This is a genomic window from Lentzea rhizosphaerae, assembly GCF_042649515.1.
Lineage (GTDB): Bacteria > Actinomycetota > Actinomycetes > Mycobacteriales > Pseudonocardiaceae > Lentzea > Lentzea aerocolonigenes.
The window spans coordinates 26,723-142,065 of the sequence record NZ_JBHRZI010000040.1 but is presented as its reverse complement, the minus strand read 5'-3'; the positions used below and the strand labels follow the sequence as shown (position 1 = coordinate 142,065).

Annotated in this window: 79 protein-coding genes, 1 tRNA gene and 2 pseudogenes (1 of these 82 cut by a window edge); 46 read left to right on the top strand and 36 right to left on the bottom strand. The window is 69.9% G+C overall.

Annotated elements, in window-relative coordinates; translation table 11 throughout:
- On the bottom strand, positions 1 to 514 hold the 5' portion of the coding sequence (locus ACFOWZ_RS40520) for a DUF4231 domain-containing protein (RefSeq protein WP_382379278.1). 356 nt of this gene lie to the left of the window's left edge; only the first 514 of its 870 coding nucleotides appear in the window; the start codon lies at positions 512 to 514; its stop codon lies off the left edge, out of view.
- Between the two features lie 134 nt (positions 515 to 648).
- Here ACFOWZ_RS40520 and ACFOWZ_RS40515 point away from each other — a divergent pair, with 134 nt between their 5' ends.
- The 4 genes from ACFOWZ_RS40515 to ACFOWZ_RS40500 all read left to right on the top strand — a co-directional run bounded on the left by ACFOWZ_RS40515 (position 649) and on the right by ACFOWZ_RS40500 (position 7,893).
- Positions 649 to 3,354: a TIR domain-containing protein gene (locus ACFOWZ_RS40515; RefSeq protein ID WP_382379277.1), complete on the top strand. Its 2,706-nt coding sequence runs from the start codon at positions 649 to 651 to the stop codon at positions 3,352 to 3,354.
- A 10-nt stretch (positions 3,355 to 3,364) separates the two neighbouring features.
- On the top strand, positions 3,365 to 4,012 hold the full coding sequence (locus ACFOWZ_RS40510) for a hypothetical protein (protein WP_382379276.1): 648 nt from the start codon (positions 3,365 to 3,367) through the stop codon (positions 4,010 to 4,012).
- A 108-nt stretch (positions 4,013 to 4,120) separates the two neighbouring features.
- Positions 4,121 to 7,000 (top strand): CBM35 domain-containing protein, encoded by a 2,880-nt coding sequence (locus tag ACFOWZ_RS40505; RefSeq protein ID WP_382379275.1) that lies wholly within the window; start codon positions 4,121 to 4,123, stop codon positions 6,998 to 7,000.
- A gap of 62 nt (positions 7,001 to 7,062) precedes the next feature.
- A complete protein-coding gene (locus tag ACFOWZ_RS40500; protein WP_382379274.1) occupies positions 7,063 to 7,893 on the top strand; it encodes an oxygenase MpaB family protein in 831 nt (276 codons plus the stop codon).
- Here the strand turns inward: ACFOWZ_RS40500 and ACFOWZ_RS40495 are convergent.
- Positions 7,883 to 8,647 (bottom strand): alpha/beta fold hydrolase, encoded by a 765-nt coding sequence (locus ACFOWZ_RS40495; protein ID WP_382379273.1) that lies wholly within the window; start codon positions 8,645 to 8,647, stop codon positions 7,883 to 7,885. The two genes, ACFOWZ_RS40500 and ACFOWZ_RS40495, sit on opposite strands and share 11 nt — an antisense overlap.
- A gap of 96 nt (positions 8,648 to 8,743) precedes the next feature.
- Between ACFOWZ_RS40495 and ACFOWZ_RS40490 the strand changes: the two genes are divergently transcribed.
- Positions 8,744 to 10,207 carry a chitinase gene (locus ACFOWZ_RS40490; RefSeq protein ID WP_382379272.1) on the top strand — a complete coding sequence of 488 codons (1,464 nt, stop codon included), beginning with the start codon at positions 8,744 to 8,746 and terminating at the stop codon, positions 10,205 to 10,207.
- A gap of 56 nt (positions 10,208 to 10,263) precedes the next feature.
- Here ACFOWZ_RS40490 and ACFOWZ_RS40485 read toward each other — a convergent pair whose 3' ends face one another.
- Positions 10,264 to 10,905, bottom strand: coding sequence for a thiaminase II/PqqC family protein (locus tag ACFOWZ_RS40485; protein ID WP_382379271.1), 642 nt, complete (start codon positions 10,903 to 10,905; stop codon positions 10,264 to 10,266).
- 70 nt (positions 10,906 to 10,975) lie between these two features.
- Here ACFOWZ_RS40485 and ACFOWZ_RS40480 point away from each other — a divergent pair, with 70 nt between their 5' ends.
- The gene (locus tag ACFOWZ_RS40480) at positions 10,976 to 11,302 is read left to right on the top strand and encodes a DUF6204 family protein (protein ID WP_382379270.1); all 327 of its coding nucleotides are present in this window, start codon (positions 10,976 to 10,978) and stop codon (positions 11,300 to 11,302) included.
- Here the strand turns inward: ACFOWZ_RS40480 and ACFOWZ_RS40475 are convergent.
- Positions 11,277 to 12,527 carry an amidase family protein gene (locus tag ACFOWZ_RS40475; protein ID WP_382379269.1) on the bottom strand — a complete coding sequence of 417 codons (1,251 nt, stop codon included), beginning with the start codon at positions 12,525 to 12,527 and terminating at the stop codon, positions 11,277 to 11,279. The two genes, ACFOWZ_RS40480 and ACFOWZ_RS40475, sit on opposite strands and share 26 nt — an antisense overlap.
- Positions 12,528 to 12,587: 60 nt before the next feature.
- Complete coding sequence (locus ACFOWZ_RS40470) at positions 12,588 to 14,720, bottom strand: RICIN domain-containing protein (RefSeq protein WP_382379268.1); 2,133 nt, start codon at positions 14,718 to 14,720, stop codon at positions 12,588 to 12,590.
- A gap of 106 nt (positions 14,721 to 14,826) precedes the next feature.
- Here ACFOWZ_RS40470 and ACFOWZ_RS40465 point away from each other — a divergent pair, with 106 nt between their 5' ends.
- The 3 genes from ACFOWZ_RS40465 to ACFOWZ_RS40455 are packed head-to-tail and all read left to right on the top strand — an operon-like array spanning position 14,827 to position 16,892.
- Entirely contained in the window at positions 14,827 to 15,327 is a 501-nt protein-coding gene (locus tag ACFOWZ_RS40465) for an ArsR/SmtB family transcription factor (protein WP_382379267.1), read from the top strand.
- Entirely contained in the window at positions 15,317 to 15,883 is a 567-nt protein-coding gene (locus tag ACFOWZ_RS40460; RefSeq protein ID WP_382379266.1) for an SRPBCC family protein, read from the top strand. Before ACFOWZ_RS40465 ends, ACFOWZ_RS40460 begins: the two co-directional genes overlap by 11 nt.
- A 25-nt stretch (positions 15,884 to 15,908) precedes the next feature.
- The gene (locus tag ACFOWZ_RS40455) at positions 15,909 to 16,892 is read left to right on the top strand and encodes a pentapeptide repeat-containing protein (protein ID WP_382379265.1); all 984 of its coding nucleotides are present in this window, start codon (positions 15,909 to 15,911) and stop codon (positions 16,890 to 16,892) included.
- 2 nt (positions 16,893 to 16,894) lie between these two features.
- On the opposite strand, the gene ACFOWZ_RS40450 is transcribed toward ACFOWZ_RS40455, so the two are convergent.
- Positions 16,895 to 18,094, bottom strand: coding sequence for an FAD-binding protein (locus ACFOWZ_RS40450; protein WP_382379264.1), 1,200 nt, complete (start codon positions 18,092 to 18,094; stop codon positions 16,895 to 16,897).
- 54 nt (positions 18,095 to 18,148) lie between these two features.
- Between ACFOWZ_RS40450 and ACFOWZ_RS40445 the strand changes: the two genes are divergently transcribed.
- Both ACFOWZ_RS40445 and ACFOWZ_RS40440 read left to right on the top strand, forming a co-directional pair.
- Positions 18,149 to 19,126, top strand: coding sequence for a methyltransferase (locus ACFOWZ_RS40445; RefSeq protein ID WP_382379263.1), 978 nt, complete (start codon positions 18,149 to 18,151; stop codon positions 19,124 to 19,126).
- Positions 19,127 to 19,166: 40 nt separating this feature from the next.
- Complete coding sequence (locus tag ACFOWZ_RS40440; RefSeq protein WP_382379262.1) at positions 19,167 to 20,495, top strand: glycosyl hydrolase family protein; 1,329 nt, start codon at positions 19,167 to 19,169, stop codon at positions 20,493 to 20,495.
- On the opposite strand, the gene ACFOWZ_RS40435 is transcribed toward ACFOWZ_RS40440, so the two are convergent.
- Together ACFOWZ_RS40435 and ACFOWZ_RS40430 are read right to left on the bottom strand one after the other, a co-directional pair.
- Entirely contained in the window at positions 20,485 to 21,261 is a 777-nt protein-coding gene (locus tag ACFOWZ_RS40435) for a siderophore-interacting protein (RefSeq protein ID WP_382379311.1), read from the bottom strand. The two genes, ACFOWZ_RS40440 and ACFOWZ_RS40435, sit on opposite strands and share 11 nt — an antisense overlap.
- Positions 21,261 to 23,516, bottom strand: coding sequence for an ATP-binding cassette domain-containing protein (locus ACFOWZ_RS40430; protein ID WP_382379261.1), 2,256 nt, complete (start codon positions 23,514 to 23,516; stop codon positions 21,261 to 21,263). Before ACFOWZ_RS40430 ends, ACFOWZ_RS40435 begins: the two co-directional genes overlap by 1 nt.
- Before the next feature lie 82 nt (positions 23,517 to 23,598).
- Between ACFOWZ_RS40430 and ACFOWZ_RS40425 the strand changes: the two genes are divergently transcribed.
- From ACFOWZ_RS40425 to ACFOWZ_RS40410, 4 genes are all read left to right on the top strand, one after another.
- Complete coding sequence (locus ACFOWZ_RS40425; RefSeq protein WP_382379260.1) at positions 23,599 to 24,372, top strand: TetR/AcrR family transcriptional regulator C-terminal domain-containing protein; 774 nt, start codon at positions 23,599 to 23,601, stop codon at positions 24,370 to 24,372.
- 46 nt (positions 24,373 to 24,418) lie between these two features.
- On the top strand, positions 24,419 to 24,784 hold the full coding sequence (locus tag ACFOWZ_RS40420; protein WP_382379259.1) for a hypothetical protein: 366 nt from the start codon (positions 24,419 to 24,421) through the stop codon (positions 24,782 to 24,784).
- A 46-nt stretch (positions 24,785 to 24,830) separates the two neighbouring features.
- Entirely contained in the window at positions 24,831 to 25,868 is a 1,038-nt protein-coding gene (locus ACFOWZ_RS40415; protein ID WP_382379258.1) for an alpha/beta hydrolase family protein, read from the top strand.
- A 74-nt stretch (positions 25,869 to 25,942) separates the two neighbouring features.
- The gene (locus ACFOWZ_RS40410; RefSeq protein ID WP_382379257.1) at positions 25,943 to 27,490 is read left to right on the top strand and encodes an outer membrane protein assembly factor BamB family protein; all 1,548 of its coding nucleotides are present in this window, start codon (positions 25,943 to 25,945) and stop codon (positions 27,488 to 27,490) included.
- Here ACFOWZ_RS40410 and ACFOWZ_RS40405 read toward each other — a convergent pair.
- Positions 27,470 to 30,076, bottom strand: a complete 2,607-nt coding sequence (locus ACFOWZ_RS40405) for an AfsR/SARP family transcriptional regulator (RefSeq protein ID WP_382379256.1) — start codon at positions 30,074 to 30,076, stop codon at positions 27,470 to 27,472. The genes ACFOWZ_RS40410 and ACFOWZ_RS40405 overlap by 21 nt on opposite strands.
- A gap of 31 nt (positions 30,077 to 30,107) precedes the next feature.
- Positions 30,108 to 31,184 carry an epoxide hydrolase family protein gene (locus ACFOWZ_RS40400; RefSeq protein WP_382379255.1) on the bottom strand — a complete coding sequence of 359 codons (1,077 nt, stop codon included), beginning with the start codon at positions 31,182 to 31,184 and terminating at the stop codon, positions 30,108 to 30,110.
- A 43-nt stretch (positions 31,185 to 31,227) separates the two neighbouring features.
- Here ACFOWZ_RS40400 and ACFOWZ_RS40395 point away from each other — a divergent pair, with 43 nt between their 5' ends.
- The gene (locus tag ACFOWZ_RS40395; protein WP_382379254.1) at positions 31,228 to 32,166 is read left to right on the top strand and encodes a helix-turn-helix transcriptional regulator; all 939 of its coding nucleotides are present in this window, start codon (positions 31,228 to 31,230) and stop codon (positions 32,164 to 32,166) included.
- Between the two features lie 70 nt (positions 32,167 to 32,236).
- Positions 32,237 to 32,881, top strand: a complete 645-nt coding sequence (locus tag ACFOWZ_RS40390; RefSeq protein WP_382379252.1) for a PP2C family protein-serine/threonine phosphatase — start codon at positions 32,237 to 32,239, stop codon at positions 32,879 to 32,881.
- Positions 32,882 to 32,885: 4 nt separating this feature from the next.
- Here the strand turns inward: ACFOWZ_RS40390 and ku are convergent.
- Positions 32,886 to 33,683: pseudogene (ku, locus tag ACFOWZ_RS40385) on the bottom strand (non-homologous end joining protein Ku); the annotation flags it as partial.
- Positions 33,684 to 33,803: 120 nt separating this feature from the next.
- Between ku and ACFOWZ_RS40380 the strand changes: the two are divergent.
- Both ACFOWZ_RS40380 and ACFOWZ_RS40375 read left to right on the top strand, forming a co-directional pair.
- A complete protein-coding gene (locus ACFOWZ_RS40380) occupies positions 33,804 to 34,160 on the top strand; it encodes a hypothetical protein (RefSeq protein ID WP_382379251.1) in 357 nt (118 codons plus the stop codon).
- 52 nt (positions 34,161 to 34,212) lie between these two features.
- The gene (locus tag ACFOWZ_RS40375; RefSeq protein ID WP_382379250.1) at positions 34,213 to 34,734 is read left to right on the top strand and encodes a metallophosphoesterase family protein; all 522 of its coding nucleotides are present in this window, start codon (positions 34,213 to 34,215) and stop codon (positions 34,732 to 34,734) included.
- On the opposite strand, the gene ACFOWZ_RS40370 is transcribed toward ACFOWZ_RS40375, so the two are convergent.
- The 4 genes from ACFOWZ_RS40370 to ACFOWZ_RS40355 form a co-directional block, all read right to left on the bottom strand.
- Entirely contained in the window at positions 34,626 to 35,420 is a 795-nt protein-coding gene (locus tag ACFOWZ_RS40370) for an esterase/lipase family protein (protein ID WP_382379249.1), read from the bottom strand. The two genes, ACFOWZ_RS40375 and ACFOWZ_RS40370, sit on opposite strands and share 109 nt — an antisense overlap.
- Positions 35,421 to 35,436: 16 nt before the next feature.
- Positions 35,437 to 38,328 (bottom strand): discoidin domain-containing protein, encoded by a 2,892-nt coding sequence (locus ACFOWZ_RS40365; protein WP_382379248.1) that lies wholly within the window; start codon positions 38,326 to 38,328, stop codon positions 35,437 to 35,439.
- A complete protein-coding gene (locus tag ACFOWZ_RS40360; protein ID WP_382379247.1) occupies positions 38,322 to 40,874 on the bottom strand; it encodes a glycoside hydrolase family 97 catalytic domain-containing protein in 2,553 nt (850 codons plus the stop codon). The genes ACFOWZ_RS40365 and ACFOWZ_RS40360 overlap by 7 nt, the downstream gene beginning before the upstream one ends.
- An 89-nt stretch (positions 40,875 to 40,963) precedes the next feature.
- The gene (locus ACFOWZ_RS40355) at positions 40,964 to 41,578 is read right to left on the bottom strand and encodes a hypothetical protein (RefSeq protein WP_382379246.1); all 615 of its coding nucleotides are present in this window, start codon (positions 41,576 to 41,578) and stop codon (positions 40,964 to 40,966) included.
- Between the two features lie 19 nt (positions 41,579 to 41,597).
- On the opposite strand from ACFOWZ_RS40355, the gene ACFOWZ_RS40350 reads away from it, so the two are divergent.
- Entirely contained in the window at positions 41,598 to 41,756 is a 159-nt protein-coding gene (locus ACFOWZ_RS40350) for a hypothetical protein (RefSeq protein WP_382379245.1), read from the top strand.
- Here the strand turns inward: ACFOWZ_RS40350 and ACFOWZ_RS40345 are convergent.
- A complete protein-coding gene (locus ACFOWZ_RS40345) occupies positions 41,707 to 43,074 on the bottom strand; it encodes an MFS transporter (protein WP_382379244.1) in 1,368 nt (455 codons plus the stop codon). The two genes, ACFOWZ_RS40350 and ACFOWZ_RS40345, sit on opposite strands and share 50 nt — an antisense overlap.
- 82 nt (positions 43,075 to 43,156) lie before the next feature.
- Between ACFOWZ_RS40345 and ACFOWZ_RS40340 the strand changes: the two genes are divergently transcribed.
- Entirely contained in the window at positions 43,157 to 43,711 is a 555-nt protein-coding gene (locus ACFOWZ_RS40340) for a TetR/AcrR family transcriptional regulator (RefSeq protein ID WP_382379242.1), read from the top strand.
- Between the two features lie 102 nt (positions 43,712 to 43,813).
- A complete protein-coding gene (locus ACFOWZ_RS40335; protein ID WP_382379241.1) occupies positions 43,814 to 44,728 on the top strand; it encodes an ArsR/SmtB family transcription factor in 915 nt (304 codons plus the stop codon).
- A 1,203-nt stretch (positions 44,729 to 45,931) separates the two neighbouring features.
- Here ACFOWZ_RS40335 and ACFOWZ_RS40330 read toward each other — a convergent pair.
- The 8 genes from ACFOWZ_RS40330 to ACFOWZ_RS40295 form a co-directional block, all read right to left on the bottom strand.
- Complete coding sequence (locus ACFOWZ_RS40330) at positions 45,932 to 47,734, bottom strand: hypothetical protein (protein ID WP_382379240.1); 1,803 nt, start codon at positions 47,732 to 47,734, stop codon at positions 45,932 to 45,934.
- Positions 47,731 to 48,834: a VWA domain-containing protein gene (locus ACFOWZ_RS40325; RefSeq protein WP_382379238.1), complete on the bottom strand. Its 1,104-nt coding sequence runs from the start codon at positions 48,832 to 48,834 to the stop codon at positions 47,731 to 47,733. The genes ACFOWZ_RS40330 and ACFOWZ_RS40325 overlap by 4 nt, the downstream gene beginning before the upstream one ends.
- Complete coding sequence (locus ACFOWZ_RS40320; protein WP_382379237.1) at positions 48,831 to 51,089, bottom strand: DUF5682 family protein; 2,259 nt, start codon at positions 51,087 to 51,089, stop codon at positions 48,831 to 48,833. The genes ACFOWZ_RS40325 and ACFOWZ_RS40320 overlap by 4 nt, the downstream gene beginning before the upstream one ends.
- Positions 51,047 to 52,117: an ATP-binding protein gene (locus tag ACFOWZ_RS40315; protein ID WP_382379236.1), complete on the bottom strand. Its 1,071-nt coding sequence runs from the start codon at positions 52,115 to 52,117 to the stop codon at positions 51,047 to 51,049. The genes ACFOWZ_RS40320 and ACFOWZ_RS40315 overlap by 43 nt, the downstream gene beginning before the upstream one ends.
- Entirely contained in the window at positions 52,114 to 55,737 is a 3,624-nt protein-coding gene (locus tag ACFOWZ_RS40310) for a DUF4132 domain-containing protein (protein ID WP_382379234.1), read from the bottom strand. Before ACFOWZ_RS40310 ends, ACFOWZ_RS40315 begins: the two co-directional genes overlap by 4 nt.
- A gap of 114 nt (positions 55,738 to 55,851) precedes the next feature.
- Positions 55,852 to 59,304: a DUF4132 domain-containing protein gene (locus tag ACFOWZ_RS40305; protein ID WP_382379233.1), complete on the bottom strand. Its 3,453-nt coding sequence runs from the start codon at positions 59,302 to 59,304 to the stop codon at positions 55,852 to 55,854.
- Positions 59,305 to 59,361: 57 nt separating this feature from the next.
- Entirely contained in the window at positions 59,362 to 62,907 is a 3,546-nt protein-coding gene (locus ACFOWZ_RS40300) for a WGR and DUF4132 domain-containing protein (RefSeq protein WP_382379232.1), read from the bottom strand.
- A gap of 91 nt (positions 62,908 to 62,998) precedes the next feature.
- A complete protein-coding gene (locus tag ACFOWZ_RS40295) occupies positions 62,999 to 64,558 on the bottom strand; it encodes a glycoside hydrolase family 13 protein (RefSeq protein ID WP_382379310.1) in 1,560 nt (519 codons plus the stop codon).
- 299 nt (positions 64,559 to 64,857) lie between these two features.
- On the opposite strand from ACFOWZ_RS40295, the gene ACFOWZ_RS40290 reads away from it, so the two are divergent.
- Together ACFOWZ_RS40290 and ACFOWZ_RS40285 are read left to right on the top strand one after the other, a co-directional pair.
- Positions 64,858 to 64,930 (top strand) — tRNA-Gln (locus ACFOWZ_RS40290).
- A gap of 275 nt (positions 64,931 to 65,205) precedes the next feature.
- Positions 65,206 to 65,949: a DUF1684 domain-containing protein gene (locus tag ACFOWZ_RS40285; RefSeq protein WP_382379231.1), complete on the top strand. Its 744-nt coding sequence runs from the start codon at positions 65,206 to 65,208 to the stop codon at positions 65,947 to 65,949.
- Here the strand turns inward: ACFOWZ_RS40285 and ACFOWZ_RS40280 are convergent.
- Complete coding sequence (locus tag ACFOWZ_RS40280) at positions 65,946 to 66,638, bottom strand: aminoglycoside 3'-phosphotransferase (protein WP_382379309.1); 693 nt, start codon at positions 66,636 to 66,638, stop codon at positions 65,946 to 65,948. The genes ACFOWZ_RS40285 and ACFOWZ_RS40280 overlap by 4 nt on opposite strands.
- A gap of 123 nt (positions 66,639 to 66,761) precedes the next feature.
- Between ACFOWZ_RS40280 and ACFOWZ_RS40275 the strand changes: the two genes are divergently transcribed.
- Positions 66,762 to 67,106, top strand: a complete 345-nt coding sequence (locus ACFOWZ_RS40275; RefSeq protein ID WP_382379230.1) for a peptidase inhibitor family I36 protein — start codon at positions 66,762 to 66,764, stop codon at positions 67,104 to 67,106.
- Position 67,107: 1 nt separating this feature from the next.
- Here ACFOWZ_RS40275 and ACFOWZ_RS40270 read toward each other — a convergent pair whose 3' ends face one another.
- On the bottom strand, positions 67,108 to 67,959 hold the full coding sequence (locus ACFOWZ_RS40270) for a hypothetical protein (protein WP_382379229.1): 852 nt from the start codon (positions 67,957 to 67,959) through the stop codon (positions 67,108 to 67,110).
- A 102-nt stretch (positions 67,960 to 68,061) separates the two neighbouring features.
- A complete protein-coding gene (locus ACFOWZ_RS40265; protein ID WP_382379228.1) occupies positions 68,062 to 69,078 on the bottom strand; it encodes a LacI family DNA-binding transcriptional regulator in 1,017 nt (338 codons plus the stop codon).
- Between the two features lie 134 nt (positions 69,079 to 69,212).
- Between ACFOWZ_RS40265 and ACFOWZ_RS40260 the strand changes: the two genes are divergently transcribed.
- Positions 69,213 to 71,930, top strand: coding sequence for an AfsR/SARP family transcriptional regulator (locus tag ACFOWZ_RS40260; protein ID WP_382379227.1), 2,718 nt, complete (start codon positions 69,213 to 69,215; stop codon positions 71,928 to 71,930).
- Here the strand turns inward: ACFOWZ_RS40260 and ACFOWZ_RS40255 are convergent.
- Positions 71,916 to 72,389, bottom strand: a complete 474-nt coding sequence (locus ACFOWZ_RS40255; RefSeq protein WP_382379225.1) for a hypothetical protein — start codon at positions 72,387 to 72,389, stop codon at positions 71,916 to 71,918. The two genes, ACFOWZ_RS40260 and ACFOWZ_RS40255, sit on opposite strands and share 15 nt — an antisense overlap.
- Positions 72,390 to 72,444: 55 nt before the next feature.
- Positions 72,445 to 73,908, bottom strand: coding sequence for a sigma-70 family RNA polymerase sigma factor (locus ACFOWZ_RS40250; RefSeq protein WP_382379224.1), 1,464 nt, complete (start codon positions 73,906 to 73,908; stop codon positions 72,445 to 72,447).
- Between the two features lie 205 nt (positions 73,909 to 74,113).
- Here ACFOWZ_RS40250 and ACFOWZ_RS40245 point away from each other — a divergent pair.
- Positions 74,114 to 75,760: pseudogene (locus ACFOWZ_RS40245) on the top strand (glycoside hydrolase family 15 protein); the annotation flags it as partial.
- Positions 75,761 to 75,877: 117 nt separating this feature from the next.
- On the opposite strand, the gene ACFOWZ_RS40240 reads toward ACFOWZ_RS40245, so the two are convergent.
- Together ACFOWZ_RS40240 and ACFOWZ_RS40235 are read right to left on the bottom strand one after the other, a co-directional pair.
- Positions 75,878 to 77,092 (bottom strand): sensor histidine kinase, encoded by a 1,215-nt coding sequence (locus ACFOWZ_RS40240; protein ID WP_382379223.1) that lies wholly within the window; start codon positions 77,090 to 77,092, stop codon positions 75,878 to 75,880.
- Complete coding sequence (locus ACFOWZ_RS40235) at positions 77,089 to 77,772, bottom strand: response regulator transcription factor (protein WP_382379222.1); 684 nt, start codon at positions 77,770 to 77,772, stop codon at positions 77,089 to 77,091. The genes ACFOWZ_RS40240 and ACFOWZ_RS40235 overlap by 4 nt, the downstream gene beginning before the upstream one ends.
- A 133-nt stretch (positions 77,773 to 77,905) precedes the next feature.
- Between ACFOWZ_RS40235 and ACFOWZ_RS40230 the strand changes: the two genes are divergently transcribed.
- From ACFOWZ_RS40230 to ACFOWZ_RS40215, 4 genes are read left to right on the top strand one after another with little or no spacing between them, the layout of a single operon-like run.
- On the top strand, positions 77,906 to 79,096 hold the full coding sequence (locus ACFOWZ_RS40230; protein WP_382379221.1) for an ABC transporter ATP-binding protein: 1,191 nt from the start codon (positions 77,906 to 77,908) through the stop codon (positions 79,094 to 79,096).
- A 13-nt stretch (positions 79,097 to 79,109) separates the two neighbouring features.
- Positions 79,110 to 80,387 carry an ABC transporter substrate-binding protein gene (locus ACFOWZ_RS40225; RefSeq protein WP_382379219.1) on the top strand — a complete coding sequence of 426 codons (1,278 nt, stop codon included), beginning with the start codon at positions 79,110 to 79,112 and terminating at the stop codon, positions 80,385 to 80,387.
- Complete coding sequence (locus tag ACFOWZ_RS40220) at positions 80,384 to 81,679, top strand: ABC transporter permease (RefSeq protein WP_382379217.1); 1,296 nt, start codon at positions 80,384 to 80,386, stop codon at positions 81,677 to 81,679. Before ACFOWZ_RS40225 ends, ACFOWZ_RS40220 begins: the two co-directional genes overlap by 4 nt.
- Positions 81,676 to 82,581: a carbohydrate ABC transporter permease gene (locus ACFOWZ_RS40215; RefSeq protein WP_382379216.1), complete on the top strand. Its 906-nt coding sequence runs from the start codon at positions 81,676 to 81,678 to the stop codon at positions 82,579 to 82,581. Before ACFOWZ_RS40220 ends, ACFOWZ_RS40215 begins: the two co-directional genes overlap by 4 nt.
- Before the next feature lie 48 nt (positions 82,582 to 82,629).
- On the opposite strand, the gene ACFOWZ_RS40210 is transcribed toward ACFOWZ_RS40215, so the two are convergent.
- A complete protein-coding gene (locus ACFOWZ_RS40210; protein WP_382379215.1) occupies positions 82,630 to 85,326 on the bottom strand; it encodes an NACHT domain-containing protein in 2,697 nt (898 codons plus the stop codon).
- A gap of 186 nt (positions 85,327 to 85,512) precedes the next feature.
- Positions 85,513 to 87,846 carry an ATP-binding protein gene (locus tag ACFOWZ_RS40205; protein ID WP_382379214.1) on the bottom strand — a complete coding sequence of 778 codons (2,334 nt, stop codon included), beginning with the start codon at positions 87,844 to 87,846 and terminating at the stop codon, positions 85,513 to 85,515.
- A gap of 147 nt (positions 87,847 to 87,993) precedes the next feature.
- Between ACFOWZ_RS40205 and ACFOWZ_RS40200 the strand changes: the two genes are divergently transcribed.
- Positions 87,994 to 89,148, top strand: a complete 1,155-nt coding sequence (locus tag ACFOWZ_RS40200) for a glycosyltransferase 87 family protein (RefSeq protein ID WP_382379213.1) — start codon at positions 87,994 to 87,996, stop codon at positions 89,146 to 89,148.
- Here ACFOWZ_RS40200 and ACFOWZ_RS40195 read toward each other — a convergent pair.
- Positions 89,096 to 89,752, bottom strand: coding sequence for an RraA family protein (locus tag ACFOWZ_RS40195; RefSeq protein WP_382379212.1), 657 nt, complete (start codon positions 89,750 to 89,752; stop codon positions 89,096 to 89,098). The genes ACFOWZ_RS40200 and ACFOWZ_RS40195 overlap by 53 nt on opposite strands.
- A 111-nt stretch (positions 89,753 to 89,863) precedes the next feature.
- On the opposite strand from ACFOWZ_RS40195, the gene ACFOWZ_RS40190 reads away from it, so the two are divergent.
- The 11 genes from ACFOWZ_RS40190 to ACFOWZ_RS40140 all read left to right on the top strand — a co-directional run bounded on the left by ACFOWZ_RS40190 (position 89,864) and on the right by ACFOWZ_RS40140 (position 110,056).
- A complete protein-coding gene (locus ACFOWZ_RS40190; protein ID WP_382379211.1) occupies positions 89,864 to 90,799 on the top strand; it encodes a hypothetical protein in 936 nt (311 codons plus the stop codon).
- Positions 90,800 to 90,809: 10 nt separating this feature from the next.
- Positions 90,810 to 91,412 carry a hypothetical protein gene (locus ACFOWZ_RS40185; protein WP_382379210.1) on the top strand — a complete coding sequence of 201 codons (603 nt, stop codon included), beginning with the start codon at positions 90,810 to 90,812 and terminating at the stop codon, positions 91,410 to 91,412.
- Positions 91,409 to 92,152 carry a PP2C family protein-serine/threonine phosphatase gene (locus tag ACFOWZ_RS40180; RefSeq protein ID WP_382379209.1) on the top strand — a complete coding sequence of 248 codons (744 nt, stop codon included), beginning with the start codon at positions 91,409 to 91,411 and terminating at the stop codon, positions 92,150 to 92,152. The genes ACFOWZ_RS40185 and ACFOWZ_RS40180 overlap by 4 nt, the downstream gene beginning before the upstream one ends.
- Entirely contained in the window at positions 92,149 to 93,306 is a 1,158-nt protein-coding gene (locus tag ACFOWZ_RS40175; protein ID WP_382379208.1) for an FHA domain-containing protein, read from the top strand. The genes ACFOWZ_RS40180 and ACFOWZ_RS40175 overlap by 4 nt, the downstream gene beginning before the upstream one ends.
- Positions 93,303 to 94,751, top strand: coding sequence for a serine/threonine-protein kinase (locus ACFOWZ_RS40170; RefSeq protein ID WP_382379207.1), 1,449 nt, complete (start codon positions 93,303 to 93,305; stop codon positions 94,749 to 94,751). Before ACFOWZ_RS40175 ends, ACFOWZ_RS40170 begins: the two co-directional genes overlap by 4 nt.
- 90 nt (positions 94,752 to 94,841) lie before the next feature.
- Complete coding sequence (locus ACFOWZ_RS40165; RefSeq protein WP_382379206.1) at positions 94,842 to 101,027, top strand: Ig-like domain-containing protein; 6,186 nt, start codon at positions 94,842 to 94,844, stop codon at positions 101,025 to 101,027.
- A 28-nt stretch (positions 101,028 to 101,055) separates the two neighbouring features.
- On the top strand, positions 101,056 to 102,024 hold the full coding sequence (locus tag ACFOWZ_RS40160) for an AAA family ATPase (protein ID WP_382379205.1): 969 nt from the start codon (positions 101,056 to 101,058) through the stop codon (positions 102,022 to 102,024).
- A gap of 1 nt (position 102,025) precedes the next feature.
- Positions 102,026 to 103,174 carry a DUF58 domain-containing protein gene (locus ACFOWZ_RS40155; RefSeq protein ID WP_382379204.1) on the top strand — a complete coding sequence of 383 codons (1,149 nt, stop codon included), beginning with the start codon at positions 102,026 to 102,028 and terminating at the stop codon, positions 103,172 to 103,174.
- Positions 103,171 to 105,435, top strand: coding sequence for a transglutaminase-like domain-containing protein (locus ACFOWZ_RS40150; protein WP_382379203.1), 2,265 nt, complete (start codon positions 103,171 to 103,173; stop codon positions 105,433 to 105,435). The genes ACFOWZ_RS40155 and ACFOWZ_RS40150 overlap by 4 nt, the downstream gene beginning before the upstream one ends.
- The gene (locus tag ACFOWZ_RS40145) at positions 105,432 to 109,790 is read left to right on the top strand and encodes an FtsK/SpoIIIE domain-containing protein (protein WP_382379202.1); all 4,359 of its coding nucleotides are present in this window, start codon (positions 105,432 to 105,434) and stop codon (positions 109,788 to 109,790) included. The genes ACFOWZ_RS40150 and ACFOWZ_RS40145 overlap by 4 nt, the downstream gene beginning before the upstream one ends.
- Positions 109,787 to 110,056 carry a WXG100 family type VII secretion target gene (locus ACFOWZ_RS40140; RefSeq protein WP_382379201.1) on the top strand — a complete coding sequence of 90 codons (270 nt, stop codon included), beginning with the start codon at positions 109,787 to 109,789 and terminating at the stop codon, positions 110,054 to 110,056. Before ACFOWZ_RS40145 ends, ACFOWZ_RS40140 begins: the two co-directional genes overlap by 4 nt.
- 43 nt (positions 110,057 to 110,099) lie before the next feature.
- On the opposite strand, the gene ACFOWZ_RS40135 is transcribed toward ACFOWZ_RS40140, so the two are convergent.
- Positions 110,100 to 110,246, bottom strand: coding sequence for a hypothetical protein (locus ACFOWZ_RS40135; RefSeq protein WP_382379200.1), 147 nt, complete (start codon positions 110,244 to 110,246; stop codon positions 110,100 to 110,102).
- Positions 110,247 to 110,613: 367 nt separating this feature from the next.
- On the opposite strand from ACFOWZ_RS40135, the gene ACFOWZ_RS40130 reads away from it, so the two are divergent.
- Together ACFOWZ_RS40130 and ACFOWZ_RS40125 are read left to right on the top strand one after the other, a co-directional pair.
- The gene (locus ACFOWZ_RS40130; RefSeq protein WP_382379199.1) at positions 110,614 to 112,515 is read left to right on the top strand and encodes a PIG-L family deacetylase; all 1,902 of its coding nucleotides are present in this window, start codon (positions 110,614 to 110,616) and stop codon (positions 112,513 to 112,515) included.
- A 363-nt stretch (positions 112,516 to 112,878) separates the two neighbouring features.
- On the top strand, positions 112,879 to 113,547 hold the full coding sequence (locus ACFOWZ_RS40125; protein ID WP_382379198.1) for a DUF1345 domain-containing protein: 669 nt from the start codon (positions 112,879 to 112,881) through the stop codon (positions 113,545 to 113,547).
- On the opposite strand, the gene ACFOWZ_RS40120 is transcribed toward ACFOWZ_RS40125, so the two are convergent.
- Positions 113,541 to 114,710, bottom strand: a complete 1,170-nt coding sequence (locus ACFOWZ_RS40120; protein WP_382379197.1) for an FAD-dependent monooxygenase — start codon at positions 114,708 to 114,710, stop codon at positions 113,541 to 113,543. The genes ACFOWZ_RS40125 and ACFOWZ_RS40120 overlap by 7 nt on opposite strands.
- A 109-nt stretch (positions 114,711 to 114,819) precedes the next feature.
- Between ACFOWZ_RS40120 and ACFOWZ_RS40115 the strand changes: the two genes are divergently transcribed.
- Entirely contained in the window at positions 114,820 to 115,284 is a 465-nt protein-coding gene (locus ACFOWZ_RS40115) for a MarR family winged helix-turn-helix transcriptional regulator (protein WP_382379196.1), read from the top strand.
- The last annotated feature ends 59 nt before the right edge of the window (positions 115,285 to 115,343 follow it).

Below are 115,343 nucleotides of genomic sequence, written 5' to 3'. Positions count from 1 at the left end.
AGGTCAGCTGATCGTGCACGCGGGCCTCCCGGTAGACGTTCCTGCGCTCCGCGAACGGCGCAGAACGCAGCTGGGCCATGGCCTGGTGCCCTGCGTCGTTCGAGCTCGTGAGCAGCACCGTCTTGCGGTGTTCCTTCACCGCGTCGGCGATCGCGAGGTCGAGCTCCTTGCGCGGGTCCTGCGCGGTGGAGGGGAACGGATCGCCCGCCACGGCATAGCGCCAGGCCAGGGACTTCACGCGTTCGGCCACCGTCCGGCCGGCGTTCCACTTCAGCTCCGGATGCATGATCCACAGCAACAGCTCGCCGAACAGCGCGATCAAGAACCCACCCAGCGCCACCCAGGCCCACACGTCGACGCCGCTGCCGCCGATCTTCCACTTGAAGGCGCCGCCCACCGCCGCGACCACTGCGCCGATGAGCCGGACCCGGCTGAACAGCATCGTGCGGCGCTGCCCGCGCCGGGACTCCGTCTCCGCGTCGTGGTAGAAGCCCGGGAGGTGCTTCTCGTCCATCCGATCCCACTCTCCTCACAGCTCGCCATCGGTGATCGTCAGCGGCCAAACGTGTGTTACCACGCCGGTGCCCTAACGGCGTGCCGTTTCGGCGCGATGAAGAGGCGTTCACCCGTACAGCCGAGGGGAGTGGGATGCCGGGGAACGAGACGTACGCCGCGTTCATCTCGTACAGCCACGCGACGGACCACGAGCTCGGCCGGTTGTTGCAGCAGGGCATCGAGAAGTTCGCGAAGCCCTGGTACCGCCAGCGTGCCCGGCGGGTGTTCCTCGACGACTCCGTGCTGGCGGCGGAGTCCGACCTCACGCAGGCAATTCTCGACGGCCTGGCCCAGTCGCGGAACTTCCTGCTGCTCGCATCACCGGCGTCTGCGCTGTCGCCCTGGGTCGCGAAGGAGGTCGGGTGGTGGCTCGAGAACCGCGGTCGGCGCACGCTGTTCGTCCTGCTCACCGATGGGGAAGCTGCGTGGGACAACGGGGTTCTCGACCGGCGGCGCACCACCGCGTTGCCGCTTGCCCTGCACGACGTGCCCGAACCACGTTGCGTCGACCTGAGGAAGATCCGCGGCGTCAAGCTCGACCCGCGCAACCCGGGCTGGGAGTCGGCGCTGGCAGACGTCGTGGCACCGCTCGACGGCATCGACAAGACCGAGCTGATCGGCCACCACCTCCGGGAACGCCGCCGCACCAGACGGACCATCACTGCCACGATCTCGGTGCTGGTCGTCCTGCTGGTCGCCGCGGTGATCTTCGCGGTCCGTTCGGAGCAGCAGAGCGACCGGGCACAGCAGCAGACGCTCGTCGCCACCTCACGTCAGCTCGTGGCGCAGGCGGCGGCGATCCGCGACACCCGCCCGAACACGGCACGGCAGCTGCTCGCTCAGGCCTATCGGATGGCGCCGGCCGCGGAGGTGCTCGGGGCGCTGATGGAAAGCCCGTCGATTCCGCGGGTCGTGCCGGGCGGCAGTGCAGTGCACGACGTCGCTTTCAGTCCGCGCGGCGACCGGATGGCCATGGCCAGGGACGGTGGCTTCGCGCTGTACGAAGGAGTGACCGAACGCGCTGTGGTGCCGGTGGACAAGTACGCGACGGCCGTAGCGTTCAGCGCGGACGGTGAGCGCGTCGTCGCCACCACGCTCACCGGAGCTGTCGTGGTGGCCGACACCGCCGACCCGAACCGGCGCGGCACCTGGCAGTCCGGGCTCGCGGGGATGAACTCGGTTGCGTTCATCGCGAACGAACCGGTCGTCGTGGTCACCGGCAGCGGCTCCCGGACGTGGCTGCTGGACGTCTCGAACCCTTTGGCGCCCAGAGAGATCGGGAAGCTGCCCACGAGCGGCGGTGGCGGGTTCGACAGCACGAGCGCGGTGAGCGCGGACGGCTCGACCGTCGCGCTGCCGGGTCCGTTCGGGGCGATCGAGCTGTGGGACATCACCGACCGAGCGAACCCGAAAAAGCGCGCGGTGCTGAGCGGGCACACCACGGACGTCTCGATTCTGCGGTTCGCGCCGCGAGGTGCCGTGCTGGCCAGCGGGTCGCACGACGACACGGTTCGCTTGTGGAACACCGCGAAACCGGAGCCGTACGCCGTTCTCTCCGGATCGACGCTTCAGGTGACGGCGTTGGCGTTCGCGCCGGACGGTGCGGCTCTCGCCGTCGGCGACGGCAACGGTTTCATCAACCTATGGGACGTCACCGACCCGTTCCGGCCGCGTGTCAGCGTCCTGATGCGCGGTCACGTCGCGGGGATCAACGGCCTCGCGTTCAGCCAGGACTCCCGGGTGCTGGCGTCCGCGAGTGAGGACGGGTCACCGCGCCGTCACGTGGTCCGGCTTTGGAACGTGCTGGCGGCCGCGCGGTCGTCCGCCGTTGCGGTGCTGCCGCCTGGCACGACGCTGGCGTTCGGGCCGGACCACCTGCTTGCCAGCGGCTATCCCATGACGCTGCACGACCTCTCCGACGTGACGCGGCCGAAGCTGGTCCGCACGATCCGCACCAACAGCGTGGGCGGCCAGCCCGTCGCGTTCAGCCCGGACGGCACCCGTCTCGTGACCGCCCTGCCCGTCGTGCTGATGGACCCGCACTCGGACGCACCACCTGCGGCCACGCAGACCGACCGCGCGGAAAGCGTCGTGTTCAGCCCGGACGGCACGCTGATCGGAGCTGCTCCGAACGGTCAGCCGTTCACGATCTGGAAGCGCGTCGGGGACCAGGTGACGCCCGCGGGGACGCTCACGGGCTCGCAAGCCGCCCGGCACGGCATCTCGTTCAGCCCGGACGGCCGGCGTGCCGTGACCCGCGGGGACAAGGGGCAAAACCTGCAGCTGTGGGACGTGAGCGCGCCGGACTCGCCCAAGCTCGTGCGCACAGACGACACGAAGACCGATCCGGTCGAGTCGGTGCTGTTCCGCCCGGACGGCGACGTGGTGGTCACAGGCAGTTCGACCGGCCTGATCACGATGCGCCACAGCGGCGACGGGTCGACGATCGCGACCGCCAGCCGACACGTCGGGAGCGTGGCGAACCTCGCCCTGCGCCCGGACGGGAAGCTGCTCGCGAGTGCCGGAGAGTCCGGCGAGATCGTGCTGTGGGATGCCGCTGACGCCGAGCGACTGATCGAGGTGGGCACGTTGCGGGCGGGCGGCCGATACTCCGCGGCGTCGATCGCGTTCAGCCCGGACGGGACGATGCTCGGCGGCGCGGACGGGCAGAGCACGATGATTTGGAGCGTCGACGTGCCAGAACTGCTTGGCCGGTTGTGCGAGGAGTCCGAGCCGATTCCGGAGTCCGAGTGGCGGCAGTACCTTCCGGATGTTCCTTACGACCCGCCCTGCGCGTGAAGGGAACCTGATGAGAAGGCTCGTAGTCCTCGTCTTGCTGCTCACGGCCTGTGGTGGCCCCGGGATCGGTCCGAAGATCACCAGGCGGCCGGAGTCGGGCAGTCCGGCCGGGACGACGACCGTGTCAGCGCCGAGTCCTTCCCGGCAGGTGCTCGGCTCGGCGCCCGCCGACCTGCGCACGGTGGACTGGCCCAAGGCCGCGCTGCCTGCCCGGTTCTGCGGCATCGACGAACCTGTGCGTCTGAAGGACGGTCAGGCCGCCGCGACCTCGGCCACATGGGGCAGGATCCTGCTGCTGCAGAACGGTGTCGCGCACGGTGACGTCGATGGGGACGGTCAGGACGAGGCTGCAGTGGGCCTGATGTGCGACACCGGTGGCGGCACCGCGGCGAGCCAGCTCGCGTTCGGGTACGTGGTGGTGCGGTCGGTGGACGGCAACCTCGAACTGGTGGGGGAGATCAGCACGACGACGATGAGAGATGACGCGTACCACGTGCCGTTGCTCGCCGAGCCGAAGTTCGAGAAGGGCGTGATCACCGTCGAGGAGCGGTGGTACCGGCCCAGCGACGCGAACTGCTGTCCCAGCGGCGCCTCGCTGACCAAGTGGTGGCTCCGCGACGGCACCCTGAAACCTGATCCGGCCGTCCAAGTGTCGTAGTGCTCCGATGAGTCGCGCACAAGCAGGCCCGGTCAGGGCTTGACCCAGGTAGTTGTGGTTGAAATCATCGGACCTCTCGCCGCCGCCCCGACGAGAAAAGCGATGGTCATGGCACTACGACGTTTGTGTGCGGCCGTGGTGGCCGCACTGCTCGCTGGCCTGGTGACGGTCGTGCTGCCTGCCCCGGCGCAGGCCGAGGTGCAGCACCCGAGACAGGAGTGGCTGCGCAGGTCCACCGCCGGGTTGTTCCTGCACTGGGGCATGTTCACCGCTCCGAAGCACCTGAACTGCGCCGAGTGGGAGCGTGACGTCACCGGCGGCGGGTGGACGCCCGACTACTGGATCGACGAGGCGCGCAAGCTCGGTGCCTCCTACGTCGTGCTCGCGACGTTCCACAGCAGGCTCGGGTACGCGCGGCCGTGGCCGTCGAAGATTCCCGGAAGCTGTGCCACGCAACGGGATCTGCTGGGTGAGCTGGTGAAGGCGGGCAAGGCCAAGGACGTCAAGGTCATCCTCTACATGACCGACGACCCGCAGTGGCACAGCGAGCAGGGTGTGCAGATGCTCGACTCGGCCGCCTACTCCGCGCACAAGGGCGAGCAGGTGGATCTCACCACGCGTGAAGGGTTCGGCAAGTACAGCTACGACCTCTTCTTCGAGGTCATGAAGAACTACAACGACCTCGCCGGGTTCTGGATCGACAACGACAACGAGTACTGGGAGCGCAACAAGCTCTACGAACAGATCCGGCAGCTTCAGCCCGCCTGGTTGTTGAGCAACAACAACGAGGACACGCCGATCATGGACACGGTCTCGAACGAGCAGAAGACCGGCATGTTCCCGTCCTACGACTACCCGGCCGCGACGTTCACGCCGATGCCGCGCCTGTCCGAGGCCTGCTACAAGCTGCCCAACACCGGCGACTGGTGGTACGACGGCGGAAACCACGCCGTCGACACCCGGCTCAACACCGGTCGCTACATCACCAACGCGGGGTCGTCGATCAAGTCGCTGATGGCCGAAACGCCGATGGTGAACGGGAAGATGCCCGCGCAGCAGGAGGCCTACAACAACTTCATGGCGTCTTGGGTGCCGCCGATCCGCGAGTCGATCCAGGGCGTCGAGGGCGGCGGGTACCTGTACGGCGGGATGCAGCCGGGGTTCTGGAACGACGGCGCGCATGGCGTGATCACGATCAATCCCAGGACCGGTAAGCAGTACGTGCACGTCGTCACTCGTCCGCGTGCTGACTTCGTTCGCCTGCGGGACAACGGTTATCGCGTCACCGGCGTCACCGACCTCCGCACCGGCGAACGGATGCGGTTCTCGCAGTCGGCCGGGCACCTGACGATCCAGGGCATCACGAAGTGGGACGAGTACGACACCGTGTTCGCTGTGGAAACCGCTGGGCAGCAAGGCTTCTACACCGGGGTGAAGGCCTCGGCGACCTCGTCGGAGAACGGGTTCCCGGCCTCGAACCTCACCGACGGCAGCTACGAGACCTACTGGGACGCCAACGCCGCTCAGCCCGTCTCGATCTCGCTGGACCTGGGCAGGCGCAAGCAGGCGGCGTTCCTCGCGATCAACCAGCGCGAGTCGTCACCGACGCACGCCCGCGTGTCGTTCGGCCGGCCGGAGGACTCGAGCCGCATCAAGGACTACCAGCTCACGGCGTCCGTCGACGGACGCGACTGGTGGCACGTGCGCAGCGGTGCGCTGCCTTCCGCGCGTGGCACGCAGTTCATCGACATCGGATCGCAGGAGGCGCGGTTCCTGAAGCTGACCGTGGTCAACACCTGGGGCGGCCCGCAGGCCCCGGTGTACTTCAAGGAGCTCAAGATCGACGAGATCCGGGTCGGTCACAGCTATCCGCACGGGTTCCGGGACAACCCGCTGGAGGCCGAGGACGCGTCGCGGTCGGGTGAGGTCCGCAGCGAGTTCTGCGAGGCGTGTTCCGGCACGCGGCAGGTGACCGGGCTCGGTGGCGGCGAGCGCGACGCCGTGACCTACCGCGACGTTTCCGTTGCCACGGCGGGAACCTACGGCCTGCGGCTCGACCTGACAGCCGCTGAGGCGTCCAGCGTGTCGGTGTCGGTCAACGGCGCGGCACCGGTTTCCGTTGCGGTGCCGAAGGATCGTCCTGACGTGCCCGCTCCGACGTCGGTCGCGGTGCCGTTGAACGCGGGCCGCAACACCGTGAAGGTCTTCGGCACCGGCAGGCTCGGGCTCGACCGGATCTCGGTCGGCGGGCTGCCGCCGTCGAGCTACACGCCGAAGACGACGCTGACCGTGGAACCCCACGGCGTGCAGTGGGTCGCGCCCGGACAGCAGTCCGTGAAGATCACCGCACGGCTGCGCCTCGACGCCGACGACCAGATCGACGCCGTGTCGCTGGCACCGGTGGTCCCCGCCGGGTGGACGCTGACCGGCGCGCCGGCCACCCGCACGTCGATGCGGCTCGGGAACCTGCTGGAGGGCGTCTGGACCGCTGTGTCGCCCGCCGGTGCCGACGTGGGCTCGGTGAGCATCCCGGTGACGGCCGCGTTCGGGCTGCTGGGCTCCGAGCGCAAGGTGTCGGGTTCGGTGCCGGTGCGCACCAGGCCCGCCGACCGCGTGTTCGTGCGGGAGGCGGAGGACTCGGCCAACCAGTTCGGCAGCACCGGTCTGACGGGCTGCGGGGCCTGCTCTGGTGCGGAGAAGGTGCGCAACATCGGTGGCAGCCCGGACGCCGCCGTGGTGTTCCCGAACGTCACGGTGCCCGCCGCGGGTGCGTACCGGCTGTTCATCACCTTCACGGTCAACGGGCCGCGGTCGTACTTCGTTTCCGTGAACGGTGGCGCGCCGGTCGAGGTCAAGCTCAACGGCGTCGGCAACAACACGCCGTACGTGACTGAGGTCCCGGTGACGCTGAACGCGGGCGCGAACACGATCAGGTTCGGCAACGACAGCGCCGGTGCTCCCGACCTGGACCAGATCGCGATCGGCTGACCTGAGCGGCACCCTGCGCGAGCGGGGTGCCGTTCTCAGCTGTCCTGTCGCATCATGGGGAAATGCTGGAGGCACTGCGGCGACAGCTGAGCGACGGTCTCTTCGAGCGGGTCGCGGGTCCCGACCGCGAGCGGCACGCGCGCCGGATCCACGAGACGCCCGGACCGCGCATGTTCGCCGACGACCGCCCGATCCGGCACGTCCACGCGGACCACGCCATGTTCATCGGCGGACTGCGGGCGTTGCTGCTGCAGTCGTTGCACCCGCTGGCGATGGCCGCGGTCGCCCAGCACTCCGACTACCGCACAGATCCGTGGGGACGGTTGCAGCGCACGAGCCTCTTCATCGGCGTCACCACCTACGGCACGCTCAGTGACGCGCACAAGGCGATCGAACGGCTCGGGCGCGTGCACGAGCACATCCACGGCACCGCGCCGGACGGCCGCCCGTACCGCGCCGGCGACCCGCACCTGCTGACCTGGGTGCACGTGGCCGAGGTCGACAGCTTCCTGCGCTGCCACCGCAAGTACGGCGAGAAGCCCCTCGACTCCTACGACGAGTACGTGGCCGACATGGCCGTGATCGCGGACGCGATGGGCATCCCGGACCCGCCGCGCACGACCGCCGAACTCGACGCGGTGCTCAACTCCTACCGTCCCGAGCTCAAGGGCACGCCCGAAGCTCGTGAGGCGGCGAAGTTCCTGCTGCTCAAGGCTCCTCTGCCGGTGCTGGCGCGCGGGCCGTACGGGATTCTCGGCGCCACCGCGGTGGCGAGCCTGCCGTTGTGGGCGCGGATCCCGTTGCGGCTGCCGTACCTGCCGATCGCCGAGGCCACGGGCGTGCGGTTCGCGGGCCACGCGTTGATGCGCGGCCTTCGGTGGGTCACGGGCTGAGGAAGTCCATCACCAGCGGCGTTGCGATCTCGCGGAACTCCTCGAAGTAGCCGTGGCGTGCGCCCTCGATGAGGTGCATGCGCGCGCCCGGGATCCGCTCGGTGATGAGCGGGGCGTTCGCCGTGGGGTTGAAGATGTCGTCGGTCCCGTGCACCACGAGGGTGGGCGCGGTGATCGACGGCAGCACGTCCCACGCGTCGTGCTCGGCGCTCGCGAAGAGGTGCCGCTTGCGGGCGTGCGGCGGCATCTGGGGGTCGCCGAGCGTGTTGAACGGCCCGCGGTACGACGGCGTGTACATCAGCGCTTCCAACGCCTTGCGCGCCTTCATCGCGTCGACCTGCGCCAGCGACCTGCGCACCTCGGCGCTGCGCTCGATCGCGTGCGGGCCGCCGGGGGAGGTGCAGCCGAGCACCAGCCGGTTGACGCGCTCGCCGTGCGAGGCGGCGATCCACTGCGCGATCCGGCCGCCCATCGACGTGCCGTAGACGTGCGCGGAGTCGATGCCCGCGTCGTCGAGAACCGCGACGCAGTCCGATGCGAAGAGCTGGGTGCTGTACGGGGCGTCGGGTTTGTCGCTGGCACCGGTGCCGCGGTGGTCGGTGACGATCGTCGTGAACCTCGCGGCGAAGTCCGGCCGCACCTGCGTCCACCAGCGCGACGAGTTGGACTGGCCGGCGATCAGCAACAGCGGAGGCCCGGAGCCCTCGACCGAGTAGAAGAGCCTGGTTCCGTCGGCGGCACGAGCGTGGGGCACGACCGAACAGCTTAGAACCTTGACTCAGCGGTTGATGGTCTAGTCCAATTCGGGGTGACCCCCTGCCGGCCGCCAACGCGTAGGACGGAGCAGCCGATGCTGTTCGCTCGAATATCCGCGGTGGCCGCACTGGTGCTCGGCACCGTGATCGTGAGCCTCGCCCCCGCCAGTGCCGCCGGAGTCACGGCGACGCTGACCAAGCAGTCCTGGGACACCGGGTACACCGCGACGGTGACGATCAAGAACGAGACCAGCGCGCCCATCAGCTCCTGGAAGGTCGAGTTCGACTACCCCGCGTCGACCTCGGTCGGTGCTTACTGGGACTCGCTGCTCACCAAGAGCGGCAACCACTACGCGTTCGTCAACCGCGAGTACAACGGTTCCGTCGCGCCCGGTGCCAGCGTCACGTTCGGCTACAACGCCACCGGCACCGCCGATCCGGCCAACTGCAAGATCAACGGTGGGGCCTGCACCGGCGGTGGCACCTCACCGACGACCACCACCACGACCACGACCACCACTACGACCGGGTCGCCGCCCACCGGCAGTCTGCCGCGCAAGGTTCTCGTCGGCTACCTGCACGCCAGCTTCGCGAACGGCTCCGGCTACATCCGCATGAAGGACGTGCCCGACGAGTGGGACGTCATCAACCTCTCGTTCGCCGAACCCACCAGCGCGACGAGCGGTGAGCTGCGGTTCAGCCAGTGCCCGGTCGCGGAGTGCCCGAACGTCGAGTCCGAGGCCGAGTTCATCGCCGGCATCCGCGCCCAGCAGCAGAAGGGCAAGAAGGTCCTGATCTCCATCGGCGGTCAGAACGGCCAGGTGCGGCTCGAGACCGCGGCGGCGCGCGACGCGTTCGTGCGGTCGGTCGGCGCGATCATCGACAAGTACGGCCTGAACGGGCTCGACGTCGACTTCGAGGGCCACTCGCTGTCGCTGAACGCGGGCGACGTCGACTTCCGGAACCCGACGACACCGGTCGTCGTGAACCTGATCTCGGCGCTGAGGTCGTTGAAGTCCCGTTATGGAGCCAACTTCGTGCTCACCATGGCGCCGGAGACGTTCTTCGTGCAGGTCGGCTACCAGTTCTACGGCGGCGCTGGTGGTGGTGACGCGCGCACAGGCGCATACCTGCCCGTGATCGAGGCGATGCGCAACGACCTGACGTTGCTGCACGTGCAGGACTACAACTCCGGACCCGTTATGGGCCTGGACAACCAGTACCACAACATGGGTGGCGCGGACTTCCACGTGGCGATGACCGACATGCTGCTCGCCGGGTTCCCGGTGCGTGGTGACACGTCGAAGGTCTTCGCGCCGTTGCGCCAGGAACAGGTCGCGATCGGCCTGCCCGCCGCGATGTACGCGGGCAACGGGTTCACGTCCGTCGCGGACGTCCACACCGCGCTCGACTGCCTCACCAAGGGGTCGAACTGCGGCAGCTACCGCCCGAAGGGCGTCTACCCGAACCTGCGGGGCCTCATGACCTGGTCGATCAACTGGGACAAGTACAACAACTACGAGTTCTCCAAGTCCCAACGCGCCTATCTCCCCCGTTAACTCGATGAACGGCGCATTTGTCCACCTCAGGTGGACAAATGCGCCGTTCATCGTTTTCAGGCGAGGGTGGACCAGAATTCCAGTTCGTAGGCCTGGAGGAGGCGGCCGTAGCGCCACGCGTGCTTTGGCTGCCACCCTGAGTCCAGGGCGGCCTGAACGGCGGCGAGCGCGCGTTCCTCCAGCTGCGGGGCGGGCGTGGCGAAGAAGTCCACGAACGCGCACGCCTCGTCGTCGAACCCGTAGTGCTCGCGCAGCCCCTTCGCCATGCGGGCGCAGTACCCGCCCCACGCCGTGAAGTTGGCCAGGATCGCGAGGATCACGTCGGTCGGTTCGCCGTTGAGCGCCATCCACGCCTGGAACGCCGGGTAGGCCTGGCAGCCGGGGAAGGGCTCGTAGTTCTGGAAGTCCTTCGACGACATGCCGGCGGCGTTCGCGAGCGGCTCCAGCATCGGCAGCACGAGCTCCTCACCGCCCGCGAGCAGCGTGAAGAACGCCCGCGCGTTCGGCTCGCTCGCCTTCGACGCCAGCGCGAGGAACGTTCGCCAGTCCGACGACACGATGTGGTTCTCTTCCGCGGCGAACGTCGCGAGCACGGCCCGCGGTGCTTCGCCCGTTTCGATCAGCTTGACCACGAGGTTGTCGTGCTCACCGGGGTGCAGCTCCGTCCGGATGCGCGTGACCAGCTCTTTTGCGTTCATGGACCACGATTCTTCCGCACCGGAGAAATCGTTCGCCAGACCGGCGCGCGGTCGGGGACCATCTTCGCTCGTGGCTGAACACACCTACCGAGTACTCGTCCGCGGACGCTTCGCCGACCTGACCGACGACCAGCGCGCTGGTTTGCAGGAGTGGCTGAAGGGCTTCGACTTCCTGCGCAGCGGCGGGTTCACCGAGGACGGCGCGCTGACGTTCGACGAGAAGCTCGACTTCTTCAGCTACCGCGTGATCCTCACCGCTGCCGACAAACCGGACGAAGCGGGACTGCGGCGCGCGACCACGGCCCTCGACGCGCTGGGCGTCGACTACCGGGGCCTGCGCGCCACCGTCACCGACGTGGACGAGATGAAGATCAACCGACCGAAACGGCTGGGCTGAGCGCGGTTTCGAGCACGGCCGCGGCGTCCAGGGCGAGGTCTTCCCGGTACATCCGGGAGATCACCTGGACGCCGGTCGGCAGCCCGTCGCGCAACCCGGTCGGCACGGCGACCGACGGCAGTCCGGCGAAGCTGGTCGCTTCGCAGAGCTTCATCGCCTCGAAGTACGCGGCGAGGGCCTCTGGGCTGCGGCGGTCCTGGTCCGGTTCGAACGACGGGATCGTCGACACTGGCCCGACCAGCACCGGCCAGCGGTCGAGCAACTGGGCCCACTCCCGCTGGATGGCGAGGCGCGTGCCCGTCAGCGCCAGGAACTCGCCGATGTCCAGGCCCGGCCGCACTTCCAGCAGGTTGCGGGCGTACACGGCGAGATCCTCACCGGCGAACGCGACGTAGGAGTCGAACTGGAGCGCGATCGGCGTGGCGATCATGCGCATGGCGAGTTCCGACGCCTCCTCCACCCGAGGCGGAGTGACCGGTTCGACCTCGTACCCCGCGTCCAGCAGCCGTTTCGCGGCCTCCTCGACCACCGGGTCACCCGGCACGAAGCCGGCGATCTTCGGCGCCGGCGGCCCGTCGGCGGGCACGGGCACGGCGCGGGGGTCGGCCGGATCCGCACCGCACAGGAACGAGTGCACCAGCCGCAGGTCGGCGACGGTCCGGGCGAGCGGGCCCTCGACCGTCATGACCTGGGTCGGGAACGACGGGTCTGGCTGGCCGTAGATCGAGCCCTGCGGATAACGGCCGTAGCTGGGCTTCAGCGCGCAGACGCCGTTGAGAAAAGCCGGCAGCCGCAAGGATCCGCCGCCGTCGTTGCCGATCCCGAAGCGCACCATGCCCGTGGCCACCGCGACCGCGTCACCGCCGGAGCTGCCGCCGGGTGACTTGGCGGCGTCCCACGGGTTGACGGTGTGCCCGGCCAGTTCGCTGTACGTGTGCATGCCGCGGGCGTTGAGCGTCGGCATGTTCGCGTGCCCGACCGGTGTCGCCCCGGCTGCGCGCAGCCGTGCGACGATCGGTGCGTCGGCCGACTTCACGTTGCCGGCCAACGATTTCAGGCCGTGGGTGGTCGCGGCGCCCGCGACGTCGATGTTGGCCTTGACGGAGAACGCGAATCCGGCGAGTGGGCCGGTCGCGTCGTCCGGCACGTCGAACACGGTGGTCAGTGCGTTGTACACCGGGTTCAAGGTTTCGATGAGCTGCAACTGCTCGGTGAACATCCCCATGCTCCAGTCTATGCGGACCGGAGCACGGGGATGCGCAGTCGAAAACCGCTCAGCGGAACATCACGGGTAATTGGCCAGGTAAGCCTCGGTCGACCCGGCCGTCACCCTTCCACCCGAGTTGTTGATGATGCGCTCGATGGTGCCCTTACCGCCCAACGAGATCGTCACCATGCTGTGGAACTTCACTCCCGGCGTCTGAGGTGCCTCGAACGCCCGGTCCGCCACCACGCTCGGGTTGGCGTTGGCGAAGATGTAGCTGCCCAGGCCCCACGCCTCGTGCGTCGTGACGTTGTTGGAGACCTTGTACGCCGCGTAGCCGCGCGTCGAGCCGTTCATCCACGCTGCCTGGTTGGGCACCTCGTACGGCATTTCGTTCTGGTAGAAGTACGTCCGGCCGCCCTGGCCGTTCCAGATGGTCTGGTACTTCTGGTAGTGCTCGACGAACAGGCCGTACATCGTCACGTTGTTGCCGTTGACGATGAGTCCCGTGTCGGCCCTGTTGACGTCCCATCCGACTCCATAAGAGTGGTCACCGCGCCACAGCCAGAGGTGGTCGCCGATCACGTCGTGGCTGTTGACCACCAACGAGGTCGTGGCACGTCCGACGGCCGAACCGCCGATGCGCACGTACAGGTCGTGCACCGACGTCGGGTTGGTCTGATGGCGTGCAGAGCTGCCGGGTGCGCCGATCTGCATCAGCAGTGGCGAGTTGGTCGGGGCCGCGTCGATCAGCAGGCCCGCGATCTTCACACCGTCCACATCGGCCACGTCGAGCGCCATGTTCCCGTTGGTGGGCATGACGGTCGCCAGTCCGAGGCCCATCACCACGGTGTCGGGGCGCGTGACGCGGATCGGCTCGCTCACCTGGTGGATGCCCGGCGTGAGCAGCAGGTGCTTGCCGGCCGCGAGCTGCTGGTTCATCGTCGCGGCCGACGTGCCCGGCTTGGCGACGAAGAAGTTCGACAGCGGAATGTTCGTGCCCTGCTGGTTGCCGCTGGCCCACGTCGTGCCGCTGGAGTTGGAGCGCAGGGCCGGGACGAACACGTTGTAGTTGCCGGCGCCGTCGATGTTCAGGAACGGCTTCTCACGCACGACAGGGGTCTGCGCGACGTTCGTGTACGGCGGCTCGGGGAACGTGGTCTGCGGGGCGTTGCGGGCGCCGACGAAGACCATGTTCCAGTTCTCACCGGTCCACGAGCCCCACTCGGTGTTGCGCGACAGCCACTGCTGCTGGCTGCCCGACCGCACCTGACCGGTGACCACGGAGTCGGCCAGGAAACCACCGCTGGACCAGCCGTTGTCGTCGAGCTGCATGTTGCCGTAGACGTGCGTGCGGCGCATCGCGGAGGCCTGCGAGACGGCCCACGTGTTGGTGCCGCCCGGTGGCCTGATCGCGAGGTTCTCCGCGCCGCGCCAGAAGTTGTGCGTCGCGTTGCCCTCGAACCAGTCGGCCTCGACGTGGACCTGGCCGTTGATGGTCACCTGGTCGGGGTTCAGGCCGAGCCCCAGCACCTGGGTGAAGAAGCCGATGTTGACGTCGACGTTGTAGTTGCCGGGCTTGAAGAAGATCGCGAACCGGCGTGCGTCGTACTGACCCTCTTCCTGCTGCCGGAAGACGTCGTTGAGCCGCGACTGGATGGTGCTCGCGGGCATCGACGGGTCGAAGATCAGCACGTTCGGGCCGAAGTCCGGCTGCGTCGGGTCGGGCGGCGCGGAGGTCGTGAGCCTGAACGCCTGGGCGTTGGTCCCGTTGCAGGTGTACTGGACCAGCTGAACGTCGTTGGTGGTCGCGCCGGGCACGTCGAGGCACTTGCCGCTGTGCCTGCTCACGAACCGGTAGGTGTCGGTGCCCACCTGTTCGGGGCGCCACTGCTGGTTGTTCGCGCTGAAGTTCTGCCACATGTGGATCAGCGCGTTGTCCGCGGCCGACACGTTCGAGACGTCCCAGACCGCGCCTTCACCGACCGTGTAGTAGCCGTCGCTCGTGGGCGTGAAGGTCCACTTCTGCCCAGAGCATCCTTGTTGGCGGAGTTGTGCGCCGTTCGCCGATCCCAGCGACTCCACGCACTTTCCGCTGCCGACGTTCGTCACCTGATAAGCGGTTCCGGGCACGACGTCGGCCTGCGCCGCGACCGTCCACACAGGAACGATCGCTGCTGCTGCCAACGCTGCCACCAGCAGGGGGATTCTCACGGCTCACAGGGTGGGGGCGGTTTGTTGCAACCGTCAACGAACCTAACTGTTTCCGGTCGTGTTCCGGTATTGACAAATCAATTTGTCAAATGGGACCGTGCTGGGCGTGGAGCTGTCCCCGTTGCGCCGCTCGCTGCTGGAGCTGCTGAAGTCGCCCGCGTCGGCGACCCAGCTGGCGGCGGCCCTCGACCTGCCGCGGCAACGGGTGAACTACCACGTCCGGGCGCTGGAACAGGCAGGACTCGTCGAGCTGGTCGAGGAGCGGCAACGGCGCGGCTGCGTCGAACGCGTGCTGCGCGCCCGGCCGGGCCGCGAGATCGCCGCGGACGTCCAGGACCAGTTCGCCGCAACGCACCTGGTGTCGGTGGCCGCCGACACCGCGCGCGAGGTGGAACGGATGTCCGGCGCGGCCGCGGCTGCCGGAAAACGCTTGCTCACCTTCACGGTCGAGACGACGGTCCGCTTCGGCGCGCCGGGCGACGTCCACGAGTTCACGAGCGACCTCGCCGAAGCGGTGCGGCAGATCGCGTTGAAGTACGACACCGACTCCGGCCGCCCGTACCGGGTGGTCGCCTTGGGCCATCCAGGAGTGTCCGATGAGCGATGAGGGCGTCAGGATCGAGATCACCGTGGCCGCGCCGGTCGACGAGGTGTGGGAGTCGTTCCGCGACAAGCAGAAGATCCTGCACTGGCACGGCTGGGAGTACGACGGCCTGGAGCAGGAGATCGACGGCACGTTCTTCACCGACGCGGAGGAGACGGGCTCGCACGCGCTGTCCATCCACGGGCACGACACGTTCACGCTGACCCCGGTCCCGGAAGGCACGCGGGTCGTGCTCACGCGTGCGCCCAAGGGCACGCTGCCGGAGTGGGACGAGTACTACGACGAGATCACCGAAGGCTGGATCACCTTCCTGCACCAGCTGAAGTTCGCGCACGAGTACCAGCCCGGCCGGGCTCGCCGCACGCTGTTCTGGCCTCACGAGGTGTCGTTGGGGATCTCCGGGAAGCCGTTCTTCGAGTCCGATCACCAGCGCGGGATCGTGGTCGAGGAGTGGGGGCCAGGGCTGTTGATCACTTCGCCGAAGGTGTCCGTCGCGACGACCTACGGCGTGCCGGACGACGAGCTGGAAGCGTTGCGCCAGAAGGGCGGCGCGTCGTGAGGTGAATCGGCGCCACAATTGGTCGATGGAGGCTGATGACTTCCGCGGACGGCTCGTCCCCGGCGCCGACCTTCGCGGAGTCACCTTCCCTCCCGGATGCGAGCAGCCTGAAATCGACCTGCACGGCGCGGATCTCCGCGGCGCGGACGTGAGCAACGTCAGTTGGTGGGACGTCGGCAGCATCAACCTCTCCGGCGCGGACTTTCGCGGGGCGACGCTCGGAGCCCCGGAGCTCGACGGGGCGAACCTCCGCGGTGCCGATCTCTCCGGGCACGTTCTCGGGCGCACGCAGTTCCAGGCGACCAGCTTCGCCGGTGCCGACCTGACCGGGGCCGACCTGTCCGGAGTCGAGATCGACGGCGGTGACTTCGACCGCGCGGTTCTCGACGGAGCCCGCCTCGACGGTGCGGTGATCCTCTCCTGCACGATGCGCCACGCCAGCCTGGTCGGCGCCAGCCTCGTCCGGGCCAACCTCCGGAAGGCCGTCCTCACCTCCGCCGACCTGCGCGGCGCGGACCTCACCGACGCGCTGCTCCCGTTGCCCGGCGGGCGGATCGACCTCGCCACGTTCGGTGGCGTCCGGTTCGACTCCTCCACGCGGTGGCCGGAGAGCGTGCACGCCCAGGCCGTGGCGAACTCGGTGGCCGGCCCCGATGGCACCCATGTGATCAACACACCGCCCGCGCCACCGCCACCACCCGTCCAGAAGCCCCGGCGCGTCCAGAAGGCGGCGGGTCGCGTGGTGGCGTTCCTGCTCGGCGCCGGCGTGACGGTCATGGCCGCGCTGACCGTGACCGGCGACGTCGTCTGGTCGAACGGTGCCGGTGATCCCATCACCAACATCTTCTTCCGCGTGCTGACCGGGCTGCTCTACGGCGCCGTGGGGCTGAGCATGCTGGGTGCCGGCATCCTCGGGTTCCCGGAGGGGTCGCACAGCCGCACCAGGAGAAGATCCGGTGGTGGCGGCTTCGACGGCGACGTCGACGGTTGCGGCATCGACGCCGACTGAGATCAGGTCCCGGCCGAACCGAAGAAGCGGGCCAGGAAGTCGTTGCGGAACACTCCCTTCGGGTCGTGCTCCCGCAGCAGCGCCCGGAACGAGTCCCACTGCGGGTAGCGCGCCGCCAGCAACGTCGGTGGCACGGTGAAGAGCTTGCCCCAGTGCGGCCGCGGCGCGATGGCCTCCTCCAGGCGTGGCAGCAGGGCCAGCACGGCCGGGGTGTTCGGCACCCAGGTGAAGTGGATCGCCAGGCTCTCGCGGTCGTGGGCCGGGCTGAGCCACTGCGGTTCGGCGGCGATCGTGCGGATCTCGCAGGCCTGCACGAGCGGCGAGATCACCGTGGACATCTCCGCCAGGGCCCGCAACGCCGTCACCGCGCGGGTGCGGGGGACGAAGTACTCGGTCTGGAGCTCCTCGCCCACGGACGGGGTGAACTCGGCGCGGAAGTGGGGGAGGCGCTCGTGCCACGGGCCGGGCACGCCGCCCTGCAGGGTGCAGTGAACCGGTGGCTGGCCGACGACCGGGTGGCGCGGGCCGTCAGCGGCTCGTCCGGGGAAACCGAACGCAGGGTCGCCGACGCGGTGCTTCACGAAGAGGGTCGCGCCGCCCTGCCAGTCGACGAACGCGCTCACGCTGTACGCGCCGTCGAAGATCTGCTCCAGCGAGGTCAGCAGCGTGGTCCAGGCGACGTCCTCGTAGACGGTCTGCTCCACCTGGAACGACGGCACCACGTCCAGGGTCACGGTGGTGACCACGCCCAGGCCGCCCAGCGACACGGCGGCGCCCGCGGAGGTCAGTTCGACGACCGAGCCGTCGCCGCGCATCACCTCGACGGACCGGACCGCGCCGGCGAGGGAGCGGCTGCCCGAGCCGTGGGTGGCGGTGGCGATCGCGCCAGCGATGGTGATGTGCGGCAGGGACGGCAACGTGTGCAGCGCGAGACCGGAGGACTCCAGCAGCACGGCGAGCGTCGCCAGGGTCGTGCCGGCGCTGACCCGCACCGTGGAGCCGTCGACCTCGAAGACCTGGGGCATCTCCGACAGGGACACGAGCGTGCCCGCCGTGTCCGCGATCGGGCTGAACGAGTGCCCGGAGCCGACCACGTGCACCGCGGACGAGCCGCGCACGGTCGCCCGCAGTTCATCGGCCGACGTCGGTTCGACTACCTGCGCCGCGGTGAACGTGACGTTGCCCGCCCAGTTGGTCCTCATATGCACACGGTAAGCGTCCAAAACGGGTTGCGGGCGCTGGCAGGGTGGATCTTCGTGGGAAACGACGTGCAGAAGCTCCGCGACATGGCCGACCTGGTCACCCCGATGACGCTGAGGGTCGCGGTCACCCTCGGCCTGCCCGATCGCCTCCGTGAGAACGCCACGACCACAGACCTGGCGACAGAACTCGGCGTCGACCCGATGGCCCTCGGCCTCCTGTTCAACCACCTGACCACGCTCGGTGTCGTCGAACGCACCGCGACCGGCCACCGCACCACGGAGTTCGGCGCGCTGCTCTGCACGGACGCCGGCAACGGGCTCAACAACCTGCTGCACCACGACACCGCCGCCGGACGCGCCGACCTGGCGTTCATCGACCTGATCCACAGCGTCCGCACCGGCGAAGCCGCCTACCCGCTGCGTCACGGCCAGGACTTCTGGACCGACCTCGCCGAACAACCGCACCTGCGCCAGGCGTTCGACCGGCAGATGACCGACCGGATGCGCACCTGGATCCCGCAGGTCGTGGCCAACTTCGACTGGTCGCGCTTCGGCACGCTCGTCGACGTCGGCGGTGGTCACGGCACGCTGCTCGCCGCGATCCTCACCGCGAACCCCGGGATGCGCGGCCACCTGGTCGACCTCGAGGAGACCGCCGCGGGCGCACGCGAGCTGCTCGGTGACCGCGCAGAGGTGACCGGCGGCAGCTTCTTCGACCCGTTGCCCACCGGCGGTGACGCCTACCTGCTGTTCGACGTCCTGCACGACTGGGACGACGAGCAGGCCCACCGGATCCTCGCCCGCTGCGTCGAGGCGATGCCCGAGCACGGACGGCTGCTCGTCATCGAATCCCTCGGAGGTGTGGGCGGCGGAACCTGGTTCGACCTGACCATGCTCGTGCACTTCGGAGGCCGCGACCGAGTGCTCGAGGACTTCACGGAACTAGCCTCATCACACGGATTGGCGCTCGAATCCGTCACTGAAGTAACCGTCGGGCGCAGTCTGCTCGAATTCCGCAAACATCCGATCTAAGGTAGGAGCGGGCCGCCGCCTGAGGACGAGAGGACTCCTGATGCGAGCGGTCGTGGCAGCCCTGTTGATCGCGCTGAGCGCGGCACCCGCGCACGCGGCGTCGGAGATCACCGTGAGGGTCGATCCGGCGAGCAAGAGCGAGGTCGGCAGGGACTTCGCCGGCTTCAGCTACGAGAAGGACCGGGTCGGCGCCCGGATGTTCAACGCCCGCAACGCCGGCCTGGTCCGCCTCTTCCGCCTGCTCGGCCCGAGCCTGCTGCGGATCGGCGGCAACCTGGTGGACATGACCACCTGGAACCCGGACGGCCCCGGCGGCAGGGCCGAGGAGGTCACCCCGGCGGACGTCCGCGAGCTCGCGCTGTTCGCGAAGGCCACGGGCTGGAAGGTCGTCTACGGCATCAACCTCAAGACCAACACGCCCGAGAAGGCCGCCGACGAAGCCGAGGTGGCGGCGAGGACGCTCGGCGGCGACCTGGTGGCGTTCGAGATCGGCAACGAGCCGAACGTCTACGTCAAGACGTGGCCGGAGTACGAGGCGCTGTTCACGAAGTTCGCCGACGCCATCAGGACGAGGGTGCCCGGTGCGAAGTTCGACGGTCCCGGCCAGGCGAACAGCAGCTCGTGGGCGGAGGACTTCGCCCGCACGCAGAAGGACAGGGGAGTGAACATCCTGTCCACGCACGTCTACATCGCGAAGAACACCGAGGCCGACATCACGAAGATGCTGGCGTCCAACTCCTCCGGCAGGCTGCCCACCATCTCGGCCGCGATGCAGAAGGCCTGGTCCGCCAACGGGATCCCGCAGTGGCGCGTCACCGAGGCGAACAACTACTTCCACGGTGGCGCGGACGGCGTCAGCAACGTGCAGGCGGCGGCGCTGTGGTCGCTCGACTACATGTCGGGTGTCGCGGCGCGGCAGGGTGCGGGCATCAACTTTCACGGCGGCACGTCGACGCAGTTCCCGCTGCACTACTCGCCGATCCGTTACGACGGGCTCAATCCCGTTGGCGTGCAGGCGGTTTACTACGGTGAGCTGCTGTGGAAGCTGGCTGGGCCCGGTGCCTACCACGCGGCGAGCGTCACCGGGGCGGACGCGGTCACGGCGTGGGGAATCGGCAACAACGCGTTCGTCAACAACAAGAGCGCGGGCGCGGTGACCGCGACGATCACGTTGCCCGCCAAGGCCCGGCACGCACGGGTCTACGTGCTGACCGCGCCGAAACTGGACTCCAAGGAGATCACCCTCGCGGGCTCGGCGGTCGGAAAGGACGGGAAGTTCGTGCCGCGGCCGAAGACCGTGAAGGTGACCGGCACGACGACCAGGGTCGACGTGCCGGCCGGAAGCGCGGTGCTGGTGGTCAGTCGCTGAGCGAGGCGATCCGCTCCTGTGCCTCGGCGAGGTCGTCGGCCGTGGGAGCGTCGTCCTGGGTCAGCGTCCGCCGCCAGTAGCCGGCGAACTCGATGTCCTTCTTGGACACTCCCAGTCCGACGAAGTGCCTGCGCAGCGCCCGCACCGCCGACGCCTCGCCGCCGAGCCACACCCACACCGAGGACGGGACCTCGATCGCGGACACCACCGAGACCAGGTCCTCGCCGGCACTGCGGTGCACCCAGCGGACACCGGGGACGTCCAGCTCCTCCGCCGGGTCCGCCACCTCGACGAACGCGAGGAACCTTTGCGAGGACGGCAGGAGCTCCAGCAGCGAGGCGATCGCGGGCAACGCCGTCTCGTCACCCGCGAACAGCAGCAGGTCCGCGGTGCCGAGCGGCCGGGCGTACTCCGGTGACGGGCCGAACCGGCCGATGACGTCACCGACCTGTGCGGACGCGGCCCAGTGCGAGGCAGGGCCGTTGTCGCCGTGCAGCACGAAGTCGACGGTCAGCACACCGTCGGCCAACGAGCGGACGGTGAAGCTGCGCATCCACGGCCGTTCGGGTTCCGGCACGGCCAGGTAGGCCTGGTACCAGGTGCCGACGTCGGGGGAGTCCGACACGTGCGCCGAGCAGCCGGGCTTGGGAAACAACAGCTTCAGCTGCTGGTCCGGCCAGGTGTCGAGGTCCGAGAGCCCGTCGCCGCTGAACGTCAGGCGCACCATGCGCGGGGTCAGCCTCCGGACCGAGGTCACGGTCAGCATCACGACAGGTACTCCTTCAGGTGCTGTGCGGTGAGGGTGTCCGAGGCGACGAGCTCGGCCGGTGTGCCGGTGAAGACGACCTGACCGCCGTCGTGCCCGGCGCCGGGGCCCATGTCGACGATCCAGTCGGCGTGCGCCATCACGGCCAGGTGGTGCTCGATCACGATCACCGTGTTGCCCGCGTCGATCAGCTGGTCGAGCAGCCCGAGCAGCTGGTCGACGTCCGCGAGGTGCAGGCCGGACGTGGGTTCGTCCAGCACGTACGTGGAAGCCTTCTCCGCCATGTGGATCGCGAGCTTCAGCCGTTGACGTTCACCGCCGGACAGCGTGGTCAGCGGCTGGCCGAGCGAGAGGTACGACAGGCCGACGTCGTGCAACCGGCTCAGCACGGCGTTCGCCTGACCGGACGGGAAGAAGTCGCGCGCCTCGGCCACGGACATGCCGAGCACCTCGCTGATGTTCTTGCCCCGCAACGTGTAGCGCAGCACCTCGGGGGTGAAGCGCTTGCCCTCGCACTTCTCGCAGACCGTCGCGACACCGGCCATCATCGCCAGGTCGGTGTAGACGAGGCCGATGCCCTTGCAGTGCGTGCACGCGCCCTCGGAGTTCGCGCTGAACAACGCCGCCTTCACGCCGTTGGCCTTGGCGAAGGCCGTCCGCACCGAGTCGAGCAGGCCGGTGTAGGTGGCGGGGTTGGACCTGCGCGAGCCGCGGATGGGCGACTGGTCCACCGTCACGACGTCCGGCCGTCCGCGCAGGGAGCCGTGGATCAGCGACGACTTGCCGGAGCCCGCGACACCGGTGACCACCGTCAGCACGCCGAGCGGCAGGTCGACCGAGACGTCCTTGAGGTTGTTGAGCCTCGCACCGTCGATCGTCAGGAAACCCTTGGGGGAACGGAACTCCGGCCGCAGCTTCGCGCGGTGGTCGAGGTGCCGTCCCGTCAACGTGCCGGACGCGCGCAGACCGGCCACGTCACCGGAGTAGCAGACGTGGCCGCCGTTCACGCCCGCACCGGGACCCAGGTCGACCACGTGGTCGGCGATCGCGATGGTCTCCGGCTTGTGCTCGACGACGAGGACGGTGTTGCCCTTGTCCCGCAACTGGAGCAGCAGGTTGTTCATGCGCTGGATGTCGTGCGGGTGCAGGCCGACGGTCGGTTCGTCGAACACGTAGGTGATGTCGGTCAGCGACGATCCGAGGTGCCGCACCATCTTCACGCGCTGCGACTCGCCGCCGGACAGCGTCGCGGACTCGCGGTCGAGCGACAGGTAGCCCAGGCCGATTTCGACCAGGGAGTCCAGCGTGTCGCGCAACGTGGCCAGTAGCGGTGCGACGGACGGGTCGTCGAGCGAGCGCACGAACTCGGCGAGGTCGCTGATCTGCATGGCGCTGCAGTCCGCGATGTTCACCCCGCGGATCTTCGAGCCGAGCGCGGCCTCGTTCAGCCGGGCACCCCGGCAGTCCTGGCAGGTCGCGAACGTGACGGCCCGGTCGACGAACGCCCGCACGTGCGGCTGCATCGACTCGCGGTCCTTGGCGAGGATCGTCCGCTGCAGCTTCGGGATCAGGCCGTCGTAGGTGACGTTGGTGCCGCCGACGTTCAGCTTCGTCGTGGGCTTGTACAGGAAGTCGTGCAGCTCCTGCTCGGTGAACTCGCTGATCGGCTTGTCCGCCGGGTACAGCCCGGACTTCGCGAGCACCTGCCAGTACCAGGTGCCGACGCCGTAGTTCGGGGCGTCGATCGCGCCGTCGTTCAACGACTTCGACCGGTCGACGATGGCGTCGACGTCGATCGTGGTGACCTTGCCCAGCCCCTCGCAGGCCGGGCACATGCCCTCCGGCAGGTTGAAGCTGAACGCCCCGGACGTGCCGACGTGCGGCTGGCCGAGCCTGCTGAACACGATCCGGAGCATGGTGTGCGCGTCGGTCGCGGTGCCGACGGTGGAACGAGAGTTGGCCCCCATCCGCTCCTGGTCGACGATGATCGCCGCGCTCAGGTTGCGCAGCGCGTCCACGTCCGGACGCCCGATCGACGGCATGAACGACTGCAGGAACGCGGTGTAGGTCTCGTTGATCATGCGCTGCGACTCGGCCGCGATCGTGCCGAAGACCAGCGAGGACTTGCCGGAGCCGGACACGCCGGTGAAGACGGTCAGGCGGCGTTTGGGGACGTCGAGCGACACGTCCGCGAGGTTGTTCTCCCTCGCCCCGCGGACCTCGATCACGTCGTGGCTGTCGGCGACAGCGTTCACAGCTGCTTCCCCCAAGAATGATTCTTTATGCCGTAAAGTATGAGCTGTTCGAGGTTACTTTACGCTGTAAGGAGTCGCAACCGTGGTCGTCTACGCAGGTCAGGGCGATCCGCGCCGGTCCATCGAACTGCTCTGGCGCGGGACGGTTGCGGAGAAGAGGCCCGGCCCGAAGCCGGGACTGAGCGTGGACGCGATCGTCGACGCGGGCATCGCCGTGGCGGACGAGCAGGGCATGGCGTTCTCGATGCGGGCGGTGGGGGAACGGCTCGGGCGCACCGCGATGGCGCTCTACACCTACGTGCCCGGCAAGAACGAGCTGGTCGACCTGATGTACGACCGCACGATGGCCGAGCTGCCGACGTCGTACCCGCTCGACGACGGCTGGCGGCCCGCCGTCACGCAGTGGGCGCACGACATGTGGGAGTTCTACGGCCGTCACCCGTGGGTGCTGCAGGTGTCGCAGGCACGTCCCGTTCTCGGACCGCACGAGTTCGCGGTGGTCGAGGCGTTGGCCAGGATCCTCGTGTCCACCGGGCTGCCCGGCCGTCAGCTGCGCGGCATCGTCGGTGCCATCAACTACTTCGTGCGCGGGGCCGCCCAGACGGTCGCGGAGGCACGTGCGGCCGGCGGCGCGACAGGTGAGGCCGACGAGGAGTGGTGGTACGCGCGGTCCGCGGTGTTGATGGAGATCGAGCCGGACCTGGCGAAGAAGTTCCCGGTGCTGCACCTGCTGGAAAGCGACCGCGAACCCGTCGACCCGGAGCTGCCGTACCTGGAGAACGACGCCGTCGAGAACTTCCGCAACGGGTTGCGGGTGCTGCTCGACGGGATCGAGGGCGCTGTGGCGAAACCGTGACAAAGCACGGACGTTCCCAGTACGTGGAGTCGATGAGATCGTGCTCATGGCAATCGGGAGAGTCCTGGTGGCCGTCGCCGTCGCGATGATGCTGACCTCGCCGAGCACGGCCGCGACCACGTCTCCGGACGACTACAGCCCAGCCGTCATGCGAGTGGACTACGCGGTCGGGGACCTGACGGCCCACGTGCACGCGCCGCGGACCCTCGTGGGCGTGCGGCCGCTGGTGTTCGGCTTCCACGACGACCTCGCACGGGAGAGGGCGCGGCAGGGGTTCGTCGTGGTCGTGGTCGACGACCGGTGGTCGGTGGCGGCGCACGAGGAGCTGTGGCGTGAGCTGAACGCGGGCGCCGGGCCTCTGGCGGAACGGTTCGCCGGGTTCGTCGGCAGCGTCGCTGTGGCAGAACCGTGACATGGTCCGGACAAGATCCCTACACGCGGGCGATGAGATCTTCGGCATGGCAATCGGAAAAGCCGCGGCCGTGGTCGTGATGGCGATGGCGCTGACCGCGCCGGCCACCTCTGCGGCCCCAGGGCAGGACGTCAGAAAGGTCGAGTACTCGCTCGGTGATCGGGCCTTCCAGGTGCCCGGCTTTCACACCGAACCGGGCGGCCCCGTCGCGGATCTCGAGCTCACCGCGGTCGTGCACGCACCACGCACGCTCGTCGGCAAACGGCCGCTCGTGCTGCTGGCACACGGCTACTGGAAGACGTGCAGAAACGAGGAGGAGTGGCTCTGGCCTTGCCCGGAGGGGGACACCTTCCCGAGCTACCGCGGCTACGACTACCTGGCAGAGGAGCTGGCGCGCCAGGGTTTCGTGGTCGTGTCGCTGAGCGCGAACGGCGTCAACGCGGGAGAGCTCGGCCAACCGGCGGACGTGGCGCGCGCGGCGCTGATGAGCAAGCATCTCGAGATGTGGCGTGACCTCAACGAAGGCAGAGGCCCGTTGGTCGGGCGGCTGCGCGGTTTCACAGGGCACGTCGACGTGACCAACGTCGGCACGCTCGGCCACTCGCGCGGCGGCCGCGGCGCGGTCTGGCAGGCGTCGGACAACCACGCGCACGCACTCCCGGCCGGCGTGCGGATCAAGGCGGTTCTCCCGCTCGCTCCTGCCGGGTATTACGCGCCGGATCCGGAGGCGCCGGAGAACCTCGACTACCGCATCACGAAGATCCCGTTCGCGGTCATGACAGGAGAATGCGACCCGGCGTGGGATCAGGCGAGCCACTACGTCCGCAACGCGCAGGGCCGCAACCTCGTCCCCGTCCACCTCGTCACGCCGAAGCGTGCCAACCACAACTTCTTCAACACCGAGTGGACCTACGACAACGACGGCAACTGCAAGGACACCGGCCTGACGCCTGAACAGCAGCGGAAGGTCGCCACGACCTACGTCCCGGCGTTCTTCCGCCAGTACCTCTACGGCGCCCAGAACCCGATCGTCAGCCGCGGCTATCCCGGCGTCGACGTCGTCACGCATCAACCGATCGGCTAAGCCTCAACACGACTTCAAGGGGTCGCTTCCCCCTTCCGTCACTGCCAGGGTGGGTGGCGGAAGGGGGAAATTCCATGCTCAGAACCACATCGCTGCTCACGGCAGCGCTAGTAGTGCTGACCGCCTCACCCGCCACGGCACACGCCACGGCGGACTGGGCCGGATGGCAGAAGGACCTCAACGGTTCCCGTCACAACGCCGCCGAATGGCGCATCAACGCGGGCAACACGAGCAAGCTCGAGCTGAAGTGGGCGTTCGCGTACCCCAAGGGCGACTTCAACGCCGTCCGCAGCCAGCCGGCCGTCGTCGGCGACACCGTCTACTTCGGTGGCCCCGACGGCAAGTTCTACGCCCGCGACAAGCGCACCGGGAAAGCCAGGTGGGAGTTCACGCTCCCGGCGGCGCCCCGGTACGCGTTCAACTCCGACGGGCCGACCGTCAGCGACGGCAAGGTGTTCTTCGGCGACAGCGCGGGCAGGCTGTTCGCGCTCGACCAGCGGACCGGCCGCAAGCGCTGGCAGACCCAGATGGACGACACCGTCGCCGCCATCACGACCAGCTCGCCGATCGTCCACAACGGACTGGTGTACGTCGGCACGTCCAGCAGCGAGAACGTGCTGCCGCGCGACTACCCGTGCTGCACCTTCCGCGGTCACATCGACGCCTACGACATCGACACCGGCGCGCTGGTCTGGCGTCACTACACGGTGCCGGAACCGGTCGAGGTCGGCACGTGGCCCAACGGCGCCAAGCGGTTCGAGCCGTCCGGTGTCGGGGTGTGGAGCTCACCGGTGATCGACCGCAGGACCGGCACGCTCTACGTCGGCACCGGCCAGAACTACACAGGCAAGGGCGGCGAGTTCGACTCGCTGCTCGCGCTCGACGCCCGCACCGGCGCGGTGAGGTGGACCAACCAGGTCACCGACGCCGACACGTGGCGCTGGGCGTGCAACGAACCGGACCCCGAGGGCTACTGCCCGGGCCTCAAGGACGGCACCAACCTCGACTACGACATCGGTGCCACGCCGAACCTGTTCTCCGCAGGCGGCAGGCAGCTCGTCGGCGTCGGTCAGAAATCCGGTGTCTACCACGTGTTCGACGCCGCGACGGGGCAGGTCGTGTGGCGCCGGCAGCTCGGCGTGCCGCTGCCCAGCGGTGGTGTGTCGGGCATCCAGTGGGGCTCGAGCTACGACGGCAAACGGCTCTACATCGCGACCTACTACGCCGATCCCGGCAAGCTCTTCGCGGTGGATCCCGCCACCGGCACCGTCCTGTGGGAGACCGCGGCACCCGAGGACGGGTGCTCCACGGGTGGTGCGGCAGGCCAGCCGGGATGTGCGCGGGCGCACGGCGTACCGGTGTCCAGCACGCCCGGCGTGGTGTGGCTGGGCGCGCAGGACGGCAAGTTCCGGGCGTACAGCACGAAGACCGGCAAGATCCTGTGGTCCCACGACACCGTGCAGGACGTTCGCGGCGTCAACGGACTGACCGGCCGCGGCGGTGTCATGGCCGGTCCCGGCACGGGCGCGGCGGTGTCGGACGGCATGGTCTACGTGCAGTCGGGCTACACCTCGGACTGGGTGAACCCGCACGGGTCCGTGCTACTGGCCTTCGGTCTGTAGCTTCGCCAGCACGCGTTCGGCCGGCAGACCGGCTTCCGCGTGCAGTCTCACGGAGGTCTGCCAGGCCTCCCGAGCGAGCTCGGCGTCACCCGCGGCCGCGTGGGCGTCGCCGAGCTCCTCGTACGCGGTCGCTTCCAGGGAACGGTCGCCGCCGATCCGGAAGTGCTCCGCGGACCGGGTGAACGCCTCGACGGCCTTCGCGGGCTCGCCCAGCCCGAGGTAGGCGGTGCCGAGGTTGTCCCACGTCTCGCCCTGGCCGAGGACGTGCCCCATCGCCTGCCACATCGGCATCACGCGTTCGCCGTACTCCAGCGCCAACGCGAACTCGCCGAGCTTGCCGTGGCCCCACGCGAGTCCTGTCAGCGCGTTGGCCTGCCCGTACTCGTCACCGCACTCCTCGAACAACGCCAGGCCGCGCCGCGTGTGCTCCATCGCCTCCGCGATCCTGTCGTCCGGGCACAGCATCGCCGTGTTGAGCAGCACACCCGCCTGGCCCGCCGGGTTGCCCTCGTACACCTCGAACGCCCGCCGCAGCGCCACCTCCGCCTCGGCCTGCCTGCCCGCCCTGCCGAGACCGCGGCCGAGGTTGATCAGCGTGCGGCCCAGGCCGTCGGCGTCGTCGAGCTGTTCCAGTGCGGCGACGGCGAGTTGTTGTGACGTCAGCAGATCGCGGTAGTGGGCCTGCCGGTCGAGGACGTCGGCGAGCGACCAGCCCATCAGCCACGTCTGGGCCGGGGTGCCGTGCGGCATCGCCGACATCAGCGTCGGGTGCTCGGCCGTCAGCCACGCCAGCGCCTCCTCCTGCGTGCTGATCGGCGTGATCACCACGCCGTCGGCCGGTTCCGGTGTCGCCGGGCGGTGGCGGGTCGGGGTGAACGCGACGCCCGCCTCGACGCTCGTCAGGGCCAGGTGGTCGAGCAACCGGTGCAGGGCCTCGTCCCGTTCGGTGGGCAGCGCCAGCTCGGCCGCGTAGTCGCGCAGCAGGTCGTGGCAGGTGAACCGGCCGGGCTCCGGTTCGTCGATCAGGTTCGCCCTGGCCAGTTCCTCCAGCAGCGCCTCGGTCTCCCGCAACCCCCGCCCTGCGAGCGACGCGGCACCCGCCAGGCTGATGTCGGAGCCCGGCATGAGCCCCAGCAACCGGAACAACCGCAACGCCTCGGCGCTGAGTGCCTTGCAGGAGTGGGAGAACACCGACCGCAGGTCCGCGGTCACGTCATCGTCGTCGGCGAACGCGTCCAGGTCCGCGAGCTCGTCGGCCAGCGCCGCCAACGGGAACTCCGGCTGCGTCGCCGCCCGCGCGCCGGCCACCGCGAGCGCCAGCGGAAGCCGGGCGCACCGCCGGACGACGGTGTCGACCGCGTCCGGTTCCGCCTGCGCGCGGTCGTGCCCGATGCGGGCGGCCAGCAGCTCACGGGCGTCGTCGGGCGGCAGCAGTCCCAGCGGCAACGCGTGGGCGTGCGCGGGTTTGAGCGCCGTCCGGCTCGTGATCACCACGTGCGTGTTCGGGGTGCGCGGCAGCAACGGTTCGATCTGGTCGGTGTCCGTGGCGTTGTCGAGCACCATCAGCACGCGCTTGTCCGCGAGCGCGTCCCGCAGCAACGCCGACTGCCCCGCCAGGTCGTGCGGCACCTCGGTGCGCGGCACGTCGAGCGCCGACAGGAACCGCAGCAGCGCGTCGCCGGGGCTGACCGCCGCGCCGCTCGGCCCGAACCCGTGCAGGTTCACGTAGAGCTGACCGTCCGGGAACCGTTCCGCGGCCCGGTGCGCCCAGTGCACGGCGAGCGAGGTCTTGCCGACCCCGCCGGTGCCGGTGATCACCACGACCCCGTTCGGTGCCTGGTCCAGCTCCGCCAGTTCCAGCGCCCTGCCGGTGAAAGGCTTGGGAGGGGCGGGAAGCTGCCGCGGTGCCGAGGCCGACTGGAGGCGCCGGTGCAGGGTGACCAGGGGGCGTGACGGCTCGGCGCCCAGTTCGTCCTGCAGCCGCGCCCTGATCACCTCGAAGTGCCCGGCGGCTTCGCTCGTGCGGCCGCTGCCGTGCAACGCCTCGATCAGCTGGGCGGCGATCCGTTCGTCCAGCGGGCGAACCGCTGCGAGGGCCCGCAGTTCCGGCACCAGCGCCGCGTGCTCGTCCTGCCGCAGCCGTGCGTCGACGTGGTCCAGCCGCGCTTCGAGGAGCTCGTCCGCGAAGGCCGCGCGACGCCCACGCGCCCACGGCGTGTCCAGTGTGGACAGAAGCTCGTCCCCCGCGAGCGGCAGCGCCTCGGCGGTCCTGCCGGTGCGCACCAGGTGCCGGAAGAGGTGCAGGTCGATCTCCAGCGGATCGACCCGCACCACGTAGCCGGTGCCCTCGCGTTCGACCAGGCCGGGCAACGTCTGCCGCAGCCGGGTCAGCCAGGTCTGCACCATCGCGCGGGCGCGTGGCGGCGGTGCGTCACCCAGGACGCGGTCGACCAGGTCGTCGGCGCTGATCGCCTGGCCCGCGTCGACGAGCAGGACGCCGAGCAGCGCCCCCAGCCGCGTCGGGCCGAACTCGGTCACGCGGCCGCGCACCTGCGCCGAGACCCCGCCGAAGACCGTGAACCGCACGGTGATCACCGTAACCGCTCACGAGCTGACCTCACAAAAGAAACGTCTCTCGCAGTTCCGCCGCCATCAGCTCCGGCACCTCGAAGGCCGCGAAGTGCCCGCCGCGGGGCATTTCGGTCCACCGCACGATGTTGTGGTTGCGCTCGGCCAACCGCCGGATCGGCACGCCCGCGTCGTGCGGGAACACCGCCACCGAGGTCGGCGTCGCCGAATCGGGCTCCAGTTCGCCCCACGTCTCGTCCCCCTCCTGGTAGTACCGCGCCGACGAGCCGGCGGTCCTGGTGAACCAGAAGATCGACGCGTCGGTCAGCAGTGCGTCGAGGGGTACCCCGATCTCCGGGTCGCTCCACGTGTGGAACGTCCACTCGATCCACTCCAGCTGCGCGACCGGCGAGTCGGTGAGCGCGTAGGCGACCGACTGAGGCCGTGTGCCCTGCATGAACGCGTACCCGAACTGCTCTGTGTCGTACTTGAACTGCTTCTCCGCCGACCTGCGTTCGGCCTCGACCTCCATGTCGGCGGTGTCGGCCGTGACCATCGCGGAGAAGATCTGGTTGACGTGGATCGCGCGGACCTCGTCGAGCATCGCCAGTTCGCGGGTGAGCTTGGCGCCGAAGTCGTAGCCGTGCGCGACGTACCGGTCGTAGCCCAGGCGCCGCATCAGCTCGGCGAACACGCGCGCGACGCGGGGGATGGTCCAGCCGAGCTCCTTGGTGTGGCCGGAGAAACCGAAGCCCGGCACCGACGGGATCACGAGGTGGAAGTCGCGGCTCAGCGGTTCGATCATCTCCTCGAAGGCGAAGCAGGTCGACGGCCATCCGTGCGTGAGCAGCAGTGGTTCGGCGTTGTTGTTGTGGCTCTTCACGTGCAGGAAGTGCACCTGCGCGCCGTCGATCTCGGTGATGAACTGCGGGATCTTGTTGAGCCTGCGTTCCTGCTCGCGCCAGTCGAAGTCGCGCCAGTGGCCGGCCAGTTCCTGGAGACGGTCGAGCGGGGTGCCCTGGGCCCAGCTCGCTCCTGCCGGGGAGTCGGGCCAGCGGGTCTGGTCGAGGCGGCGGTGCAGGTCGTCGACGTCGGATTGGGGGATGGAGATCTCGAACGGCTTCATGATCGTGACGCTATGGCGACTGTAGGACAGATATGGTCCTACAGTGTCGTCTGCCCGTTTGTTGAAGTTGCTCGGTCTGTTGCAGTCGCGCCGTGAGTGGTCCGGCGCGGAACTCGCCGAACGGCTGGGTGTCACCACACGGACCGTTCGTCGTGACGTCGAGAAGCTTCGCGAGCTCGACTATCCGGTGCACGCGTCGATGGGCACGTCCGGCGGTGGCTACCGGCTCGGGTCCGGTGCGCGCTTGCCACCGTTGCTGCTCGACGACGACGAGGCGGTCGCCGTGGCCGTGGGGCTGCGGACCGCGAGCGGCATCGAGAACATCGGCGAGACGGCCGTGCGGGCGTTGCTGAAGGTCGAGCAGGTGCTGCCGTCGGCGCTGCGGCACCGGGTGGCGGCGCTGGAGATCGCCACCGTGCCGCACACGGGAACGCCGCCGGTCGTGGACGCCTCGCTGCTCACGCTGGTCGGCACGGCCTGCCGCGATCGGCAGCGGATCCGGTTCACCTACGTCGGGCACGCGGGGGAGGAGTCGGTTCGCGAGGTGGAACCGCACCGGCTGGTGACGTGGGGGCGGCGCTGGTACCTCGTCGCGTGGGACGTCCAGCGGGACGACTGGCGGACATTTCGACTCGATCGGATGAGCGTGCGGACCCCGTTCGGTGCGCGGTTCACGGCCCGTGAGATTCCGGGCGGGGACGCGGGGGCGTTCGTGGCGGCGAAGGTGGCGGACAGGTGGCCGGTGCAGGGCGTCGTGCGACTGAGCGTGCCCGCCGCGCAGGCCGACGAGTGGCGCAGCTACGGAAAAGTTTCCGCTGTTGACGAAAATTCGTGCCACGTGCAGGTCGGCGGGGAGACGATGGACGACGTGGTGTTCATGCTCGCGAGCATCACCGTGGAGTTCGAGGTGGTGTCGCCACCGGAGCTGTCCGTCGCGCTGGTGCGGGCGGCGGAGCGGTTTCGCCGGGCGGCGAAACTCTAGAGCTTTTCTCAGGCTCCTGACAGGAGACTCCAAGCCGTGCAGGGCTTAGTGGAGTGCAGGGAGGTCCGCCATGCTGATCGATCGCACCATGCCACTGGGCACCGCGCTGACCGTGACCTATGCGTCAGACCGTGGACCACGCACGCACAATGCCGACGCGTACGCGCACAACCGCCGCACGTTCGTCGTGGCCGACGGCGTGGGTGACTCCGCTGCCGCCGCCGAGGCCGCGCACGCCGCCGCCCAGGCCGCCGCCCTGCTCACCGACCCGGTCGCCGCGATCCTCGCCGCCCGTGACGCGCTGCAGGTGCACGCCGGTGACGCGGTGATCGTCGTCGCGGTGGCCCGTCCCGACGGCGGCTTCGACGTGGCGTGGGCCGGCGACGCCCGTGCGTACGCCTCGGACGGTGAGGACCTCGTCCAGCTCACGACCGACCACACGGTGGCCGAGTACTTCCGCGAGCGAGGTCTCGCGCCCGCCGCCAGGCTCGAGCACGTCGTCACCAACACCGTCAGGCACGCCACGCCCGAGAACGTCGGCCGGGCGGGCACGCGGGCCCAGCGGCTCGTGCTGGTGTCGGACGGCGTGTACGGACCGTTGGGGCACAACGGGATCGAGGCCATCACGTCCGGGCACGTGTCGGCGGAGCGGCTCGTGCGGGCGGCGCTGTACGCGGGCGGCACGGACAACGCGACCGCGCTCGTCGTCAGCTAGCGGCCTTCTTGCCGCCGCGCTTCTTCTTGCTCGCCTCGACGCTGCGCTGCAACGCCTCCATGAGGTCCACGACCCCCGTTGCCTCGGGAGGCTCGGCCTCGACCACGACCTCGCGGCCCTTCTGCTTGGCCTTGATCAGCTTGTTGACCCGTTCGGTGTAGGTGTCCTTGTAGTCCTTCGGCCGCCAGTCGTCGGCCATCGACTCGACCAGCGACACGGCCATGTCGAGCTCCTTGCCGCGGGGCGCACGGCCTTCCGGCGTCGTGTCCAGCACGTCCTTCGGCTGCCTGATCTCGTCGGCGAAGAAGAGCGTGTGCACGGCGAGGATCCCGTTGTCCTCCTTGAGCGCCGTGAGGTACTGCTTGCCGCGCATGACGAACATCGCGATGCCCGCCCGGTTCGTCTTCTTCATCGCCTGCGCCAGCAGGAGGTACGGCCGGGAGAACTCGGCTTTGGCCGGCCCGAGCCAGTAGGTCTTCTGGAAGTACACGGGGTCGATCTCGTCGATGTCCACGAACGCCTCGATGTCGAGCGTGCGCGAACGGCCGGGCGCGATCTCGTCCAGCTCCTCGGGTTCCACGACGACGTACTCGCCGCTCTCGACCTCGTGCCCCTTCACGATCTTGTCGTAGGGCACCTCACGTCCGGTGCGCTCGTTGACGCGCTTGTACCGGATGCGGTCGGACGTGCCGCGCTGGAACTGGTTGAAGTGCACGGTGTGGTCCTCGGTGGCGCTGTACAGCTCCACCGGGATGCTCACCAGCCCGAAACTGATCGACCCGCTCCAGATCGCCCGTGCCATGTGGTTCACGTACCCGTTGCAGCACGATTTGAACCACTTGTTGACGTTTGACCCCGTGCAACCTCCTGGGCGCAGAGGGAGTCTTCTGCTGATGATCGACAACCCACTGGGAGGACGTAGATGAGATTCGTACTGGGGATGCTGCTCTCCGCGGCAGCGCTCGTCGCGGGATCCGGGGTGGCACTGGCGGATCCGCCGCAGCCGCCCTACAACGCCATCACGACCTGGGCGGACGCGGAAGTCCGCACCTGCGAGGCGTTGTCCTGTCCGGTGGCGTACGTGATCCCGGCGGGGCAGAAGGCCGTCGCCATCTGCTGGACGCGCGGCGAGATGGTCTACGACCACGGCATCCGCAACAACATCTGGATCATGGTCGGCCTCAACGTCCAGGGTGACCGGCGCCTGGCCAGCGCCATCTACTTCAAGGGCGACGAGCGCGGCAACGTGCCTTACGAGCAGGACTGCGGCCCGTACTGACGCGCACCGGGGTGTGGCTGCCGAGCGGCCACACCCCCGCTACGGTCGGGCTGTGAGAGTTGTGGTGCTGTCCGACACCCACGCGCCGCGGTTCTGGAAGCGGTGCCCACCGGCCGTTGCCGAGCACCTGCGGTCAGCCGACCTGATCCTGCACGGCGGGGACGTCTGCGTGGCGCCCGTGCTGGATGAGCTCGCGCAGTACGCGCCCGTCATCGCGGTGTGCGGCAACAACGACGGTCCGGACGTCGTGGCGTGGGGCGCTCCGGAGACCGTGGAGTTCGACATCGAGGGCCTGCCGGTCGCGATGATCCACGACAGCGGTCAGAAGACCGGCCGGTTGGCGAGGATGCGTCGCCGGTTCCCCGAGGCCAGGCTCGTCGTCTTCGGACACTCGCACATCCCGTGGGACGAGGAGGAGGACGGGTTCCGCGTCTTCAACCCCGGCTCGCCCACCGACAAACGCCGTCAGCCGCAGGGCACGATCGGGTTGCTGGACATTGTGGACGGCGTCCTGCTCGACGCGCGGATCGTGCCGGTCACCCAGGCGGCGAGCCGCGGGCCGAGCACCTCGTAGACCTGCGGGTCGAACCCCATGCCGGTGTGCGTGCTGTGCACCTCGACGCACTCCGCGCACGGGTCCTGGCACAGCTGCCACGGCACGATCCCGTCCAATCGCGAGAAGATCGAGATCGCGGGCACCCGCAACGGTTCGGCGAGTGTTTTCACGTTCTCCTCGAAGCAGGGACCGCGCAGGCAGTCGTCGTCGAGCAGTCCGGGAATGCCCGCGGAGGCGAGGCGTGCCAGGAACCGCGCGATGCGCAGGACGTTGGGGTGCGCGCCGAGCGGGTCGAGAACGGGGCTGCCCAGCATCACCAGGCCGTGCACCAGGTCGGGGCGGCGGGCGGCGGCCATGCGTGCCAGACCGCCGCCGCGGCTCTGGCCGAGCAGCACCACCGGGCGACCGGTGCGCTCGGCGTGCTTCTCGGTGCTGTGCAAGAGCTTCTTCAGCAGGTCGGCGGTGCAGCCGACGGTGAACCCGACTCCGGACCGCGCCGGGAGGTAGCCGCGAGCGCGCAACCACGCCGCGGCCGGCGACAAGCTCGCCTCGCCGGCACCGAAACCGGGCACGAGCACGACGCCGAGACCGTTGCCCTGACCCGGATCGGCGTTCCGCCACACCGGATGCCGCAGCAACCTCGGCACGTCCCACAACGCCCTGAGCGCACTCTCTCGCGCGGCAGACCGCAACCCGTCGAACATGACATTGGATTGCCGACTATTTAGGACCTAAACCGGGCTCTTCGTTCACCGAGAGGCTCCTGAGTGACGCATGTCCTGGTCGCCAGCCGGTTGCGACGGCCACGTAGCGCGCGACGGTCGCCGATCCGTAGGTTCTCCCGTCCTGGCTGAACTCCACCGTGTGCGGTGGAACCGGTCCGTCCGTCCACTTCAGACTGACTTCGCCGATCGCCCGTGGTGACCCGAGGTCGACGACCATGCGGCCGTCGCGGCCCGGTGTCCACGCGGTGTGCCGTTCGCCGTCGACGGCCGCGGCCGGATCGCTCGTGCCCGGCGGCAGGACGGAGTTCGGGAACGTGACGCGGCCGAGTGCGAGGTCGTCGAACGGGAACGCCTTCGCCTGGGGGATGGTCACCGTGCGGTCTGCGTGTCCGAGCACGACCGGCAGCGTGAAGCCGTCCCGGTGGGTCAGCGTGAACCGGGAGGGGCCGCCGCGGAACGTGACGCGCTGCCCGTCGTGGACGACGGCCGTGATGCCGGGCGGGATGCCGCGGGCGGTGAACCACGGCGCTTCGACCCGTGCGGTGGCGGCGGGCAGGTCGAGCGCGTAGTCCGTGCCTGTGGCCGTGGTGACCTGCGTGCCGCAGTAGAGCCGGGTGCCGCGCAGGCGGACGGTGCCGGTGACGTCGGCGTTCGAGACGTTGAAGAGCGTGAGGAACCCGTCGGCGGTGCTGGCTCGCACTCCGGGTGGGCATTGCGGTGGCGGCTGCGCGGCGACGGAGGGCAGATCTGTGCGCACGTAGCCCTCCACGATCCCAGCGGGGAGAGTGATCGTGTCGCCCTGAACCGTGATCTGTTCCCCCGACTGCGCGACGAACCCGGCTCGTCCGTCCACGTCGAGCCAGCCCGGCGTGCTGAGGTCAGGCCGCGGGTACTCGGCGACCGTCGTCCACACGGCGCCGTCCGCCGACGTCTCGATCCGGTAGGCGACCGCCGCCGCCGTCTCCCAGCTCAGACGCACGCGCTGCACGGTCGTGGTGGTGCCGAGGTCGACGGCGATCCAGCTGTCGGCGCGGCCGCGTTCCGCGCGGGCCACCGCCCAGCGCGTGGCCGGGTCGCCGTCCGTCGCCTTGGTGGGTTCGTAACCGGGGTCGAACGATGACGCCGTGGTCGGCTTGCCGCGCCCGAGGTCGAAGTCGAACAACGAGTAGCCGTAGGTGGGATGTGGCTGGACACCGATCATGCGGACGTGGCGCGCCAGCACCGCGGGGAACGTCAGCTCGTCCACGCGGAACCCTTGGCGTGCCTGGACCGTGACGCGGCCAGCCGCGCCTGTGTACGTGCGCGAACCGGTGAGTCCTGGCATCCCGGCCATGGCGAGGTTGTGCACGTCCACGCGTCCGGGCCGGGGGAGCGCGCAGACGATCGTGCCGGTGGGCAGTGTCGCGGTGCCGGCGAACCCGTCGGCGAACCGCAGCAGGCTCGCGGTGGCGTCGAAGCCGTCGCGAACCTTCTGGTGGGTAACGGTGTTGCGCTCGACCACGGCCGCGGGTGGCAGCAGCATCGGGGTGATGCCGCTGATCTTGAACAGCCAGTCGTCGTGCGCGGGCTGCCAGGCGAACTTGGTGAACCCCGGTTTGGTCACCGTGCCCGCCCAGGCGGCGGGGGACTGGTGGGTGAGCAGGCCAGGTTCGGCGCCGTGGTCGATCGTGATCGCCGCGCGGGTGAAGAACTCCTGTTCGGACACGGGTGACGCGGGCGGACGCAGCTCGTGCAGCAGGTAACTGATCGCGAGCTCCGCGCGTGCCTCCGGCTCGTACTTGGCCTCACCGGAGAACTTCGCGAGCCTGTGGACCGGCGGATGCGCCTGGTAGGCGAGCAGCCTGGACGCGAGTGCGGCCTCCGCGCGGGCGGCCATCGGGTCGTTCAGCACGGTGGAGCGGAACGCGAGCGGGATGACGTCGCGGCCGTACAGGTGTTCCCGGTCGTCGACCATCGGCATCAGCGGCTCGCCCGCGTCGCTCATCGTGGCGAGAATGGTGCGCCACAACAGTTCGCCGTTGGGCTGCTTGGTCAGCACCTCGGGCAGCGGCAGGCCCGCGAGCAGGAAGTGCACGGCGTTGCGGCCCGAGGTGCGCCACAGCTCCTCCTGGTAGTGCGGGCCGAACGAGCCGTGGTTCTCGACGATGAAGGTGCCGTGGAGGTTCGTCGCGGTGTTGGCGGAGATCGGCAGGCCGTCCACTGTGGAGGGATTGGCGAGGTCGGCGGCGGGCAGGCCTGCCTCGTTGCGGCTCCACCGGCCGAACGCCTCCCGCCAGCCGGGTCCGTCGCCGTGCCAGGCCAGTCCCGGTGCGAGAGCTTGGGCGTAGACGCCCATCTCCTCCAGCTTCGTGTCGCCGCGGTACCCGCCCGTGAGCCCGTTCGGCGTCCAGCTGCCCGACCGCGGGTCGTTGCCGGTGCCGAGCGAGGTCGTGTAGTCGGCCTGGCCACGGGCGATGGCTTCGACGTGAGCGCGAGTGGTGCCGTCGAGGTCCTGCCAGAGCAACCTGGCTGCCAGCACGAAGTACGACTGGAACGTGGTGTCCCAGAACAGGGTCTTGCCCCACTCGGTGCCGCCCGCGAGGACGTTGCTCGCGGCGAAGTGCCGGATGGTGGCGAGCGTGTGTTCGCGCAGCACGTCCTTCTCGATGCCCGCGAGAGTTGCGTCGTAGGTGCCCCTGGTGAGCAGGACGGCGTTGCCGAGCACGACCGCGAACCCGAAGTCCGTCCGCCGGTACCGTCCGGCCGTGGTGTCGTACTGCGTCTCCGCCCATCTCGTGTGCCTGAGCAGCACCTCGTAGTAGGTGTCCTTGATCTGTGCGAGGGAGATGCTGGGTGCGAGCGTCAGCAATCCTGTGGCGTACAGGAACTGTCTGCGGTTGATCAGCACGTCAGCACGGCCTCCGCCCAGTCGGCGTGGTCGAAGTTGCGGCCGTCACCGGCGTCGGTGACGCGCAGGCTGAGCATCCGGACTCCGGTGATGTCGACGTCGATCGGGATGGCCGGGCCTTTGCCCCTGAGGATTCCGCTGTCGTACAACGGTTCGTCGTCGCCGACGACCTGGAACGCCACCGAGCCCGGTTCCGAGGTCTCGTCGTCGAGGCCGATCTTCGCGGTGAACCGGGTGCAGCCGCGTCCGAGGTAGATGCCCACGTCGGACGGCGCGTGCACACCGAGCCCTTTGGTGTAGGTGACACCGCCGACAGACATTGCTTTGCCGTCGGCGCCGTTGTTCTCGCCGTTGGAGGTGTCCCGTTCGACCGGCCCCCAGCCGTTGGTCTCGCTCATGAACGGCAGATCGCTGACCTGCGCTCCGTTCGCGGGGACCGGTGGTGGCACGAACGCCTTGACCGCCTGCTCGATGTGCACGCCGTCGCCGAAGGTCGCGACGACCGGCACGTCCACCGGCCCGACCAGACCACCGGCTGTGAGCCGCCAGCTGCCGCTGATCGACTCGCCCGGCGCGAGTTTCGTGCGTCGCACGACCGGTCCGGTCACCGTCCAGCCCTGCGGTGCGGTGGCCGTCAGCGCGACGTCGCGGATCTCCTTGTCGCCGTTGGTGAACGTGCCCGCCACCTCGACGGACGAGCCCGGCGTGACGTCGACGGTTCCGGTGGGGGTCACGGCCAGTGTCGTCCGCGGGACCTGGCGGATCGGCTGGTCGCAGGTCTGCAGGCCCGGACGGTGGCGGCAGATGACCGCCGCGAAGCCGCCGTTGCGCCTGGCGGGGACCTGCAGGGTGTCGGTGGCGCGCAGGACCTGCCGGTCGCGGACGACGTCGGAACGCGTCGCGGGGTCGCGCACGGTCTCGACCAGCCACTGGCCGGAGCCGAGGAAACCCAGTGGTGCCTTGAGGGTGCGCTCCTCGGTGGTGATGCCGCCGACGAACCACCTGTCGCCGTTGCGGCGGGCGACGACGGCGTGGGTGTCGGGATCACCGTCGAGGAGCCTGGTCTCGTCCCAGACCGTGGGGAGCTGGTTGAGGTACCGCAACGCCTGCGGATGCCTTTCGTAGGCCTCGGGTTTGTCCGCGAAGTGCGTCCAGCCCGACTCGTAGACGACCGGCAGCGCGGTCTCGTGCGCGATCGACGCCTCCTTCGTGCCGACCTCCAGCGACACCGGCGTGTAGTCCATCGAGCCCGCGACGTTGCGCGTGAAGAACTGCACGGGGTTGTTGGCGGCGGGCGGAAAGTTCTCCGCGCCGCGCACGGCTTCCATGGTCAGCACGTGCGGCCAGGTGCGGGCAAGGCCGTGCGGGATGGTGGAGCCGTGGAAGTTGACCATCAGCTTCAGCTCGGCCGTCTTCTTCAGAACCTCGTCGTACCAGCGGTAACGGGCTTGTGAATCGGACTCCATGAAGTCGAGCTTCACGCCCTTCGCGCCCCACTGCTTGATCCTGGGCAGCACGGTGTCGCGTTCCTGCGGCGTGTCGAGGTCGCTCCACCGCAGCCACAGCAGGATCTCCACGCCCTGCGCGCGGGCGTGCCGGATCAGCTCGGGCACCCACGCCGCGTTCCAGCCCTCGTCGACGAGCGCGTACTCCCACCCGTTGCGGGCGGCGAAGTCGACGTACTGCTTCTGCCGCGCGAAGTCGCCCGGGCTGGAGTGCTCGCTGAGCCACGACCACGCGACCTTGCCGGGCTTGATCCAGCTCCGGTCGGTGAACGTCGCCGGGGTGGCCAGGTCGTCGACGAGCGTGGAGGTGCTCACGGCGGCGAGGTCGCCGACGATCGCGGTGCGCCACGGCGTGGTTCCGGTCGACTCGACCTGCGCGTCGGCCAGCACGACCTGGAAGCCGTTGCCGCTCCTGCGCAGCCTGCTTCCCGCGTACCGGCCGTCCACATCGGACTCCGTGAGCAGCGCGAAGTCGGTGCCGGTGCTGAAGAGTGACGGGTAGCCGAAGTCGCCGGTCGCCTCACCGGCCGTCGTCCGCACGCGATTGGCCTCGTACCAGGCGTTGTAGGGGAGCAGCCACGCCTTCGCGTCGGCGGGGACGGCGAAGCTCGACGTCTCCGCTGTGACGGTGGCGGGGCCGGGCAGCACGTAGCGGTAGGCGACGCCGTCCGGTGCGGCGCGGACGAGGAGGGTGAAGGTGCCGGTGGCGTTGCGGAAGCCGAGCCTGGTCTCGGTCATCCGGGTGGCGCGGTGGAGCCGTTTGCCGGCGGACATGTCGTAGCGCTCGATGACAACGCGGTCAGAGCGGCCCGTGAAGGTCAGGTCTTCGGTGAGGTCTGACGTCGTGGTGGTGATGCCGACGGAGGCCGGCTGGAGCACGGTTCTGCCTTGCCTGCGCACGGCAAGGGTCAGATTTCCGCTGGTGAGGGCGATGTGTGCGGTGACCTGGCCTTGACCTGAGACGGTCCAGGCGTCGGGTGCGGCCACAGCAGGCGCGGCGGGCAACAGCAGGGCGAGCACGATCGCGAGCAGTCGTGACATCGTTGTCAGCTCCCGGTGTGAGATCGCTCCCATCGTGTTGGGATCACACGTGCCGGGTCAAGGGGCTGACGGTTGTCAGTCCGTTCGTGTCACAGGACGACGATCTCGATCTCCCTGCCGAGCTTGGCGCCGCCGAGCAGCTCCAGGTCGTCACCGCTCCAGAACCGCCCGGGGTCGTACCAGTTCGGACGGCGCTTGGGCAGCAGCCCCATCTCCTCGTACGTGACGGCCACGATCTCCGCGCAGAACGCGCTCTCCAGCGAGGCGTCGGCCTTGGGGCGCAACGGAACCCGCCCGCGCACCCAGCGCGAGGCGAGCTTCGCGGTCGACGGGAACGGCGTGCCGTCCAGCCGGGCCACCGTCCTGAGCGCGGCGTCCTCCATCTCGCGGCTGACGGCGTGGTCGAGCTGCCGCAGCCACGCCCGCTGCCCGTACTTGTCGTGCCACGTCACCACCGCGTCGCGCAGGTCGTGCAGCTGCGCCCCGCGCTGGTGCGTGCCGCTCCACATGTCCTTGAGGGACTTGCCGAGCTCGGCGTGCCACATCAACGGCGGCAGGTCGTCCAGCACGATGGCCATGCCCACGTGGTTGACCGGGCTGTTCGTCATGGCCTGGATCGCCCGGTCCGCGGCGCTGCGCCCGCGGAACACCCACACGTCACCGGTGCGGGTCATCTCGACGGCTTGGTCCAGGGTTGTCGGCATAGCCCGATAGCCTAGGCACATGAAGCTCTGGAAGCTGCTGGGCATCGCCGCGTTCGCGGGTGTCGCGGCGAGCGGCGTGGTCATGGCCCGCAACCAGCGCCGCCGTGCCGCGTACACGCCGGACCAGGTCAGGGAGCGTCTGCACCAACGGCTGGCCGAGGCCTCGCGCTCGGAATGAGCCGGTAGGCCACGAAGGACGCCACGACGAGCAGGACGGCCGCCACCAGCGCCGTGCCCTGCATCGCCTCCGTGAACGTGCCCGAGCGGGCCCACGCCGACAGCACGGTCCCGAGCACGGCGATGCCCAGCGCCGCGCCGAGTTCGTAGGCCGTCTCCGACACCGCCGACGCCGCACCCGCCTTGTCCGCGGGCACGGCGGACACCACCGCGTCCGTCGTGAGGGTCAGCGCGAGCCCGACGCCGGCGCCGAGCACGACCAGGGCCACGGCGATCGCGCCGTAACCCGAGGAGAAGCCGACGATCGTCAGGCCGCCCGCGCTGACCAGGAGCCCCGCGGCGATCGCGCGGCCCGCGCCCAACGCGTGCACGACCGGGCCGATCACGGCGACCACGAGCATCCCGGCGATGCCGAGGGGGAGTTCGCGCAGGCCGGCCTCCAGCGGGGAGTAGCCCAGCACGTTCTGGAAGTACTGCGACAGGAAGAACACCAGGCCGGTCAGCGCGAAGATCGCGATCATGTTGGCGCCCACGGCACCGCTGAACGCCGGGGTGCGGAACAGCGCCACGTCGATCATCGGGTGCCGGGCGGACCGCTGGCGTCGCACGAACAGCCACAGGCCTGCCACGCCGACGAGTCCGGCCGCCAGTGCCGTCCAGGTCAGGCCCGCCAGGGCGACCTCCTTGATCGCGTACACCAGTGGGACCACGCCCACCGCCGACAGTGCGGCCGACACGAGGTCGAACGGGCCGGGTTCCGGGTCGCGCGACTCCGGCAGCCACCACGCGCCGAACACCAGCAGCAGTGCCATCACCGGCAGGTTGATGACGAACACCGAGCCCCACCAGAAGTGCTCCAGCAGGGCGCCGCCGATCAACGGGCCCAGTGCGGCGCCCGCCGTCGCCGCGGCCGCCCACACGGCGACCGCCCGCGTGCGTTCCACGGGGTCGGTGAACAGGTTCCGGATGATCGACAGCGTCGACGGCATGATCGTCGCGCCCGCCACGCCGAGCAGTGCGCGAGCCGCGATCAGCCACTCCGGCGACGGCGCGAAGGCTGCCAGCAGTGACGCGGCTCCGAAGCCGAACGCGCCGGTGAGCAGCAGTTTCTTGCGGCCGATCCGGTCGCCGAGCGTGCCCATCGTGACGAGCAGGCCGCCGAGCACGAACGAGTAGATGTCGCCGATCCACAGCACCTGGGTCGCGGACGGCGCCAGGTCGCGCTGGAGCGCGGGCAGGGCGAGAGCCAGCACCGTGCCGTCGACCGCGATCAACAACAACGCGAGCGCCAGCACGCCCAGCGCCGCCCACTTCCGCATGACTTCCCCCTCTGCCGACCATCTGGTCTGCAAACTAACGTACCGTCTGGACGGTCGGCTCGGCAAACGATAGGTTGATCACGTGCCCGGAGAACTGCGCAATGCGCCCCGTACGCGCCGTGAAGTGATCGAGGCGGCGGCGCGTGCGTTGATCGCACACGGCCCTGGTGTCAGCCTCGACGCGGTGGCCAAGGAGGCCGGTGTCTCCAAGGGCGGGCTGCTGCACCACTTCCGCACGAAGCAGGCGTTGATCGTCGGCCTCATCGACGCGTGGTTCGACCACTACGACGCGACGGTCGAGAGCCTCCTCGAACCCGAGGACACGCCGGGGCGCTGGACCCGCGCGCACATCCGGGCGACCTTCGAACCCGCCGGCCTGTGGTCTCACCCGTCTGTCGTAACGGCCTTGATCGGCGTTCCCGAACTCCAGCAGTGCCTGGACGTGGCGGCGGCCCGCTGGCGGCAGCAAACCGATTCCGACGGGTTGCACCCGCAGCGTGCCGATCTCATTTCCCGTGCACTCGACGGAGTGACGCTGGCGGATCTGCTGTGGCGTGGTCAGGAGCCGGAAGAGGAGCGCCTGCAGACCCGTGACCTGCTGCTGAAGCTCACCGAACAGTCGGGACCGCTCGTCTGAAAGTTGTCCGGCGTACGTTGTCCAGTGGAACAGCACTGACACTGGACAACGACATCTGCGTACCTTCGGAAGAGGTTGCACTCCGGGGGGAAGCAAATGCCGATGGTGATGTCCGAATCCGCGCCCAAGGGCCGCGGATTGACCATTCTCTTCGAGTTGGAAGATCTCGCGCGCACCCGGTTCGCGTCGGCGCCGCTGCCGATGTACGAGCTGGTGTTCACGGTGCACAGCGGTGAGTGGGACCGCATGCTGCTGCCGCAGATCCGCCCGCTCGCCGAGCTGGTCCGGCCGGGACGGTTCATCCCGGACTTCTTCAACTCGGCGCGCCCCGACTTCGACGAGGCCGTGCGCCAGGTGCTCGACGTGCCCGCCACGCGGGTGCGCGACCAGATCGCGAGCATGCTGGGCACGACGTCGCCGTGGTTGCGGTCGTTCGCGGCCGGCACGCCGACCTCGCGCCAGGACCTGCGGTCGGCGCTGCACTCGGGTTTCCGCGATCTGCTGTGCGCGAACTGGCCGGACACGCGGCAGGCGTTCGAGGCCGAGGTGCGCCTGCGGTCGTCGCAGGTGGTGGCGCGCGGGCTGGGCGACGTGCTGTGCAACCTGCACCCGTCGATCTCGTGGACCTCACCGGCGTTGCACGTCGAGCTGGGCTGGGACGCCGAGATCTCGCTGCGCGGCACCGGACTGCTCATCGTGCCGGTGCTGAACGGGCTGACCCGGCCAGCGGTGTCGATGTTCGCCGAACCGCAGCCGCTGCTCTTCTACCCCGTCGCGTCACCCCAGCCGGGCGGGGCGAGCCTCGAGCTCGCTCTCGGGCGCACCCGCACTCTCGTGCTGCGGGCGTTGACGTCCGAGCGCACCACCACCGAACTCGCCAAGCACGTGGGCGTCAGCCTGCCGACGGCATCGCAGCACGCGACCGCACTGCGCACCGCGGGTTTCGTCTCCACCCACCGCAACGGCCGGTCGGTCCGCCACCGCCTGACCAGACGTGGCTGGGAACTGCTGAACTGAACCTGGGAGGCACGCATGACCGCGATGCCGCGGTACCGCACCGACCCGAGTCCCCGCGCGCTGGCCGCCCGGCTGCGTGCCCTGCGCACGGCCAACGTTCCCGTCGCCTGTGGTGTCTACGCCGGCCTGTCCGCTCCCGGTCCTGCCTCCCCACTGCACGCGCGGATCACCCACTCGATGGCGACGGCGTTCGTCGCCGGTGCGTCAGCGGGAGTTCCGCGTTTCGAACCACCACCCTCCGCCCACCTGCGGCTGCTCACGGCGGCGAGCTGGGGAAGGCTCGACGGCGTCGGCGCGGACATGACGACGTTCCCCACCGACCTCGCCTCCGGACTGTGGTGGCGGGTGCACGAGCACACCGCCGGCTCGTTGAGCGCGGTCGAACGCCGCGTGGCCTGCGATCTGCTGCTGCGCCTGGGATATCCGCAGCGCGCCGCCTCGGTGATCGGGCTGTCCGTGATCGACGCCCGCAAGCACGTGTTCGCTCCCGAGCTCGCCGTGGAGCAGCTCGCCGTGCTGCGCTGCCACCTCCCGGCCTCCGCGGTGGAAGCGATGGCGTTGCACGGCGCCAGATCGTCGCTTCCTCCCGAGACCCGGCGGGACCTCGCGCTGTTCGTGGTGTTCCGCAACGCCGCCCGCGGCGCCGACTCCACCTCCCTGCAGGCCGGTGCGGCGCTCGCGGTGAAGGCGGCCTCGGAACAGCCCCAGAACGGGTTCACCGGCGCGCTGAGCCGAGCACGCCTGCACCGTGCGATCGCCGCGGTTCCGTTCGTGCGGCGCGACATCCCGGAGACGCACCGATTGCTCGGCCGGGCGCTGGAAAGTCTGGCCTCGGCCACGCCGGGTGACGCCGAGATGGACCGGCTGGCGTGGGCGGACGAGGCCTACGCCCTGCACTGCCTCCTCGTGCGGACCCACCTCGCCGTCGGTCTCGGGCAGCGCGCGGTGGCCTGCGCCGACGAACTGGTCGAGCTCAGTCCGGGCGACGACAGGACGTGGGCGTTGAAGGGCGACGCCTTGGCCGCGTGCGGTCTGCTCGACGGCGCGCTGGACGCCTACGGCCGCGGGATCACGCTCGGGGGCTGGGGTGCTGCTCGTGCCGCGTACCTCCGTGGTTTCGTGCTGGAACGGCTCGGCCGGGTGGCCGAGGCCGCTGAGGACTACGTGCTGTCCCAACGCATCGATCCGACCTCCTCGGTCGTGTCAGCGAGCATCGGCGGTGACCAGCAACCGCAGGTGCGCGCCGAGCCAGGTGCTCGCGGCCGGGGCGTCGGCGAACGCGGTGACGCGGGCCGCCGCCGTGCGCAGGCCCGTGCGGTGCAGGTGCGTGCCGACCTCGCGCACGCGGGCGAGCAGGCTGTCCGTCAGGTGGTCCAGGCCGCGGTGCGCGGCCTCGGCTAACACCGTCAGGGCGCTGTCGACCGCCGCGCTCAGCGGATCGGTGGCCGTGACGCCGGGCGGAAGCGGTTGCGGTGCCGTGTCCGCCGCCAGGTCCAGGACCACCACTCCGGTCTCGGTGTGGACGGCCAGCGGGTCGACGACCAGCGTGCCGCGGTGGCGGCGGACGGCACCGGTGACCGTCGTCGGGTTGGCGCGCAACGCCTGAGCCAGCGCGTCGAGGGAGTTCGGCGCGACGGCGCGGTGGTTCGCCTCCAGGACGCACGTGGTCCCGGCGGCGCTGTGCAGCGTGGCGGTGAGACGTTGCGCGGCGGGGTCGTAGGCCAGGCCGGACACCTCGGCGACCCGGACCGCCCGGACCAGCTCCGCCTCGACCCGCGCGCGGACCTGACGCGGCGGCAGCTCGGCGAGGTGGGCGGCGGCCGCGTCGTAGTCGTCGATCACCAACGCCTGCGGCAGGTCGGCCCACGACGTCCCCACCGGCGTCAGCGAGGTCTTCGCGACCCGGCTGGTCTTCAACGTCACCGCGCGGCTCGCACTGCGGGTCGCCGACTCGGACACGACGTTCGACGCCGCCAGCTGCCGGCCGGTGCGCAGGGGAGTGTCGCGCTGCACCAGCACCACGTCGCCTGAGGCGAAGTAGACGTCCGCCGTGGACTCTGTGCGCAGACGTGCGCCCAGTGCGGTCAGCCGGACTCGCTTGAGCGGTGTCTCCGCGGGCTCGTCCGGACCCAGCACCTCGGCGCGCGGCCCGGTCGCGGTGGTCCTCGCGTGCAGCTCCGTCAGCAGCGCGGCGAACCGTTCCGCCTCGTAGTCCGCGCTTCTGCGGCGATACGCGGCGAGCTGGGCCAGCAGATCGGTGATCACGGCCGCCGGCCAGTGCAGCCGCTGGACGCTCAGGTCGCGGTGCAGGCGTTGCCACGCGACGTCCAGCACCTCGCTCGCGTTGGTGGCGCCGTCGAGCAGCAGCTGGTCGAGCAGATCGGTGACCGCCGTCAGATCCGTCGCGGTGGTGGGAGATCCGCCGACGTCGACCGTGTCCTGTGCGTCCTCCGCCTCCCGGAACGCCCACACCGCCAACGCCGTCGCCTCGTCGCGGTTGACGGCGTCCGTGTGGACGTACGACAGGTCACCGGGCACGAGGAACGTCACCGTGCACGTGGGGAGCTCGGCCTGCGCGGTCTGGTCCTCCGCGGTCGGGTGGCGGAGCTTGGCGCGGTAGCCGGCCTGGAACGCCCGGCGCGCGCGGCGCAGCGTTCGTTCGCCCATCAACGCCGCCAGGTCGGCGTCCGTGACCGCGCTCGGCGACCACAGCTCGGCCGGGGCTGTGGCCTCCTGAGTGCGTTGGTAGGCGAGCACCACAGCGATGCGGTGCCGGCACACGCCCGCCGCGCCGCAGCTGCACTGCGCCGCGTCGAGCGTGGTGCCCGGCGGCAACGTGGTCGTGGTGCCGTCGGGGAACTTGCCCTGGACGGCACCGGCGGGATCGGTGTCGAGCGCGGGCACCACACCCGCGTCGAGCTCCTTCGCGGCGCGCTTCACCAGACCGCGGTTGGCGAGCGCCGCGAGCGCGTCGGGGGTGAGGGCTAGCAGGTCGGGTCTGGTCACCTGAGCTTCTCCGCAACGAATTCCGCGAGCTGGCCGGGGGTCATCGCGCCGACGTGGGCACCGGCGCCCGCGAGGCGCTGGCCCAGCGCGCGGTCGTAGTCCGGGTTCGCCTCCTCGTCCAGCGCCGCCAGGCACAGCACGTGAGTGCCCTGCTCGCACAGGCCTTTCACCGTGCGCACGAGCTGCGTCTCGTTGCCGCCCTCGTAGAAGTCGCTGATGATCGCCACGATCGCGCGGCGCGGGCTGTCGACGAGCCCTGCCCCGTAGGCCGTGGCCTTGGCGATGTCCGTGCCACCGCCCAGCTGCACCTTCATCAGCAGCTCGACCGGGTCGGTCACGTCGGAGGTCAGGTCGACCACGTTGGTGTCGAAGGCGATCAGGTGCGTGCGAAGTCCCGGCAGTCCCCACAGGCAGGCCGCGGTGACCGCCGAGTGGATCACCGAGCTGGTCATCGACCCCGACTGGTCCACGAGCAGGACCACCTGCCACTGCTCGACGTGCCGCCTGGTGCGGGAGACGAACTTCGGGTGTTCGATCGCGAGCTTGCGCTCCTCCGGCTGGTAGCGCTGGAGGTTCGCCCTGATCGTCGAGCGGAAGTCGAAGTTGCGCGAGTTCTTGTGGATGCTCGGCCTGCGCGACCGCGTGCCGCTGAACGCCGTGCGCACCTCGGTCTTGAGCTTCTCCATCAGCTGCTTCACGACCGCTTCGACGATCTTGCGCGCCATCGCGAGCACGGCCGGGTTCATCAGGTGCTTGGTCCGCAGCACCGCGCGCAGCAGTGCGGGGTTCGGCTCGATCCGTTGCAGCACCTCGGGATCCGTCACGACGTCGGTGATCTCGTACCGCTCGACCGCGTCGCGCTCCAGGCGTTCGATCGTCTCGCGCGGGAAGAGGTGGTGGACCTCGTCCAGCCAGTCGACGGTCTGCAGCACCGAGTCCTCGTTGCCGCCCTTGCGCACACCGCGTTCGGCCAGCTCGGGATCGCGCCCGTAGAGCCACTCCAGCGCGGCGTCCCTGCGCGCCGCCTCGCCCTGCAGACCGCCGGTGCACCGCGAGGCCGGTTCACCGAGGATGAGCCGCCAGCGTTCCAGGTCCGTCATGCCAGCCCACCCTTCACCAGCAGCTTCTCGACGCGCTGCTCCACCGCCATCGCCTCCGCCACGACCATCGGATCGGCGTTCAGCCGGGTGACACCTCGCGCGCTGCCCTCGACGCCGCGGTGGCTCAGGACGGTGGCCGCGATGGTCTCCCGTTCCCTCGGCGGGAAGTAGCTGAACGCGAGCCGCAACGCGGGCAGCGCCACCAGGAACTCGTCCTCGGTCATCGCGCTGACCAGCTCGTCCAGCACCCCGACGAGATCAGGGCTCGCGAGCACCTCCTCCCGTGCCACCGCGAACAGTCCGGCGAGCCAGTCGCCGAGCGCCTCGATGCCGCGCACCTTCCGCACGTCCGGCTTGGCGCCGAGCGACCAGGCGAGTCCGAGCGCCGCACCCCGCAGGTCCGGTGGAGCCTGCGCGTCGTCGCTCACGCGCGTGGCCACACCCGTGACGTCCACGACGTCCAGCGACAGCGCGGACTTCGCGTGCACCACGGCGTCCCTGGTCGCCGCCATCGCCTTGAGCCGGTGCGGATCAGCCGGCGCCGGACCGCCGTGCAGGCCTTCGATCAGCCACAGCACCCTGGCCGTGCCCGCGTCGATCACCGCGCCCAGCAACGGATCCTTCCTGCTGCCGAACACCCTGTCGTGCCGCCACAGGCCGAGCACACCGCTCAGCACCTGGCCCAGCGCCGCGAGGTCGCCCGTCTTCCGGACGCCCTCGTCGATGGATTCCTTCACCCTGCCGGACACCGACGAGATCCCGCACAGCACCGCGTCGAACAGGATCCCCGCGAGGTGCTGCAGCGGCGCGTTCCGGGATCGGCGTTCGAGCGCCACCCCGGCCGCTTCCTCCAGCGTGGCACCGTTCTCGGCGGCCTCGATCAGCGCCGCCAGCCGGTCGTCGTTCGGCCGCAGCGTCCACTGCTCGTCCAGCTGCGGTTGCGCGCCCTCCGACGGCCCGCTCGTGCGTTCGAAACCGGGAATCCGCAACACCCGCAGGCGGTGCAGGATCCTGCTGCGCTCCAACGCCTCCACGTCCGTGAGGTCGAGCGCAATCTTGCCCTCCTGGTCGAGACCGTGTGCGCGCAACAGCTCCTGCACGGCGTTGACCAACGGTGGCGCCGGTGTGCTCGGGTGCAGCCGCCCGACCCTGTCGCCGCGCAACGCCCCGATCATCTCGACGAGCGCGGGGTGCGCGCCGGGCTGCAGCGTGCCGCGCCGCGTCCACGGCGGCGGCTGGGTCAGGTCCTCGGAGATCAACGCGCTCGTCAGCCCGTCCAGCACGTCCGTGCGCGCCAGGTTCTCGTGCCCGCGCAACCGTGCGAGCGCGCCCGCCTGGGTGTGCGCGGCGATGAGGTCCGCCGTCGACACCGGCTGTTGCCTCCTGCGCAGCCGCGTCGCGACCGACTCGACCAGCCAGTCCGCCGCGCGCTGCGACCCGGTCTCCCAGACCTGCTGGTAGTAGCCGGGCGACGGCATGCCCGACTGGTACCCGGTGAACGCGTCCAGCCGCGCGTGCGAGTACGGCACGAGGTAACTGGCGCCCCGGTCGCGTTCCGGCACCTCGGGCCACCCGGTGAAATCTTCTTCTGGGCCACCGTCGAGCTTCGCCTTGAGGGCAGGCGTGTGGAAGCCGCCGGTGACCACGACGACCGGCCGGTCGCCCGCGTCTTTCACCGCCGCCCGCACCCAGCGCGCCATGTACGCCTCGCGCGCAGAGTCGCCGTCGTCCGCGGTGGCAGTGCCGCGCAGGAGGTCGAAGTACTCGTCCATCCCCTTCGGCTCGGCCTCGCACTCGAAGAGGTGGTCCCACAGCACGTCGACGTTGTCGACGGCGAACTCCCGGCACAGCCGCTCGACGACCTCGGCGTAGCGCAGCTCCGCGTCGGCGTACCTGTTGCTGACGTTCCGGAACGCCTCGTGCCACGCGGGCAGGTCGATGAACCTGATCTCCGCCCCGCACCTGCGCGCCTCGGTGATCGCCACCCACTCCGGTGAGTAGTCGCAGAACGGCGACCACGACGCGTGCTCGTCGGAGTAGCTGAACAACGCCACCGGCAGCTCGTGGCCCAGCAGCAGCTCGTCGATGCGCTCGTTGAAGTCGGCGGGACCTTCGATCAGCACGTACGCGGGCTGCTGCTCCTCGATCGTGGCGGCGACCAGCCGGGCACAGGCGGGACTGTGGTGCCGGACGCCGACGAACACGGCCCCCATCAGCCGGGCAGCAGGTGCCGCGCCTGGTGCAGCTCCTGCCACTGCTTGCCCTTGCGGCGAGGCGCGTGCTGCTCCAGGTATCGGCGCAGCCTCGCCAGGTCCTCCGCGTTGTCCTTCGCCGCCGTCCCCGCGAGGCACTCCACGACGTCCGCGGCCGATCCGCTCTCACCGCGCAGGAACCACCCGCGCAACCCGACGGCGTGCGCCACCGACACGGCCTCGGCGGTGCTCATCACGGTGGTGAGCCGGTCGTTGCCCTCGCGCAGGTCGCGGAACGTCCGCACCAGCACCTCCAGCACGTCCCGCTTCGGCGCGAGCTCCACCCCGGACCGCTCGAGCAGCTTCGCCGCCTCCTGCTCGACCAGGGCGAGCTCGGTGTCGAAGTCCGCGATGGGAAACACCGTCTCGAAGTTGAACCGCCGCTTCAGCGCCGCGCTCATCTCGTTGACCCCTCGGTCCCGCGTGTTCGCCGTGGCGATCACGTTGAACCCGTCCTGCGCGAACACCATGCCGTCCGGGCCGTTGAGCTCCCCGATCGCCATCACGCGGTCGGACAGCAACGACAGCATGCAGTCCTGCACCTCCAAGGGACACCGCGTGATCTCCTCGAACCGCACGATCTTGCCCTCGGCCATGCCCCGCAGCATCGGCGCCGGCACGAGCGAGCGCGGCGACGGCCCTTCCGCCACCAGCAGCGCGTAGTTCCACGAGTACTTGATCTGATCTTCGGTGGTCGCCGCACCACCCTGGATCGTCAGCGTCGACTCGCCGCACACCGCGGCCGCGATCAGCTCGGACAGCAGCGACTTGGCCGTGCCCGGCTCACCGACGAGCATCAGGCCGCGGCTCGTGGCCAGCGTGACCAACGCTCTGTCCACAAGGGACGGATCGCCCACGAACTTCTTGGTGATCCCCCGCTTCTCGTCGCCGACCACGAACCGGCGCGCGGCGTCGAGGCTCATCGCCCAGCCGGGCGGCTTGGGTGCGGCGTCGCCGTCGCGGAGGCGTGCGAGCTCGTCGGCGTAGCGGACCTCGGCCGGCGGACGCTGCATCGTCTGGGTGCTGGTCATGAGTGCAGGGACTCCAGTTCGGTGAGGAGCTCGGAGATGGTGATCGGGTCGACGTCGAAGGTGGGCGGCGCGTCCTTCGGCGCGGACCAGTCTCCGCGACCGCTGGGGGAGAACCACACCCCGGTGAAGCTGACCTCGGGGAAGACGTCGACGGCACCGACGGCGATGCCGGGGTCGAGGGAGAGCACGAGCGCGCCACCGTCCGGGAACGGGCGGGTGATCCAGCACTCGACGCCCGCGTCCTGCGGTTCGCCGCGCACCCAGCCCTTCTTGGTGAGGCCGAGGATCTTGCCGATCGGGTACGGGGTGTCGCAGTACTTCTTGATCCGGGCCAGGAGGTCGTCGTCGGCCGCCAGCACGTGCAGCGGGCGGCTCAGTTGCGGGAACGGCTGGAGGATCTCGTAGTCGGCGAAGATTTCGCCCCAGGTTTCCAACACGCCTTGGAGGTCGGCCGGGTGGGCCACGCGGACGACGGCGGTCTCGGGAAGGGTGAACTCGTCGTCGCCGGAGTCGGCGAGGGTGTGGTCTTCTGCCAGGCGGAAGGTGACGCCCGTGTCGGTGATCCAGACCAGGCGCCGGACCAGGTGCCACAGCAGCGGGTGCGAGGCGAGCACGGTCTGGAACTCGTCGGCGGTCCACGTGCGCTGGTCGACCATGGCACGTTCGAGACGCTGGATCTGGTCGGACGCGATGGTGCGGACGTCCTTCTTCAACGCCATGAACCGCTTGTGCTCCAGCGGTGCCTGGTCCTGGTCGTCCTTCGCGCCGGGTTTGGGCAGATCTTTGCGGCGCTTGCCGTCCGGGTCGAGGACGTAGGGCTTGAGCTGTTCGTCGAAGCCGACGGTGAACTGCCGGACCCCGTAGTCGATCACCAGGGTCGCGGCGTCGTCCAGGCCCAGGCGCGGGACCAGGCGGTCGGACAGCTGGTCGCGCGACAGGCCGAGCTCGGCGGCGATCTGGGCGACCTTCTCCTGGGCGCGTTCCTTGAGGCCCCTGAACTTCACCTTCTCCGCGATGCCGTTCAGGTGGGACAGCGCGACCTCCGTGCCGATGTCCGCGAGGACGTCGAGGCCCGCGACCGCCTTGGCGTGCTGGCTCTCACCCGGCCAGTTGCGGATCAACGGCGACAGCGCGCGCACCGTCGAGTCGTCGCCGAACCAGCCGAGCGCGCTCAGCGCCCAGCTCTCCTTCGACGGCGCACCGGCCTGCTGCCACGCCTGGAAGACCGCCCAGGCGAACTCGGCCAGCGAACTCGGATCGAGCGCCTCGCGAGCCGGCGGCAGACCGGCGTAGACCTCGCCCGGCTTCGACAGCGCGGCCGTCATCAGCAGATGACCGGCGGCCTCCGGCGACAACGCGTGCCTGCGGTCGCGCAGCGCGACCTGGGGCAGCAGACGCGCGTCGGCCCACTCACCGATCACCGGCAGCTTCGAGGGCAGCACGTCGACCGGGTCGACCGACAGCACGACGTCGATCGCGGCCTGGGCGTTGCCCGACGCGGCGACGGCGGCGACGTCCACCCCGATGCCGTTGAGGTGACGCAGCGCCGCCTCCGCGTTGCGTCGCGCGGCGCCGGCCTTCCCCGCGGCCGCGGGGATGAGAAGAGCGGCGGCCAGGTCGCGGTGCCGGGCCAGCCAGTCGAGCCCCCACCGCCGGGCCTGCTTGGACCGGGCGAACCACTCGGCCATCAGCGCGGCCACCTCGGCGGTGGCGAAAGGCAGCAGCACAGCGCCACCCGTCCCCGGAACGGACCTTGCGAGCTGTAGGAGAGCGGGCACGGCGTCGAGACCGAACCGCGCGGCGACCCGCTTGCCCCAGTCCTCGAACCCGTAGTGGTAGTTCGGCTTCCAGTCCGCGAGCAGCGACCGCACCTCGTCCTCGGGCGCCAGGAGGAACAGATCGCTGTCGAAGTACCCGATGTCGCCCGCCCGGTAGTCCGCGAGCAGCTTCCGCCAGTCGAGGTGATCGCCGTACCACTCACCCCCGCACTCCAGCCACGCCTCCCGCTCACCCGGCCGCCACACCACGGAAGCCGCGGGCACCGGAAGATCCGCCAGCACCACGGGCTTCACCGGCGGACGGCGGTGCAGCCACGGCGGCGAGGCCAGCACCGCCGGCAGCTGGTCCGCGCTCGCCTCAGGCAGCGCCCGCACCCCGGACGCGGCCAGCACAGCGGCCGCCTCGTCAGGCACGGTGAGCCCGGGGTTCGACAGCAGATGCGCCTGCAGCAACTGACGCGCGTCATCGCTGGACGACACCCGCTCGGCCAGCAACCGAGCCGCCCGCACGGGGAAGGCCGCCATCGCGGACAGCAGAGCGGGCCGCACGTACTTGCCGTCCACCCGGTCGAGCAGAACCGTGAACGCCTCGTCGGTGGGCAACGCCGCCAGCACCTTGAGGACGAGCTTGCGGTTGTCCGCGATCTGGTACTCGCCGTCCAGCTCCTCGGCGAGCAACGGCGCGATCGCCGGCCCCAGCACGTGGACCGCCGTGTACAGGACGAAGGCCGCGCCGGTCAGGGAGTGCTTGGACTTCTCGTAGTCCTCGAAGCTGCCGGCACTGCACGGCAACATCCACCACTGGTTGGGCCGGTACGGCAGCTTGCACGCCTCGGCGAACCAGTCGGCCCGCGCGGGTACGAGGTACGACCGCAGCTCCTTCAGCGTGGGCGTGGTACCCATGCCGGCCAGCGCGGCCTCGGCAGCCTCACGCGACGCGTCGTCCGCCACCGCGAGCGCGTACCGGAGGGTGGTGAGCATCCGGCCTTCGGGTTCGTTGACCGAGGTGTGCAGGTTCTCCCGCCGCGTCTGCAGGCGGATGTCGGTGAACTTCCCGCGCCGCTCGTCCCACTGCTCGGAGAACGTCAGCCTCATGTACTCGACGACCGCGGTGGCGGCGAAGGCCAGGCCGTGGTCGGCGATCCAGGCGTGCATCGAAGCCAGGCCGGAGTTCGTGATGGCCGCGACCGCTGCTGCGCCGACAGGGTTCGGCCGGCCGGCCAGGTGTTCGCGGGTCGCGTTGACCAGTTCGGGCTTGGAGCCCTTGGTGGACAACGCTCGTTCGATCGTGTCGGCCTGATCGGTTGCCAGCTGGCGGGCGGTGGCGGCCTTTGCGCTGTCCACGGAGAAGTCCGGGGGTGGGGTTGAGCCGCGCTGGCGGATGGCGTGTTGGAGCCACGGCTTGGGCATTACCCAGGTGTCTTCGTCGGTGGTGGATGGTTGGTGGATGGGGGCGGGAGTCTGGGTGGGGTCTGTGGGTCGTGTGGCGGTGGTCGTGTTGGAGGCGGCGGGCTGGTCGGTGATGGCGGAAGTTTGGTCGAGGGCGGCCTGGTTGGCGGCGCCGGGAGTCGGGCTGGCGGCGCTGGCCCGGTCCGCAGCGATCGACTGCCCGGCGGAGCCCACTGACTGCCCAGCGGTGTCCACCGGTCTGTAGCCCTTCTTCTCCTTCTCCGCCACCAGTTTCGCGACGTGCAGCTCGGCGGCCTCCTCGGACGCGAGCTCCTTCGTCTGGGTCTGGCCGTTCGTCGCCAGCCGTCCGAACCGGACGGTCACGGTCGCGCCGGACTGGCCGATCTCCCAGAACTTCGCGGAGCTGTCCGCGACGAGTTCCCACCTGCGCACTGCCGTACCTCCGGGGGCCGAACTACGAAGTTGATGTGACGCGGACGCTACTCAGGGGGTCTGACAATTCTTTACGGTCTGCTTAAAGTCCTGATCAGACCCCCTGAGTGCGCGTCACGTGTGGAGCGACTCGAGCTCGGAGAGGAGTTCGGAGGCGGTGATCGGGTCGACCTGGAGGGTGGCCGGCGCGTTCTTCTGCACTGACCAGTAGGCCATGCCGGTGGCCGAGTACCACAGGCCGGTGAACTTGACCTCGGGGAAGACGTCGATCGCGCCCACCGCGATGCCGGGGTCCAGGTCGGCGACCAGAGCGCCGCCGGAGGGCAGGGGGCGGGTGATCCAGCACTCGACGCCCGCGTCCTGCGGCTGGCCGCGGAGCCAGCCCTTCTTGGTGATGCTGAGGATCTTCCCGATGGGGTGGGGCACGTCGCAGTACTTCTTCAGGTGTGCCAACAGGTCCTCGTCGGGCGGCACCACGTGCAGCGGGCGGTTCAGTTGCGGGAAGGGCTGGAGGATCTCATAGTCGGCGAAGACCTCGCCCCACGCCGCCAGCGTGTCCTGGAGGTCGACCGGGTGGGCCACTCGGACCACGGCGGTCTCGGGGAGGGTGAACTCGTCGTCGCTCGAGTCGGCGAGGGTGCGGTCTTCTGCCAGGCGGAACGGGACGCCCTCGCCGGTGATCCAGACCAGGCGGCGGACGATGTGCCACAGCAGCGGGTGGCTTGTCAGGACCGTGTGGAACTCGGACGCGGTCCACGTTCGCTGGTCCACCATCGCCCGTTCCAGGCGGTGGATCTGGTCGGACGCTACGGTGCGGACGTCCTTCTTCAGGGCGGCGAAGCGCTTGTGCTCCAGTGGTGCCTGGTCCTGGTCGTCCTTCGCGCCGGGTTTGGGCAGGTCCTTGCGGCGCTTGCCGTCCGGGTCGAGGACGTAGGGCTTGAGCTGCTCGTCGAAGCCGACGGTGAACCGGCGCGGGCCGTAGTCGATCACCAGTGAGGCTTCGTCGTCGAGGCCCAGGCGGGGGACCAGGCGGTCGGCCAGCTGGTCGCGGGACAGGCCCAGTTCGGCGGCGATCTGCGAGACCTTGTCCTGGGCTCTTGTCTTGAGGCCCTTGAACTTCACCTTCTCGGCGATGCTGTTGAGGTGGGACAGGGCGACCTCGGTGCCGATGCCGGCGAGGACGTCCAGGCCCGTCACGGCCTTGGCGTGCTGGCTCTCTCCCGGCCAGTTGCGGATCAGCGGCGACAGCGCGCGGACCGTCGAGTCGTCGCCGAACCAGCCGAGTGCGGTGAGTGCCCAGCCCTCCTTCGAGGGCGCTCCTACTTCCTGCCAGCGCTGGAAAACAGCCCACGCGAACTCCGCGAGCGAGGCTTGGTCGAGGGCGTCGCGGGCCACCGGCAGGCCGGCGTAGAGGTCACCCGGTTTGGACAGGGCTGCCGTCATCAGGAGGTGGCGAGCGGCTTCGGGGGACAGGGCGTGCTTGCGGTCGCTCAGGAGGACCTGGGGCAGCAGCCTCGTGTCCGCCCACTCACCGATCACCGGCAGCTTGGCGGGCAGCACGTCGACGGGGTCGACGGCCAGGAAGGTCTGGAGAGCGGTGGCCGCTGCGGCGTTTGGTGCCAGCGCCACCACGTCCACTCCCAGGCCGTGCAGGTGGCGGAGGGCGGTCTCGGCGTTGCGCCGTGGTGCTCCCGGCTGGCCCAGGGCGGCGGGGATGAGGAAACGGGCCGCCGTCTCGCGGTGCCGGGACAGCCAGTCCAGCGCGACCTTGCGCACCTGCTTGAGCCGCACCAGCCAGTCCGCCATCAGCGCGGCCACTTCGGGTGTGGCGAAGGGCAGCACGACGACGGCGGTGTTCGCGTTCGACTCGACGATCCGCAGCAGCGGAGGCAGGGCGTCGAAGCCGAACTTGGCCGCCAGCAGCTTGCCCGTTTCCTCGGCGCTCCAGCCGAGCTTCGGCTCCCAGCCGACCAGCAGGTGCCGCACCTCGTCCTCAGGCGCCTGGGCGAACAGGTCGCGCATGCGGTAGCCGATCCGGCCCGTCTTGAACTCCGCCAACAGGTCCTGCCAGGGCACGTGGGTGTGGTGCCAGTCGCCGGACCTGAGCCACTCCTCCCGCTCACCCGGCTCCCAGACGACCGAAGGTGCCGGCGCCGGCAGATCCGGCACCACCACGGGCTTCACCGGCGGCTTGCGATGCACCCACGGCGGCGAAACCAGCAGCGACGGCAGCAGTTCTGCCGGGGCTTCCGGGAGCGCGGCGGACTCGATCGCGGTGAAACCGGCCGGCACCTCCAGGTGCGAGTGCGTCGTCAGGTGCACGCTCAGCAACTGCCGCACCTCGGCGTTCGCGGATGCCCGCTCCGCCAGCAGCCGCGCCGCCCGCGCGGGGAACGCCGACATGGCGGACAACAGCGCCGGGCGCACGTACTTGGTGTCGAGCCGGTCGAGCAGGATCGTGAAGGCCTCGTCGGTGGGAAGCATCGCGAGCACCTTCAACGCCTGCTTGCGGCTCTCGGCGCGCTGGTAGCTCCGGTCGAGTTCCTGCGCCAGCAACGGAGCGACCCCCGGACCCAGGACGTAGAGCGCCGTGTGCAGCAAGTACGCGGGAGCGGTCACCGTGGCCTGAGCCTGCTCGAACTGCTCCTGGGTGCCGGCACTGCAGGGAAGCATCCACCACTGCGAGTTCGTGTTCGGCTCGTCGCACGCCTGCTGGAACCAGTCGGCCCGGGAGGGCACCAGGTACGCCCGGGAGAGCTTGGCGCTGGCGCCCCCGAGACGGTCCAGCACGGCCTCGGCGGCCTCGCGCTCGGCGTCGTCCGCGACCGCGAGCGCGTAGCGGACCGCCGTGAGCATCTTGCCCTCGACGCTGTCGAAGATGATGTGGAAGTGGCCACCACGGGACTGCAGCCGCTCGCTGCCCCACGTGTGCTGGTGCGGAATCCACTCCGGGACGGAGGCCAGGCCGGTGAAGTGGACCGCCGCCTCGGCGGCGAACACGACGCCGTGGTCGGCGATCCAGGCGTGCACGGACTCCAGGCCGCTCGCGATGATCGCCGCGATCGCAGCCGCTCCGACCGGATCGGGCCGGCCGGCGAGGTGTTCCCGTGCGGCCCGCACGAGATCCGGTTCGGAGGCGGGATCGGACAGCACTCGTTCGATCGTGGTCGCGGTCTGTTTGCCCACTCGGCGACGGGCCGTCGCCGCGAGCTCCTCGTCGACGGCGAAGACCGGTGCCGGGTCGAAGCCGCGCTGCCGCACGACATCCCTGAGCCACGCCTTGGGCATGACCCAGGTGTCCTCGTCGACGGCGGCAGGCTTCGCCGCGGTGGGGGCGGCAGCCGGTGGTACGGACACCTCGCCGGTGACGGCTCGGTAGCCCTTCTTCTCCTTCTCCGCCACCAGTTTCGCGGCGTGCGCCTCGGCTGCTTCCGCGGACGCGAGCTCCTTGGTCTGGGTCTGGCCGGCGGTGTCCAGTCGTCCGAAGCGGACGGTGACCGTCGCCCCGTCCGTCCCGATCTCCCAGAACTTGGCCGACCCGCCGGACACGAGCTCCCACCTGCGCACTGACGTACCCCCTGAATCCGATCCGGAGTTTGTTGGCCGATCAAAAGAACTGAAACGTCACGCGTGCAGTGACTCCAGCTCCGAGAGGAGCTCGGAGGCGGTGACGGCGTCCACGTCGAAGCGGGCGGGTCCGCCGTTGCGGGGAGCGGTCCAGTTGCCTTCGCCGCTCGGCGAGAACCACAGCGAGCTGAACTTCAGCTCGGGGAACATGTCCACCATCCCCACCGTGATGCCGGGATCGAGGCACGCGACCACGGCGCCGCCGGACGGGAGCGGGCGGGTCATCCAGGACTCGCAGCCGTTGTCCTGGGGTTCGCCGCGGACCCAGCCCCGCTTGGTGAGGGCGAGGACCCTGCCCACCGGCATCTCCCGGTCGACGTACCTGCCCAGCTGCGGGACGTTGTCGCCGGGCGCGAACGCGTGCGTCGGGCGGTTGAGCTGGGCGAAGGGTTGCAGGATCTCGTAGTCCGCGAACACCTCGCCCCACGTCTGGAGGGTGTCGCTCAGGTCGACCGGGTGGGCCACGCGCACGGTGGCGCCTTCGGGCAGGGTGATCTCGTCGTCCTCGGCGTCGGCGAGCGTGCGGTCCTCGGCCAGGCGGAACGAGAGGCCGGCGTCGGTGATCCAGACCAGGCGGCGGACCAGGTGCCAGAGCAGCGGGTGGCCGGCCAGGACCGTGTGGAACTCCTCGGCGGTCCACGTGCGCTGGTCGACCATCGACCGTTCGAGGCGGTGGATCTGGTCGGACGCGATGGTGCGGACGTCCTTCTTCAACACGGCGAAGCGCTTGTGCTCCTTGGGCGCCAGCTCCTGGTCGTCCTTGGCGCCCGGCTTCGGGAGGTCCTTGCGGCGCTTGCCTTCCGCGTCGAGGACGTAGGGCTTGAGCTGTTCGTCGAAGCCCACGGTGAACCGGCGCGGTCCGTAGTCGACGACCAGCGTCGCGGCGTCGTCGAGGCCCAGGCGCGGAACCAGGCGGTCGGACAGCTGGTCGCGGCTCAGGCCCAGTGCGGCGGCGATGTCGGACACCTTCTCCTGGGCGCGGGCCTTGAGGCCCTTGAACTTCACCCTCTCCGCGATGCTGTTGAGGTGGGTCAGCGCCACCTCGCTGCCGATCTGGGCGAGGACGTCGAGGCCCGTGACGGCTCTCGCGTGCTGGCTCTCGCCCGGCCAGGCGCGGATGAGCGGCGAGAGGCGGCGCACCGTCTCGTCGTCGCCGAACCAGCCGAGCGCGGTGAGGACCCAGGCGTCCTTCGACGGCGCGTCCACGTCCTGCCAGCAACCGAAGACCGCCCACGCGAACTCGGCGAGCGAGGCGCGGTCGCACACCTCCACGGCCAGCGGCAGGCCGGGGTAGATCGCGTCCGGTTTGGACAGCGCGGCGGTCATCAGGAGGTTTTTCGCGGCGTCTGCGGACAACGCGGTGGCGCCGTCCTCGAGCAGCACTTGGGGGAGCAGCTTCAGGTCGGCCCAGTCGCCGATCACCGGTAGCTTCGCCGGGAGGACGTCGAGCGGGTCGATCTCGATGAGCGTGCGGACAGCGGCGCCTGCCTCGGCGCTGACGGAGGTGGCGACGGCGATGACGTCGACACCGGTTTCCAGGTGGAGGTGCCGCAACGCGAGCTCCGCGTTGCGGCGTCTGGGACCTGCCACGCCGAGGGCCGGCGGCAACAGGAGACGGGCTGCGGCCTCACGATGCCGGGCCAGCCAGGTGATGGCGAACGCGCGCGCCGTTTTGAGGCGTGCCAGCCAGTCGGCCATCATGTCGGCGACCTCGGGCGTTGCGTACGGCAGCAGAACGACACCCGACACGTGCGGATCCCGCGCGGCCAGGCGCAGCATCGCGGGCAGGGCGTCCATGCCGAACCTGCCCGTGATGCGCTTGCCCCAGTGCTCGCTGCCCCAGGTGTCGCCGGGAACCCAGTCCGCGAGCAGCGGGAGGGCGATCTCCTCCGGACCCGCCTCGAACAGCCTGTGGTCGTGGTAGCGGTGGTCGCGAGCCCGGATCGCCGCGGCCATCGCCTTCCAGTTCTGGACCTGCGTGGTCCAGTAGCCCCTGAGCTCCCGCCACTCCTCGCGCTCGCCGGGCAGCCACGTCAGGTGGGCGGCCGGCACCGGAACGTCCTTCAACACCACGGGTTTCGGCTGCGGGCGCCGGTGCGTCCACGGCGGCTCGGCCAGCACCCGCGGGAGTGCGGAGGCCGGTGCGTCCGGCACTGCTGCGGGCAACGGCACCGGCGGCTCGATGCCGGGATGCCTGAGCAGGTGAGCCCGCAACAGGTTGCGGACGTCCGGGTCGTTGGCGGCGCGGGGCGCCATCAGCCGCGCGGCCCGTGCGGGAAACGAGGCCATGGCGGACAGCAGTGCGGGCCGCACGTACCGTTCCTGCAACCGGTTCAGCAGCATCATGAAGGCCTGATCGGTCGGCAGCGCGGCGAGCATCTCGAGCGCCAGCTTGCGGCACTCCGAGCCCCACTCGACCTTTGCCCGAAGCTCGGCGTCCAGCAGCGGCGCGAGCGCGGGACCGAGGAGGTACATCGCGGTGCACATGCCGATCGGCGACCAGATCAGGTGTCCCTGTTCCAGGCGCCCGAACTGCTCCGCCGTGCTCGCCGCGCAGTGCACCATCCAGTACGGCGCGTGGTCCGCCGCGTTCGCCTCCTCGAACCAGTCGTGCCGCGTCGGGGCGAGGAACGCGCGAGCCACCTGGCCGAACCACGTGGTGCCGACCTTGTCCAGCTCCACCAGGGTTTGGTCGTAGGTCTCGTCGTCGGTCACGGCGAGTGCGGTTCTGGCCAGCACCAGCGTGCGGCCCTCGAAGGTGTCTTCGGAGAGGTGGTGCGGCAGGGAGTGGTGCAGGTGGTTGCCGAACCAGTTCTGGGTCTGCCAGTCCTTCCAGTTGTTGACGTGCACCGTCGCGAGGTGCACGGCCGCGGTGGCGGCGAACGGGAGGCCGAACTCCTCGATCCACCAGTGCAGGGGCGAGTCTTCGGTTTCGGCGACCCTGGCCAGGATGGCGGCGCCCAGCGGGTCGGGGCGGCCTTCGAGCTGGTCCCGCAGTGCGCGGACGAGGGCCTGGTGCGACGACGGGTGCGTGAGGACCTCGTCGATCTTGTCGGTCTGGGTGGTGATGTGGGTGCGGAACTGCTGCGCCTTCGTGGGGTCGGGCGCGAACTTCGGCCACGGTCTGACGTCTCTTCGGCGCATCGCTTGGTTGAGCCAGTGCGCCGGCATGATCCAGGTTTCCTCGTCCGGGGGAGGGGTGACTGAGGTGGTGGGAGGTGCAGGGGGAGCGGTGGTGGCCGTGGGAGGTGCGGCGGGCGGCGTGGTGGCTGCGGGAGGCTGGGTGGACGCTGCGGTGAGACGCGGCGTGGTCGCTGCGGCTGGTTCGGCGGCCGCGGTGGCGACGCTCTGGTAGCCCTTCTTCTCCTTTGCTGCCACCAGCTTCGCGACGTGCGCGGCGGCCGCGTCCTCTGAGGCCAGTTCCTTCGTCTGGGTCTGGCCGGCGGTGCCCAGCCGTCCGAAGCGGACGGTCACCTCGGTGCCGGTGCGGCCGATCTCCCAGAACTTCGCGGAACCGCCCGCGACGAGCTCCCACCTGCGCACTGCTGAACCCCCTGAATCCGGTCGGAAGCTGATGTCCACGGACCGTACTCAGGGGGTCTGACAGTTTTTGGCGATCAGGTGAAGTCGCTGGTCAGAGCTCCCACCAGACCGCGGTGTCCGGAGGGAGGAGCAGCTGGCCGTCGCGCACGCCGTAGTACGACGAGGCCAGCAGGGCGGCGCCCGGGTCGGGCAGGGCCACCACCTCGCCGGAGAGGTTCACCGCGCAGGCGATGCCGCGGTCTTCGGCGCGGCGCTCGAACCACAGGACGCCCTCGGGGCCGTCCACCCACGTGACGCCGTCGCCCGCGCCCAGGGCCGGGTGCTCGCGGCGCACGCGCAAAGCGTTGCGGTAGAAGGACAGCATCGAGTCCTGGTCGCCGGTCTGCGCCTCGACGCTGAGCTTCGCCCAGTCGAGCGGCTGCGGCAGCCACGAGCCGCCGGTGCCGAAGCCGAGGGACGGGCCCGAGGTGGTCCACGGCAGCGGCACCCGGCAGCCGTCGCGGCCTCGTTCGGTGTGGCCGGAGCGCTCCCACATCGGGTCCTGGAGCAGCTCGTCGGGCAGGTCGAGCACTTCGGGGAGGCCCAGTTCCTCGCCCTGGTACAGGTAGACCGATCCCGGCAACGCCAGCATCAACGCCAGTGCAGCGCGCGCTCGGCGCACGCCGGTTTCTCCGCCGCCGTAGCGCGTCACGTGCCGTTGCACGTCATGGTTCGAGAGCACCCACGTAGTAGGGGCGCCCACGGGGGCCACCGCCGCCAGGGACGAGTCGATCACCGAGCGCAGGGCGTCGTGGTTCCACTCCGCGGTCAGGTAGTGGAAGTTGAACGCCTGGTGCATCTCGTCCGCGCGCAGGTACATCGCCGTGCGCTCGGCCGAAGGCGTCCACGCCTCCGCCACGAGGACACGCTCGCCCTCGTACGAGTCGACGACCTCGCGCCACTCGCGGTGGATGTCGTGCACGCCGTCCTGGTCGAAGAACGGCAACGGTTCCGTGCCCAGCAGCTTCAGCTGGTCCGCGTGCCCGATGTCCGGCAGGCCCGGAGCCTTGATCATCCCGTGCGCCACGTCGACCCGGAAGCCGTCGACACCGAGGTCCAGCCAGAACCGCAGCACGTCGCGGAACTCCTCGCGCACCTCCGGCAGGTCCCAGTTCAGGTCGGGCTGCTCGGGCGCGAACAGGTGCAGGTACCAGGAGCCGTCCTCGACCCGCGTCCACGCCGGTCCGCCGAAGACCGACTCCCAGTCGTTCGGCGGCTGGTCGCCGATGCCCTCGCGGAAGATGTAGCGCTCGCGGCCGCGTCCGGCCAGCGCCTCCTGGAACCACTCGTGCTGGTCGGAGCTGTGGTTCGGCACGATGTCGACGATCACCCGGATACCGAGCGTGTGCGCGTCGGCGACCAACGCGCGCACGTCGTCGAGTCCACCGAACTGGGGGTCGACGGCGCGGTAGTCCGCTACGTCGTAGCCGCCGTCGGCCATCGGCGAGGCGTAGAACGGTGTGATCCAGACGGCGTCGACGCCCAGGTCGCGGAGGTAGGGCAGACGCGAGCGGATGCCGGGCAGGTCACCGATGCCGTCGCCGTTCGAGTCGGCGAAGCTGCGCACGTAGACCTGGTAGATGACGGCGTGGCGCCACCAGTCCTGGGACATGTCCATGCCTTCCGATGGGGTGTGTCAGCGCTCCAGGAAAGACGTTGCAAAAGTTTTCCGCAAGTCGGCTTGAGGTTTACTAAAGAAGAAGCTGATGTTCTGCAATCTTTTGCAGGCACGGATAATGCGTTGCGGCCGTGCGGCGCCATCCGTCAGAGTGGATCTCAACGAACCGGAGGAAGGGGCCAGCCGTGATGCAGCACATGTGTCATCAGCACGTCTGGTGCTCCCCGGCATGAGTTGATCCGTGCCTTCCGGGGAGCCGTCCCGTCGCCGCAGCGACGAGGCGGCTTTTTTGTTGCCCGTTGGTCCAATCGGCACGGACGCCGCGCTCTGGACGCGGAGATCGAGGTTCGAGTCCTCGACGGGCAGCTGTGACCGAAGCCGAAGCAGTCGAGGCGCCAGGTCGTGGTCCTGGTCGAAGCCGGTGCGAGTCCGGTCGGTCACCCCATCGCGCGTGATCCGGTGGTCATTCGGGTCTCATAAGCCCGAAGTGCCTGGTTCGACACCAGGACGCGCGATGTCCGACCCACGTCACGACGGTCGTGAAACGCTCTGCAACAGCGTTGGCACTGGGTTCGACTCCCAGGTGGGTCTCAAGGAGTGGAACGGGGAAGCCGGTCCGCGCGCTCGTCGTTGGCACGACCATGAGCGGCTTCGCGCAGGACTGGCAGACCTGGAAGACCGAGCGGGAGAAGACGCTGGCCGACCCGTACGGGTGGCTTGCGTTGGTTTCACTCGACTGGCTGGAAACCACCCCACGCGCCTATGACGGGCTACCGGGCGTGTGGTGGCAAGACGACGACGCGGCGTACTGGCAGAACGACGGCGAACCACAGCGGTTCGAACTCGTCCAGAGCGGTCCCGGCACGCGCGTCGAGGCGGGCGACGTCGAGATCGAGATCGCGCGGCGCGGCGGGTACCTGATCCGCGTGCACGACCCGAAGGCTGAGGTGCTCCGGAACTTCCGCGGCGTGCCGTCGTACGAACCACAAGAGCAGTGGGTGCTGGAGGGGGAGTACCAGCCGTTCGACGCACCCATCCCCACGACGGTCGGTGCGGTCGTGGAAGGACTTAGCCACGTGTACGAGGCACCGGGCCGTGTGCGGTTCAGCTTCAACGGCACCGAACACACACTCACGGCGTTCAACGGCCGCAACGGCGGGTTGAACATCCTCTTCACGGACGAGACGAGCGGCGTCACCACGTACGCGGCGAACCGATCGCTGGCGGCGACCCCGGTGGACGGCAAGGTCGTCCTCGACTTCAACCGCGCGACGAACCTGCCGTGCGCGTTCACCGACTTCGCCACCTGCCCGCTGCCGCCTGCCGGCAACCGACTGCCGTTCGCGGTCGAGGCCGGTGAGAAGACGCCGTACGAGCGCGGTTAGAAGAACTCGTCGAGCAACCGGTACCACTCGAGCCTGTCCGGGCGGGGGACGAGGCCGTAGGCGCGGTCGAACGCGGCTGCGGCCTCCCCGTCCAGTTCCCGGTGTACGAGCGCGAGGTCGCGATGCCGGTCGGACACGCCCAGCCGCGACACGTCGATCAGCACGGTCGAGCCGTCCCGGCGCAGCAGCACGTTCGGCGGGCAGAAGTCCCCGTGCGCCACGACGAGGTCCTCGTCGTCCGGAGCCGTCGCGGCCAAACGCTCCAGCAGTTCCTCGGGTGTGACACCGCGGTTGTCGTCGTCGAAGTCGTCCGGGTCCACGAGGCCGGCCTCGACGTTGCGCCTGGCCATTTCCAGCACAACAGGAATCCTTGCGTCATAAGGGCACGACGCCACCGGCAACGAGTGCAGCGCGCGCAGCACCGCACCCATGACGGACCCGGCCACCACCGGTTCCACGGCGGCGAGCGACGGTGCGCCGACGTCCGCCAGCACCAGCCAGCCGTCCGCGAACGCCCGGATCTCGGGCACCTCCAAGTGCTTGCCCAGCCACAACAACCGGTCGTGTTCGGCCGACCCCGCGCGCTTGACGTAACAGGAACCCGCCCGCCAGGTCTCGCCGGACAGTCCTTCGTGGTCAGCCGACCACACCGCGTCCGCGCCGACCGCGCGCACGATCTCTTCCGGCATCTCCACCTGATCATTGTGACCGCGTGGTGCCGTTACACCAATTGAGTTCACGTTCCGCGAATCCTTGACCTGGCAACGGGAAGGGCGGCAGGGTGCCAAGAGAGGGGAACCTGGGGAGGAACCATGAAGAAGATCGCTGTTCTGCTGTGCGCTCTGGCGGGTCTCGCCGTCACGCCAGCCGCCCACGCCGCCGTGCCGGACTGTCCGTTCACGGACGCGTTCTGCGCGTGGGACCAGACCAACTACGAGGGCCAGAGGTTCAACGCCGTGCCGCTCGGTTCGTCGGTGTGCGTGGACCTCGTCGACCACGGCTGGGGCGACCGCATTCGCTCGGCCTACAACAACAGCACCAAGACGGCGTCGCTGTTCGCGAGCGACGACTGCACCGGCCGGCCCTACCCGATCGACGGCAAGACCGGCCAGGCCGACATCACGTTCCCGGCGAAGAGCGTCTTCGTCCAGCGTTGAGTCATTCGCAGGCGATGCCGTCCTTGTCGCTGTCCAACCTGTAGATGTCGGTACCGACGACGCGGATCGGGCCTGTCACGTAGGCGGGCCCGTCTCCGCTTCCACCGGCGCAGTCCACGTCGGATGCGATCGGCACGCAACCGCTGTAGTTCTTGTCGCAGGCGGGCTGCGGGGCTGGTGCCGGAGGTTGCGGGTTGGGCTGCGGCTGGGGATTGGGCTGAGGCTTCGGCTGTGCGACCGCAGGGGGAGTAGTAGTAGTCGTTGTCGTGGTGGTGGTCGACGTCGGACTGCTCGTAGTCGCCGCAGGTGTCGTGGTGGTTGGCACGGCCGTAGTCGTGAGCCCGGCCGCCTTGTTCACGTTGGACGGACTGCTCATCACCCCTGCAACAACAACAATCGCGATGAAGAACGCGAACAGACTCGCCGCACCGATGGCCACCGGCGGCACCCACGACCGTGAGCCCGCGACCGGCACCACCGCACCACGAGGAACGTCCCGCGGCATCCGCAGCACGATCTGCAACAGCCCGTTGCCGCCCCGCTGGACCAACGCCGCGCACCCGGTCGCCCCGCCGCCGGACTCCACGTGCATCAGCACGGGCGCATACCGTTGCGACATCAGGAAAGTCAGCTCGCCGACGCGGTACCCGTCGAGCCGCACCTCGATCCCGCGCTGACCGCGGTACTTGCCGGCGGCGATCGTGCACCACGTCAGGTGCACGGCGACGTGCCGTGCCACACCGTCCGGAACCGCGTACCTCGCGAGCGTCTCCTGGTGGTGCTGTTCACCGGTGACGGTCACCGTCACCTCGCCGGGCACCATCACCAGACCGGCGGCCGAGTTCTCGATCACTGTCGCAACTCCCTCGGGGGTGGGGGCGGTACCGCCTGACCATCGGGGGATTGCTTCAGGTGTTACCGGGAGTGCGTCCGGACTGGGCCGAACGAGTGAAGATCAGGCACTCGCTCGACGGACCAGCGACGTCGGCAGCAGCAACGACGGCGGCAGCCCCGCCTCGCCCGCCAGCTCCGCGAGCAGCCGCCACGTCATCGTGCGGCCCAGCTCCTCGACGTCCTGCCGGATCGTCGTCAGCGGCGGTGTCGCGGTCGCGGCGAACACCGAGTCGTCGAACCCGACCACGGCCACGTCCTCCGGGACGCGCTTGCCGTGCGCGTGCAGGACCTGGAGCGCGCCCAGGGCCATGATGTCCGCGGCGACGAACACCGCGTCGAGGTCGGGGGCCTTGCGCAGCAACCGTTCCATCGCCTTGGCGCCGCTCTCCGGCGTGAAGTCGCTGTGTGCCACGAGGCCGGTGGGGAGCTTGGCCTCGCTCAGCCCGCGCTTGAACCCGCTCAGGCGGTCCGCGCCGACGGCCATGTCCTTCGGGCCCGCCACGGTGGCGATCCGCTTGCGGCCCAACGAGGCCAGGTACCGCGCGGCTTCGAGCGCTCCGGTGAAGTTGTCGGCGTCCACGAACGGCACGGCCATCCCCAGCGGGCGGCCGCCGGACACCACCGGAAGGCCGATCTCGGCGAGCATCGGCACCAGCGGGTCCTCGCCGTGCTGGCTCACCAGCAACGCGCCGTCCACGTGCCCGCTGCTGAGGTACGTGACCAGGTCGTCGGTGTCCGACGGCTGGGTCATCATCAGCAGCAGCTGCATGTGCCGCCCGGCCAGTTCCGAGTGGACCCCGCGCAGGACGCCCGCGAAGAACGGGTCGCCCAGCACCCGGCCGGTCGGTTCGGAGACGACGAGGGCGATGGCGTTGGCGCGGTTGCCCGCCAGCGCGCGGGCGGCCTGGTTCGGGCTGTAGCCGAGCTGCGCGATGGCGGCGTGCACGGCCTCGCGCGACTTGGCGCTGACGTACTGCTCGTCGTTGATGACGCGCGAGACGGTCGACTTCGACACCCCGGCCACCCGCGCGACCTCTTCGATCCGGGTGCCGGGACGTCGCTTCGCCGTCTCGGTCATGCAGTCATCTTAGGCCGCTTGGCCGTTCCATGATCTCGCCATGCCAAGAGTTTCGAAGATCGCCCGCACAAATCCCGCACAAGTTCCGCACAGCCGCCCCGTGGTCTGGCACGATGCCGTCCCGAGGAGGGTCAGTGCGCTATCGGCTTCTTGGGCCGCTGCAGATCTGGCGTGGGGGCGTCGAACTGCGGCTGGGTGGACCCCGGCAACGGGCACTGCTGGCAGCGTTGGCACTGCACGCCAACGACACGGTCAGTTTTGAACATCTGGTTGAAGCCGTGTGGGAGTCTCCGCCAGCGGCGCCGGAATCGAACATCCGCACGTACGTGGCCGCCGTGCGCAAGCTGGTGCTGGACGACCTCGTCACGGTACCCGGCGGTTACCGGCTCATGGTGCCGGACGACGAGGTCGACGTCGGCGTGTTCGCACGGCTGTGCGCCGCCGGTGACGAGGCGCTGAAGCAAGGTGATCACCGCGCGGCGGTCTCGCAGTACGAACAGGCCCTGGCGTTGTGGCGGGGCCCTGCGCTGGACGGACTCACGGTCGGGCCGCGCCTGGAGGCCGAGCTGACCCTGCTGCAGGAACGCCGGCTCACCGTCGCCGAACAGCACGCGCGCCTCGCCATCGAGCTGGGGCAGGGCGAACGGCTGATCGCCGAGCTGCGGCGGCTGACCAAGCAGTTCCCGTTGCGCGAACAGCTGTGGCTGCAGCTCATGCACGCGTTGCAGCGAGCGAACCGGCCGGCGGAGGCGTTGCAGGCGTTCGAGGAACTGCGCGTGCTGCTGGCCGACGAACTGGGCACCGATCCGGGCGCTGACCTGCGGGAACTGCACGAACGGCTGCTGCGCGGCGACGAACCAAGGCCCGCGCTGAACACCCTGCCTCGCGACGTCGCGGACTTCACCGGCCGCACCGCCGAGATCGAACGGCTGACCAGGGCCGTCACCGGCAAGTCGGCCGTCGTGATCTCCGCGATCGACGGCATGCCCGGCGTCGGCAAGACGACCCTGGCCGTCCACCTGGCACACCGCCTGGAATATCCGGACGGTCAGCTGTTCGTCGACCTGCACGCGCACACTGCGGGCCGTGCACCCGTAGAGCCGACAGACGCGCTCGACGTGCTGCTGCGCGCGCTCGGCCTGGAGGAGATCCCGGTAGGCCTGGACGAACGGGCCTCGCTGTGGCGGGCGGAGCTGTCCCGGCGACGGCTCCTGGTCGTGCTGGACAACGCGGCGAGCGCGGACCAGGTGCGGCCTCTGCTGCCGGGCGTTCCCGGCTCGTTGGTGCTGGTCACGTCACGTGCGCGGCTGGTCGAGCTGGAGGGCACGTCGACGCTCACCCTCGACGTGCTGTCCGAGGCGGAGGCGTTGCAGCTGTTCGCCACGATCGTGGGCGACGAACGCGGCACGGACGACGCGGCACGCGAAGTGGTTGAGCTGTGCGGCAGGCTGCCCCTCGCTGTGCGCCTGGCCGCCGGACGGTTGCGCAGCCGCCCGACCTGGACCACCGCCCACCTCGCGACGCGGTTGCGCGAGGGACGATTATCCGAACTGGACGCGGTCTTCGCGTTGTCGTTCGGCCAGCTCCCCGCAGGACACCAGCGGCTCTTCGGCCTGCTCGGCCTGCACCACGGCACGGACTTCGACGTCCACCAGGCGGCCGCGCTGGGCGAGCTCGACCTGCTGGAGTGCGACGGGATGCTCGAGGACCTCGTCGACGTGCACCTCCTGGAGGCGACCACGCTCGGCCGCTACCGGATGCACGACCTGCTCCGGCAGTACGCGCAGTCCAGGGTGGACTCGTCGCGCGAGCCGCTCACCCGTTTGCTCGACCACTTCCTGGACACGGCGAACCAGGCCACCCGGCTGATGTCGCCCGCGGCCCGCAAGTACGAGGTCGACATCACCTACCGGCCCGAGTCGCGGCTCGTGCTGCGCGACTACGACCACGCCGTCGAGTGGCTGGAAACCGAACGACAGACGCTCGTCGCCGCCGTGGCGCTCTCACTTGGCGGTGACTGGCGCACACACACGTGGCAGCTCGCGCGCGCGATGACGTTCTTCTGCATGGTGCGCGGCCACACCCGTGACTGGGCCACGATCAACGAACTGGCGCTGGAGGCCGCGAAGGACGAACCGGCCGCGCTCGCGATCACCACGAAGAACTACGCGATGGTCTTCTGGCAGACGGCGCGCTATCAGGACGCCATCTACTACAACGAGCGCGCGATCGAGATGCTCCGCGAGCAGGGCGACCTGCAGGGAGTCGCCGGCACGCTGAACAACCTGTCGCTGGTGTACCGGACGCTCGAACGGCACGCGGAGGCCGCCGAGCTGCTGGAACAGGCGATCACCGTGGCGAGGGAGCTGGGTGACCGCCACCTCGAGTCCCAGGCGATGAGCAACGTCAGCAACATCTACAGCGCGCTCGGCCGCTACGACGAGGCGCTGGAGGCCTGCACGTCGGCGCTCACCCTGATGCGCGAGATGGGCAGCCGCCGCGACGAGGCCGACACCCAGAGCGCGCTGGGCATGATCCTGCACGCCATGGGCAGACACGAGGAGGCGCTGGAGGCGTTGCGCTCGGCGCTCGCGGCCGTGCGCGCGATCGGGGACGTCACCACGGAGACCGTGGTGCTCAACTACCTCGGCGACGTGCTCACCGCGGCCGGACGTCCCGAGGAAGCCCTGGCACCGTTGCGGGAGGCGCTCGACCTCGCGGAACGGATCGACGACCGGCGTGAGGCCGCGAACGCGCACAAGCACCTCGCGAAGGCGGTCGCGGACCCCGCCGAGGCGGCCCGGCACCGGAAAGAGGCCGAAGAGAGGTTCGCCGCGCTAGGCACCGAGTGAGCGCGGACCGGGCTTGCCGCCGGGGAGCACGGCACCGCGCGGCAGCCCGTCCCGCAGCAACGGCAACAGCTTGGGGTGCTTGCTCATCAGCACCGCCGCCGTGCCGTTGCGCTGCTGCGTCCGGCGGCAGAAGTGCGGTGACAACGGCACCCCGAGGTACGCGTGTGCCCGTGGGCCGTACACGACCACTTCGCCCTGACCGCACCACGCCGCGGCGACCGGACCGCCGTCGGTCCACACGTACCCCTCGACGTACACACCGCCCTGATGACGCGCCGCCTCGCTGAAGGCATCGCTGAACGTCACCTGCGGTTGCAGTCGCGTGCGCGCGTTGGCGGTCCACCACGTGCCGATGTCGAGGACCAGGCCCTCCATGCTCGCGTGCGCCCACTCCGAGTCGTCCACGAGCGTGCGGAACGGCGCCTCCAGCCCGGTCAGCGCCGCCGTGAGCTCCTCCACCCGCTCATGGTGCGTCGCCGGGCCCGATCTTGCTGCCCGAAGTGGAATTCGCCCGCTACTTGATGGTGATCGTGATGCTCAGCTCGACGGAGCCCGCGACACCGGTGATGACGCCGTCCCCCGCCTTGTTCCCGGCCTGCAGGCGAGCCCGGAACGTGACGGTCTCGCCCGGTTCCAGCGTCTCGCCGCCCTCGCACGTGATGGTGCCCTTGCCCGCCGGGCAGCCGACGAACCCCGCGGACAGCTTGCCCGGCCCAACGGTCTTGATCTTGTCGGGCATGGTCAACGTCAACGTTGGCAGGGTGGTGGGGCCTGTTCCGGTGTTGGTGAAGCTGATGTTCATCTCGTTGGGCGGGCCCTCGGTCGCCATGGCGATCTCGCTGGGCGCGGACGCCGACAGCCGGCCTTCCCCGGCGGACGCGACCGACGAGATGGTCGGCGCCGGCCGGTTCGCCGCGCTGGACCCGACCGGTGGGGCGGTACCGGCGGCACTGCCCGTCGGCGTGTTGCCGGAGGTCGGTCCGACACCGGACGACGAACCGGTCGGCGCGGTGGCACTCGCCGAGGTGCTCGACCCGACCGGTGGTGCGGCGCCGGGGGTGTCGGACGGGTTGTCGGAGGTGACCACACCCGACGCGGCGACGACCACGACCGCCGCGGCCGAGGCGGCCACCCCGACCCAGGACGCCGCGCTGATCGTGATGGCACCCTTGGTCGCGGTCGCGGCCGCAGCCAGGTAACCGGCGGTGCCCGTGCCGAGCACGATGGGGGCGACGAGACCGCGCAACGCACCGTTGACGTCGGACAGTTCGCTCGCGAGCTTGCGGCATTCGGCGCAGTCGTCCATGTGCGCGTCGAGCTGGACGGCCTCCCGTCCCTTGAGCCCGCCTCGCGTCCACGCGCCGAGCTTCGTCACCGTCGCACGGCAACGTTCCGCGGGCTCCTGGTTCACGTGCGCCTGGAGGAACGCCTTGCGCAGGCCTTCCCGGGCGCGGAACGCCATGGCGGACACGCCGTTCGCGGTCAGACCCAGCAGCGGCGCGATCTCGCCGGGGGACTGACCTTCGATCGCGGTGTGCCACAACACGGTCTGCCACCGTTCGGGCAGCGTGGCGAACGCGGAGGCGGCCAGCTCCTGGTCGAGGTCCTCCACCGCCTTGTCCCGGAAGGGAACGCTGGTCGCCCTCGTGGCGCCGGGGACCTCCTCGACGTTGCCCGCCAGTTCGAGCCGCTTCTCCTTGCGCGTCCGGTCGTACGCCGCGTGACGCACCGCGGTCAGCAGGTACGGCCGGAACGCCGAACCAGGACCGCCGCCGGACCGCAGCGCGGTGAGCACCTTGGCGAACGCGTCGGACACCAGGTCGTCGGCGTCCGCGGAGGACGTGGACAGCTGCATCGCCAGCAGGTTCGCGGATCGCTTGTGGCGTTCGTAAAGAGTGCCGTACGCCTCGACCTTGCCGTCTCGGACGGCATCGATCAGGTCGGCATCCGACGGCGGTCGTCCACGCTGCCCGATCAAAGAAAGCCGCCTTACGTCATGCCCGGCACTGATACGCGGACCCTATCGAGATGACTCAACGCGAACAATCCACGCATACGAAACTGATGCAATAAAAGAGGTTTAGGGCGGGCCTAAGTCTTGCCCAACTGGGGCCGGATGGCCCTGGCGCAGACTTACGTTGCCTGCCGTGACGGACTTCCTGACCCAGCTCCCGGTGCGCACGGCGGTGCCGATCGAACGGCACAGCCTGCTCTCCGACCGCCGTGCCCTCGCCCTGGTCACGCCGGACGCGGACGTGACGTGGCTGTGCCAGCCCGCCCCGGACTCACCTGCATTGTTCGCCAAACTCCTCGGCGGGGAAGGTCATTTCTCGATCAGGCCCCGAAAAGACCAACTGCCGCTGGGCCAACGGTATGCACCCGGTTGCATGACCGTGCAGACGCGCTGGACCGGCCTGCAGGTCACCGACCGGCTCGCGGGCGGTCTCGTCCGCGAGGTCGACGGAAGGGTGCCCGCGGTCGTGGAGTTCGCGCCACGTCCAGAATTTGGCCAGTTTCCGGTGCGGCTGGAGCGCACCGCCGACGGACTTCGCGTGGCGGGCACACCGATCGAGCTGCGTTCACCCGGTGTGGACTGGCTGATCGAGGACGGCACGGCCACCGCGGTGATCATCCCACCTGTCGTGCTCGAACTGCGGTGGGACGCCCGACCGTCCGAAGAGGACTGGGTCGAATGGGTGGAGGCGTTGCACCTGCCCGCCGCTCACCGCGATCTCGTCCGAAGATCCGCTCTCACGTTGCGAGCGTTGTGCCACCGCGACACCGGCGCCGTGCTCGCCGCCGCCACGACCTCGCTGCCCGAGCAGATCGGCGGCATCCGGAACTGGGACTACCGCTACTGCTGGCTGCGCGACGCCGCCCTCACCGTGCAGGCGTTGGTGTCGCTGGGATCGACGAAGGAGGCAAGCGCTTTCGTCGACTGGCTGCACGGCGTGCTCGCCACCGTGCCCGGTCCCGAGCACCTGAACCCGCTGTACACGGTCCGCGGCACGACCCTCGGCCCGGAGGTGGTGATCGACAGCCTGCCCGGCTACGCGGGTTCGGGTCCGGTGCGCGTCGGAAACCTCGCCGACCAGCAGGTCCAGCTCGACGTGTTCGGCCCGATCGCCGACCTCGTCCACGACCTCGCACTGGCCCGCGGCACCCTCGCCGACCGCGACTGGGAGGTCGTCACCGCGATGGTCCGCGCCGTGACGCTCGCCTGGAACGAACCGGACCACGGCATCTGGGAGGAACGCGACCTGCCGCGCCACCGCGTGTACTCCCGCGTGATGTGCTGGCAGACGCTCGACCGCGCCATCGCACTGGGCGCCCGCTTCGGCCGATCCGTCGACCCCGGCTGGCTCTCGTTGCGCGACACCATCGCCGACGACGTGCTCACCCGCGGCTGGAACCCCGGCGTCGGTGCCTTCACCACGGCCTACGACGGCACCGACCTCGACGCCGCGTCCCTGCACGTCGGCCTGTCCGGGCTGCTCGACCCGTCCGACGAACGCTTCCACGCCACCGTCGTCGCGGTCGAGGACGTCCTGCGCAGCGGCCCCACCGTGTACCGCTACCTGCGCGACGACGGCCTGCCCGGCGACGAGGGCGGGTTCCACCTCTGCACGACGTGGCTGATCGAGGCCTACATCGCGGTGGGCCGTCGTGCGGACGCGGAGGAGTTGTTCGAGAGCTTCGTGAGGCTCGCGGGACCGACGGGACTGCTGCCGGAGGAGTACGACCCGGTCGCCGAACGCTCGTTGGGCAACCACCCGCAGGCCTACTCGCACCTCGGCCTGATCCGGTGTGCGCTGCTGCTGGAGCCGTGATCGTCAGACGTCGCCCCGTATTTCGATGTTCAGACGGGTACATCGTGGTGCCGGTGCCGCGAGGTGCCCTGCTGAGCACCGGAAGACGCGGCGATGGCTGACGGTCACGGCTCCACATCAGGGGTGACCGTGCCACAGCCGCCACGCACGCGGGCTCGCCGGCTCGTGGTGGCTGTCGGCCTCGGAGAACCGCAACCGGACGCGCGCCCCGCCCAGCCGTCCGCGTTCGAGGTGGATCGTCCCGCCCGTCGCCTCGGCGGCGGCGCGGGCGATGTCCAGCCCGAGCCCGGTCGACCCGCCACCGCTGCTGCCGCGGTGCAACGCCGAGGACGGATCGGCCACCCCGGTGCCGCCGTCCTCGACCACCAGCGTCACCCACCCGGCGTGCCGGACGACCGACACCCCGACGGGAGCGGCGGTGGGGGTGTGCCGGAACACGTTCTCCAGCAACGCGTCCACGACCGCCCCCAGCGCGTCGGGTGACAACGGCACCCAGCACGGCTCACCGACGTCGATCTCGCACACCCGTCCCTGGTCGGCGGCGTGCGCGGACCAGAACGCCATCCGCGCTTCCACCACCGATGCCACGTCGCATGTGCTCGTGGACTCGCCCTCCACGGGTTGGAGGGCCTGGATGATCCGGTCTACGTCGTGTCCCAGCGTCCCGACCGCGCTGCGGATCCGGTCGGCGACGGGTCCCGACCCCACTGCGTCGGCGTCGAGGCGCAGGGCCGCCAGCGGCGTGCGCAACCGGTGCGACACGTCCGCGATCATCTCGCGCTCCTTGGCGAGCAGCTGGGAAGTCCGCTCCGAGGCCGCGTCGATCGACTCCGCCAGCGCTTCCAGTTCGCGAGGCCCGCGCAACCGCACCCGCCGCCCGGTCGACGAGGCGAGCGCCCGCAGAGCTTCGATCACGGGCGTGAACGGCCGATGCCCCAGCCACACCGCCAGCCCCAGTGTCACCACAGCTACGCCCAGAACCACGAACACGGCACCGTAGGGGAACGGCACGGTCGCCGGCACCACCGACACCGTCGCCCCGCCAACGGACACCGCCGGCGACCCGCCACCCGCACCGAGCCGCGTGCCGTTCGCGAGCACCACGGACAGCCGCCCCTGGGCACCTGCTGTCGTGCGTGCGATCGTGCCGCGGACGACGTCGGCGTCGGACGAGACCGCGAGCACACCGGCGACCACGGCCGCGTCCCGCTGATCAGCCGCCCGCGCACTGGACGAGGCTTGTGAGTACAGCAGAAACCCTGCCGTGGCCAGGAAAACGACCGTCACCAACCCGGCGGCGATCAGCAACGCACGGGTGACGACCGATCTCATTCGGGCGCCGCCAGCTTGAACCCCACACCGCGGACGGTGTGCAGATAACGGGGATGCGCCGCCGTTTCCCCGAGCTTGCGCCGCAACCACGACGCGTGGACGTCGATCGTCTTGTCGTCACCCACGTACGGATGCCCCCACACGGCCTGAATGAGCTCCCGCCGCGAGATGACACGCCCCGGCCGTTGCGCGAGATACGCCAGCAGGTCGAACTCACGTCTGCTCAACGCGAGCACGCCGTCACCGAGCGTTGCGGATCGTTGTGCCAGATCGACGCTGAGGTCGCCGACGACGACAACCTCGGAGGGAGCGGCGGAACCACCCGTGCGGCGCAACAGCGCGTTGATCCGCGCCGCGAGGTGTTCGGAGGAGAACGGCTTCACGATGTAGTCGTCCGCACCCGCGTTCAACGTGCTCACGACGGAGTTCTCGGCGCCCCTCGCGGTGGCCACGATGACCGGCACGTTGCTGACCCCGCGCAGCATCCGCAGGGCGGCGACACCGTCCAGATCGGGCAGCCCGAGGTCGAGAATCACCAGGTCCAGCTCGTTCGTGCCCGCTTCGCGCAACGCGGCGACCGCGGTGCCGACGGCCTGCACGACGTGCCCGAGGTCGGTCAGCGCGTGCACGAGCGCCGCCTGCACCACCGGGTCGTCCTCGACCACCAGCACCTTCGACATACACGCAGCGTAAGCAGCGAACCCGCCGATTGGGAGAGGTGTTTCGAGCTTATCGAGATCGTGTTTCGTCCTTAAATCTCCCTTAGGGCGGCCGGGCCTACGGTCTGCAATCACACCGAACCAGGGAGTTGGCGTGGCAGAAGTCGTTCTCACGGGCCTGGGCAAGGCCTACGGTGACGGCACCCGTGCGGTCACCGACCTCAACCTCGACATCCGCGACGGGGAGTTCCTGGTGCTCGTCGGCCCGTCGGGCTGCGGCAAGACGACGGCACTGCGGATGATCGCCGGGCTCGAGCAGATCACCGAGGGCACCATCCGCATCGGCGAGCAGGTCGTCAACGACGTCCCGTCACGTGACCGCGACGTGGCGATGGTGTTCCAGTCGTACGCGCTCTACCCGCACCTGAACGTGTACGACAACATCGCGTTCGGCCTCACGTTGCGCAAGCTGGCCAAGAAGGAGATCGACCACCGCGTCCGCGAGGTGGCCGAGGTCCTCGAACTGACCGAGCACCTCGACCGCAAGCCCCGCAACCTCTCCGGCGGTCAGCGGCAGCGCGTCGCGATGGGCAGGGCGATCGTGCGGGCACCCCAGGCGTTCCTGATGGACGAGCCACTGTCCAATCTGGACGCCAAGCTGCGGGTGCAGATGCGGGCGCAGATCGCCCGCATCCAGCGCGAGATCGGCGTGACGACCGTGTACGTCACGCACGACCAGACCGAGGCCATGACGCTCGGCGACCGCGTGGCCGTCATGCGACGCGGTGTGCTGCAACAGGTCGGGCCGCCGCAGGAGCTCTACGACCGTCCGGTCAACCTGTTCGTGGCCGGGTTCATCGGTTCGCCGGGCATGAACCTCGTGTCCGCGCGGCTGGAGGAGAACGACGGCCGGTTCTGGGTGTCGCTCAACTCGGACGCCCTGCTGCTGCCGGAGTCCGTGCTGCGCCAACGACCGGCGCTGCGGCAGTACGTCGGCCGCGACGTCGTGGTCGGCATCCGGCCGGAGGACATGGAGGACACGGCGCTGGCCGACGCCCGCGAGGGCGAGATCCTGCACTCCGTGGCCGACCTCGTCGAGGCCATGGGCTCGGACGTCCTCGTGCACTTCCCGGTCGACGTGCCGCCCGTGGTCACCGACGACACCCGTGAGCTCGCGCAGGACGCCGGCACCGACGACCTGCCCAAGACCAGCAAGGGGACCGTCCTGGTAGGACGGTTCAGTCCGCGCACCCGCATCTACGAAGGACAACCCGTCGCCGCCTGGGTGGACACCTCCCGGCTGCACTTCTTCGACCCGGCCACCGGGTCCTCGATCTGGAAGTAGAGGAGACGCTTCGATGAGGAAGCAGTTCATCGCACTGCTCGCGCTCGCCGCCGCCGCGTGCTCGGGAGGTGCGGCGACCACCAGCGCCGAGGACCTCAAGGGGCAGACCGTCGAGGTCGTCGGCCCCTGGACCGGTGACGAGCAGAAGAACTTCGAGAAGGTGCTGGCGGAGTTCACGTCGAAGACCGGCGCCGAGGTGAAGTACACACCAGCCGGCGACGAGCTGCCCACGGTGCTGCAGACCAGAATCTCGGGTGGCACACCACCGAACGTCGCGTTGATCGCCCAGCCCGGACTCGTCGCCCAGTTCGCCGAGGCCAACGCTTTGAAGCCCGTGAACGCGGACGTCGAGAAGGCCGTCACCGACCACAACGCGGCGGTGTGGAAGAAGCTCGGCAGCGTCGACGGCAAGCTCTACGGCTTCACCTTCAAGACTGCCAACAAGTCCGCGTTCTGGTACAGCGAGAAGGCCTTCAAGCAGGTCGGCGCGACCCCGCCGGCGACGTGGGACGACCTGGTCAAGACCAGCAAGGCGATCTCCGAGACCGGTCTGGCCGCGGTGTCGGTCGGCGGCGCGGACGGCTGGACGCTCACCGACTGGTTCGAGAACGTCTACCTGCGCACCGCGGGTCCCGAGAACTACGACAAGCTCGCGAAGCACGAGATCCCGTGGACCGATCCCAGCGTGCGCAAGGCGTTGGAGGAACTGGCGAAGCTGTGGGGCGAGCCGACGCTCGTCGCCGGTGGCGCGCTGCAGACCGAGTTCCCCAAGTCCGTGATCAACGTCTTCGGCGAGCCCCCGACGGCCGCGATGGTGTTCGAGGCGGACTTCGTCGCGAGCGTGATCACCACCAACACCAAGGCGAAGGTCGGCCAGGACGCCAAGTTCTTCCCGTTCCCGTCGGTCGCGGGCAGCAAGGACGCGGTCGTCGCCGGCGGTGACATGGCCGTGCAGTTCAAGGACGACAAGGCGACCACCGAGCTGATGAAGTTCCTCGCCTCGCCGGAGTCCGGTCAGATCTGGGCGGGTCTCGGCGGATTCCTGTCGCCCAACAAGGACATCCCGTCCTCCGCCTACCCCGACGACGTGACCAAGGACCTCGCCAAGCGGGTCGTCGACGCGGGCGACAACGTCCGGTTCGACATGTCCGACCTCGCTCCCGCCGCGTTCGGTGGCACGAAGGGCGCGGGGGAGTGGAAGGACCTCCAGGACTTCCTCGCCGACCCGAAGAACGTCGACGGCATCATGCAGCGACTGGAAGCCAACGCCGTCAAGGCCTACGGCAAATGAGGCTCCGGACGAACGTGGACGCCGCGCCGGGGCGCTCGCCCCGGCAGGCGATCCCGTTCCTGCTGCCCGCGCTGGTCGTGCTCGCGGCGCTCGTGCTGTACCCGTTGGTGTACTCGCTGATCCGCAGCTTCTTCGACGCCAGGGGTGACGAGTTCGTCGGCCTGAGCAACTACGTCGACACGTTCACCGACCCGCGCACGCTCACCGCGTTCCGCAACAACGTGATCTGGGTGGTGGTCGCCCCGGCGGCCGTCACCGGTCTGGGCCTGATCTTCGCCGTGCTCACCGAGCGCATCAGGTGGGCGACCGCGTTCCGGCTGGTGCTGTTCATGCCGATGGCGATCTCGCTGTTCGCCTCCGGCATCATCTTCCGGCTCGTCTACGAGGAAGACCCGAACCAGGGCATCGTCAACGCGGCCGCGGTCGGCGTGCACGACGTGTTCAGCCCGGCCTCGCAGTACCCGGGGGCCCGGCCGCGTGAGGGTTACGCCGCAACGGAAGCGGGTTTCACCGCGTCGCGGCCTTCCCGGGCGGGCGAGGTGATCACGTTGCCGCTCATCGGTTTCTCGCCGCAGGACGTGCCCGCGCAGGCACTCCCGGCGTCCGTGCCGTCCGCGGGCGACGGCGAACTGCGCGGTGTGGTGTGGCTCGACGTGTCGGTCGGCGGCAAGGCGGGCACGGTCGACCCGACGGAGCGCGGTCTGCCGGGTGTCGCGGTGGAGGCCGTGAGTGAGGGGAAGGTCGTCGCTCGCACGACGACCGGCGACGACGGCAGGTTCACGTTCCCCGACCTGGCGAGGGGTGAGGTCGTGGTGCGCCTGCCGTCGTCGAACTTCACGCTGCCGTTCCGAGGCCTGACGTGGCTCGGGCCGTCGCTGATCACCCCGGTGATCATCTCGTCCTGGATCTGGATCATGACCGGGTTCGCGATCACGTTCATCGCCGCCGGCCTCTCTGCGATTCCCCGTGACGCGCTGGAGGCCGCGCGGGTCGACGGCGCGACGGAGTGGCAGGTCTTCCGCCGCGTCACGATCCCGTTGCTGTCGCCGGTGCTGCTCGTGGTCTTCGTGACGCTGGTGATCAACGTGCTGAAGATCTTCGAGCTGGTCTTCGTCATCGCGCCGGGTTCCGTGCAGGAGGAGGCCAACGTGCTGGCCCTGCAGATGTGGCAGGTCTCGTTCGGCACCGGCGGCGACCAGGGTGCCGGCAGTGCGCTCGCGGTGATCCTGTTCCTGCTGGTCGCCCCCGCGATGTTGTTCAACATCCGCAGATTCCGACGGGAGCGGTCGTGACGCTGGTAGCCGAAGAGGTCCGCATCGACGTGCCGGTGTCCGGCGCGCCGCGGCGAGGAGTGGTGTCGCGGGCGGTCGGGCGGCTCGGCAACGGGTTCGTGCAGGTGCTGCTCGCGGTGGTGGCGGTGTTCTGGCTCGTTCCGGTGTTCGGTCTGCTGATCGCGTCGTTGCGCGACGAGGCGGCCAACACCTCGAGCGGCTGGTGGACGGTGTTCACCAAGCCCGCCGAGCTGACGCTGGACAACTACGCCGAGCTCGTCGCGAACCAGGCGGTGTGGCAGTCGTTCCTCAACACCTTCTACATCGCGGTTCCCGCCACGGTCCTGGTCGTCGTCATGGCGTCGTTGGCCTCGTACGCGTTGTCGTGGATCGACTTCCCCGGCCGCGAGACGCTCACCGTGGTGGTGGTCGGGCTGCTGGTGATGCCGATCCAGGTCGCGCTGATCCCGGTGGCGAAGCTGTTCGGCGCGTTCGGGCTGTTCGGCACGATCACCGGCGTCGTGCTGTTCCACGTGGCGTTCGGCCTGCCGTTCGCCATCTTCCTGCTGCGCAACTTCTTCACGGGGATCCCGCGCGACCTGATCGAGGCCGCGCGGATGGACGGCGCGACGGAGTGGGTGATCTTCAAGCGGGTCGTGCTGCCGGTGGCCAAGCCGGCGATCGCGTCGCTGACGATCTTCCAGTTCCTCTGGGTGTGGAACGACCTGCTGGTGGCGCTGGTGTTCGCGGACCAGGACTCGGCGCCGATCACCGTGGCGCTGCGGGCCCAGCTGCGCCAGTTCGGCACCAACATCGACCTGCTCGCGACCGGGGCGTTCCTGTCGATGATCGTGCCGCTGGCGGTGTTCCTGCTGTTCCAGAAGTACTTCGTGCAGGGGGTGCTGGCGGGGTCGACGAAGTGACGGGCGTCGCGCTGCGCGGGACGTGAGCCCGACCCGCTCCGGCGGCGCTCACCGGCCGGACAGGTCGGCGGCCAGCGCACTGAGCAGGTGCTCGGCCATTCTGCGGTGAGGACCGTCGTTCGCGTAGTCGGTCAGCAAGACGCCGATGGACTTGCGGACGATGCCCTGGTTGGCGGGAGACGCGGTGCGGATCAGGTTCGTCAGGCGCTCTTCGACGAGCGACCGGTGGATCCGGGAGCTCGAGGAACACCAGTCGTCGTCGGTCCACGAGCCGGTCGTCGCGGCGGCGCGCAGCTCCGCGCTGACGATCCGCCGGATGATCGCCGGAGTCGGTTGGACGTGCCGAAGGGCGTCCGCACTGAACTCGAGGGCCAGCGGGTGGTCTTCCGCGGTGATGAGCTGGAGCATCTCGCTCGCGCCGTCGTCGTGCTTCTGGTCGTAGAGCTGCAACGCGATGCGCGCCACCGGGCCCCAGCGGACGTCCCGGCTGCGCGCGTGGATGGCGAGCCAGAGCGACTCGGCAGTCTTGTTGCTGCGCACGAGGTAGTCGGCGGCGAAGAACTCCAGGAAGGTTCGATGGGTGAAGCCGTAGGTGGGCTGGCCGTGATCCGAGCCGCTGTCGCTCAGCACCCACGGCCGTCCGGTGCAGAAGTCGACGAACGCGGCCGCGTGCTCTGAGGCTTCGTCGTGGTCGAAACCCTTGTCCTCGAGGTAGTTCATCAGCACCGACATGATCTTCTGGCGCGGCCAGGAGGTGGTCATGTCGTCGCTGGAGGTCAGCTGCCTCCACGCGAGGTACCCCACCGCACCCCGCAGCCTGCCCTCGAACCTCGCCGGCAGCGGCACGCCGCGCATCTGGTCCCACTGTTCGAAGAGCATCAACGCGCACTTCTCGTAGACCTGTGCGAGGTTGGTCGGCAGGTAGTGCTCGCTGGCGTACATGGAGCACAGCAGCGCGAGCAGCAGCGGGTTGCTGCGCAGTTCGCCAACGGTGTCACCGTGCTGGAGGAACGTGTCGGCGAGCGTGGCCCTGTCGTGCTCCGAGGTGTTCGCGTCCAAGGCGAACCACCGTCGCACGTAGACGGAGACCTGGTGGTCGTCGAACTCTTTGATTACCCCGACGTCGAACTGCTTCGGGTTGAGCGCCGCTGTCTCGTAGCCGACCTTCCTGGCGGTGACGATGATCGGCACTGACGGGTACTCGTCGGCGAAGGACTCGATGAGGCGGGCGAATCTGTCGCGCAGGTCGGTGTCGACGAGCTCGTCCACGCCGTCCAGCAGGACCACGGCCCTGCGGTTGCGGAGCAGGTACTCCACTGCGCCCGCGGGTGGCTCGATGTTGTAGGGCTCGCGGCACAGAGCTTCGAGGTAGGCGACCAGGCCACGTCCCCCTTCTCGCAACGCGGTGGCGAAGTTGCGCAGGACGAGCAGGAACGGCACCCGCTCGGTGTCGTCGGTGGCGATCTCCCAGGCGAGCTTGGCCATCATGGTCGACTTGCCCGCGCCCGGATCACCCAGCAACACCGACCTCGTGCCCACCTGGGCGCTGGCTGACGCGCCCTGGAGGTTGGGAGTGACGTAGAGGTCGTCGTACGCGACTGATGCGCTCATGCCGGTGACGCGCAGGTGCGGCAACCGCATGACCGCGTGCGTCACAGCGATCCTGGCGCGCATCCGGTCAGCGAAGCCGCGCGTGTCCTGCACCGCCTTCAGCTCGCCCAGCGACATCACGTTGTTGGTGGCGCATTTGGTCGCCTGATGGCTGAGCCAGGCCGCGACCTCGTCGGTGACCACCGGCAGCAGCAGCGTCGGAATGCACTCCTCCACCGACTCGACCACGGCGTTGAGCAGGCTGAGCGCCCCGTTGTTCCGGATCCGCTCCGAGAGTTCGACGTGGAGGCGAAGCCCGTGGGAAATCTCGATGCGCAGTACCGCCGCGATGTCTTCGTCCTTGTGGTCGAAAAGTCTCCAGAGCAGAACCTGGAATTGAATCTCCTCGAAGTCCGGCGAGTCGAGATAGCGTCGCAACGCCGACATCTGCGTGGGCGTGAGGTCTGCCCCGAGAGCCGATTCGGCCCCCGCCAGGATGCCGGCTCGGAGTGCGGCCTGGACGCGACGATCTCGCAGGTGTGCGTTGACCAGACGGAAGGTCTTGCTGCCGGACGGGGCGTCGGCTCGGCGCAGCGGAGCGACCGGCGGACGGGGCCGACTGCGGCGTGGCAGCCCGCTTCTCGTGTAGACCGGTGGCGGGCCCAGCCGTGGTGCGGGATTCGCGGGCTGTCCGGTGAGCAGGCGCAGCAGGTCCTCGGCTCCGGACGTGGTGAACGCGTGGACGTGGTACACCGTTGAGGTCGCCGGGGCGAGGAAGTCAGGCACTCCTGCCACCGACTCGCCCGGCAGCACCACCGGAATGAACCGTCCGAGTCCACGAGGGTCCGTGTAGAACGCGCCCCGGATCAACCGGGCCTCCCACTGGACTCCTCGCCCCGTGTTCCGGCTGGTACGTCCCTCCGCCCGCTCCCGGTAGGCCGCGGATGCCACCACCAGCACGCGGTCCGCCTGTCTGATCTCGTCTTCCATCCACAGCGTCCAGTCCCGGCGGTCCTCGGTCGCCCCGAGGTCCAGCTGGGCGTCAACGCCGTTCGAGCGCAGGAAGCACCACAACTCGCGGACCTGCTCCTTGTGCTCGTCCGAGTCGTGCGCATACGAGATGAAAACGCGTTGAGGACGCGCTGCCTGATCCACAGTCTCCCCTTTCCGGAACGCGTCATCGTTGCATCACGAGCAACATGACTTTGCTGCGGGCGGGAAAATGGAGCAGGTCCAGTTGTGTTTACCTCAGGATTTGTGGACAAAAAGTTGACACAGGCGCTTTTTGATGGCGGAAGTGTCACTCGATCGAGTGGATGCTTCCGTTCGGTGCGGGACCCGCTAGCCGAGAGCTGCCGCCAGCACGGCGGCGATCGTGCGCACCGCGGGCGTGTCGTAGCGGTCGCACTCGGCCAGCGCCCGCACCCGGAACTCCCTGGCCTGCGCGGCGTCCCCGGCGGCGTCCGCCAGGTCGGCGAGCCGCGCCATGATCTCCACCCGCTGGTCGGACAGCCGTGCCTCGTCCAGCGCTGCCAGCAGCTGGTCGCGTGCCTCGTCGAACCGGCCGGCGTCCATCAGCAGCAGGCCCCGGTGGTGCCGCACCCGCGCGACTCCGGCGGTGGTGCCGTGTTCGCGGAACAGCGACTCCGCCTCGTCGAGCAGTTCCAGCGCGGCCGGCACGTCGCCTGTGGCCGCCACGCTCGTGGCGAGGCGGATCAGCAGCATCGACAGCAGTTCGTCGTCGCCGCCGACCTTGCGGTGCTGGTCCACGCTCCGTTGCTGCACCTCCACGGCCTCGTCGAGCTCGCCGGCGGTGCGCAGCATCAGGCCGAGCAGCGAGAGCGCCAGGTTCTCGCCGATCAGGTAACCGGCGCGCTCGAACAGCTCGACGGACCTGCGGCCGAGCCACACGGCCTTCTCCGGTTCGCCGACCCGCCGCCGGATCGCCGAGCCGTAGTACCAGGTCCAGGCTTCGGTGACGGTGTCGTCGATCGGGACCGCCGCCGCCTCCTCGTGCACGGCCAGCGCCTCGTGCGGCTGCCCGCACAACGCGTACAGCGCCCACGACAGGTAGTTGAGCTGCTCTGCGGCGTCCCTGGCGTTGCCCAGCCACCGTGCCGCGTCCGCGCCCGCGCCGAAGACCTCGCGCCACAGCTCGCCGACGCCGTGCATGTCCGAGTACCAGTGCATCGCCTGTGCCAGCGCGAGAACGCGCTCGTGTTCTTTCGCCGCCACCGCCGAACGCAGTGCGCCGCGCCAGTTCTCCAGCTCCAGCTCGAGCCACCGGGCCGCGGACTCCTTGTCGCGCACCGGACCCGCGCTCTCGGCCGGCACGTCGTGGTCGAAGAACCGCGCGGCCCTGGTGGCGACGTCGAGCAGCCAGTGCCGCAACCGCGTCCGCAGCTCGGCGGCCACGGCCGGGTCCTCGTCCAGCTCCAGGCGCTCGGCGGCGAACACGTGCAGCAGGTCGTGGCGCGTGTACCGGCCGGGCGTCTCGCCGATGCCGAGCAGGCTCGCGTCGGCGAGCTCCTCCAACGCCTCCTGGGGGAGGTCGGTGAGCACCGTGGCGACGTCCTCGCTCGTGTCCGGTCCGGGGATCAGCGCGAGCCTGCGGAACAACGACGCCGCTCCGGGACTCAGCTGGTGGTAGGAGATCTCGAACGCCGCGCGCACCTGGAGGTCGCCGGCGCGCAGCACGGACAGCCGGCGCCGTTCGTCCTCCAGCTGCTCCGCGAGGTGGCCGACCGTCCACTGCGGTCTGCTCGCCAGCCGGTGGCCCGCGATGAGCAACGCGAGCGGCAGGCCACCGCACAGCTCCGCGACCCGGACGGCGGCCTCGGTCTCCTCCGCCAGGCGTTCGGGGCCCGCGACGATGCGCAGCAGGGCGACCGAACGGTCCAGCGGCAACAGGTCCAGCGCCAGCCGGTGCCGCGCGTCGAGGCCCGTGAGGGTTCTGCGGCTGGTCACGAGCACCAGCGTGCCGGGGCTGGACGCGAGCAGCGGCCGCACCTGCGCCTCGTTCGCGGCGTTGTCCAGCACCAGCAACACCGTCCGGTCACGCAGCTGGGACCGGTACAGCGACAGTTTGTCGTCCGGATCGGAGGGGATCTGCCGCTCGTCCACGCCGAACGAGCGCAGCAGCCGGTGCGCGGCCCGGTCCGGGCTCAGCGGCTCGGTGTCCGTGCCGCGCAGGTCGAGGAACACGCAACCGTCGGCGAACCGTGCGCCCAGCCGGTGACCCGCGTCGACGGCGATCGCGGTCTTGCCGGCGCCGGGAGCACCGTTGACCACCGCGATCTGCAACCGCGACGACGACGCCGCGTCCTCGGCGAACCCGTCCAGGACCTGCCGCTCGACCTCCCTGCCGGTGAGCTCGACGAGCACCGGCGGCAGCGACGACGACGGCGCGGCGAACGGGAAGCCCGGCCGCTCCTGCGCCGCGGACGCCCTGCTCGCGCGGGCGAGCGCGGTGAACTCCGCCGCCTCGTCCTCGGGCAGCCCGAGCCCCCGCACGAGCAGCTGCACGGTGCGGAACTGCGGGCTGAGCGTGCGCCCGCGTTCCATGTCGCTGATCGCCCGCGTGCTCAGCCCGGTGCGTTCCGCGAGTTCTTCCTGGGTCAGCGGAACACGGGAACGGTAGAAACGAAGAAAGTCCCCGAACGCTGTTGTGCTCACCCTTGCGCCCCCTGTCCGCTCAAGCACATCATGCGTGTGAAGAGACGTCTGGCGAAGCCCGTCGTTGCTGGCAAGAGCGATTCTGCCGGTAGTTCTGCCGGTTGTTCAGCAAGGTGAACACGTTCGAGTGTCAATAATTTCGAAAGCGTGTCCATCGCTTCACCGATGCGGACGACCGACGAAGTTCCGCACAAACTGATTCGTCTCGCGAAAAGCCACTGGGTTGCCGGTGCGCTGTGGTCTGCAGCGTTCGTGTGGCTGCTCGTGACCTGGTCCGGTCACTACCCGATCGACCTGGACGTGTACCGCCTGGGCGGCCTCGCCTGGCTCGAGGGCAGGCCGCTCTACGTCGGCTTCACCGGTCCGCCGCTCGACCCGCAGCTCCCGTTCACCTACCCGCCGATCGCCGCGGTGCTGTTCAGCGCATTGACCATCGTGCCGCAGAGCGCGCACACCCTGCTGATGGTGGCGTTCGGTTTCATCGCGCTGACCGCGGTCTGCGTGGTGGTGGCGGGCAAGGTGCGCCCCGATCTCCGGTGGACGGCCGGCCTGCTCGCCGCGATCGGCGCGCTGGCGCTGGACCCGGTGTGGGGGACGTTCGGCTACGGCCAGGTCAACCTGTTCCTGCTGGCCCTGGTGGTGACCGACTGCCTGCTGGTGACGGACCGGCGCTTCCGCGGTGTGCTGGTCGGCGTCGCCGCGGCGATCAAGCTGACGCCCGCGATCTTCGTGCTGTACTTCCTCGTCAAACGCGACTGGAGGGCCGCGGTCACGTCCGTCGCCACCTTCGCGGGCCTCGCCGTCGCGGGTTTCCTCATCGCGCCGAGGGATTCGGTGCAGTACTGGTTCCACTCGCTGCTGAACCCCGACCGGATCGGCGACATGTCGTTGTCGACGAACCAGTCGATCCGCGGGCTCGTGCGCGACCTGGGCCTGGCACAGGGCGTTGAAACGCTGCTGTGGGCGGCACTGGCAGCGGCCGTGGTGGCGCTCGCGGTGTTCGTGGCGCGGCGCACCCGCGACGACCTGGTGGCGTTGTTCGTGATCGCGGCCGCCGGACTGCTGGCCTCACCGGTGTCCTGGCTGCACCACTGGGTGTGGTGCGTGCCGGTGCTGGTGTTCCTCGCCCTGCGCGGCAATGCGTGGCCTGCGTTCGCCGCGGTGTTCCTGGTGTTCGTGACGCGGCTGCACGAGTTCGACACCTTCGTGTGGCTGACCGTGGCGGCGCTGGGCGTGCTCGCGGTGACGGTCAGTCCACCAGAGCGCGCAACACCGACTGTTCTCCCCGCTGCAGCGCGCTGACGTGCTCGGTGAGGTTGAACGCGTCACTCAGCGTCGACCCGCCGTTGAGCATCTCGACGACCTTGTGCTCGGTGTTCTTGACGGCCAGCGCGGCGTCGAGAACGGCCCCGGCCCGCTGCGGGTCCAGCACGACGAGACCTTCGTCGTCGCCGAGCACCAGGTCACCGGGATTGACCACGACTCCGCCACACGTCACCGGAACCTGCAGTTCCCCGAGCTGTGAGGCCGTGCCGGCGCGCGGCGTGACGAACCGGCTGTAGACGGGAAGCTCGCAGCCCGCGACGTAGGACATGTCCCGGTAGCCACCGTCCACGACGATGCCGCCGAGACCCCGCACCAACGCCGCCCGCGCGAACATCTCGCCACCGAGCGCGGTCTCGCGCGCCCCGCCGTCCACGACGATCACGGCGCCGGCTTCGGCGGTCTCGACCGCGCGCAGCACCGCGAGGAAGTCCTCCCGGCAGCGCACGGTGAACGCGGGCCCGAAGACGCGCGTCGTCGCGGACCTCGGACGGATCGCGCTGTGCACGACCCGCGTGGTGCGGTCGGCGTCGCAGATGGCGGTCGTGTCGACAGCGAGGAACCGTTCGAACAGATCGTTCACGGCGCCATCGTGACATCCACTGATCATCGCTGCTCGCCGCCCGGACGTTTCCCCTTTCCTGTGGCCACTTTTTGTCCTCTATTTCGCCTAACGCCGGACGGGTGTCGAGCGATGAGAGGTCCGAACAGCGCAGCGGAGGAGGTGCGGGTGAGCGCGGTGATCGGGTCCGATCCGGATCAGCTCGACCAACTGGCGGCAACGATGCTCGCCTGCGCCGACAGGTTGGACGGCGTCCGCTCGGAGCTCGCGTTCGTGCTCGCGGCCTCGCCCTGGCAGGGCGGTGACGCCGACGACTTCCGCTGGCAGTGGGGACATCAGCTCGCGGGACTGTTGCAGGGTGCCTCGACCGCGTTCCGGGAGGCCGGGGCGCGGGTGCGGGGTGACGCCGGTCAGCAGCGTCAGGCGAGTGCGGACGACGGTGCGGGAGCGGGGGCGCCGTCCGCCGGACGAGCGGGCGGTGGTGCGGACTCAGGTGGCTTTGATCCGCTCGGCTCCGCTCTCTGGCTCGGCGGGCACGTGCTGGGGGCGCTCGGTTTCGGGGCCGGCGCGGCCGGCGTGATACGGGACGCGAACCGCGGTCTGCTCCGGTGGAAGTGGACGCAGACCACCGCGCACGAGGTGATCCGCCTCGGTGACGCCGTGCGAGTGGGGGACGCCGTCCCGTTGCGGACGGCCGGGAAGCTCCTCGGCAAGTTCGCGCTGCCCATCGACGTGCTGAACACGGTGTCTGACGGGTTCGAGTTCGCCGACGAGGCAGGAAAGGACGTCACCAGCCAGGAGACCTTCAACGCCGGCGTCTCGACCGTCCTCGGTGCTGTGGGTGTCGGAGTCGGTGTCGCGGGACTGGTGTTGGGCGCGCCCGCAGTGGCTCCCGTGGCCGCAGGGCTGTTCGTGGGCACCGTGCTGTGGGAAGCCGCGGTCGCCTTCACCCCGGCAGAGGAGTGGCTGCACGACGGCCTCTGGGGTGTGGCGGACGGCGTGGGCAAAGCGGCCGACGGTGTCGGCGACATCATCAACGGCGGGCTCAACGCCCTGCTCGGACGTTAGGGAGACCGCCGTGGAGCAGCCGTTGGTGCTCACGTTCGCCGAGATCGAGTTCCTGCTGCGGGTGCGCACACCCCACATCCCGACCATCCGCGAGGACCTGGGTCTCGCGCCCCCGGACGACACGACGGCCGCGGCGGGTCTGGCCTCGCTGCTGGCGAGGGGGATGTGCGAGCCCGGCGGTGAAGGCGTTGTGCCGTCGAAGGAGTTGGTGGTGGTCGTGACGGGCTTGGCGACGGCGGACCGCGTGACCAGGGTGCTCGGCGTGACCGCCGGCTCTACCCAGCTCGGTGCCGTGCTCACCGGACCGGATGTCCACATCGGACTCACTTCGGCCGGTTTCGGTCAGCACGTGGTGCAGCCGATCGACCTCGCCGTCACGGCGGCCGACCAGGTGAGGCACCTGCTCGACGGCGTGCTGGGCGACGAGTCCGCCGTGCTGGTCCAGTCCCGTTCCGCCCGAGGCCAGGTCAGCATCGCGGTCGCGGTCGACGTGGACGGCTCCTGGTTCCTCTCGGACTCCGAGGGCGACCCCGACCACAGCACGCCCGTCAGCCGCGAAGAGGCGTACGAGCGCATCGCCGAGCTCCTTTCCGACGCGGTGGGAGTCCGATGATGCGGGCGGCGGTCACCACGCACCCCGGTGTGGTGCGGGAGGTCAACGAGGACAACGCGATCGCCGGTACGAGGGTGTTCGCGGTCGCGGACGGCGTGGGCGGGCACGCGGCGGGCGAGGTCGCCAGCGCGCTGGTGGTGGCACGCCTCGAGGAGCTCGACGCCCTGGACGCGCCGGGCCCGGAGGACGTGCGCGCCACGCTCGCCGCCGCGTGCCGGTCGCTGGAGGAGACAGAGCACGGTGGGATGACGACGGTCGCGGGGATCGCGCTCGTCGTGGTCGCCGAACGGCCTCACTGGGTCGTGTTCAACGTCGGCGACTCGCGGGTCTACCGGTTCGACGGCGCGGAACTGGCGCAGCTCACCGTCGACCACTCGGAGGCGCAGGAGCTCGTGACCGCGGGCCTGCTGACAGCGGACGAGGCCGGCTCGTACCCGCGCAGGCACGTCGTCACCCGCGTGCTCGGCAACGCGGGCCTTTCCGACCCCGACCTGTGGCTCTTCCCTCCTCGCCCCGGTGAACGGTTCGTGATCTGCACGGACGGCCTCACGAACGAACTGGCGGACGACGAGATCCAAGAGGTGCTCCTGCTGCACTCCGAAGCGCGGGAAGCGGCCGCGGCGCTCGTGGACCGCGCGGTGGCCGCGCGGGCGCGGGACAACGTGACCGCGCTCGTGGTCGACAACCCCGTCGTGGCGGACACGTCGAGCTGCGACACGGTGCCGCGGGGGCCGCGATGACCGACGCCGGGTACGTGCCGGGAACGTGGGTCGCCGTCGTGGGGGAGCGCACCTGGCTCCTGCTGTCCGTGCCGCCCGAGTCCGATCTGGTCGGTCGCTGCTGGGACCTGGTGCGGTCGGACGAACCGCTGGACGAGGTGCTCGCCGCGATCGTCCACGAGGGATTCCGCGCGGTGAGCGGGTTCGCGCTCGTGCGGCTCGACGGCACCGAACGCCGCGCCGTCGTGAGAGGCGAGACGCGGCTCGAGGTCGTCGACCCTTCCGGTGCCGTGGACGAGATCAGCGGCGCCGGCGTCGGGACGTGGGTCGACCGCAACCTCGGCGAGGTCGCGCGGTTGCGGGTGACGAACGGCGTGCGCGGTCCCGTGTTGCCTGTGCGCAGCGGTGTGGTGCTCGCCGGCGAGATCGTGGTGTCGCTGGAGGGACTTCCCCGGCCGCGACCGGAGCCGGTGCCGGTGCCGGAGCGGGTCGAGCACACCGTTGTGAGACAAGAGGAACCGGTCGAGCTCACCGTCGTCCGCGACGAGCCGCCTGCTCCGGTGACCGGGGTCATCCAGTCGTTCGACTGGGCGCCTCAGGTCACCACGGCGATCGCCCGTCCCGAACCGGTGCAGGCCGCGCCGCCCGTCACGGACACGGTGCTGCGCACGAACGTCATGTCTCCCAACGACACGCAGATGCTGCACGGCAGAGCGAGCGGTTCCCAGCTGGTGCGGGCGAAGAGGTGCCCCTCCGGTCACCTGAGTTCGGAGTACGCCGTGCACTGCCGCGTCTGCGAGGTTCCGCTGCCGGTGCAGGACGCCGCGATGCTCGCCATGCCGGTGCTCGGCGCGCTGCGACTGTCCAACGGCGACACGATCACCCTCGACCGCAACGTGGCGCTGGGCCGCGATCCCCAGGGCGATCCCCGCAGCGCCAACCTCGTGCAGGTCGGGGCCGAGTCCGACACGATGATCTCGCGGACGCACGTGGAAGTGCGGCTGGACGGCTGGGACGTGCTGGTGCGCGATCTGGGTTCCACCAACGGCACGACGATCTCCCAGCCCGGTTGCCCGCCGCAGGACCTCGCCGCGCACATTCCGGAGTTGATCTACCCCGGCACCAGGGTGACGCTCGGGGACCAGGTCTTCTTCACCTTCGAGGTGAACGGATGACCCAGGGGCCACCGGAGATCCCGCACTTCGACTTCCGCGCCGACATCGGCGGTGGCGGGTTCGCGATGGTGTACCGCTACTACCACCGCGTGCTCAAGCGCGACGTCGCCGTGAAGGTGCCGAAGGGGACGGACCTGTCAGCGGATCTTCGGGACAGGTTCCTCGCCGAGGGCCAGTCGATGGCCGAACTCGGCCACCACCCCAACGTCGTGACGGTCTACGACACCGGCACGGCCGCGGATGGCCGCCCGTACCTCGTGATGGAGTACTACGAGGGCGGCGACCTCGCCAACATCGCGGCCAGGTCCCCGTTGCCGGTCAAGCAGGTCCTGGACATCGGCGTGCGGGTCGCGGGCGCGATCGAGACCGCGCACGAACGGCGGATCGTGCACCGGGACATCAAGCCCGCCAACGTGCTCATGAGCAAAGTCCAGCCACCGCAACCACATCTCACCGACTTCGGCATCGCCGGGCACCTGGCCCACGGCGAGGACGGTGGACAGGTGGCTTTGTCCGTGCCGTGGTCCGCGCCGGAGCTGCTCGACCGGACCAAGAGGGCGAAGGCGGGCATCCCGACCGAGGTGTTCTCCTTCGGTGCGACGCTGTGGCACTTGCTGGTGGGGCACTCGCCGTTCATGCCACCGGGTGCGGACAACACCCAGGACGCGATCGAGCGGCGGATCCTGAGCGGGTGGCTGCCCACCGGCCGGCTCGCGTCCGCGGATCTCGAACGGCTGCTGCTGCGCGCCATGGCAACGGACCCCGCGGCACGTCCTCGTTCGATCGGTGAGCTGGCGGTCGGGTTGCAGACCATCCAGCGGGCGCACCGGTTCGGTGTGACCGACCTCGTGCTGATGCCCGCGCCGGAGCTGGAGCCGGTCGCCGGCCCCGTGATCACCGCGCCGTCGTTCGCCGCACCCTCTCCCGCGCCGTCGCTTCCCACGACGAAACGCAAGCAGGAAGAGCTCAAAGCGACACTGGTGCGGGAGAAACCGCCGCCACCACCCGTGCCGGTCGAGCCGGAACCTCCGGTGCGCCTGCGGTGGCCGTTCTACGTGGCGGGCGGCGCGGCAACGGCCGTGATCGTCGGCATCGGGCTGTTCCTCCTGTCCGGTCAGGAGAAACCGGGGAGCGGACCGGCGGTGACCACGGTCGCCGACGATGGCGGGAACCAGAGCGCGGGCTCGGACGGCGCACCACCGGGGAAACCGGCGATCACCGCGACCAGGGTGGATGCGAATGCAGTCCAGTTCGCGTGGAACTACTCCTCCCAGCAGGCGACGGACACCTTTTCGTGGCGGACTTCCGACGGCGCGCGCACCGGCGTCGCGACTGAGCCGTCGGTGCGGCTCGACGGCGCGAAACCCGTGTGCCTGCAGGTGAAAGTGGTCCGCAAGGACGGCAGCAACGCGACCGCGGACTGGTCGCAGGAGACCTGCGGGTAATTCTTCGCTCGCATTCGGGTGAATCCTGCAACGAAATAGCGCATCAGCCCGATAGGCGGTTCACGGAACCGTCCGCGGACGCACGCGATCATGGCGAGGGGAACAGTGGGATTCTTCCAGAAGCACCGGACCACGCTCGCGTCCGGAACGGTGCTCGTCGTCGCGGCGGCATTGTTCGTCGCTTATGCGTTCTCGTCGAACGGAAATCCGGTTCGTCAGGTCGACCTGAACGACGGCGGTGTGTGGGTCACCAGCGATCGCGACGGATTGTTCGGCAGGCTCAACAAACCAGTCGGATCGTTGGACGCGGCGTTCAACCCGCCCGGCGGTGCGCAGCAGAACTACCAGCTCGACGTGGTCCAGGACGGTGCTGCGGTGGTCGCGCGTGACCGGGCGGGCGGCAAGCTCTACCCGGTCGACGTGGCGCGATCGGTGACGCTGGGTGACCACGGATCGGCGCTGCCGAGCGGCGGTCAGATCGGCCTGGCCGGTGGCACGCTCGCGGTACTCGACCCCGCAGGCGGCAAGGTGTGGGCGATCCGCGTCGACGTCCACGCCGGCGTGAGCGCGCTCGATCAACTGAGTCAGGAGAGCCCGCCACTCGCGACCGTCGACGGCGCGGAGGCCGCCGCGCTGGTCGTCGGGCTGGACGGCGCGGTGCACGCCGTGTCCGCCAACGGCCGCACCGTGAAGCTGCCGCCACAGGGCGGGGGATTCGGCGAGCCGGAGTACGGCAAGCTCGCCAGCCCGCCGAAAGCTCCCGCCGTCACGGCGGTCGGTGGCGAGGCCGTCGTGCTCGACGCCGCCACCGGCACGCTCTTCCTCCCCGGCGGACGCACCGCGCAGGCGGGAAAGGAGGCCGTGCTCCAGCAGGCGGGACCTGCGACGACCGCGGTCGTCCTGGCCACGAAGAGCGAGCTGAAGTCGTTCGACCTCGACGGCGACGGCACCACCACGTTGCACGAGGGATCGGACGGCGCACCGGCGGCACCGGCACGGCTCGGCGAGTGCGTGCACGGCGCCTGGGCCGGTGCCTCCGGGGGCTACTTCCGCTCCTGTGACGGCAAGAAGGCGTCCGCCGGCAACCTGAAGGACGCGACAGCGCTGGTTCAGCCCGTGTTCCGGACGAACCGGAAGGCGATCGTGCTCAACGACGTCGCCACGGGAGCGGTGTGGGACCTGAGCACCCAGCGCAAGGTGGACGACTGGCAGTCGGTCAAGCCACCTCCCGAGCAGAACCCCAGCGACAAGGACAAGAACGAGAACACCACGGAGTCGTCGAAGGACAAGCCCCCGAAAGCCGCCGACGACACCCTCGGCGCACGGCCGGGCCGCACGACGGTCCTGCACGTGCTCGACAACGACTCGGACCCGGCGGGGAACATCCTCTCGGTCACTTCCGTCGCCGACCTCGACCGCAAGGACGCCGGGCTGGCGATCGCCCCTGACGGTCAGACCGTCGAGGTGACGTTGCCGGAGAAAGCCCAGGACGTGCACTTCAAGTACACGGTCGACGACGGCAAGGGCCTCAACGCCACCGCCGCCGTCACCGTGCAGGTGCGCGCCGACTCCCAGAACGAGCCGCCGGCCTTGCGCAAGGGCGCCGAGCCGCACGAGTGGTCCGTCGCCTCGGGAGGCCGGCTCACGCTGCCGGTGCTCGCGGACTGGCGCGACTTCGACGGCGACCCCGTCGTGCTGACCGACGCCGGCGCCAAGGCGGGTGTGGCGACCACGACGAACACCGGTTTCGTCGAGTACGCGGCACCGGTGGAGGCCGGGCAGCAGACGGTCGACTACAAGGTCACCGACGGCATCGCCGATCCGGTGGCGGGCGCGGAACGCGTGCGAGTGCTCGACCGCGCCGCACCCGCGGCGTTGCCGGCCCTCGCCCGCCCGGACGTGGCGCGCGGGCAGGTCGGCACGCCGGTGCTCGTCCACCCGCTCGAGAACGACCTCCCCGGCGCGGACCCGCTCGACCCCGCGGCCGAGCTGCGGCTCGCCGCCGACGTGGCGCCGCAGGCGGGGGCGACGATCACCACGGACACCAGGACCGGTCTGGTGACGCTGACGGCCGCGAAGCCGGGCACCTTCGTGCTGGACTACACGGCCGCTTTCGGCAACGCGCCGTTCGCGAAGGGCGCGATCCGCATCGACGTCACCGCCGCACCGGACTCGCCGTTGCCGCCGGTCGCGATGCCGGACAACGCCGTAGTGCGCGGCCAGGAACCGGTCGTGGCCGATGTGCTGGCGAACGACTTCAGTCCCGCCGGATCGCTGCTCGGCGTGCAGCACGCGGAGAGCGTCACGGGCCAGCTGGAGGTCGCCGTCGTCAAGGGCCGCTGGTTGCGCGTCTCCGCGGCCGTCCCCGTCCTCGACCGCAACCCGCAGGTCGTGCGCTACACGGTGACCGACGGCGTGACCGGTCCGGTCACCGGCGAGGTCACCGTCACGCAGCTGCCGCCGCCCGCCGACGACACTCCCGTGCCGAGGGACGACCGCGCGTTCGCCCGTGCCGGCGACTCGGCGACGATCCCGGTGCTGGACAACGACATCTCGCCCACCGGTGCGCCGCTCACGCTCCAGTCGAACGTCCAGGGCGCACCCGCCAGGGGCCGGCTCGCCGTCACCGCGAGGGACGGTCGCAAGGACGCCGGCACCGCCTACGCGGCCGGTGACGTGGTCCGCTACGTCGCACCCGACCGGCTCGACGCGCCGCTGGTCGCCGACATCTCCTACGTGGTGCAGAACCCGGACGGAGACCAGGCCGTCGGGCACGTGCACGTCACGGTCACCCCGGCGCCCACGCCGCAGAACCCGAACCAGCCGCCCGTTCCCGAGCCCGTCGAGGTGCGAGTGGTGGCGGGTGACCGGGTGACGGTCACCGTGCCGTCGAGCGGCGCGGACCCGGACGGTGACTCGACCGCCGTCACCGGCATCGCGTCCGCGCCCGCGCTCGGCCGCGTGGTCGGGATCGCGAGCACCTCGCTCACGTACGAGGCGTTCCCGACGTCCAACGGCACGGACACCTTCGGGTTCGTCGTCACCGACGCCCACGGCCGCACCGGCGAGTCGCTGGTCCGCGTCGCCGTGGTGCCGCCGGGCGACCCGCAGCCGCCGGTCGCCGTGGACGACGTGGTGACCGCGGCACCGGGTGCCCGCCTCGCGGTGAACGTGCTCGCCAACGACGTCCAGGCACCCGGTGACACGGTCACGGTCGAGCCGTTGGCCACGCGCAACCCGTCGCTGCCCGGTGACGTGAAGGGCAGTGACGGCCGAATCGAGCTCACCGCTCCCGACCTCACCGGCAAGCCGCTGGTGATCGCTTACGGCATCACGAACGGGCTCGGTCAGCCGTCCGTCGCCACGCTCACCGTGCGCAGCCGCGAGGACTACGCGGTCCCACCCGTCGCCGGAGAGCTGTTCCCCGAGGTGAAGAACAAGGAGAGCACGGTCGAGGTCGACCTCTCGAGCGCGATCGCCGACCCGGACGGACCAGCGGACGAGCTGGAGATCACCAAGGTCTTCCACGACCAGGCCAAGGTGTCCGGACGCAAGGCGACAGTGCCGGTCGGCGACCACCCGCGGACCATCGCCTACGAGGTCAAGGACGCGTCCGGGGCCACCTCCGCCGGTCTGATCCACGTGCCGTCGAAGGGGACCGGCGCACCGCGCGCCATCCCGGACAAGATCATCAACGTGCCCGCGGACGGTTCGGTCACCGTGCAGGTCAAGGACTACGTCGAGGTTCCGTCGGGCAAGCAGCCGAAGCTCACGACCGTCGACGAGGTGACCGCCGCGCCGGCGACCGGGCTGGAGGTCCGCAACGAGGGGGACACCGGTCTCGTCCTCACCGCACGCGGCGGCTACACCGGACCGGCCGCCGTGACGTTCCAGGTCACCGACGGCAGCTCGCTCACCGATCCCGAGGGCAGGTTCGCGCTGATCACGGTGCCGGTGCAGGTCGGTCCGGACACACCGGTGCTGCGGTGCCCCGCGTCGGCGATCGCGGTCGTCGAGGGCGGGCTGCCGGTGAAGATCGACGTCACCGCCGTGTGCCACGTGTGGGTCGCGGACCGCTCGAAGCTCGGTGACGTCCGGTACTCGGCCACGTGGCTCGAACAGCCGGGCGGCGTCTCGCTCGAAGGCTCCGGTGAACGCACGCTCACCGTCACGGCGGCGGGTGGCGCGAAGCCGGGCTCGACCGGAACGATCGAGGTCGGAGCGGGAGACGGGCCGAAGGGCAAGATCGCGGTCAAGGTCGCAGCCGCACCGCCGCCCACGGTCGCCCCGGTGACGCTCGACGGCGTCAAGGCCGGTGACACCGCCACCGTCGACCTCGTCTCGTACGTCCGCTCGCAGCTGCGCGACCCGAAGATCTCCGTCGTCGCGGTGAACCAGGCCGGTGGTGCTCAGGCGAGCGCGAGCAACGACGGCTCCACCGTGCGCATCACCCCGAACGGCGACGCGCACGGCGCCATCGACTTCAACGTGGTCGTGACCGATGTGGCCGACACCGGCCGTGACGATCGCAAGGCCACCGGACGGATCAGGCTGAACGTGCTCGGCGTGCCCGACGCCCCCGGAGTCCCGGTGCCAGGACGCACGGTGCTGAGCAAGGTCGTCGAGCTCGCCTGGAGCACGCCTTCCGGCAACGGCGCGCCGATCGACTCCTACGAGGTCGACTTCGGCCGCGGCAAGCAGGTGTGCGCGGCGTCGCCGTGCACGATCACCGGCCTGTCCAACGGCACCGAGTACACGTTCACCGTCCGGGCCCACAACCTGGTCGGCTGGGGCAAGCCGAGCGGCTCGTCGGCGCCCGCCCAGCCGAACACCGTGCCGGGTGCGGTGACCGGCCTGGGCACCTCCGAGCCTCGCGACGGCACGCTGAAGCTGAGCTGGGGCGCGGCTCCCAACGACGGCACGGCCGTGCTGCGGCACGAGATCAGCTGGTCGGGAGGTGGCCGCACCACCGCGCCCGGCGGGGCGACCAGCGCGACGGCCACCGGACTCGACAACAACGCGCAGACCGTGTTCACCGTGATCGCGGTCAACTCCCAGGGCCCCGGCCCGGCCGTCACCGTGCAGGGCCAGTCGGCGGGTGCTCCGCAGGCTCCCGGCGCGCCGACGTTCACCGCGACGAACGCGGCGAACGCGCAGACGCGGGCCGTCACGGTCTCGTGGGGCGCGGTGGGCGCGAACGGTCCCGGCCCGACCACCTACACCCTCACCCGCACCGGCGGCGGCACCAAGACCGTGTGCTCGTCGGTCACGGCGACGACGTGCCTGGACGACGGGCTGCAGAACGACGGCACGATCTACAGCTACACGGTCGTCGCCGCCAACGCCGCCGCCCAGGCCGAGCCGTCCGGCCACACCTCACCGCCCAGCCCGGCGGCGCAGATGGAGGCGACCGCGACTCCGGACCCGATCACCGGGTTCACCGCGACGCCGACCGGAGCGGACGGGCAGGCGACCCTGCGCTTCGACGCACCCGCGTCGCACGGCAAGTCGAACACCGTGACCTGCACCTGGTCCGGCGGCTCCTGCGGGACGTGGACCTACCCGACCGGTGGGCAGGCCGGTGCCACGCAGACGATCAACGGGTTGCCGAACGGGCAGCCGGTGACGATCAGCCTGCAGGCGTGCAACGGCAGCGGCGGCGGTGCGTACGCGGGCAACCCGTGCAACAGCGCGGTTTCTGCGGGCGTGACCACCTACGGGCCGATGCGCGATCTTGTCCTGAACACGTCCGCCAACAACACGGTCGTCAACTTCTCGGTGTCGGTGAACCCGAACGGCAAGCCGGCCAACGTGCAGGTGACGACGAGCCGCGGGTTCAACCAGTCGTTCACCACCGGAGTCGGTGGGTGGAGCTGGTCGGGCAGCCAGGACGTCGGGTACTCGCAGTCCGTCGACGTGACCGTGACGGTGACGGACGCGGGCAGGCCGACGTTGAGCCAGACGCGGAACCAGGCGACGCCGCCACCGCCTCCGCCGCCACCCTCCGTAACCGTGTCCAAGGGTGCTCCTTGCGGGGCAGGTGGTTGTGCCGGCACAGGCGTCTGCACCTCGAACGCGTGTGCCTACATCGTGGTGCAGACGGCGAATTTCACCAGCAACGTGACATGCACGTTCAACAGCGACCACGGACCGGTCGGATTCGTCAACGAGAACTTCGGTCCGAACGAACGCAGGCAGACGAGGAATTACTACGGATATCCGGGTGAACAGGTCTACGTCACCTGTGGCGGTGTCCAGGGATCTTTCCGTTGGTGAGCACGCGAGAAACAGTGAAGGAACGACCATGACCGCCACTCCCGATCAGGCCCGGCTGTTCGCGCAGACCTTCGAGCAAATGGTGCTGAACATCTCGCGCGCGATTTCCGGCAAGGACCACGTCATCCGGCTCGCGTTGACCTGTCTGCTCTCCGACGGGCACCTGCTGCTCGAGGACTACCCCGGCACCGGCAAGACCTCGCTCGCCAAGGCGCTGGCGAACACCGTGCAGGGCAGCAGCACCCGGATCCAGTTCACCCCGGACCTGCTGCCCTCGGACGTCACCGGCGTGCAGATCTACGACCAGGCGCAGGGCAGGTTCCGGTTCCACCCCGGACCGATCTTCGGCTCGATCGTGCTGGCCGACGAGATCAACCGCGCGTCGCCGAAGACCCAGTCGGCGCTGCTCGAGGTGATGGAGGAGGGCCGGATCACCGTCGACGGCGAGACCCACCCCGTCGGTGCGCCGTTCATGGTCATCGCGACGCAGAACCCGATCGAGCAGGCAGGCACCTACCGGTTGCCCGAGGCGCAGCTGGACAGGTTCCTGATGAAGACCAGCATCGGTTACCCGGACCACAACGCCACCGTGGCGCTGCTCGCGGACGCGGCGACCCGCGACCGGTCGGTGAACGTGCCGCCCGCCATCGCGGCGGGTGCGGTGGCGCAGCTGACCGCGCTGGCCGACCAGGTGCACGTCGACCCGGCGGTGCTCGGGTACGTCAGCAGGATCGCCGAGGCCTCGCGCACGCATCCCGCTGTGCGGCTGGGTGTCTCGGTGCGCGGGTGCCTGGCGTACGTGCGGTGCGCGAAGACGTGGGCGCTCGCCCAGGGCCGCGGCCACGTCGTGCCGGACGACGTGCAGATGCTCGCGCATCCCGTGCTGGGGCACCGGATCCTGCTGCACGCCGAGGCGCAGTTCGACGGGGCGAGCGTGGAGAAGGTGATCGACTCCTTGCTCGCCGACATCGAGCCGCCCGTGCGGCGGGGAGCCTGAGATGTGGCGGCTGCTGGAGTCCGTGTCGCCGTCCGGGAGGGTGCTCGCCGTGACGGCGCTCGCGGCGTGGGTGCTCGGCGCCGTGCTCGGCTGGGACGAGCTCGTGCTGTTCGGCGCCACCGGTGTGGTGCTGCTCGCGCTGGCCTGTCTGCTCACGTTCGGAAACAGCCAGGTGCGGGTGCGCGTGGACGTCGCGCGGCGTCGCCTTCAGCCGGACGAGTCCACCCCGTGCGCGGTCGAGGTCGAGCACCGCGGACGGGTGTCGTTGTTCGCGCCGGAGGTCGAGCTGCCGATCGGCAGGGACCGGGTCGAGGTGCTCGACCACGGCCGCGAGATCGAGATCGCCGGGCACAGGCGCGGGGTGATCGCGGTCGGTCCCGCCACCACGGTCAGGGGTGACCCGCTCGGGCTGGTGCGGCGCACGGTCGAGATGACCGACGTCGTGGAGGTGTTCGTGCACCCGGTCACCGTGCCGCTGGAGCCGCTCGGCACCGGCCTGCTGCGCGATCTGGAAGGCTGCACCACCAACGACGTCTCGATGAGCGACCTCGCGTTCCACGCCCTGCGCGAGTACGCACCGGGCGACGACCGCCGTCACATCCACTGGCGCTCCACGGCGAAGCTGGCGTCGTCCACTCAGGACGGACGATTCCTGGTGCGGCAGTACCTCGACTCCCGCCGGGCACACGTCGTCGCGGTCGTGGACGGTGCCGAACAGTCCTATCCGGACTCGGGTGTGTTCGAAACGGCGTTGTCCGCGGGCGCGTCCGTGGTCCGGCGCGCGGCGGCGGACGAGATCGACACGACGGTCGTGGCCGCGGGGCACCTGTCCGGCCGCAGCGCCCCGCAGCGCGCCCTCGACGTGTTCGCACGCGCCGAGCTGGGCGGCCCGGTGCTGGCCGAGGCCGCGACACGGGCGGTCGCGGCCGCGCCGGACGCCACCCTGGTCGTGCTCATCACCAGCTCCCGCCACAGCCACGCGGAGCTGCGCGTGGCCGCGTCCGTGTTCTCGCCGGACGTGCGGAAGGTCGTGATCCGCGTGGACCCGGACGCCGCCACCGCGCGGTCGGTGAGCACCGCGTTCACCGTCCTGACGCTGCGGCAGCTGAACGACCTGCCCGCGCTGCTGGCGGGAGGAGTCCTGCAGTGACCAGATTCGTGCCCCGCCGCGACGATCTCGTCGACGCCGCCTTCCTGGGCGTGCTGTTCCTCGTCGCGCTGCTGGGTTTCCGCACCACCTACACCGGCTGGGGCTTCCTCCTCGCCGGGGTGACCGGGCTGGTGCTCGGCGTGATCGCCGGACACGTCGCTTCGGCGTTGCGGCGGCCGATGATCGCCGTGGCGGCCATGACGGTCGCGGTGTTCTTCCTGCTGGGCGGTGTGGTCGCGATGCGCGACAGCGGCGGCGTGCCCACACCGGACAACCTGGTGAGCCTCGCCGGCCTCGGTGTGCACGGGTGGAAGCAGCTGCTCACCACGTTGCCGCCGGTCGACGGCGCGGGACCGCTGCTGGTGATCCCGTACATCCTGGGCCTGCTGTGCGGCGCCGGCGGCTTCACGCTGGCCCGCCGGGTGTCGCTGAGCGCGGTGCCGGTCTCCGCACCGCTCGCGGTCCTCGCGGCGGTGATCCTGCTGGGCACCGGCGAGGCGGCCGGTGTGCTCGGGGCCGTGTTCGCCGCTGTGGGCACGGGCTGGCTCTCCGTGCGATCAGCTCGCCGCCGCACGGGTGTGCGCAGCGGTGGGGTTCGCCGAGTCCGCGCGGCGACGGCGGTCGTGCTCGTGGGTGTGGCAGCCGGCGTCGCGCTGCTGGCGGCACCGCTGCTGCCCGGCACGGGCAGCCCGGACCGGCTGGTGTTGCGCAACTACGTGGAGCCGCCGTTCGAGGTCGGCGCCTACGCCAGCCCGTTGGTCGGCTACCGCAAGCACACCAAGGACGCCAACCAGCTCTGGGACCAGACGCTCTTCACCGTGCAGGGGCTGCCCTCCGGTGAGCGGGTGCGGATCGCGGCGCTGGACGGGTACGACGGTCTGGTCTGGGGCGCTGTCAACGACCAGTCCGAGGCCGTGAACCCGTTGCGCAGGAACAATTTTCAACGTGTCGGTGTGCGCATCCCCGTCGCGGAGACCGGTGCCGAGACCACGGTGACGGTCAAGATCGAGGCGGCCTACGCGACTGCGGACGAGCTGAGCGCGTGGCTGCCGACCGCCGGCCACGCGAGGGAGATCGCGTTCACCGGCGAACGGAAGGCGGGGCACACCGAGAGCCTGCGCTACAACCTGGCGACCGCGTCCGGCATCGTGGCCGACCGCCTGCGCGAGGGCGACACCTACACGTTGCGGACGGTGCTGGCCTCGCCCGGAATCCCGGACGACGCCCAGCCGTTCGGCCGGCCCGCGGTGCGCACCTCCGACCTCGCGTTCGTGCGGAGCAAGGTCGCGAAGTGGGCGGGTGACGCGACGACGATGGCAGGACGTCTGCGCGCCGCCGCCACGTACCTGCGCGAGAACGGCGCCTACACCGACGGCGGACCGGGCGAGACCGAATACCTGCCGGGCCACGGCACGAGCCGGCTCACCGCCTTCTTCAACGCCAAGCGCCCGGCCGGCAACGACGAGCAGTACGCGGCCGCGTACGCGTTGGTGGCCAACGAGATCGGCATGCCGGCCAGGGTCGTGCTGGGCGCCGTTCCCGGGCCCGGCGGCGTGGTGCGGGGCGAGCAGGTGCAGGCCTGGGTGGAGCTCCACCTCGCGGACGGCAGGTGGGCGGTCGTCCCGAACACGGAGTACATGCCCGACCGCTCGAAGAAGCCCGATCACCAGCCACCGCAGGAGATCGAGAACACCGACGCCGCCGTGGTGCCGCCGCCGAACGCGGTCAAGATGCCGAGCTCGCTGGTCGACGCGAGCCGCACGGACGCGACAGGTGTCGGCGCAGGCGAGAACACCGGGCCGTGGCTGCCGCGGTGGCTCGTGGACCTGCTCGCCGACGTGGCCTCCGTGCTGCTGCCGGTCGCTGCGCTGATCAGCCTCGTCGTCGGTGCCAAGGTGCTGCGGCGCCACCGCCGGCGGACGCGGGGGAGCACGTCGACCAGGTTCGCCACCGGCTGGCGCGAGCTCGTGGACCACGCCCGCGACCTCGGCGCGACGGTTCCCCGCGGCCGGACCCGGCGTCAGGAGGCCGACCTGTTGGCCGCCTTCGGTCTGCACGGTCTCGCCGTGCGGGCGGACGACCACGTGTTCGGCCCGGGATCACCGGACCAGGCCGCGGTGGACGCCTACTGGACGGCGGTGCGGGAGGCCAGGGGCCGGATGCGCGCGGTGGTGCCTCGCTGGCGGCGCTGGCTCGCGCTGGTCGACGTCCGCACGTTCCTGCCGGTCCGGGGCAGTGAGCGGAGGAAGGCGGGGCCGTGAAGATCAAGTTCACGCTCGCGCGGTCCGGAGGCACCCCCGTCGACCTGATCGCGACCGTCGACGCCGCGACCACGGTGGGAGACCTGGCGGCGCATCTGGTGCGTGCGGACCCTGCGGGCGGACCGCCGTCCTCCGGCCGCGTCACGCTCTCGATCGTCGGCCCGGACCAGCGATCGCTCGACCCGCACCTCCACATCGGTGGCAGCGGGCTGCGCTCCGGCGCCACGGTCGCGATCGCCCGCGGCGGCGAGGACTACACCGATCCCCGCGCCGGCGACGCGGCCGAGGTCGAGGTCGTGGCCGGCCAGGACGCGGGCAGGAAGTTCCCGCTGCACAGGGGGACCTGGGTGATCGGGCGCGAACCGGGCTGCGAGGTGCGGCTCACCGACCCCCTGGTGTCGCGGCAGCACGCCCGGCTGACCATCGCCGACGTCGCGCAGATCACCGACCTGGGCTCGGCGAACGGTGTGCAGCTCGGCGGGGCGACGGTGTCGAGGTCGGTGCTGCGGCCCGGCGACCGCGTGCGAGTCGGCGACACCGAGCTGCTGGTGCGGGTGCTGCACGCGACTCCGGCCGCGGCAGGGGACGCCGCCGTCGCGTTCGTCCGCTCACCGCGGCTGGACCGGCGTTACTCCGGTGTCGAGCAGATCGCGCCGGAACCACCCCGCCGCCCCCAGCGCGAGCGGTTCCCGATTGTGCCGTTGATCGCGCCCGTGCTCATGGGTGCCGTTCTGTACCTCGTCACGAAGTCCGTGCTGTCACTGGCTTTCGTGGCGCTGAGCCCGATGATGATGATCGGCTACGCGGTCGAGTCGAGGCTCGCCGGCCGGTCGGCGTTCAAGAAGGGGACCGCCGCGTTCCGCGCGGAGCTGGCGGACGCGGTGGAGGAGGCAGAGCAGGCGAACCGGTCCGAGGTGCTGGCGCGGTGCGGCGAACACCCGTCCGTGGCCGACTGCGTGAAGGCGGCACGGGAAGGTGGTCAGCTGCTGTGGACGCGCAGGCCGGACGACCCCGGTTTCCTCGAGATCAGGCTCGGCACCGGACGCCTGCCCGCTCGCAACACGATCTCGTTGCCGGATCCCAGAGGACTGCCCCGTGAGCTGTGGACCGAGCTCGTCGAGTCCACCGGGCCGCTCGCGTTCGTCGACGGCGTGCCGGTGGTGGCGATGCCGTTGGAGCACGGCGGACTCGGTGTCGCCGGCTCGCGGTCGGCCGCACTGGGTGCAGCCCGTGCCGCGGTGGCCCAACTGGCTGTGTTGCACTCACCCGCCGAGCTCGTTCTCGCGGGGTTCGCGTCGGCCCAGAGTGCGGCGGACTGGGACTGGGTCAAGTGGTTGCCCCACACCACCTCCCCGCACAGTCCGCTCGGTGCCCGTCACCTCGCGGCGGACGCGTCCGCGGGAACCCTTCTGCTGTCGGAGCTCGAAGCGCTCGTGGAGTCCAGAGTGGACAGCCGGGAACGGGTGCCGTCGGTCTTCGTGATCGTCGAGGACGACACACCGGTCGAGCGCAGCAGGCTCGTGGAGCTCGCGGAAACCGGCTGGCGGCACGGAGTTCACGTGTTGTGGCTGGCGGTGGACCTCACCCTGCTGCCGGCCGCGTGCCGCACGTACGTCGGTGTCGAGCACGCCACCGGCACCGGCCAGGTGGGGTTCGTCCACGACGGCACCGGAGTCGGGAACGTCACCGTGGAGCTGCTCGACGCCCAGTCCGCGACCGACCTGGCGCGGCGGCTCGCACCCCTGGTCGACACCGGGGCGAAGGTCGACGACGCGAGCGACCTGCCCCGGTCGATCTCGCTGCTCAACGTCGCGGAACCCGCGTTGGTGCCCACTGCGGAGGTGGTGCTGGAACGCTGGCAGGAGAACAGGTCGATCGTCTCCGGACCGTGCGCCCCGCAGAAGCCGAGCCGGGAACCGGGCACCCTGCGCGCCGTCGTCGGCATGTCGGCGGCAGGCGCGCACGCGCTCGACCTGAGAGCCGACGGGCCGCACGCACTGGTCGGCGGCACGACGGGAGCGGGCAAGAGCGAGCTCCTCCAGTCGTGGATCCTCGCCATGGCCGTGGCGCACAGCCCGCAACGCGTGACCTTCCTGCTGGTCGACTACAAGGGCGGGTCGGCGTTCCAGGAGTTCGAGGGCCTGCCGCACGTCGTCGGCCAGGTCACCGACCTCACCCCGCACCTCGTGCACCGGGCGCTCACGTCGCTGTCCGCCGAGCTGAAGAGGCGGGAAGAGCTGTTCGCGCGGTACCGGGTGAAGGATCTGGCCGAGCTGGAACGGCGCGACGCCGCGGCCGCCCCGCCGAGCCTGGTGATCGTGGTCGACGAGTTCGCGGCACTGGTGAAGGAGCTGCCGGAGTTCGTCGACGGCGTCGTGAACGTGGCGCAGCGCGGTCGTTCGCTCGGCGTGCACCTGATCCTGGCCACGCAGCGTCCCGCGGGCGTCATCAAGGACAACCTGCGCGCGAACACCAACCTGCGGCTGGCCCTGCGCACGGCGGACGAGGCGGACAGCGTGGACGTGCTGGGGTCGCCGCAGGCGGCCTTCTTCGATCCCGTGCTCCCGGGCCGAGCCGTGTCGAAGACGGGTCCCGGCAGACTGGTGCCCTTCCAGGCGGGCTACGCGGGCGGGTGGACTCCGGACGTGGCGCCGCCGCCGGAGGTGCTCGTCGAGGAGCTGTGGTTCGGCGGCAGCACGGCGTGGCAGGTCCGCACGGCGCCGCAAGCCGTGACCGATCTCGGTCCCACGGACATCGCACGGATGGTGCGTGCGGTGCGCGAGGCCTTCGTGCACGCCCGCATGAGGCCACCGCACCAGCCGTGGAAGCCACCGCTCGCGCCCGTCTACGACCTGGTCACCATGCCGTCGCGGGGCGACGACAACATCGTCTTCGGCGTGCGCGACGATCCGGAGAAACAGCAGCAGACCGTCGTGTCCTTCCGCCCGGACGTCGACGGCAACCTCGCCGTGTTCGGGACCGGTGGCACCGGCAAGACGACTTTGCTGCGGGTCGTCGCCGCCGCCGCGGGGGACACGCCGAACCCGTTGTGCCACGTCTACGGGCTCGACTTCAGCGGGCGCGGACTCGCGATGCTGGAGGAGCTGCCGCACGTGGGCAGCGTGATCGCGGGCAGCGACCACGAACGGGTGCGCAGGCTGCTGGGCTGGTTGCGAGAGGTCGTGGACGAGCGCGCGGCCCGGTACGCGAGAGCCGACGCGGGAACGATCACCGAGTACCGGGCGAAGGAAGGCGCGTCGGCCGACCCTCGGATCCTGGTGCTGCTCGACGGCGTCACGGCGTTCCGCCAGGCCTACGAGGCGACGGAGCGCAGCCGGTGGTTCGAGGTGCTGGTCGGCATCGCGAGCGAGGGCAGGCAGGTCGGCGTGCACCTCGTGGTGTCCGCGGACCGCCCGCCCGCCGTGCCGTCCGTGCTCGCCGCCGCGATCCAGACCCGTGTCGCGCTGAGGTTCGCGGACGAGAGCGACTACGCCCTCATCGGCGAACCGATCGGCGTCCTCGGCTCGTCGTCACCTCCCGGCCGCGCGTTGTTGCGCGGCAGCGAGATCCAGGTCGCGAACCTCGGCCGGCACGGCGACGTTGCGGCACAGGCGCGCCGGATCAGAGCGATGGCACAGGCGATGCGCGACCGGCACGTGCCCGCCGCGCCCCCGATCGAGCGACTGGCGGACCAGGTGTTCCTGTCCTCGTTGCCTTCGAGCGCGGACGGCCTCCCGGTGCTCGGTATCGCGTCGGAAACGCTTGCGCCGCACACGTTCGAGCCGGTGGGCGGCTTCCTGATCAGCGGGCCGCCGCGGTCGGGGAGGACCACCGCCGTCCACGCCGTCGTCACGGCCGTGCGCCGATGGCGACCGGGCGTCGAGGTCCACCTGCTGTCGAACACCACGCGCTCGTCCCTGGCACTGCTCGGTTGCTGGGACACCGCCTCGTGCGATCCCGAGGTCGACGACGGTGCCCGCGCGTTGCTGAACAAGCTCAACGGATCGCCCGTCGTCGTGGTGGTGGAGAACTTCGCCGATCTCGCGGCGGCCCTGACGCCGTCCGCACCGTTGCTGGAGCTGGTGCAACGCTGCGTCCGCGACGGCCACTTCCTCGTCTTCGACGGCGAGGCGACGGCGTTGCAGGGCAGCCACGGCCTGCTCGCCGCCGCCAAGACGAGCCGAGCCGGTCTCGCGCTGGCACCGGAGACCGTCGACGGCGGCGCGTTCCGCACCACGTTCCCCCAACGCCTCAACCGCGCCGACTTCCCACCGGGCAGGGCACTGCACGTCGTGGGTGGCACCACCTCCGTAGTCCAAGTAGGACTGCCAGAACCAGAAGGAGCAAGCACATGACCGGTTTCGTCGGTATGGACCCGGAGGCCGTCCGCACCCTGGCACGCCAGCTGGAGCTCAAGGCCAGCGAGATCGACACCATCGCCACCGCGCTGTCCACCCAGATCGACGGCACGACGTGGCTCGGCCGCGACGCCGACGCCTTCCGCGGGGACTGGGCCGGCACCTACCGCACCCAGCTCGCCGCGGTGTCCACCGCGCTGAGGGAGGCCTCGACCCGTGCCACGAACAACGCCGCGCAGCAGGAGGAGGCCTCGCGCGCCTGACGGGATCCGCCGGGGCCGTGGACCCACGGCCCCACCAGGTTCGTCAGTGCTGCACCTCGGCGGGCTGCTTCGGATGTGTCGCGTCCTGACCGGGCTCAGTGTTTCCAGGCTTCGCCTTGGTGATCTCGAGCGTCTGGAGCGACCAGAACACCGTGAACTCCGAGATCATCGCGGCCTCCACCCAGAACACCGCGTGCCTTCTTCGAGTTCTTGTTCGCCTTTCGCAGGGTGTTCACGACGACCAAGAAGATGCCGCCGGACAACGAATAGGCAGCCGCGCCGACGAGATTCCCGAGCCTGGATCCCGTGGAGGTTCAGTTTCCGCAGCAACGAGATCATCCCGGCCGCCTTTCGGCAGCGCTCGATCCTGGATCGACGGCTGGGCCCGCGTCCGTTGACCCCTGTGACGAAACCGTTGCTCTACGTGACCCGAATGGCGGCAAAACGTCCCGATCGGACCAATAGGCAGATGTGACAGCCAGTCCTGAACCCGTTGTGTAACAAAGATTCATCGACAACCGAAGTCTGGGCACGAGGTGAACACCGGGAGGTCGCCCATGCCCAAAATCAGCAGACGCACGGTCCTGAAGGCCGGCACCGCCGCCGCGGCGGTGACGGCGTTCGGGGCCAACGCCGGAACGGCGCACGCCGCGCCGACGGGTGCGAGTTTCGTCAACATCATCGCGCATTCGGACGACGACCTGCTGTTCATCAACCCGGACATCCAGCCGGCGATCCTCTCCGGCTGTCCCGTGAGGACGATCGTTCTCACGGCGGACGAGTTCAACGGCACCGACACCATGACCCGCGAGCAGTTGTCCGCGGAGCTGCACAAGGGCCAGCGCAACGCCTACGCGGCGCTCGCCGGGGTGCCGAGCACGTGGACCCGCACGGCCGTGGTCGTGGCGGGCAAGACCGTCGAGGTCAACACGCTCGACGGCAAGCCGACCGTGCAGCTGGTCTACCTGAACCTGCCCGACGGGGGCGACGACCTCCACGAGGACGCGACCAAGAACCTGTGGACCAACACGTCCTACAGCACCAGCACGATCGTTCCGACGGGCAGCCCTGCCAACCGCGTGCAGACCTACCGGCACGCCGACGTGGTCAACGTCCTGCTCGGGTTGCTCGCGCAGTTCCAGCCGACCGTCGTCCGGTGTCAGGACCCGTTCCCCGACGACGTTCGCTACGCGGCCGGCATGCCGGACCACCTGGACCACATCCACACGGCCAAGTTCGCGCAGAAGGCCGTGAAGTCCTACATGGGGCCGACCGGCCGTCCGTACGCGCTGCTGGTCCGCTACCGCTGCTACAACACGCGTCAGGCGCCGGTGAACGTTCCTACCGCGCTGCGGACGCCGAAGACCAACGCGTACAACAAGTACAAGGCGATGGACCCGTTGAGCGGCGACGCGTTCGACGTGAACCTGTCCCGCTGCTACGAACGTTGGCCCGTCTCGCCTCAGTGGGCCACTGTGGACAGTGCGGGTACGGTCCACGCGTTCGTCGCCGCGGGGGACTCGCTGATGTGGTGGCGTCAGCCCAACGGCGGCGCGTGGGCCGGTCCCACGACGTTGCTGGCCGGGTCGTTCGCGCCCGGTGTCGCCGTGGCCATGCGTGGTGACAACCGTCTGCAGCTCGCCGTGCTGGACCTCGACACGGCCGCGATCCGCACCTGCACGCAGACCGCCGCCGGGGCGCAGGGTTTCGGCACGTGGACGTCGCTGGGCAACCCCAACAACTCCTCACCTGCTTACCAGACACCGGTTTTCGGCGTCTCGAACGGGTCGCTGGAGCTGTACGTCGTGAACCGCGCCGGCACGCTCGGCAACAAGTGGCAGGAGGGCACGGGGTTCAGCGGCTGGGTCACGGTGACGGGCGGCAACGGCAAGGCGATGTCCCAGCCGTCCGCGATCACCGCGCCGGGCGGCCGCATGCACGTGTTCGCCGACGGCAACGGCAGGGCGTTCCACTGGTACCAGAACGTCGGCGGCACGACGATCTACCAGGCGCTGACGACCGCGGCGCAGAGCACCGCGTCGATCGGCACCGCGCTCGACGCCAACCGGGTCCGCATCTTCACCCGCCGGCACAGCGACGGGTCGGTCGGCACGTTGCGCGAGATGACGGCGAACGGGTCGTGGGAGACGACCCTGGCGAACATCGGCGGCATGGGCGGCCTCGGGCCGGTGGCCGCGGTGACCAGTGGGGGCCGCACGCTCGCGTTCGCGCGCAACAACGACTACGGCCTGAGCATGACGCGTCAGGACTCGGCCGGGAACTTCGTGCCGTGGCAGGACTTCGGCGGATACGTCGAGGTCGCCCCTTCGGCCGTGGTGGACGCGCAGGGTCTCGTTCGGGTGTTCGCGCTCGGGGCGGACATGCGCCTGCGTCAGCGCGTGCAGACGGCTGTGGGGCCGGACGCGCCGTTCGGTGACTGGCAGGCCGCCGGCAACTAACCTTCACCCACAAGAGCCCCAGGGCCCCGGCAAAGTCGTGTTGTTGCTGGTAGGGCCTAACTGATTGGCGTCTGCAAGTACCACCAAGTCTTGATCGAACCGCCGCCGACCACACCCAACTGCGTTCCGCTCGCGCACCGAAGCCAGTTGGTGGTAGCAGAACGCCCGATGATCTTGAGTTGGTAGTACTTGCAGACGCCATGAGTCCAGGTCCGACACGGTCGCGCGACTTTGCTGGGGCCACTCACAAGAGCCCCAGGAGCCACATTTTTGGGTACGCGGGGCCCTTTCGTACTCTCCTAGCGCACGAAAGGGCCCCGCGTGCCGACTCCGCGGGGGGCGGGGCGGGTACCTTCACGGGTCATGCCGGATGATCTTCCGTCCCGACCGCTGCCGGACCGCTTCGTGCTGGCCCGGACCAAGGTCGTGATCGCGGTGACGGCGGGCCTGGTCAGCGGGCTCGCCGTCACCTTCGCAGGCCACGCCGAGTTCGGTCCGCTGGTCGGCTGGGACGTCGCGACCCTCGTGTACCTGGTCCGGGCGTGGATGGTCATCTGGCCGATGGACGCCGAGGAGACCGCACAGCACGCCATGCGCAACGACCCCACACGGCGCGTGGCCGAGGTGCTGCTGCTCATTGCCGCGCTTGCGAGCTTGGTGTCCGTGGGTTTCGTACTCGCCCGTGCGGCACACACGACCGGTGCGTCCGAGTTGTTGCGTGTGGGGCTCGGCGTGCTGTCGGTGGTGTTGTCGTGGACGGTGGTGCACACGATCTTCACCCTGCGCTACGCCCGTCTCTACTACTACGGCGCGGACGGCGGCGTGGACTTCAACCAGCCCGAACCGCCGGACTACGGTGACTTCGCGTACGTCGCCTTCAGCATCGGGATGACGTTCCAGGTGTCCGACACGAGCCTGTCCGGCAGCGAGATGCGACGCACGGCCCTGAAGCACTCGCTGCTGTCGTACCTCTTCGGCACCGGTGTGCTCGCCACGACGCTCAACCTGGTGGCGAGCATCAGCACTCAGTGAAAGTCCGGCAACGTCATCGCGGAGTGCTCGGGACGCCCGATCTCGGCGGGCATCGTCGTGCGGTCGCGCAGGGCGGCGTTGCGGGCGGCCAACGCCTCGGCGGTGCCGGGGAACAGTTCCGCGTCACCTTCCCCGACCAGGTTCTGGTTCAGCTCGACGAACGGCCGGGTCTCGCGTTCGTAAGCCTCGAACGCCGCCGTGTGGTCCGGTGCCGTCGCCAGGTGGCCTGCCAGCACGTAAGCGCCGACCAGCGCGAGGCTCGAGCCCTGACCGGTGAGGAACGACGGGGCGTACGCGGCGTCACCGACCAGCGCGACCCGACCTGACGACCAGCGCGGCAGGCGGATCTGGCTGACGGTGTCGAAGAACAGGTCGTCCGCCGAGCGCATCGCCGAGACCAGGCGCGGAACCTCCCAGCCGTCGGCGGCGAAGACCGACGCCACCAGTTCGCGCTGGGCTTCCGGGTCGCGGAAGGCACCGAACGGCGGCTCGGCGAGGGTGAAGCTCAGGAACCCGTGGACGCTCTCACCCGAGCCGACCGCGTACAGCGCGGCGGCGCGGCCGGGTTCGTTCCACAGCACGCCCTCGTGCGCGAGGCCGAGGTGGTTGGGCATCGTGAAGCCCGCGAAGCAGTAGCCGAGATAGCGGTGGAACTGCTCCTCTGGCCCGAACGTCAGCGCGCGCACCGCCGAGTGCAGCCCGTCGGCGGCGATGACGTGGTCGTAGGTCCGCTGCAGGCCGCTGCGGAACGTCACGTCCACACCGCCGGAGTGATCGTTCAGGGCGGAAACGCTGTTGTCGAAGAGGAACTCCACGTCGTCGCGCACGGCGTCGTGGAGGATCTCGGCGAGATCGCCTCGGCGGACCTCCAGGTCGCTGCCGTCGCCACCGGAGATCGACTCCGGCCGCAGCGACGCGACGCGGCTGCCGTCGGCGTTGAGGAACGTGATCCTCTGCGTGTGCACGTGGGCCTCCCGCAACCGGGGGAGCAGGCCCATCCGGTCCACCACGCCGAGCGCCGTGCCTCGGATGTCGATCGGGTAGCCGCCGCCGCGCAGGGTGCAGGACTTCTCGACGACGGTGACGTCGAAGCCGCGGCGGCGCAGCCAGTACGCGAGCGCGGGCCCGGCGATGCTGGCGCCGGAGATCAGGACGGTGCTCATGGTCCCTCCAGATAACTAACTTTGGTATCCTTTTTCACGCCGCAATGATCGCTACGGTTGCGGGTGACTGAGGCGAGCATATACCTAAGTTAGGTAAGTAAGGTGTGAGATGAGCGAGGCCTTGGACCCCGTGGCGGTACTGCCGCACCTGATGCAACTGGGCACCGTGCTCAACCGCAGCCAGCTGGTGGAGCGGGCGATGGACCACGTCGGCATCCCGCTGGACCGCCCGGCCATGACCGTCCTCGTCACGTTGCGCATGGCCGGCCAGCCCCTGCGGGTGGGGGAGATCGCCACCCGGATGCAGGTCGTCGGCCCGCACGTCACCCGGCTGCTGCACGACCTCGAACGCGCCGACCTGGTCCGCCGCGTCACCGATCCGAACGACCAGCGCGCACGGCTGATCGAGCTGACGGACTCCGGTGCCGCGGCGGGAGGGCGTTACCTGGAGGCGATCCTCGGCTGGTTCACCAGCGCGGTCGCCGACTGGTCGGAGGAGGACCGCCGCACGTTCGGCCGCCTGCTCAGCCGGTTCGTGGACGACCTCCAGGCACGGGTGGCGGAACTCGACTAGCGCCTGTATCGAATCAGGCCTACCGGACATATTTTTTGGCGCGAAAAGCACGTTCGGGC

What these genes read in the sequence shown, in the direction of transcription:
- ACFOWZ_RS40515 (WP_382379277.1), top strand. Translation starts at nt 649, where the DNA reads ATGCCGGGGAACGAGACGTACGCCGCGTTCATCTCGTACAGCCACGCG.
- ACFOWZ_RS40510 (WP_382379276.1), top strand. Translation starts at nt 3,365, where the DNA reads ATGAGAAGGCTCGTAGTCCTCGTCTTGCTGCTCACGGCCTGTGGTGGC.
- ACFOWZ_RS40505 (WP_382379275.1), top strand. Translation starts at nt 4,121, where the DNA reads ATGGCACTACGACGTTTGTGTGCGGCCGTGGTGGCCGCACTGCTCGCT.
- ACFOWZ_RS40500 (WP_382379274.1), top strand. Translation starts at nt 7,063, where the DNA reads ATGCTGGAGGCACTGCGGCGACAGCTGAGCGACGGTCTCTTCGAGCGG.
- ACFOWZ_RS40490 (WP_382379272.1), top strand. Translation starts at nt 8,744, where the DNA reads ATGCTGTTCGCTCGAATATCCGCGGTGGCCGCACTGGTGCTCGGCACC.
- ACFOWZ_RS40485 (WP_382379271.1), bottom strand. Translation starts at nt 10,905, where the DNA reads ATGAACGCAAAAGAGCTGGTCACGCGCATCCGGACGGAGCTGCACCCC.
- ACFOWZ_RS40475 (WP_382379269.1), bottom strand. Translation starts at nt 12,527, where the DNA reads ATGGGGATGTTCACCGAGCAGTTGCAGCTCATCGAAACCTTGAACCCG.
- ACFOWZ_RS40460 (WP_382379266.1), top strand. Translation starts at nt 15,317, where the DNA reads ATGAGCGATGAGGGCGTCAGGATCGAGATCACCGTGGCCGCGCCGGTC.
- ACFOWZ_RS40455 (WP_382379265.1), top strand. Translation starts at nt 15,909, where the DNA reads ATGGAGGCTGATGACTTCCGCGGACGGCTCGTCCCCGGCGCCGACCTT.
- ACFOWZ_RS40450 (WP_382379264.1), bottom strand. Translation starts at nt 18,094, where the DNA reads ATGAGGACCAACTGGGCGGGCAACGTCACGTTCACCGCGGCGCAGGTA.
- ACFOWZ_RS40440 (WP_382379262.1), top strand. Translation starts at nt 19,167, where the DNA reads ATGCGAGCGGTCGTGGCAGCCCTGTTGATCGCGCTGAGCGCGGCACCC.
- ACFOWZ_RS40435 (WP_382379311.1), bottom strand. Translation starts at nt 21,261, where the DNA reads ATGCTGACCGTGACCTCGGTCCGGAGGCTGACCCCGCGCATGGTGCGC.
- ACFOWZ_RS40420 (WP_382379259.1), top strand. Translation starts at nt 24,419, where the DNA reads ATGGCAATCGGGAGAGTCCTGGTGGCCGTCGCCGTCGCGATGATGCTG.
- ACFOWZ_RS40415 (WP_382379258.1), top strand. Translation starts at nt 24,831, where the DNA reads ATGGCAATCGGAAAAGCCGCGGCCGTGGTCGTGATGGCGATGGCGCTG.
- ACFOWZ_RS40410 (WP_382379257.1), top strand. Translation starts at nt 25,943, where the DNA reads ATGCTCAGAACCACATCGCTGCTCACGGCAGCGCTAGTAGTGCTGACC.
- ACFOWZ_RS40400 (WP_382379255.1), bottom strand. Translation starts at nt 31,184, where the DNA reads ATGAAGCCGTTCGAGATCTCCATCCCCCAATCCGACGTCGACGACCTG.
- ACFOWZ_RS40390 (WP_382379252.1), top strand. Translation starts at nt 32,237, where the DNA reads ATGCTGATCGATCGCACCATGCCACTGGGCACCGCGCTGACCGTGACC.
- ACFOWZ_RS40380 (WP_382379251.1), top strand. Translation starts at nt 33,804, where the DNA reads ATGAGATTCGTACTGGGGATGCTGCTCTCCGCGGCAGCGCTCGTCGCG.
- ACFOWZ_RS40370 (WP_382379249.1), bottom strand. Translation starts at nt 35,420, where the DNA reads ATGTTCGACGGGTTGCGGTCTGCCGCGCGAGAGAGTGCGCTCAGGGCG.
- ACFOWZ_RS40360 (WP_382379247.1), bottom strand. Translation starts at nt 40,874, where the DNA reads ATGTCACGACTGCTCGCGATCGTGCTCGCCCTGCTGTTGCCCGCCGCG.
- ACFOWZ_RS40355 (WP_382379246.1), bottom strand. Translation starts at nt 41,578, where the DNA reads ATGCCGACAACCCTGGACCAAGCCGTCGAGATGACCCGCACCGGTGAC.
- ACFOWZ_RS40350 (WP_382379245.1), top strand. Translation starts at nt 41,598, where the DNA reads ATGAAGCTCTGGAAGCTGCTGGGCATCGCCGCGTTCGCGGGTGTCGCG.
- ACFOWZ_RS40345 (WP_382379244.1), bottom strand. Translation starts at nt 43,074, where the DNA reads ATGCGGAAGTGGGCGGCGCTGGGCGTGCTGGCGCTCGCGTTGTTGTTG.
- ACFOWZ_RS40335 (WP_382379241.1), top strand. Translation starts at nt 43,814, where the DNA reads ATGGTGATGTCCGAATCCGCGCCCAAGGGCCGCGGATTGACCATTCTC.
- ACFOWZ_RS40325 (WP_382379238.1), bottom strand. Translation starts at nt 48,834, where the DNA reads ATGACGGACCTGGAACGCTGGCGGCTCATCCTCGGTGAACCGGCCTCG.
- ACFOWZ_RS40315 (WP_382379236.1), bottom strand. Translation starts at nt 52,117, where the DNA reads ATGACCAGCACCCAGACGATGCAGCGTCCGCCGGCCGAGGTCCGCTAC.
- ACFOWZ_RS40295 (WP_382379310.1), bottom strand. Translation starts at nt 64,558, where the DNA reads ATGTCCCAGGACTGGTGGCGCCACGCCGTCATCTACCAGGTCTACGTG.
- ACFOWZ_RS40285 (WP_382379231.1), top strand. Translation starts at nt 65,206, where the DNA reads ATGAGCGGCTTCGCGCAGGACTGGCAGACCTGGAAGACCGAGCGGGAG.
- ACFOWZ_RS40280 (WP_382379309.1), bottom strand. Translation starts at nt 66,638, where the DNA reads ATGCCGGAAGAGATCGTGCGCGCGGTCGGCGCGGACGCGGTGTGGTCG.
- ACFOWZ_RS40275 (WP_382379230.1), top strand. Translation starts at nt 66,762, where the DNA reads ATGAAGAAGATCGCTGTTCTGCTGTGCGCTCTGGCGGGTCTCGCCGTC.
- ACFOWZ_RS40265 (WP_382379228.1), bottom strand. Translation starts at nt 69,078, where the DNA reads ATGACCGAGACGGCGAAGCGACGTCCCGGCACCCGGATCGAAGAGGTC.
- ACFOWZ_RS40240 (WP_382379223.1), bottom strand. Translation starts at nt 77,092, where the DNA reads ATGAGATCGGTCGTCACCCGTGCGTTGCTGATCGCCGCCGGGTTGGTG.
- ACFOWZ_RS40235 (WP_382379222.1), bottom strand. Translation starts at nt 77,772, where the DNA reads ATGTCGAAGGTGCTGGTGGTCGAGGACGACCCGGTGGTGCAGGCGGCG.
- ACFOWZ_RS40225 (WP_382379219.1), top strand. Translation starts at nt 79,110, where the DNA reads ATGAGGAAGCAGTTCATCGCACTGCTCGCGCTCGCCGCCGCCGCGTGC.
- ACFOWZ_RS40220 (WP_382379217.1), top strand. Translation starts at nt 80,384, where the DNA reads ATGAGGCTCCGGACGAACGTGGACGCCGCGCCGGGGCGCTCGCCCCGG.
- ACFOWZ_RS40190 (WP_382379211.1), top strand. Translation starts at nt 89,864, where the DNA reads ATGAGAGGTCCGAACAGCGCAGCGGAGGAGGTGCGGGTGAGCGCGGTG.
- ACFOWZ_RS40180 (WP_382379209.1), top strand. Translation starts at nt 91,409, where the DNA reads ATGATGCGGGCGGCGGTCACCACGCACCCCGGTGTGGTGCGGGAGGTC.
- ACFOWZ_RS40175 (WP_382379208.1), top strand. Translation starts at nt 92,149, where the DNA reads ATGACCGACGCCGGGTACGTGCCGGGAACGTGGGTCGCCGTCGTGGGG.
- ACFOWZ_RS40170 (WP_382379207.1), top strand. Translation starts at nt 93,303, where the DNA reads ATGACCCAGGGGCCACCGGAGATCCCGCACTTCGACTTCCGCGCCGAC.
- ACFOWZ_RS40165 (WP_382379206.1), top strand. Translation starts at nt 94,842, where the DNA reads ATGGCGAGGGGAACAGTGGGATTCTTCCAGAAGCACCGGACCACGCTC.
- ACFOWZ_RS40160 (WP_382379205.1), top strand. Translation starts at nt 101,056, where the DNA reads ATGACCGCCACTCCCGATCAGGCCCGGCTGTTCGCGCAGACCTTCGAG.
- ACFOWZ_RS40155 (WP_382379204.1), top strand. Translation starts at nt 102,026, where the DNA reads ATGTGGCGGCTGCTGGAGTCCGTGTCGCCGTCCGGGAGGGTGCTCGCC.
- ACFOWZ_RS40140 (WP_382379201.1), top strand. Translation starts at nt 109,787, where the DNA reads ATGACCGGTTTCGTCGGTATGGACCCGGAGGCCGTCCGCACCCTGGCA.
- ACFOWZ_RS40130 (WP_382379199.1), top strand. Translation starts at nt 110,614, where the DNA reads ATGCCCAAAATCAGCAGACGCACGGTCCTGAAGGCCGGCACCGCCGCC.
- ACFOWZ_RS40125 (WP_382379198.1), top strand. Translation starts at nt 112,879, where the DNA reads ATGCCGGATGATCTTCCGTCCCGACCGCTGCCGGACCGCTTCGTGCTG.
- ACFOWZ_RS40120 (WP_382379197.1), bottom strand. Translation starts at nt 114,710, where the DNA reads ATGAGCACCGTCCTGATCTCCGGCGCCAGCATCGCCGGGCCCGCGCTC.
- ACFOWZ_RS40115 (WP_382379196.1), top strand. Translation starts at nt 114,820, where the DNA reads ATGAGCGAGGCCTTGGACCCCGTGGCGGTACTGCCGCACCTGATGCAA.